Raw genomic sequence first — 115,343 nt, 5'->3', positions numbered from 1 at the left:
AACGAAGGAGCAGATCCAAACGGACCTGACTGGACGTATGAATTGTTAAAAATCAGAAGCCGTGTTGAAAAAGAAACTCAACTCGATTTTAACAGTCTTCTGTTAAATTTATACCGAAACGGAAAAGACGGCGTAGGCTGGCATAGCGACCGAGAAGACAAATCTGGCAAAGATCCAATTATAGCATCTGTCACTTTTGGAGAAACCAGAATGTTTAAACTTCGCCATAAATTCAGAAAGGATATTCCATTGGTTGAAATTCCGCTTCATCATGGATCTTTCCTACTAATGGCGGGGACTACCAATAGTTTTTGGCAACATCATGTACCCAAAACAGCACGCAAAGTTTTGCCCAGAATAAATTTAACTTTTAGGCAAACGCAACGTAATGCGTAATGCATTCAGAACTAAAAACTAGCTGATTTATTAGCTCAATTTCAACGAGGAAAATTCTGTCGAAAAAAGTTAAAATACTGATTGTATGAACGTTTTATTAGGCTGAACCTTCCTTTTTTACTATTTTTGCAACCTTTTAAAAAAATATAATACCGCAATGGCTTATTCAAACAACGATTTAGCGCGCTTCCTAGATGCACAAAACAAACTTTATCTTACTGCTCTTTCCGAAATAGGAAAAGGAAAAAAAGAGACGCATTGGATGTGGTTTATTTTTCCTCAAATTAAAGGATTGGGCAAAAGCGATACTGCAAATCTTTATGCCATTAATGATTTAAAAGAAGCTTCAGATTATTTGGAGCATCCGATTTTAGGAAAACATTTAATTGAAATTTCAGAATTGCTATTGACCTTTAAAATGAAATCGGCTGATGGAATTTTTGGAGACTTAGATGCACGAAAATTACGTTCTTGCATGACTTTATTTTCTTTGGTAGAAAATGCAAATCCGATATTTCAGGAAATTCTGGAAGCTTTCTTCTCTGGAGAAAACGATCCGCTTACTTTGTCTATTATTAATTCAACTATAAAATCTGTTGATGAACCGGTTGAAATATAACCCGAGTTTACAGCGATTATTTACATTTAAAAGACACTAATTCTAGTGTCTTTTTTTTGTTTACAACTATATCAATTGCTAAAATCAAGATCTTAATTTGTTTATTTAAAAATAATTAGCATTAACTTGCATAATCAACCTCAAATCTAAACCAAATTATGACAGAAAAAATCAAAACTTTACAAATCATCCATCTTGGCATTTGCGCTGGGACAATTATCGCGTATTTCATTGTAGGAGATATTTCGTTAGAAACACTAAGCGTTCCAGCTATTGATTCTAATTCAATACTATACCTTATTATTCCTGTTCTTGCCTTTGTTTTAAGCAGTATATTATTTAAAGCACAATTAAAACAGATTGATCCGAAATTAAAACTCGAAGACAAACTTCCTGTTTATCAAACTGCTTCGATTATGCGATGGGCAGTTCTTGAAGGTGCCGCTTTTTTGATATTATTCATTAAACCCGAATTTATCTTGTTCGGAATACTTCTGATTGTTTATCTTCTTTATTTAAGACCTACCGAAGAAAGAATTACGAATGATTTATCTAATTCTTAAAACCTATAAAGCATAAAAAAAGCATCTTGAAAGACCAAGATGCTTTTTTTATTAAATTTCAATTGAAGCTAAAATATTATTCACTTGGTTTTGTTAAATAATACACTGGAATTCCGGTTAACATAATTAATACTCCCCAACCGCAAGTTGAAAATTTTGTAATCAATAATGAAATACAAATTGCTGACGCTACGACTATATATAACATTGGTAAAAATGGATATCCAAATGCTTTATAAGGTCTTTCTGCATCAGGCATTTTTTTTCTTAGAATAAAAATTCCGTAGATCGTAAGTATGTAAAAAATCAATACAATGATAATTACAAAATCAAGCAAATCGCCATATTTACCAGTAAGGCACAAAGCTGAAGCCCAAATACACTGTGCCCAAAGTGCCCAAGCAGGAACACTCGAACTGTTTAAAACGGCTGCTTTTTTGAAAAACAAACCGTCTTTTGCCATCGTATAATATACTCTCGCACCCGCCATAATTAATCCGTTGTTGCAGGCAAAAGTCGAAATCATAATCATAATGGCAATAATAAGCGCTCCAATATTTCCGAAAATATAATCTGAGGCCACAACTGCAACACGATCAAATTTTGCTGTAGCAATTTCGTCAAACGGCACTACAGCCAAATACATAAGATTTGTCACAACATAAAGAGAAGTTACAATAAAAGTTCCTAGAAACAGACTAAGTCCCACGTTTCGTTTCGGATTTTTAATTTCACCCGCAATAAAAGTCACGCCGTTCCAAGCATCGCTAGAGAATAATGATCCTACCATTGCCGCCGAAATTCCAGAAATCAAAGCAGTTCCACTAATTGGCAACCATGATCCGCTTTCTTTATTAAATGTTTTTGTGCTCCATCCGTCTGCCCAGTTTGCATCCCAAACAGAAGCTTTCGCAGCAAGCGTCAATCCAAAAACAACTAAGCCTAGTAACGATAAAATTTTAATTATAGTTAAAACGGTTTGCAGAATTTTTCCATTTTTTACACCTCGGCTATTAATGAAAGTCAGGATAATAATAGTTAAAATTGAAACGAGCTGAGCAGCATTGAGTTTAAAAGCTCCCAGTTCGTAAAGAATATTCTCATCACTCAATGGTTCATACAAATAAGCAGCAAATTTAGAAAAAGCCACTCCTACAGCCGCAATAGTTCCAGTCTGAATAACTGCAAAAAAGCTCCATCCGTATAGAAAAGCAATTAGCTTATTATAAGCTTCTTTTAGGTAAACATATTGTCCTCCAGCTTTCGGAAACATGGCACTCAACTCGCCGTAACTAACTGCTGCGACAACGGTAATAAATCCAGACAAAAGCCAGATTAAAGTAAGCCATCCTGCCGAACCTACTTGTCTAGCGATATCGGCGCTTACAATAAATATCCCGGATCCGATCATAGAGCCAACCACAAGCATGGTTCCGTCTAAAAGTCCGAGTTCTCTTTTAAAATGTTCTTGGTCGTTTTCTTGCATTTTTATTGGTTTAGGTTGGCTAAAGATATACTTTTTTCTGAAATCTTAATCTTTAAATTATAAATTCTATATATTCTTAAAAAAGATCATATTTATCAAGATTTAACCCAAATCTTTATTAAAATCTTTTGGGCATATCCCTCTGGACAGCCTTTCCACTCTATCTTTCTATCCTTTACGCAAAGGATTAAAAAAAATTTTCCTTATTTTTAAGGATAAAAAATTATCATGACTTGGGATCCGAAAAAATACAATGAGTTTAAAGAAGAACGTTCTAAACCGTTTGATGATCTAACAAGTCATATTGTTGATAAACCCAATCTGAAAGTTATTGACCTCGGATGCGGAACGGGTGAACTTACTCAAAAATTGCATCAAAAACTAACCAATCCATTTGTTCTTGGCATTGACAATTCTGCCGAAATGCTGGCAAAAACACCAGTACAAGAAAATCTTGAATTTAAAGAAAAGGCTATTTTAGAACAGATTAATGAAGAGACCAAATGGGATTTAATCTTCTCCAACGCCGCATTGCAATGGATTGATAACCATAACGAACTTTTTCCGAAAATTATCTCCCGAATAAATCCGGGCGGACAACTGGCAGTTCAGATGCCACAGCAAAATGAAAACATCCTTAATAAAATACTTTTACAGCTTGTTCAAGAAGAACCTTTTGCCATGCATCTCAAACATTGGACACGTCCTTCTCCAGTATTGACCTTAGATGAATACGCAAAAATCCTGTTCGAAAATGGCGGTAACAATTTGGTTCTGTATGAGAAAGTTTACCCTATAGTTTCTAATAAAAAAGATGATTTTTTTGACTTCATTTCAGGCTCTGCATTAACTGTATATCAAGAAAGATTGGGAGAAAAGGAATTTGCAGCATTATCAGCTGAATTCAAGAAAAGAATAGATGCTTATTTCCCCATAGTTCCATCTATTTACGCCTTTAGAAGATTGATTATTTATGCTAATTTTTAATCATCTCAACCATCAATCAACACTTAAACAAAAACACTAGAAACAAAAATATTTTCACTTTCAAAACATCTTTTTTTACAAAAATCATAAGATAAATTTTATTATATTTGAGATGATCATTTTATAAGCATTTATAAATAGCAAAACATCTTAACAAGTGTTTAACAAAACGTGAATTAAATTATCCCCCCGTAATTATTTATTCATATTTGCAGAACACGCAAAAGGCACGTTTTATTAACCTACTAATTTTAAGATTATGTCTAAATTGCAAGCTTTAAAAAATTTTCGCTTCCCAAATGTTTTCATTCTTATTTTAATAGTCTTCATTTCGTGCGCATTATTAATCTGCATCAATTTTTTTACTATTAAAATCTTATCAGCAAATAGAGCTTATGTAAATGGGGAATCGCATTATTCTAAAGGACAAAAAGATGCATCTAGACATTTAATTACTTATTTATTTACCAAAAATCGCGCACAATGGAAATTATATCTCGAAGAATTAAAAGTGCCACAAGGAGATGGAATTGCGAGAGTTACACTCCTAAAAGCTGGAGACAATAAAATTGCCCGAAAGGGATTTTTAATTGGTAGAAATCACGAAGATGATTTAGACGATATTATCTGGCTGTTTGACAATTTTAAACATGTAAGCTTTTTATCTAAAGCTATAGATGAATGGGGACAAGGAGATAAACTAATTTTCGATTTATTTGTTATTGGCCAGCAGATTAACGCCAAAATTGAGCATAATATTCTGACTGCTGAAGATCAAAAGAAATATTTAAAACAAATAAGCTCAATAAGTGACCGCTTAACAGTTAATGAACGTAATTTTTCAAACACATTGGGAGAAGGGACTCGAAAAATAAAGGATCTATTGATTATCACAAATATCTTTTTCATTCTGGTTATAGTCTGCAGCGTTTGTCTTTATTATTCGATAATGGTAAAAAGGCTATTAGTTTCGAAAAAAGAAATAGAGGTGAAAAATGAGAACCTAGTTACCGTAAATCGTGATTTGGACCGATTTGTTTACAGCGCATCACACGACTTGAGATCTCCTATCACTTCATTAAAAGGTCTTATCGAAATAACAGCATTAGAAGATGATGTGGAGCAGGTTAGAAATTATTTGCAAATGATGCATCAGAGCCTCGCCAGACAAGATCAATTTATTAGCGATATTATTGATTACTCCAAAAACAAAAGAAAACAAGTAATAATAGAGCCTGTGAGTTTAAAAGAGTTGTGCAATGAAGCTATCCAACAGTTAATGCATATTGAAAATGCAAACAAAATTAAATTCACACAAGAGCTTTTAGTGGATCATATTGAAAGCGATGGACTTCGCTTAAAAATTATCATTAACAATCTGCTTTCTAATGCTATTAAGTATGCAGATTGTGATAAGCCCGAAATGTTTATTACGATAAAAACTTATTTTAGTGACGGTTTAAATAAACTTGAAGTGACAGATAATGGAATCGGAATTCATGACGATTACAAAGCGAATATTTTTGATATGTATTTCGGAACAAATAAAAACAAAGGCTCTGGCCTAGGTTTATATATCGTAAAAGAAGCAGTTGAAAATATCAGAGGTGATATTTCTGTTTTTTCCGAAAGCAATGTGGGAAGTAAATTTATAGTAACAATACCAAATTCTTATGCCGTATAGATCTCAATTTATAATTATAGAAGACAACTTGATCGATCAATTTGTCATTAAAAAGCTGCTGAAAAAAGGGCTTGATATTAATCCTGTTTATATTGCAAACAACGGGAAAGAAGGCATGAACTGGATTCTAAAAAATCAAAATCAAAATCCATTGATTATTCTTTTAGACATCCAAATGCCTGTTATGGATGGATTTGAATTTTTGAAAGAATTTGACAAGCTCCCAGAAGATGTAAAAGAAAAGATCGAAATTTTTGTACTTTCTTCTACTCTAGATAGTGACGAAATCAAAAAAATTAAAGAAAATAAGTATGTATCTGATTTCTGGAATAAACCTTTTAGATTAGAAACATTAAAAAGTGTTTTTCTGCAAGCCTAATTCAAAACACGATTTACTTGAGAAAAAGCTCTTGTATAATATGGCTCTTTTGTTGAGGAAATCATCACACCTCCATGCGTAGATGAATGTACGAATTTAATCTCACCATCAACATTTTCGACAACCATACCCACGTGATTTATATGACGTCTACCATTGGTTCTAAAGAAAATTAAATCCCCTTTTTGCGCTTCGTCTGAAGCTACTTTTGTTCCTATCCGAGATTGCTCTATTGAACTTCTAGGCAATTTAATATCAAAATTTCCAAAAGTGCAAAACATTAATCCTGAACAGTCAAAACCTGCTTTTGTCGTTCCGCCAGATCTATATCTAATACCTATATTCTCAGTTGCACTTGCTATAAGCTGATCAATTAATCCAGAATAATCTCCCGTCCTCACAACAGTTGAATCTCCTTTTATTTCTGGCGCAGTTTCCGCTATCTGACCAGAAGAAGCATCACCTTGTACATTAGCTTCTTGCAAAGTTTTTGCTGCTTGAATAGCATCTGCTTTTTCTTTTGGAACACGGATTTTCAATAAATATCCAACTGGCACTTTTCCTTTAATTGATGGATTCTGGCGCTCTAGCTCTGCAACTGTAATACCATATTCTTTAGAAATGCCATATTTTGTTTCTTTCGGCTTAACTTCTCTATAAAGCTCCACATCTGTTGAAACCACTTCAGAAATAACTGGTGTTTCACTTGGAGAACTACTATTTGAAGCTACGTTATTTGAAGGAATATTTATTTGCTGTCCTATTTTTAAACCTTCGCTTTCCAAAGAGGGATTTGCTTTCTTTAAATCATCAACAGAAACATTATATTTTTTAGAAATCCCCCAAAGCGTTTCTTTGGAAGCTACTTCATGAGTACCAGAAGCAGTTATAGACGAAGTATTATTATCTGCAACTTCAACATTTTTACTTTTTGTCTTTGAAGTAGTTTTATTTTTATTCGGAATTAAAAGAGTGGAATTTAGTTTTAATATTTTAGGAGCATTCGGATTTGCATCTGCAATGTCTTTTACTTTTACTCCATATTTTTTAGCAATAACAGAAAGGTTATCTCCTTGTGAAATTTTGTGCTTAATAAAATTATCTTGCGCAAAGGCTCCAACACTGAAAAAAAACAATACTATTATTAACCTGTAAACCATACTCTCTTTCTTAAAGTTTTTACAACTTTTTCTATATTATACATTAATACCAACTCAAAAAAGACAAATATATTGCCTTAAAAGCGAATTTAACTTTTTAAAGTAAAAAAACCTGTGTTTTTAACAATTATTTTACCTCGAATTAACAGTCTCGGCTTAGAAATTAATTCAACTTTTTGAAAGGCAGATTTTTACAAAAACATATTTTTTTTATTAAATTTAACCTAATAAAAAACCTAGATATTTTGAAAAAACTATTCTATCTCATCATTTTCTTTCCTTTTATTACAAATGCGCAAATTATAAAGGGAATGGTTATTTCTAAAAAAAACAAAACTGCTTTAGAAGACACTAACATTACCAGCATATCAGGAAGTTTTGGAACTTTAACAAATAGCAATGGTGAATTTACTTTAAAACTCCCTTCTACTTTCAAAGATCAAGATAGTTTACAATTTTCGCATATTGGATTTATTACCACAAAAATTACCTTAAGTGATTTAAAAAAAATAGGCTTCAAAATTTTTCTTCAAGAAAACATAGAAAATTTAGAAGGCTTAGTTATTCTTAAAAACCACAAATTAAGATTAAAATCTAAATTGAACACTACCAAATTAGCTCCTTTACAATATAGAATTACCTCTTTTGGGTCAATTTTACAAGACAACAAAATCTATATTGTGGGCGGAGATGCAAGCTATAAAACAGATCCTTGGGAAAAAGTCAAACGAGAACGACCAGATTTTACTTTGAAAGATTACCTCCGCGAAATTCGCACTAATCCAAATTACTTCTCTTATAAAGGAAAATTACTGGTATATGACATACCAAATAATTCTTGGGAAGAATCAAATCTAAAATTCAATAAAAGAGCTTATCATAACCTCAATTATTACGAAGGAAAACTCTATGTTTTAGGAGGGAAAAAAATTTCTGATAATGGAATTTTTGAATACCTACAAAATGAGATTGAGGTATTTGACACTAAAAAACAAAGTATTACAATTGATAAAACAAATCCGCATCAAGCATCTAATGCTGCTTCATTTACTTACAATGATAATATAATTGTAATTGGAGGTTCAATAAAAATGAACGACAAAGACAAAAAAACATTTACAAATAAAGCACATCAATACAACATCACTTCTGGGTATTGGTATGAGCTTCCAAGTATGCCAGTAGCCAAAGAAACTTCAGGTGTTCTAATAGATGATAAAATTTATTTAATTGGTGGAAACAATGAAAATCCTTTATCTCAAATTGAAACTTTTGATCTCAAAACTGAAAAATGGCAGACTGAAGGAGAATTATTCACAGGATTAGAAAGACCAGCCGTAACCTTTCATGAAAATATAATTTATTTCTTTGAAAACAATCAGATCTATCTTTATGACATTAAAACAAAACAATTAAAAGAGTATCTGGTAGACATTCAACTAAAAGGATCCAGTATGCATTATTACAACAACAAATTATACATACTTGGCGGAACTCTTCAAAATGACTTCTCAAACACTCCTTCTCAAAACATTTATAGCATTGACATGGAAGAATTTGACAACACACAACTCAATCACATCAAAGTTTTGTCATCCGGCTTAAATTTTTCTACCGCAAATTAGCAAACTAAAATTTAATCATAATAAAAAATGCCCTGTAAAAACAGGGCGTTTTGCAATATAATAAGTGTAACCATTAAGCTTTTCCAGCTGCAATTAAGTTTAATGCAGAACCTGCAACAAACCAACCAATCTGTCCTTCATTATACGTATGGTTGGCCAAGATAATATCTTTTGTACCATCTGCATGAACAAATTCTAATGTTAGAGGTTTGCCTGGAGCGAATTCTGTTAAATCTAAGAAGTTTATTGTATCATCTTCTTGAATTTTATCGTAATCTGCTTCATTTGCAAATGTCAACCCTAAAAGACCTTGTTTTTTAAGATTCGTTTCATGGATACGAGCGAAAGATTTTACTAATACCGCCTTCACACCTAAGAAACGAGGTTCCATAGCCGCATGTTCACGAGAAGAACCTTCTCCATAGTTATGATCTCCAACTACAATTGACGGAACTCCAGCCGCTTTGTATGCACGTGCAACCGCAGGAACAGCATCATATTGACCAGTCAATTGGTTCTTAACAGAGTTTGTTTTTTGGTTGTAAGCATTTACAGCTCCAATCAACATATTGTTTGAAATATTATCTAAGTGCCCACGGAAACGCAACCATGGACCAGCCATAGAAATGTGGTCTGTAGTACATTTTCCAAATGCTTTGATTAACAATTTAGCACCTGCAATATTTTTTCCATCCCAAGGATCAAATGGAGCCAATAACTGCAAACGCTCTGAAGTTGGATTAACTACTACTTGAACATTTGATCCGTCTTCAGCCGGAGCTTGGAATCCTGGATCTTCAGCGTAGAAACCTTTAGCAGGAAGTTCATCTCCTGTTGGCTCTTCAAGCATTACTTCTTCGCCATCTTCGTTGATTAATTTATCCGTTAATGGATTAAATCCTAAATCTCCTGCAATAGCTAAAGCAGTTACCAATTCAGGAGAACCTACGAAAGCTAAAGTATTCGGGTTACCATCGGCACGTTTGGAGAAGTTACGGTTGAAAGAATGCACAATAGTATTTCTTTCTTCTTTCTCTGCCCCTTCTCTATCCCACATACCAATACATGGTCCGCAGGCATTTGCAAATACAGTCGCGTTGATTTTATTAAAAGTATCAATAAATCCGTCTCTTTCTATTGTAGAGCGCACTACTTCAGAACCTGGCGTAATTGTAAATTTCGCTTTCGTTTTTAAGTTTTTAGCGGCTACTTGTTTTGCCAAAGAAGCCGCACGAGAAATATCTTCGTAAGATGAGTTTGTACAAGAACCGATCAAACCATACTGAACTTGTAAAGGCCAGTTATTTTTGATTGCCTCTTCTTTCATTTTAGAAATTGGAGTAGCCAAATCTGGCGTAAAAGGACCATTTAAATGTGGTTCTAAAGTAGATAAGTTGATTTCAATTACTTGATCAAAATATTTTTCAGGATTAGCATATACTTCTGGGTCTCCTGTTAAATAAGAAGCGATTTTATCTGCTGCATCTGCAACATCTGCTCTATTTGTAGAACGAAGGTAGCGTCCCATTGAATCATCGTAACCAAAAGTAGAAGTTGTAGCTCCAATTTCAGCTCCCATATTACAAATAGTTCCTTTACCTGTACAAGACATTGCAGTTGCACCTTCACCAAAATATTCTACAATTGCTCCTGTACCACCTTTTACAGTAAGAATACCTGCAACTTTAAGAATAACATCTTTTGGAGCTGTCCATCCTGATAATTTACCAGTTAATTTAACTCCGATCAACTTAGGAAATTTAAGCTCCCAAGCCATTCCAGACATCACATCTACAGCATCTGCTCCACCTACACCAATAGCTACCATTCCTAAACCACCTGCATTTACAGTGTGAGAATCGGTACCAATCATCATTCCTCCTGGGAAAGCATAATTTTCAAGTACTACTTGGTGAATAATTCCCGCTCCTGGCTTCCAGAAACCGATTCCGTATTTATTAGAAACTGACGACAAGAAATCAAAAACCTCATTACTTTGAGTTTTAGCTCTAGCCAAATCTGTTGCAGCATCTACTTTTGCCTGAATCAAGTGATCACAGTGAACCGTTGTAGGCACTGCCACTTTAGATTTACCTGCATGCATAAACTGCAATAAGGCCATTTGTGCTGTCGCATCTTGACAAGCAACGCGGTCTGGTGCAAAGTCAACATAATCAATTCCTCTTCCAAACGCCTTAGTAGGATTTCCATCCCAAAGGTGATTGTATAAAATTTTCTCTGTTAAAGTAAGCGGACGTCCAACAATTTCACGCGCTTTATCAACTCGCGCTGGCATGTTTTCGTACACTTTTTTAATCATTTCGATATCAAAAGCCATAGATTTTTTGTTTTTTATTATTCTTTTTTGAACATGACAAGTTACAAAAAATAGAACAATTATTACTAAAAAAGCCCGAGTTTTACGACTCGGGCTTTTAAAATATTATTAAATAATCTTTTGATTACATAACTAATTGTTTGTTAGAAGGAGCAAACTTAGTTAAGTTAATTCCGTCTACCGCTGCAGTATATTCTTCCATAGTTGGAGTTCTACCTAAAATTGTAGAAAGAACCACAACTGGAGTAGAAGAAAGCAATGATTCTCCTTTTTTACCTTCAGCATCTTCTACAACTCTACCTTGGAAAAGACGAGTAGATGTTGCCATCACCGTATCTCCTTTAGCAGCTTTTTCTTGGTTACCCATACAAAGGTTACATCCAGGACGCTCTAAATACAACATGTTTTCGTATTCTGTACGAGCTGCACCTTTAGGAGCGTTATCGTCAAATTCGAAACCTGAGTATTTTTGTAAAACTTCCCAATCACCTTCTGCTTTCAATTCATCAACAATGTTGTAAGTTGGAGGAGCAACTACAAGTGGAGCGTTAAATTCAACTTTACCTGTTTGTGCTTCAACGTTTTTCAACATTTGAGCAAGGATTTTCATATCTCCTTTGTGAACCATACAAGAACCAATAAATCCAAGATCTACTTTTTTCTCTCCACCATAGAAAGACAATGGTCTGATAGTATCGTGAGTATAACGCTTAGAAACGTCTTTATTATTAACATCTGGGTCAGCGATCATTGGTTCAGCAATTTGATCCAAATCAACTACAACTTCAGCATAGTATTTAGCATTTGCATCTGGAGTTAAAGCTGGTTTTTCACCAGATTTAATTTCTGCAATTCTCTTATCTGCTTTATTGATTAAACCTTGAAGAACTTGTCTGTCGTTATCCATTCCTTTGTCGATCATGATTTGGATTCTGCCTTTAGCAATTTCCAACGATTCGATCAAAGTATCGTCTTCTGAAATACAGATAGAAGCTTTTGCTTTCATCTCTGCAGTCCAGTCTGTAAATGTAAACGCTTGGTCAGCAGTAAGAGTTCCGATGTGAACCTCAATGATTCTTCCTTGGAATACGTTCTCACCGTTGAATTGCTTAAGCATTTGCGCTTGTGTAGCGTGAACCACATCACGGAAATCCATATAACCTTTCATATCTCCTTTGAAAGTCACTTTTACAGATTCAGGAATTGGCATAGAAGCCTCTCCAGTAGCCAATGCAAGAGCAACAGTTCCTGAGTCAGCACCAAAAGCAACACCTTTAGACATTCTAGTGTGAGAGTCACCACCAATAATGATTGCCCATTCGTCGATAGTAATATCGTTAAGTACTTTGTGGATAACGTCAGTCATTGAATGATAAACTCCTTTCGGGTCACGAGCTGTGATCAAACCGAAGTTGTTCATAAATTTCATCAATTTAGGAATGTTAGCCTGAGCTTTTTTGTCCCAAACAGAAGCAGTGTGACAACCAGATTGGTAAGCACCATCAACAATTGGAGAAATAACTGTAGCAGCCATAGACTCTAATTCCTGAGCCGTCATAAGACCTGTAGTATCTTGAGAACCTACAATGTTTACTTCTACACGAACGTCAGAACCAGCGTGTAACACTTTTCCTGGAGCAATTCCTACAGCATTTTTATTGAAGATTTTTTCAACAGCAGTTAAACCTTGCCCTTCGTTAGAAATTTCTTTAGATGGAGCAAATACAGCAGGAGCTTCGATATCTAAAACTTTAGCCGCGAAAGTTTGAAGTTTTTTACCGAATACAATCGCATAAGATCCTCCAGCTCTAATGAACTCTTTTTTCTGAGGAGTAAATGATCTAGAAATATCAATTAATTCCTGATCACCGTTGTATAACTTTTTAGTTTGAGTATTGATTGTCAAAACAGTTCCTGTAGCAACAGAATAAGCTTGCTCAAGAATTGGCTCGTTGTTTTCGTTCAATACTGGTTTTCCATCAGCATCTAATTTTTTAACCCAGTTTTTAAGGTCAATTCCGATACCTCCAGTTACGTCAACTGTAGTAAGGAAAATTGGAGAAATACCATTTGTACCTCCAACAATTGGAGCAATATTTACGAATGGAACATACTCACTTGCTTGTTTTCCTGTCCAAAGCGCCACGTTGTTTACACCTGACATTCTAGAAGAACCAACACCCATTGTTCCTTTTTCAGCGATTAACATTACGCTTGCATCTGGGTGCTTTGCTTGTAACGCTTGAATTTCCTCTTGTGCTTGAGGAGTAATCATACACTTACCGTGAAGTTCACGATCTGAACGAGAGTGAGCTTGGTTTCCTGGAGAAAGCAAATCTGTAGAGATATCTCCTTCACCAGCGATATAAGTAACAACTTTAATTTCTTCTGCTATTTCTGGAAGTTTAGTGAAGAATTCAGCTTTTGCATAACTCTCGATAATTTCTTTAGCGAATGAGTTACCAGCTTTGAAAGCTTCTTTCAAACGGTCAGTATCTGCATCGTAAAGAAAAACTTGTGTTTTAAGAACGTCTGCAGCTTGTTGAGCAATTGCAGCATCGTTTCCTAAAGCTAAATCTAACAACACTTCAATAGAAGGTCCACCCTTCATGTGCGATAATAATTCAAAAGCAAAAGCTGGAGTGATTTCTTTTACTACTGATTGACCTAAAATAATTTCTTTTAAGAACTTAGCTTTTTCACCTGCGGCACTTGTTGTACCTGGTAAAGTATTGTAAATAAAAAACTTAAGAGAGTCTTCGCGATTTGCGTTATCAACATCTTTAATTTGAGCAATGATTTCGCTTAATAATTCAGCTCCATCAATTGGTTTAGGGTGTAACCCTTGATTTTTTCTTTCTTCAATTTCTTGAAGGTAATCCTGATAAATATTCATAATAAAAGCGGATTTATTTTTTTGAGGCAAATTTAAGCATTAAACCCGATAATTAAAAAAAATATAATAGAACAAGCCTTTTCAAAAATTATTATTGCTAAAAAACGATTTTCACTGCTTGTTTTTGCTAAAAAATCAATTTTGAATTAAAATAATGAATTATTAACATTTAAAGATCTTTTCTTTAACAAAGTCGAAATTTGATGTTATAAAGCAAGTAAGTTTTTACCTCTATTTTCGCAAAGAATCTTTCTAAATAAGCAATTATAACGTTATAGTTGATCTATTTGACGTCGTTTGAGCGTCGTCGATCGAATTTAAAATCCTAGAATAAAACAAAAAATCCTGATATTGAATTATCAGGATTTTTATATCTATTTAAAAAAAAATCACATCAGCTTTTTAATAATAACTTCTTCAGTTATTCCTTCCGCATCTGCTTTGTAATTTTTAATAATTCTATGGCGAAGAATTCCTGTTGCCACTGCCTGAACATCTTCAATATCTGGAGAAAATTTTCCATTGAAAGCAGCGTGCGCTTTTGCTGCCAAAATTAAATTCTGAGAAGCTCTTGGCCCTGCTCCCCAATCCAAATAATTTTTCACAAAATCGTTTGTCAAACTATTATCTGGACGTGTTTTGCTTACTAGCGTTACGGCATATTCAATAACATTATCTGCAACTGGAATTCTACGGATTAGGTGTTGAAAATCTATGATTTCTTGTGCAGTAAACAACGGATTAATTTCTGTTTTAACATCAGATGTTGTTCTTTTTACTACCTGAACTTCTTCTTCAAAAGTTGGATATTCCAATTTAATAGCAAACATAAAACGGTCTAACTGCGCTTCAGGCAAAGGATAAGTTCCCTCCTGCTCAATTGGGTTTTGAGTTGCCAAAACAAAATATGGCAAATCTAATTTATGATGCTGGCCAGCAATAGTAACTGATCTCTCCTGCATTGCTTCTAACAAGGCCGCCTGTGTTTTTGGAGGTGTTCTGTTGATCTCGTCAGCTAGAATGATGTTAGAGAAAATTGGCCCTTTAATGAATTTAAAGCTTCTATTTTCATCCAAAATTTCACTTCCTAAAATATCAGAAGGCATCAAATCTGGCGTAAACTGAATTCTTTTAAAATCTAAGCCTAAAGCCTGAGACAAAGTATTTATCATTAAGGTTTTTGCCAAACCAGGAACTCCAATTAAAAGTGCATGTCCTCCAGAAAATATACAAAGTAAAATTTGATCTACAACGGCGTCCTGCCCTACAATGATTTTCGCTATTTCTTTTTTTAATTCGTTTCTTTTTTGAACTAAATTGTGAATTGCTGTTACGTCAGACATTTATGAATGTATTTAAAATTAAAAAGAGTTAATTCTATGAAATCATAAAACTAACTCTTTTTATTTATTTATTAAAACTTATTTTTTCAACCAATTGTTCGCAAAAGTACAATCTTTATACTCTCCAATGATTTTGATGTAAGTATCTTTAATTTTAGTATCAAACCATTTTGCAATTGCATTAATCTGCTTTTCTTTTAATGCTAATTCTTTAATTTTAGTATAATCTTTAGCGTAATCAGCAGTGTGCTCGTCAATTCTGTTTGTAACCGTAATTAACTTATATGTTTTCTTACCTTTTTCATCTGTATTTAAAAGTGGTTGAGAAACTTCATCACCTTTTAAATTTGAAACTTGGCTATACAAAGTCGGATCCATTTTAGTCAATTCAAAACGAGTGTCTTGTGTTGTTGGATTCACCAATGTTCCCCCATTTGTTCTAGTTTCCTTTTCGTCAGATTCTGTTCTTGCTGCTTCAGCAAAAGTCAATTCTTTATTAACAATCTTATTTCTAATATTAGTAATTCTTTCTTTTGCTTCTTTTAAAGCCGCTTCAGAAACAGTTGGCGCTATCAGTATATGGCGAAGCTCAACTTCCTGTCCTTTAATTTTTTCTACCATTATAATATGATATCCATAAATTGTTTCAAAAGGCTCTGAAATTTCTCCCGCCTGCAAACTAAAAGCCACATCTTTAAATTCTTTAACAAAAGCAGTTTTTCTTGTCATTTTGTAATACCCTCCATTTGGTGATGATCCTGGATCTTGAGAGTATAAAACGGCTTTTGTAGCAAAACTAGAACCTTCTAGAACATCTTTTCTAATAGCATTTAGTCTGTCAATTACTTTTTGCTTGTCTTCTTTAGAAATTTTAGGTTCTACAACAATTTGCGCCACTTCCATTTCAGCTCCAAAAGTTGGCAATTCATCTTTTGGGATTTTCTTAAAGAAATTACGAACTTCTTCTGGAGTAATCTCAACATCTTTAACGATCTTATCTCTCATCTCCGAAGCCAATTTTTGCTCCTTTAAGATATCTGCAAAATAAGTTTTAAATTCTTCTACAGAACTCTTTTTATAATACTCAACTACTTTATTGATATCACCTACCTGCTGCGTCATATAATTAAGACGGTCTTCCATCATACCTCTAACCTCGGCATCACTTACAATAATACTATCCTGAATAGCTTGGTGTGCGTATAATTTGTCTTCCAAAAGTTTACCAAGCATCTGGCATCTTGTAATATCTTTTACAGATCCGCCTTGCGCAGTGATTTCCAAAAATCCTTTATCGATATCAGAATCTAAAACAATATAATCTCCTACTGTAGCAATAATTCCATCGATCTTCAATTTCCCACCAGAAGGAGTTTCAACTGGCTTTTGAGCAACAACATCAGGAATAATTTCTTGCGCTGTGATTATTGGAGTTAAAAAAAGAAAAAAACAAATTGTTAGTGCAAACTTGAAATCAATTGTTTTTAGCTGTAATTTTTTTAATAACATTATTTTAATTTTTATTTGAATGTAAAGCCTTTTTTAGATAATCCCTCTAAAATTACATATGTCCGACATAAACATAAATAATTAAAGTATAATTCTTTCGTAACTTATAACGAACAAAAATAACAATTCAATTACATAATCCAACTATCCGATATACTATTAACAAAAAATTATAGGATAGTTCTATAACAGCATACCAAATCGGTTATTTCAATTTTCATAATACAACGAAAGGCATCTTTATAAATCCTTCTAAAATTTGGATTTTAAAAGTAAACAAACTCCTAATTATAAGCGCTCTAAAAAAAAGTTCTTAACACTACAACGTTTTCGTGAAGTCTTGTTTTCTTGCAAATTAAAATTAAATCAAAAAAAAATTACTTTAGATGCGTAATTATCATTTTACAGTATTAAAAAATAACAATATCTGCTTTTTTAAAGTCTGAATTTGACAATTACAAAACTTACTATTTAACTTAACCACATCTATTATGAAAAAACCTATTTTAAAATTATGCCTTATTACGGCGTTTACTGGACTGTTGTATTCGTGTTCTCAGAACGAAATGAGCGAATCCGATTCAAAAGCTGAAAGCCAAAATTTCAAAGTCATTGATGTTACGCATCATGACGGAAAACCGTTTAGCATAGGAACTTCCAATTCTTCTTCAACAGGAAAATATGTTGATAATCCAGGTGGAGGTGTCATGATGCAAGCTTTCTACTGGGATGTCCCTTCTGGAGGAACTTGGTGGAACACTGTAAGCAGTAAAGTTACAGCTTGGGGCAACGCCGGAATTGGCTCTATATGGCTTCCGCCTGCTTCAAAAGCACAAAACGGAGCATTTTCTATGGGATACGATCCAACAGATTACTTTGATTTTGGAGATTACAATCAGAACGGAAGTGTCGAAACCAGATTTGGATCAAAAACTGAATTGGTAAATCTAATTACAGCTGCTCACAACGAGAACATTAAAGTTTATGCAGATATCGTAATCAACCATAATAGTGGCGGACAATCTGAAGCAAATCCGTTTACAGGAACAAATACGTGGACTAATTTTACAGGAGTTGCTTCGGGTAAATTTCCTCGCAATTATAATGATTTTTATAAAAATAGCTACGGAAATAATGACGAAGGATCTTTTGGAGGTTTCCCTGACTTATGTCACGCCGCGCCGAATGTACAAAATTGGCTGTGGTTGCGTACTGACGGAGTTGGTAAATACTATAAAAACACGATGAAATTTGATGGTTGGAGATTCGACTATGTAAAAGGTTTTGGTGCTTGGGTTGTAAATTCATGGAATGCCAATGTTGGCGGATTTTCTGTTGGAGAATTATGGGATTCAAATGTAAACGTCTTGAATGATTGGGCAAATGCTGCCAATAGTTCTGTATTTGATTTTGCTTGTTACTACAAAATGAATGATGCTTTTGATGGAAACAATCTTGCTCTTTTGAATGATGATATGATGTGGAAACGTAATCCATACAAAGCAGTAACTTTTGTAACCAATCATGATACAGATGAAATTTGGAGCAAAATGCTTGCTTATTCATACATATTAACTCACGAAGGTTATCCAACAATCTTTTACAGAGATTATGAAGAATGGTTGGATAAAAACAAATTGAATAATCTGATTTGGATTCACAATAATAAAGCAACCGGAACAACTTCTATTTTGTATTCTGATAATGATGAATATGTTGCAAGAAGAAATGGTTACAACGGAAATCCTGGATTGGTAGTTTACATTAACAATTCAGATGTTTGGCAAGAAAGATGGATTCAGACCAATTGGGCTAATACTCAAATTAAAGATTTTACAGGAAACTCATCTTGGTATCCAACAACTCAAGCAGACAAATGGGTAAAAATACAATGTCCTCCAAAAGGATATTCAATTTGGTCAATTAATCAGTAATTTTAAAAATGACTATTTAAGGCTGTTGCAAAAACAGCCTTATTTTTTACTCTAAAAAACCGCTTAAGACAAAAGACTTCCAAATTTAGGAAGTGAATATTTTTATAAAGCCGTATTTAATAGTACTTTTGCAACCTATTTATACGAAATATGAGCTTTTTAAAAGAAATACAACGCAGAAGAACATTTGGAATTATCTCGCACCCCGATGCCGGTAAAACAACTTTAACTGAAAAATTACTGTTGTTTGGAGGTGCTATTCAGGAAGCTGGAGCGGTAAAAAGTAATAAGATTAAAAAAGGAGCAACGAGTGACTTTATGGAAATCGAACGCCAAAGAGGTATCTCGGTTTCGACTTCTGTGCTTGCTTTTAATTATAAAGATAAAAAAATCAATATCCTTGATACTCCTGGACACAAGGATTTTGCCGAAGATACTTTTAGAACTTTAACTGCTGTTGACAGTGTAATTGTTGTAATTGACGTTGCAAAAGGGGTTGAGGAGCAAACTGAAAAATTGGTTGCAGTTTGTAGAATGCGTAATATTCCAATGATTGTTTTCATCAATAAATTAGATCGTGAAGGTAAAGATGCTTTTGATTTAATGGATGAAGTGGAGCAAAAATTAGGTTTAAAAGTAACTCCATTAAGTTTCCCAATCGGAATGGGTTATGATTTCCAAGGAATTTACAACTTATGGGAAGAAAACATTAATCTTTTCAGCGGAGACAGCCGTAAAAACATAGAGGAAACGATTGCTTTTTCTGATGTCCAAAATAATCCTGAACTAGATAAAATTGTTGGTGAAAAAGCAGCAACAAAACTTCGTGAAGAATTAGAATTAATCGATGAGGTCTATCCAAAATTTGAACGTCAAGATTATTTAGACGGAAAAATTCAACCTGTATTCTTTGGTTCTGCATTGAATAATTTTGGGGTTCGTGAATTGTTAGATTGTTTCGTTACAATTGCTCCATCTCCAAGACCAAAAGATTCTGAAACTCGTTTGGTTGATCCAACAGAAGAAAAAATGAGTGGTTTTGTGTTTAAAATTCACGCCAATATGGATCCTAAGCATAGAGATCGTTTGGCTTTCATTAAAATTGTTTCTGGAACTTTCGAACGAAATAAACCTTATTATCACGTTCGTCAAAAGAAAAATTTAAAATTCTCTAGTCCAAATGCATTCTTCGCCGAGAAAAAAGAGATAGTCGATGTTTCTTATCCAGGTGATATTGTAGGTTTGCATGATACAGGAAACTTTAAAATTGGTGATACTTTGACAGAAGGCGAAATCATGAGTTTTAAAGGAATTCCGAGCTTCTCTCCAGAACACTTTAGATATATCAATAATGCTGACCCGCTGAAAGCAAAACAACTAGATAAAGGAGTAGATCAGTTAATGGATGAAGGTGTTGCTCAGTTATTTACTTTAGAAATGAACAACCGTAAAGTTATCGGAACTGTTGGAGCACTTCAGTATGAAGTAATTCAATATCGTTTAGAGCACGAATACGGAGCAAAATGCACTTACGAAAACTTCCCTGTACACAAAGCTTGTTGGGTAAAACCTGACGATGCTAAAAACGAAGAATTCAAAGAATTTAAACGTATTAAACAAAAATTCTTGGCTCATGATAAATACGGCCAATTGGTATTCTTAGCTGATTCTGATTTCACAATTCAAATGACACAAAGTAAATACCCAACCGTTAAACTTTACTTTACATCTGAGTTCGATTAATTCGCTTTAGATTAAAAATAAAAAAAGGCTGTCAATTTATTTAGACAGCCTTTTCTATTTACATTCCCCAATATGTAAATTTAATATTAACGGGTATAATTAATTCCTAATCCACCCGCGATATAGATTCTGATAAGCTCACCTGAATCAACAATTATATTTTTTATCAAAACATTATTTTTAGCAGATTTTATATCAAAAGCTATTTCCTTTGATAAATAATAATCATTTGCTGTAATTGTGACCATTAGCGCTTTACTATCCTTTAAAACTTTGGTTTCTATAGCGAACTCCCCTGTTTTAGGATTTACTTTTACAGGATTCTGTGCCCCTTCAACAGCAAGCATTAAGTTTGAATATACTTCTTTGTCAAAAGGTTTATTAGTTTTAGCCTCTAATAACTTTCCTTTTATTGTTATCGAAACCTCTTCATTTCGAGTTTGATTATAAGCCACTTTCCCCACTTTATAAGTATTGGGTTGTGGACGGCTTATTTCGGTTTGAATAGGCTCTTTTTCTTGTGCTGAAAGATTTGATGCAAGTAACACAGAAGCCGCGACTGCAGCATATTTTAACGTATTAATTTTAGAATTTTCGCTATATTCAAATTGCTCTTCTAACTGCGTAGTTTTTAGTCTTGCACAAACCGATTTATCTTTGTTCTCTGCAATGAACCTAGCAACTTCCGAATTGGTTTTCTTACTTAAATCAATTACATTTTTCATGCAGGAATTACAAAACGAACCGTTTGCATTCGGAATCATTTTATCAAAGTTTTCAGAACATGGACTTGCTATTTCTAAGGTGAATTTCTTTTTCATACTGTAATCATTTAAGTTAATACCTCAAAGAGATCATTATACTTATATAGAGTATGTTTTTGAACAAAAGGTTGGAAAAGAAATAAAAAAAGCATAAAAAAAAGTGCTAATACAATTAGCACTTTTAATAATTTGAATTAAATCAACCTTACTAAGTCATTAATATTTCAAAATTCAATCTTTTTTAGGCTATACCAAGTTAAAACAATACTTATCCGAAAAGAAAATTACTCGACCAAAGTAAATTAAATCCGACAAACTACATCCCTTGTCTTTTCTCCATAAAAAAAGCCCCTTAAAAAAGGGGCTTTAAAGTTTATGCTTGTCCTGTCGGACCAAAATTAAGCGGAATTGGCGCTTGTTCCGTTTCTTTGATTTCGCCATGAGCTGCCTCAAATCTATGGATATTTTCACCTATTGCTTTTAATAATCTTTTAGCATGTTGTGGTGTCAAGACAATTCTTGATTTTACCTTGGCTTTAGGAATACCTGGCATAATGCTCACAAAATCTAAAACAAACTCCGATGATGAGTGATTGATAATCGCAAGATTAGAATAAATTCCTTCTGCAATCGTTTCGTCTAACTCAATGTTAATTTGCTCTTGTTGTTGTTTCGGATTACTCATAGTTTCCCTAATTAATAAATGTATTCTTCTTTATTAGCCATCATTTCGTTGTAATCATCTTTAGATCCTACAATAGTGTTATCGTATTCTCTCATACCAGTTCCTGCAGGAATTCTGTGTCCAACGATTACGTTTTCTTTTAATCCTTCTAGATCATCTACTTTACCAGCTACTGCAGCTTCGTTAAGTACTTTCGTTGTCTCCTGGAATGAAGCCGCAGAAATGAATGATTTAGTTTGTAACGAAGCTCTTGTAATACCTTGTAGAACTGGCGTTGCAGTTGCAGTGATTACGTCTCTTGCTACAACAAGATTTTTATCTGTACGTTTCAATAATGAATTTTCATCACGCAATTCACGAGGTGTAATGATCTGACCTGGTTTCAATACTGAAGAATCTCCAGCATCTTCAACCACTTTCATACCATATAATTTATCGTTTTGAACAATAAAATCTTTAGTATGAATTAATTGATCTTCTAAGAATAAAGTATCTCCCGGATCTTCAACTCTTACTTTACGCATCATTTGACGAATTACAACCTCAAAGTGCTTATCATTAATTTTTACCCCTTGTAAACGGTAAACCTCTTGAATTTCATTTACCAAGTACTGTTGTACAGCAGCTGGACCTTGAATTCTTAAGATATCATCTGGTGTAATTGCACCGTCAGACAATGGAACTCCCGCTCTTACGAAGTCATTTTCTTGTACTAAGATTTGGCTAGAAAGTTTAACTAAATACTTTTTAATCTCACCAAATTTAGACTCGATAACAATCTCACGGTTACCTCTCTTAATTTTTCCGAATGATACAACACCGTCAATTTCAGATACAACTGCTGGGTTTGAAGGGTTACGAGCCTCAAGCAACTCAGTAATTCTTGGAAGACCTCCCGTGATATCGCCCGCTTTAGAAGAACGACGTGGGATTTTCACTAATACTTTACCTGCTTTAATTTTCTCACCATTCTCAACCATTAAGTGTGCACCTACTGGTAAGTTGTATGAACGAATCAATTCACCTTCTTTACCATAAACTAATAAAGTTGGGATTAATTTTTTGTTTCTAGCCTCAGAAATTACTTTTTCTTGGAAACCAGTCTGCTCATCAATTTCAACCATGTATGATTGTCCTTGCTCTAAATCTTCGTAAGCAATCTTACCAGTAAATTCAGAAACAATTACACCATTATATGGATCCCATTTACAGATTACAGTTCCTTTAGTAACTACATCTCCGTCATTTACAAAAATACTAGATCCGTAAGGAATGTTATGCGTATTTAAAACAATTCCGGTTCCTTCGTCAATTAATTTCAACTCCGTAGAACGTGATACAACGATATCAACTTCGTTACCTTCACTATCTTCACCTTTAACTGTTTTTAAATCTTCGATTTCAAGTCTACCGTTGAATCTTGTAACAATACTAGACTCTTCAGAGATACCTCCAGCAACCCCTCCAACGTGGAACGTACGAAGTGTCAACTGTGTACCTGGCTCTCCAATAGACTGAGCTGCAATAACTCCGACAGCTTCACCTCTTTGTGTCATCTTACCAGTAGCTAAGTTTCTACCGTAACATTTAGCACAAATACCTTTTAAAGCTTCACAAGTTAACGGAGATCTAACTTCTACTTTCTCAATTGGAGAAGCTTCAATAGTTCTCATAATTGATTCTGTAATTTGCTCTCCAGATTTAACCATTACTTCGTTAGTAAGAGGATTAATAACGTCTTGTAATGCAACACGTCCTAAAATTCTCTCTCCTAAAGATTCAACGATTTCCTCATTTTTCTTCAACGCTGCAACTTCAACACCTCTTAAAGTTCCACAATCTTCGATGTTAACAATAACATCTTGAGAAACGTCATGAAGCCTTCTTGTCAAGTAACCAGCATCGGCCGTTTTAAGAGCCGTATCCGCAAGACCTTTACGAGCACCGTGAGTAGAAATGAAGTACTCAAGGATCGAAAGACCTTCCTTAAAGTTAGAAAGAATCGGGTTTTCAATAATCTCACCACCGCCAGCAGTAGATTTTTTAGGCTTAGCCATCAAACCACGCATACCAGTTAACTGACGAATCTGCTCCTTAGAACCCCTCGCCCCAGAGTCAAGCATCATATATACAGAGTTGAAACCTTGTTGGTCTTCTCTAATATTTTTCATTGCTAACTCTGTTAACTGAGCATTTGCTGAAGTCCATACGTCAATAACTTGGTTGTAACGCTCGTTATTTGTGATAAGACCCATGTTATAGTTAGTTGAGATACCTTCAACTTGCTCTCTAGCATCTGCAATTAACTTAGTTTTTTGCTCTGGGATTCTAATATCACCTAAAGAGAATGATAAACCTCCTCTAAATGCGAATTTATACCCCATATCTTTCATATTATCCAAGAAAGCTGCCGTTGTAGGTACATCAGTCACACTTAAAATGTGCCCGATAATATCTCTAAGGTTTTTCTTAGTCAATACGTCATTGATATATCCAGCTGCTTCAGGTACTACTTCGTTAAATAATACACGTCCAGCAGTTGTCTGGATGATTTTGTACACTAATTCTCCAGCGTCATTAAAATCTTTTGCTCTAATTTTCACACGAGCATTCAATTCTAATCTTCCTTCGTTTAATGCAATATTTACTTCTTCAGCAGAATAGAAAGTTAAATCCTGACCAATAATTTTGTGATCTTCTGTAGAAATACGCTCTTTGGTCATATAGTATAGACCCAAGACCATGTCCTGAGAAGGTACAGTAATTGGAGCACCATTTGCAGGGTTCAAGATATTGTGAGAAGCCAACATTAATAATTGAGCCTCTAAAATAGCTTCTGGTCCTAATGGTAAGTGAACCGCCATCTGGTCACCATCGAAATCGGCGTTGAAAGCCGTACATACTAATGGGTGTAACTGGATTGCTTTTCCTTCAATTAATTTTGGTTGGAAAGCCTGAATACCAAGTCTGTGCAAAGTAGGAGCACGGTTCAGTAATACTGGGTGTCCTTTAATTACGTTTTCAAGGATATCCCAAACTACTGGCTCTTTCTTATCAATGATTTTCTTAGCAGATTTTACTGTTTTTACAATACCTCTTTCAATCAATTTACGGATAACGAAAGGTTTGTATAATTCAGAAGCCATATCTTTTGGCAATCCGCACTCATATAATTTTAACTCTGGACCAACAACAATTACCGAACGAGCAGAATAATCCACACGTTTTCCTAAAAGGTTTTGACGGAAACGTCCTTGTTTACCTTTTAATGAGTCAGATAATGATTTTAATGGTCTGTTTGATTCTGTTTTAACAGCAGAAGCTTTACGAGTGTTATCAAATAATGAATCTACAGATTCTTGTAACATACGTTTCTCGTTTCTTAAGATAACTTCTGGAGCTTTAATCTCCATTAATCTTTTTAAACGGTTGTTACGGATGATTACACGACGATATAAATCGTTCAAATCTGAAGTTGCAAAACGACCTCCATCAAGTGGCACAAGCGGACGTAATTCTGGCGGGATAACTGGAACCACTTTCATAATCATCCATTCTGGACGGTTTTCGCGGTTTTCGTTAGACTCACGGAAAGATTCAACAACTTGTAATCTTTTTAAAGCCTCAGTTTTTCTTTGTTTAGAAGTCTCATTGTTAGCGCTGTGTCTTAATTCATAAGATAAAGCATCTAGATCAATACGAGCTAATAAATCCATAATACACTCTGCTCCCATTTTGGCAACAAATTTATTAGGATCTAAATCATCTAAATATTGGTTTTCTTGCGGAAGAGTATCTAAAATATTTAAATATTCCTCTTCAGTTAAGAAATCTAATCTTTGTAGTGATTCTCCATCTGCATTTTTAGCGATACCTGGCTGAATTACTACGTATCTTTCGTAGTAAATGATCATATCTAATTTCTTAGATGGAAGACCAAGGATATAACCAATTTTGTTTGGAAGAGAACGGAAGTACCAGATATGAGCAATTGGCACAACAAGGTTGATGTGTCCTACTCTATCACGACGTACTTTTTTCTCAGTAACTTCAACACCACAACGGTCACAGATGATACCTTTGTAACGAATTCTTTTATACTTACCACAAGCACATTCGAAATCTTTTACTGGTCCGAAGATTCTTTCGCAGAAAAGTCCGTCACGCTCTGGTTTGTGAGTTCTATAGTTAATAGTTTCTGGCTTTAAAACCTCTCCTCTTGATTCTTTCAAGATAGATTCTGGTGAAGCCAATCCAATAGAGATTTTGTTAAATCTTTTTACTGGATTTTTATCTTTATTGTTTCTGTTATTCATCATAGTTTTTACTATTGATTTATTTGCAATTAAAAAATTGATTTTAGATTTATAATCTACTCTTAGGAAAACTAAGAGTTAATCATTCAGCTACTACCTCGGGTTACTTCTCTAAACCTCAAAATCTTATTTGAAGTGCTAGTTATAAAATGCCTCGCATTGTTATAAAAAATCGGAACGGGTTACGGGTATAAATCTTTAAAAACTTGTTATAAATACGAATATAGGGACGCGATTAATCACGTCTCTATATTTTTTTATTATTATTCTTCCAAACGAAGATCTAAACCTAGACCTTTCAATTCGTGCATTAATACATTGAATGATTCTGGTAAACCTGGTTCTGGCATAGTTTCACCCTTAACGATAGCCTCGTAAGTTTTAGCTCTACCAATAACGTCATCAGACTTAACTGTTAAGATTTCACGTAGTGTACTAGAAGCTCCATAAGCCTCAAGTGCCCAAACCTCCATCTCTCCGAAACGCTGACCTCCAAATTGAGCCTTACCTCCAAGTGGTTGTTGCGTAATCAATGAGTATGGTCCGATAGAACGTGCGTGCATCTTATCATCAACCATGTGTCCTAATTTAAGCATGTAAATTACACCCACAGTCGCTTTTTGTGCAAAACGCTCTCCAGTTCCACCATCAAATAGGTAAGTATGTCCGAAACGTGGTACTCCAGCTTCATCAGTCAAAGCATTGATTTCGTCAAGAGAAGCTCCGTCGAAGATTGGAGTAGCAAATTTTCTACCCAAGTTCATACCAGCCCATCCTAATACAGTCTCATAAATCTGACCAATGTTCATACGTGAAGGTACCCCAAGTGGATTCAATACGATATCTACTGGTGTTCCATCTTCTAAGAATGGCATATCTTCGTGACGAACGATTCTAGCAACAATACCTTTGTTACCGTGACGACCTGCCATTTTATCACCTACTTTTAACTTACGTTTTTTAGCGATATAGATTTTAGCCAATTTCAAGATTCCAGATGGTAATTCATCTCCAACTGTAATAGTGAATTTCTCTCTTCTTAAAGCTCCTTGTAAGTCGTTTAGCTTAATTTTATAGTTATGAATTAAATCATTAACCATTTTATTAGTAGCGTCATCAGCAACCCACTGACCTTTGCTTAAGTGAGCAAAATCCTCTACTGCGTAAAGCATTTTTTGAGTATATTTTTTACCTTTTGGTAAAACTTCTTCACCCAAATCATTCATTACACCTTGAGATGTTTTTCCGTTAACGATCAAGAATAATTTCTCAACCAATCTGTCTTTTAATTCAACAAATTTAGTTTCGAATTCCATTTCTAAAGCACCTAAAGCATCTTTATCCTGAGTACGTTTACGTTTATCTTTTACGGCTCTTGCAAATAATTTTTTGTCAAGAACTACACCATGTAAAGATGGAGAAGCTTTTAATGAAGCATCTTTTACATCACCAGCTTTATCTCCAAAGATTGCACGAAGCAATTTCTCCTCTGGAGTAGGATCTGATTCTCCTTTTGGTGTAATTTTTCCGATTAGAATGTCGCCAGGTTTAACCTCTGCTCCAATTCTGATCATACCGTTTTCATCTAAATCTTTAGTAGCTTCTTCAGAAACGTTAGGAATATCATTTGTTAACTCTTCGTTTCCTAACTTAGTATCTCTAACCTCTAATGAATAATCATCAACGTGGATAGATGTAAAAATATCATCACGAACTACTTTTTCAGAAATTACAATCGCATCCTCGAAGTTGTACCCTTTCCATGGCATGAACGCAACTTTTAAGTTTCTACCTAAAGCTAATTCTCCATTTTGAGTAGCGTATCCTTCAGACAATACTTGACCAGGAACAACTCTGTCACCTCTTCTTACGATTGGTTTCAAGTTGATACTTGTACCTTGGTTGGTTTTTCTAAATTTAATTAAGTTGTACGTTTTCTCATCAGCATCAAAACTAACCATTCTCTCGTCTTCTGTACGATCGTATTTAATAGTAATGATGTTAGCATCTACGTATTCAACAGTACCATGCCCTTCAGCATTGATCAATACTCTTGAATCTGAAGCTACTTGACGCTCTAAACCTGTACCAACAATCGGAGCTTCAGGACGGATCAAAGGAACTGCCTGACGCATCATGTTTGATCCCATCAACGCACGGTTCGCATCATCATGCTCCAAGAAAGGAATCAATGACGCAGAAATCGAAGCGATCTGGTTAGGAGCAACGTCTGTATAATGAACTACTGATGGCTCAACAACTGGGAAGTCACCTTCCTCACGAGCAATAACATTGCTAGCTGTAATTTTACCAGAAGCGTCCATTTCAATGTTTGCCTGAGCAATCATTTTACCTTCTTCTTCTTCAGCACTTAAGTAAACTGGAGTACTTTCTAAATCAACTACACCATTAGTTACTTTACGGTATGGAGTTTCAATGAATCCCATTCCGTTTACTTTTGCATAAACACCAAGAGATGAAATCAAACCAATGTTTGGTCCCTCAGGAGTTTCAATCGGACATAAACGACCATAGTGAGTATAGTGAACGTCACGAACCTCGAAACCAGCTCTCTCTCTCGAAAGTCCACCTGGTCCAAGTGCAGAAAGTCTTCTTTTGTGTGTAATCTCAGCTAATGGATTCGTTTGATCCATAAATTGAGATAACTGGTTAGTACCAAAGAAAGAGTTGATAACTGATGACAATGTTTTAGCATTGATCAAATCAATTGGTGTAAATACCTCGTTATCTCTAACGTTCATTCTCTCACGAATAGTTCTAGCCATACGTGCTAAACCAACACCGAATTGTTGAGACAATTGTTCACCAACTGTTCTAACACGACGGTTTGATAAGTGATCGATATCATCAATCTCTGCTTTAGAGTTGATCAATTCGATCAAATATTTTACGATTGTAATAATATCCTCTTTAGTAAGCACTTGCTTATCCATAGGGATATCTAAATCTAATTTTTTGTTCATTCTGTAACGACCAACCTCACCTAAGTTATAACGTTGATCAGAGAAGAACAATTTATCTATAATACCACGAGCAGTTTCCTCATCAGGCGGTTCAGCGTTACGCAACTGACGGTAAATGTGCTCTACAGCTTCTTTTTCAGAGTTTGTTGGATCTTTTTGTAACGTGTTGTGGATAATAGCATAATCTGCTTGGTTATTATCCTCTTTGTGTAACAAAATAGATTTTACGTTAGAATCAATGATCTCTTCAACATTATCTTTGTCGATAATAGTATCACGATCAAGGATGATTTCGTTACGTTCGATAGAAACTACCTCTCCAGTATCCTCATCTACGAAATCCTCGTGCCATGTGTTCAATACACGGGCAGCAAGTCTTCTTCCAATATATTTCTTAATACCTGTTTTAGAAACTTTAATCTCTTCAGCTAAGTCGAAAATTTCAAGGATATCCTTATCTCTTTCGAAACCGATAGCACGGAATAAAGTTGTTACAGGTAATTTTTTCTTTCTATCGATATACGCGTACATTACGCTGTTAATATCTGTAGAGAATTCTATCCAAGAACCTTTAAAAGGAATTACTCTGGCAGAATAAAGTTTAGTTCCATTTGCGTGGAATGACTGTCCAAAGAAAACCCCTGGAGAACGGTGTAATTGAGATACTACAACACGCTCGGCACCATTAATAACAAAAGTACCACTAGGAGTCATGTAAGGAATTGTTCCAAGATAAACATCTTGTACAATAGTTTCAAAATCTTCGTGTTCTGGATCTGTACAGTATAGTTTTAATCTAGCTTTTAAAGGCACACTATATGTAAGACCTCTCTCTATACATTCTTGAATTGTATAACGTGGTGGATCAACAAAATAATCTAGGAATTCCAATACAAAGTTATTTCTTGTATCTGTAATTGGGAAGTTTTCCATGAAGGTATTGTATAACCCTTCGTTGCCTCTTTCGTCAGATTTCGTTTCTAATTGAAAGAAATCTTTAAAAGATTTAACCTGAACATCCAAAAAGTCTGGATAGTCAGGGATATTTTTTGTAGAGGCAAAATTCAATCTTTCAGTCTGATTTGTTATCATCAATGGACAAAATTTTGATTAAAAAAAAGTAATTTATTTTTGTGTAAATACACATTGTTTAATCTATACTTTCTTATTATAATCAATACATCTTTAAAAATTAGTTCTATAAATTAAGTCTAATTTTCTTTCTTCGTATTGATCAAAAACTTTTTCGTATTTTAAACTATGGGATAATAAAATTGATATATTTTATTATACGAAAAATGGTTTAGGCCTTTGAGTGTTAACTCAAGACCTAAACCTAGTTCTTAAACTGAGTTTAATTATTTAAGCTCAACAGTAGCTCCAGCCTCTTCTAAAGATTTTTTAAGACCTTCAGCCTCTTCTTTAGAAACACCTTCTTTAACGTTGCTTGGTGCACCGTCAACTACATCTTTAGCTTCTTTAAGACCTAAACCAGTTAATTCTTTAACTAATTTTACAACAGCTAATTTAGAAGCTCCTGCATCTTTCAATACAACTGTAAATTCAGTTTGTGCTTCTTCAGCAGCACCGTCTCCTCCACCAGCAGCAACTACTACAGCAGCAGCAGCAGGCTCGATTCCGTACTCATCTTTTAATATTGTTGCTAATTCGTTAACTTCTTTAACTGTTAAGTTAACTAATTGTTCTGCGAATTGTTTCAAATCTGCCATTTTTTCTATCGTTTAAAATGATTTGTGTAAAAAATATAATTTAATTATTGTGCGCTAATTAAGCAGTAAGGAAGCAAACTCCCTTACGATAATTACTCTGCTCCTTCTTCTTCGCTTCCAGCGAATTTGTTTTGTAAAGCAGAAATAATTCTTTGAGCTGGAGATTGTAATAATCCAATGATTTCTCCAATAAGCTCTTCTTTAGATTTAATAGTAGCTAATGCATCTAATTGGTTGTCCCCAATATATACTTCAGAGTTGATGTAAGCTCCTTTTAAAACTGGTTTATCAGATTTCTTACGGAAATCTTTGATAATTTTTCCAGGTGCGTTAGCAACATCAGAAATAAAGATAGCACTGTTACCACTTAAAACTGTAGGTAAATCACCATAATCATTAGAAGAAGCTTCCATTGCTTTTGCAAGCAAAGTGTTCTTTACAACCTCTAATTTGATACCTGCTTTAAAACAAGCTCTACGTAAGTTTGAAGTTGTCTCTGCGTTTAAACCAGAAATATCAGATACATAAATGATATTTGTACCAGCTAACTGCGCAGTTAAATTTTCAATCGCGATTGATTTTTCTTCTCTAGTCATACTAAAAATTTTTAACTACCAATTATACTGCTTTTGGGTCTAATGCGATAGCAGGACTCATTGTGCTTGTAAGGTGAATACCTTTGATGTATGTACCTTTAGCAGCAGTTGGTTTAAGTTTTATTAATGTTTGAATAATTTCGTGTGCGTTGTCAACAATCTGCTCAGCTCCAAAAGAAACTTTACCGATTCCTGCGTGTACGATACCAGTTTTATCAACTTTAAAGTCAATTTTACCAGCTTTAACCTCTTGAACAGCTTTTGCAACATCCATAGTTACAGTACCTGTTTTAGGGTTTGGCATTAAACCTCTAGGTCCTAAAATACGACCTAATGGACCTAATTTACCCATTACAGCAGGCATAGTGATGATAACATCAACATCTGTCCAACCGTCTTTAATTTTTTGTAAGTAATCATCAAGACCAACGTGATCTGCTCCAGCCTCTCTTGCTTCAGCCTCTTTATCTGGAGTAACCAACGCTAATACTTTAACGTCTTTTCCTGTTCCGTGAGGTAAAGTTACCACACCTCTTACCATTTGATTCGCTTTTCTTGGATCAACACCCAAACGAACTACGATATCAACAGACTCATCAAATTTTGCAGAAGCAACAACTTTAATTAATGCAGCAGCATCTTTTAAAGAGTATAATTTGTTCTTTTCAATTTTTGAAGCAGCCTCTTTTTGCTTTTTTGTTAATTTTGCCATTTCTTTTTCTTAATTAAAAAGGAGCATCTCCTGATACAGTTATACCCATAGATCTAGCTGTTCCAGCAACCATACTCATAGCTTTCTCAATTGTGAAAGCGTTTAAGTCTGGCATTTTGTCTTCAGCAATAGTTCTAATTTGTTCCCAAGTAACGCTAGCTACTTTTTTACGATTAGGCTCACCAGAACCAGATTTTAGCTTTGCAGCTTCCATTAACTGAACTGCTGCTGGAGGAGTCTTAACAACAAAATCAAATGATTTGTCTTTGTACACAGTGATTTGCACTGGACAAATTTTGCCAGGTTTATCTTGAGTTCTAGCATTAAATTGCTTACAAAACTCCATGATGTTAACCCCAGCAGCTCCTAAAGCAGGTCCAACCGGTGGCGACGGGTTCGCAGCACCTCCCTTAACTTGTAGTTTAACTACCTTACTAATTTCTTTAGCCATTTTTAAAAAATTTAACACTGTAATCAATGGAAGCGATTACAATGGTTTATTATAGTGTAACAAAAAATTATACTTTTTCTACTTGCATAAAACTTAATTCCAATGGAGTTTTTCTTCCGAAAATCTTAACCATTACCTCAAGCTTACGCTTTTCTTCATTGATTTTCTCAACAGATCCATTAAATCCATTGAAAGGTCCATCAATAACCTTAACCGTTTCTCCAACACTAAATGGAATAGAACGAGTGTCTGTATTTACAGCCAACTCATCTACTTTACCTAACATACGGTTTACTTCAGAAAGTCTTAAAGGAACAGGTTCTCCACCTTTAGTTTCTCCCAAAAATCCAATAACACTAGTAATTGACTTAATAATATGAGGGATTTCACCAACTAAGTTAGCTTCAATCATAACATATCCAGGAAAGTAAACTTTATCCTTAGATGATTTTTTCCCATCTTTTACAGTAACTACTTTTTCAGTAGGAACCAAAACCTGAGAAACATAATCCTCCATACCTAATCTCGCAATCTCAGTCTCGATATAAGCTTTCACTTTATTCTCTTGACCACTAACCGCTCTAACTACGTACCATTTTTTCACATTATTATCTGCCATCACAAAAAAATTATCCTTTTAACCAGTTAAAAAATCCAGCCAAAGCTTTTGCAAAAAATTCGTCTACTCCCCATGTTGCCAAAGCGAATAAAATCGAAAATACAGCCACAACAATTGTCAATTTTTGAACTTCAGCCCAAGCTGGCCAAGTAACATTTGACTTTAACTCTTCGAAAGCCTCTGATAAATAATTAGTAACTTTTGTCATTTGATATATTTTTTATTGCACGGGCGGAGGGATTCGAACCCCCATCAACGGTTTTGGAGACCGCTATTCTACCCTTGAACTACGCCCGTAATTAAAGCCAGTGATTTCAAATAAGAAATCACTGGCTTTTATTTATTTATAGAATTACTCTACGATTTCAGTAACCTGACCAGCACCAACTGTTCTACCACCTTCACGGATAGCGAAACGTAAACCTACGTTCATAGCGATTGGGCTTAATAAAGCAACCTCAATAGTTAAGTTATCACCTGGCATTACCATCTCTACACCTGCTGGTAAAGTAATAACTCCTGTTACGTCAGTTGTACGTACGTAGAACTGTGGACGGTAGTTATTGTGGAATGGAGTGTGACGTCCACCTTCTTCTTTTTTCAAGATATAAACCTCAGCTTTGAATTTAGCGTGTGGTTTTACTGAACCTGGCTTAATAATAACCATACCTCTTTTGATATCAGCTTTATCAATACCTCTTAACAATAAACCTACGTTATCTCCAGCTTCACCTCTATCAAGGATTTTACGGAACATCTCAACTCCTGTAATAGTAGAAGTTAATTTCTCAGCTCCCATACCAATGATTTCAACAGGATCTCCAGTGTTAGCAACTCCAGTTTCGATACGACCTGTAGCAACAGTTCCACGACCTGTAATTGTAAATACGTCCTCAACTGGCATCAAGAATGGTTTAGCAACGTCACGCACTGGCTCTTCGATCCAGTTGTCAACAGCTTCCATTAATTCGATAATTTTAGGTACCCAGTTTGGATCATTGTTTAATCCTCCTAAAGCAGAACCTTGAACTACAGGACCATTATCTCCATCATATTCGTAGAAAGATAATAAATCTCTAATTTCCATTTCAACAAGCTCTAACAACTCAGCATCATCAACCATATCCACTTTGTTCATGAAAACAACGATTCTTGGAATACCAACCTGACGACCTAAAAGGATGTGCTCACGAGTTTGTGGCATTGGACCATCTGTAGCAGCAACTACTAAGATAGCTCCGTCCATTTGAGCAGCTCCAGTAACCATGTTCTTTACGTAATCCGCGTGACCTGGACAGTCAACGTGAGCGTAGTGACGGTTAGCTGTTTCGTACTCTACGTGAGACGTATTGATAGTAATACCTCTTTCTTTCTCCTCTGGAGCGTTATCGATTTGATCAAACGATTTTGCTTGACAGTAACCAGCATCTGACAATACTTTTGTAATTGCAGCAGTTAATGTAGTTTTTCCGTGATCTACGTGTCCAATTGTACCTATGTTTAAGTGCGGTTTGGAACGATTAAAATTCTCCTTTGCCATTTTACTTAATTTTTAATCTTAGTTATATATTAATTTTCAATTTCCTACTTACTTGAGCCAATGTCGGGATTTGAACCCGAGACCTCTTCCTTACCAAGGAAGCACTCTACCCCTGAGCTACACCGGCAGAGAGTTCTGATTTGAGATTTTCGAATCCAAATCTCAGATTTTCAACAATCTAAAATCTAAGACTCAAAATCTTAACCTCTTTTTTTTGTGGGGAGAGCAGGATTCGAACCTGCGAAGTTCACACAGCAGATTTACAGTCTGCCCTCGTTGGCCGCTTGAGTATCTCCCCTTAATTTTAAAGAACTTATTTCAAATCGCATTTGAAATTTCCTGAGCCGATAGAGGGACTCGAACCCACGACCTGCTGATTACAAATCAGCTGCTCTAGCCAGCTGAGCTACATCGGCGAATACATTAAAAAAGTCCGCTATTTCTAACGGACTGCAAATGTAGCTATTTTATCTTTTAATCAAAACATTTTTTGAAAAAAATTTCAATTAAATGTGCGCTCTAATTTTTTCCTTCCTTTTTACAAGCAAACGTTCTAACGACTCTGCAGAAAGCTCAACCGCTTCTTCAAATGTTTTACATTGTTTTTTTACCAAAAAATCATCACCAGGAACATTAATCTTTATCTCCACCACCTTATTTTCTTTATCACTTGTTCTTTCCACTTTTAAAAAAACATCTGATGAAACCACACGATCGTAGTATTTCTCTAGCTTACCCATTCTTTCTTGGATAAAATCGACCAATTTTCTGTCGACAGTAAAATTAACTGCATGAACATCTACCTTCATAATAAAAATTTTAGGATTAACATTTAGAACCGCTATTTATTTCTCGGATGCGCACCCTTATATACTTTTTTAAGCTCCGCAAGACTATTATGAGTATAAACTTGTGTAGATGCCAAACTAGAATGCCCTAGCAATTCTTTAACTGAATTCAAATCTGCCCCATTATTTAAAAGATGTGTTGCAAAAGTATGGCGAAGCACATGCGGACTTTTTTTCACCTTTTCTGAGACCCTACTAAAGTATGAATTTATTAAACGATAAACAAAAGATTCGCTCAATTTTAACCCTTTTTTCGAAACAAAAAAATAGTCCGAATCAACCAAACTTTCCAAAGCCCCCCTTTCCTTTATATACAAATCAATTTGATCCGCAATAATTAGCAAAATCGGAATAATACGCTCCTTGTTTCTTTTTCCCAAAACTTTAATCATATTACCTGAACGATCAACATTTCTAATCATTAAATGGATCAATTCAGCACGACGCATTCCTGTAACATAAAACATCTCCACAATAAGCTTGTCCCGGATTTCCTCAAAACCAACAGGAGCCTCCATCACATCCAACAAATCTTTTAATTCTTTTTCCGAAAAAGGAACCTGAACCACTTTCGGAGTTTTCAAAGACTTATGCTTCAACATCGGATTAAGTTCAATCTGCTTTGACTTTAAAAGAAACCTATAAAAAGCTTTCAAAGAAGCCATCTTTCTATTAATCGAAACATTTGAAATATCCTGATCCACCAAAAAAACAATCCAACTTCTTACTTGACTATAATTCACCAAATCAATACTTTCTTGATCAAAAGACTCCTTCACAAAAGACTCAAAAGCCGTTATATCATTCAAGTAAGCACCAACAGTATGCGAAGAGTATTTTTTTTCCAACAAAAGATAATCCGAAAAAGCTTCTTTATTCGTTTTCATAAAATCTAAAAATTAGGCATAAAAAAACCGTTAGCATCAAAATTAAAACATTTTGACCACTAACGGTAATTATTTTCTAAAAGCTGATATTAACTTTCTAAACTATCTTTCAAGCCTTGAATGTAAGCCGCTTTTTGGATCTGAGCTCTTTTGATAACAGAAGGCTTAATAAAAGCAGTACGTGCTCTTAATTGACGAACAGTTCCTGTTTTATCAAATTTTCTTTTATAGCGCTTTAATGCTCTATCGATATTTTCTCCGTCTTTAATTGGTATAATTAACATAATATAGACACCTCCTCTCGTTAAGGCTGCAAATGTATATATTAATTATGAATTATGAGTTATAAATTATGAATTATTTTTTCAAAAAGAGAAAAGAGCATAGAACATAGAGAATAGACCCTATATTCTTTATTCTTTATTCTTTATTCTTTATTCTTTATTCTTTATTCTTTATTCTTTATTCTTTATTCTTTATTCTTTATTCTTTATTCTTTATTCTTTATTCTTTAAGCAAATTTCTAGAAATAACAAGTTTTTGAATTTCGGTTGTTCCTTCTCCTATAGTACACAATTTAGAATCTCTATAGAATTTTTCTACCGGAAAGTCTTTGGTATAACCATAACCACCGTGAATTTGAACCGCATCATTTGCAATTTTCACGCATGCCTCAGAGGCATACATTTTTGCCATTGCGCCTGATGTTGTTACAGGCTTATGCTGTTGTTTTAAGAATGCAGCTTTATGAAGTAACAATTCTGAAGCTTCGATTTCTGTTGCCATATCAGCCAACTTAAAAGAGATGCCTTGGAAATTACTAATAGGCTGACCAAACTGATGTCTTTCTTTTGAATACTTCAATGCCGCTTCATAAGCTCCTTTTGCAATTCCTAAAGATAGAGCTCCGATAGAGATTCTTCCTCCGTCAAGAATTTTCATAGCCTGAACAAAACCTTCACCAACTTCTCCTAATCTATTTGCATCAGGAACACGACAGCCATCAAAAACCAATTCGGCTGTTTCGCTTGCCCTCATTCCTAATTTATTTTCTTTTTTACCAGATGAAAAACCTTTCATGCCTTTTTCAAACACAAAAGCCGTCATTCCTTTAGAATCGCCTTTTTCTCCTGTACGAACAATCACAACGGCAACATCTCCAGATATACCGTGCGTAATAAAGTTTTTCGCGCCATTTACAATCCAATGGTCACCATCCTTTACTGCAGTTGTATTCATTCCGCCAGCATCAGAACCTGTATTATGCTCTGTTAATCCCCATGCACCTATATATTCTGCTGTAGCTAATTTTGGCAGCCATTTTTTCTTTTGCTCTTCATTTCCAAAAGTCAAGATATGATTTGTACATAAAGAATTGTGTGCTGCGACTGACAATCCAATTGAAGGATCTACTTTTGAGATTTCCTCAATTACCGTAATATACTCATGATAACCTAAACCTGACCCTCCGTATTCTTCTGGAACCAAAACTCCCATGAAGCCCATTTCGCCAAGTTGCTTAAATAATTGTATTGGGAAAATTTGAGCCTCATCCCACTCCATTATATAAGGTCTAATATTTTTTTCTGCAAAGTCTTTTATAGACTGCGCAATCATTAATTGTGTTTCGTTGTAATCAAAGTTCATGAGTTAGTTTCTTTTAGAACTCCAAATATAAACTAATTATTTTTGCTTTTTCAACAGGAAAATCTTTAATTTTTGCTAAATCCTCAATATTATTAAAATTTCCGTTCATACTTCTGTACGTTACAATTTGTTTTGCGAGTCCATACTTAAAGTACGGAAATTGAGATAATTCTTTTAATGACGCCTCGTTTACATTTATTTTCTTCAATGTTGAAGGAATCACAACCTTAAAATGGCTATTCAATTCATTTATAACTTCTGGAGAAAGCCCCCAAATATCTTTCATTTGCTCCATTGACACAAAAGAGCCTAAGATTTCTTTCTGGTTTAATATTCTAGCTGAAAGTCCTTCTCCTATTCCGTAGATTTTCATTAAATCTTCTTTAGTAGCTTGATTGATATCTAATATTTCAATCCTTTCTTTTTTTGGAAAACTTTTTATACTAAAATCTTTTTTCTCAATGCTATAATTATTTTTATTCTGTTTCCAATCTGGAAATTTAAATAAAGGAGAAATTACATTTAATAGAGAATCTGAAACTCCCGTAACTTTTTGAAATTCCTCTGCTGAGTTCACATATTTATTCTCTTTTCTAAATGCCACTAAACGATCAATTTCTTCAACCGACATTCCTAATTTATATCCTTTATAATCAGAAATAAAATTAGGATTGAAAGGATAATTAATTGGCTTTGCGTTTTTATTGGCCAATTTCTCTTGATCAATTTCTGACTGAAGCGCAAGCCACTCTTCTTTTTCAGAGCTTTTAGCTTCTGAAATATTAAAATCAGATAAAAAATAAAACAACTGTAACCCTATCATTATGATGAAAAGCATAAAAATGCCTATTCGCTGCTGTTTTGTAAAATAGAAATACTTATTAAAAGACTTAAAATTCATGATTAAAATTACTTCTGAAAAACAAATTAAGAAAAATCTTTCAAATTTATTAAGAAAATTAGTAAGAAAAGTAACTTTTAAAAAATTATCGAATCTCTTATAAAATGCCAATTAATTTAATGAATGTCAATACTTAGAGAATCTTTCTTACGAGTACTGTAAAAAAATCAAAGATTTTATAACTTAAAACATGATAATTGTTTTTATTTTTTACAAAAAACAATACATTTGGCACTTAATAACAAATAAACCAATAAAATTATATGTCAATTTGGAGAGTTAAACCTATATCAGCCTTTGAGGCCGATATGAAAAAGAGTGATTTAAAGAGAGTCCTAGGTAAATGGAGTCTTACTGCGATTGGTGTTGGTGCCATTATCGGCGGTGGAATTTTTGTACTTACAGGTACTGGGGCTTATTATCATGCAGGTCCAGCATTAGCAATTTCGTTTATCATCGCAGGTATTGCTTGTGTTTTTGCGGCTCTTTGCTATTCTGAATTTGCTTCTATTTTACCTGTTGAAGGGTCTGCTTATGCATACGCTTACGGTACAATTGGAGAAGTTTTTGCCTGGATTATTGGATGGGGATTAATTCTCGAATATGCAATGGGATCTATGACTGTAGCAGTTTCGTGGTCCGGTTACTTCAACAAACTATTGAAATTATTTCATATAAAACTTCCTGATTGGCTTACAACAGATCCTGCAAGTTATACTGGAGAAGGTTTCTCTATGAATCTTCCTGCTTTCTTGATCGTTCTTTTAGTTATTTCATTGCTTATCAAAGGAACAAAAAGCGCTGCTAAAGCAAATAACGCAATTGTTATTCTTAAAGTATCTGCTGTAATCTTTGTAATTATTGCTGGTCTTTTCTTTATTAATACAGCAAACTGGAGTCCGTTTATTCCTGAAGCAACTCAGATTATTGAGAAAGAAACTACTCACAATGCTTACGGAATTGGAGGTATTATCTCTGGAGCCGCAGCTATTTTCTTTGCTTATGTTGGTTTTGATGCCGTTTCTACACAAGCTGGAGAAGCTATTAATCCTAAAAAAGACGTTCCGTTTGCAATTATCGCTTCTTTATTAATTTGTACTACTCTATATATTCTTGTTTCTTTAGTATTAACAGGAATGATGAACTACCAAGATTTTAACCCACTAGGAAAATACCCTGAAGCTATTAAAGCTCCTGTTGCTTATGCATTTGATATTGCTGGACAAGGATGGGCTGGTTTCATTATTACAGTTGCTGCTACAATTGGTCTAGTTTCTGTATTAATGGTAATGATTATGGGACAATCTCGAATTTTCCTTGGAATGTCTAAAGATGGTTTAATTCCTTCTGTTTTCTCTAAAGTAAACCCAATTTCTGGAACTCCAAAAACAAACTTAATGATTCTTGGAATTATTATCGCAACTGTTGCTGCTTTTACACCAATCAACAAATTGGCTGACATGACAAGTTTCGGTACTTTGTTTGCCTTTACAATGGTTTGTATCGCTGTTTGGATTTTAAGAGTAAAACAACCAGGATTAACCAGAACATTTAAAGTTCCTGCTTTACCAGTTATAGCGGTATTAGGAATTGCAATCAATTCTTATTTAATTTTTAATTTAAGTAAAGATGCACAGTTATTATCTTTCGGATGGCTTATTCTTGGTATCATTGTATACTTTGGATATAGCAAGAAAAGATCTAGACTTAATAATACAGATGCGGATGTTGAATAATTTTCAATTCTAGTCATAAAAAAAGCTCCAAATTAAAATTTGGAGCTTTTTTTATAAATCAAATACTGATGTTCTTTTTGAACGAATCAGATCTTTCAATCTAATCCAGAAAGCAAGGGTTAAATACATCCCAAATCCTAGACCTGCTGTAACAAAAGAAATATAGATAAAAAACAATCGAACGCTTGTTACGCGCATTCCGAGTTTATCTGCTAGTCTTGAAGAAACATGGAAACCATATTTTTCAAAAAAGAACTTAAGTTTTAAAATTGCTGACATCCCTATATTTTAGATTTAAGACTTGAGAGTTTTTAGATTCCTGACTGCTCAGGATTACAAAAGTACAAATTATCTAATTATTTTTAAGCAATTCCAAACCAAGAGCACATTGTAAACATGCTTTACGTTCGCAATATTCATTTTTGAGCTCTAGCAATGACTGACTTTCAAATGCGGATTGAGACTTTATTCCGAATGAATTAAACTTATCAATGATGGTATTTTTCTCAGAAGCAACTTCATTTATAAAATCAATTAAATCTTCAGCTATTGATTCACCTCTAATATTAGAATAAGCAAATTGAAGCGGAATTATAGTATTGATAATCACTAAATCTATGAATGATTTAGAAAGTATTTTAGATTTCTTCGGACTTTCTTTGTCAAATTGATAGTGATTTTGCCAATACAAACTTGCTGAAATATCCAGCAAACGGTATACTTCGTTAACAGATTTTAAATCAATTATTTTTGAAAATAGGTTTTGATGTTTATGATATAAAGATGCTAATTGAGAAAGTCTGATTGTAGGGAAATTATCTGGACGAAGTTTAAAAAATTGAAGAGGATCTACATAAGTTTTTTCTATTTGATATTTATGCAATAAATAGAAGTAGCGAAACTTCAAATCTTTATAATAAACATCCTCTTTCTCTGTTTCTAACAAACCTGAAGTTCCAAAAAGTAATGCCTCTAAATTTTCGACTTCAAAACTTTCTTTTCTAATCACTGAAAATGGAATTGCCTTCGATATCTGCAAAAAGGAATTTCCATTGGTATTTAAGCCAAAATTCTTCGCTAGAAGGCAAAATAAGACCGCTTCCCAGTCTTGATTGGTTTCTTCCAATAATTGATAAATAAACTTGGATTTTCGCTCTAAACGCTCAAAAAACAGTCTTTCTTGCCAGTTCTTAAATATAAACTTGTCAATTTCCTTTAATTGTCTTTCGCAAGAAATCCATGTTTTTGGAGAAACTAATGCATTATAATTGTCAATAGTTTCTTTAGAGACATAATCTTTAAGCACCAGAACAGATATTTCTGTATTGTTTTCTCTAAAAATGGCCGTATCATTTTCCCAAACGACGTGAAGAATCACATTTTTATAAGCAGCATCCTTTTCATGATTGTGCAAATACCAGTCTGAGGATTTTAAATGAATCTCTACATTACCAGCCCATTTTTGGTTTCCAATTTCAATATGGGCGTTAAAAAAATCAGGACCAGCAAGTTCTAAATAATCGCCAGTTTTGATAATGGTAATTGGTTCGTTTTGAACAGATTTTAAATTCAAGCTATCAAACTTCTTGAATTTCCAGAGATAATGAAGGAAGTCTTCTTTCATTTTAGATTTTAATAGTATAATTACAAAATCTAAAAGTAAATAAATTTAATATTATTCTTACAAATTATTAAAATTATTTTAGCGAAGCATATATAATTTAGCGCAAGCTCTTGCATCTGACAATGCTTCATGGTGATTGAGCTGAATATCCATTTCGCGACAGCAATCACTTAATTTAGTTGGTTTTATACCTTTTGCTTTATAAATCTTTACTGTACATTCCCATTTTGTGGCGATATTCAAATCATCATAATTTAAGCCATGAAACAACATACTTTTCATTAAAACATTACGGTCAAAGCTTTCATTGTGCGCTACAACAACTCTATTTTTTAGCCTCTTTTCAATCTCAGGATATATCTGAAAGAACGATTTTGCATTGACAGTATCTCTTGGATAAATTCCGTGAACACGAATCGTAAACGGATTGTACTCATTATTTGGTGGCTTAATTAAAGAAACATATTCGTCTACGATAATTCCGTTTTCGACAGTAACAATTCCCACCGAACATGGATGATACCCTGTCGCAGTTTCAAAATCAATGGCTGTAAAATTCATTTTATAATTTTAAAAGACAAATCCATAAACCTTATCGTAAAACAATTAGGCTTATGGATTATTATTATTTGTAAAGGTTTATTTTATTGAACCGATAATATCATATTTAGTAATAATGTGATGGTGTCCGTTTCCTAAATCAACCAAAACAGCATCGTTTTCTTTGCTGAAAAGTTTTGAAACTTCTTCAATTGGTGTTCCTAATTTTACAATCGGGAAAGGTTTCCCCATCACCTCTTTAATCGGTTTTTCGGCAACATTTTTATCAGCAACATAACTTCTAAATAAATCTGTTTCGTCTACAGAACCCACAAAACCATTGATATCCACAACCGGAATCTGCGAAATTTTGTATTTACGCATACGCTCAATTGCGTGCGAAACCAATTCTTCTGTGCGCACCACAATTAGTTCTTTATCGATATGATCTTTTATAACGTCTTCTGCTTTTGTTACGTTTTCTTCTAGGAATCCGCGTTCGCGCATCCAATCATCATTGAACATTTTACCTACATAACGACTTCCAGAATCGTGAAATAATACCACAACAACATCATCTGGCTTAAAATGCTCTTTTAGCTGTAACAAACCTTTTATACAAGCTCCTGCAGAGTTTCCAACAAAAATACCTTCTTCAAGAGCAATCTTTCTAGTATAAACTGCAGCATCTTTGTCAGTTACTTTTGTAAAACCATCAATTAAAGAAAAATCCACATTCTTAGGCAAGATATCTTCTCCGATACCTTCTGTTATGTACGAGTAGATTTCATTTTCGTCAAAGATTCCTGTTTCATGGTATTTTTTAAAAACTGAACCATAAGTATCAATTCCCCAAATTTTGATATTTGGGTTTTGTTCTTTCAAGTATTTTCCAACTCCAGAAATAGTTCCTCCTGTTCCTACTCCTACAACAAAATGCGTAATTTTTCCCTCAGTCTGTTTCCAGATTTCTGGTCCAGTTTGCTCATAATGTGCCAAAGAATTTGACATGTTATCATACTGATTTACATACCAAGAATTTGGTGTTTCTTCTGCCAGACGTTTTGAAACTGAATAATAAGAACGTGGATCTGTAGGTTCAACATCTGTAGGACAAACAACAACTTTTGCTCCAACAGCACGAAGAATATCCATTTTTTCTTTAGACTGTTTGTCTGAGATCACACAAATCAATTTGTATCCTTTTACGATTGCCACAAGTGCGAGTCCCATTCCTGTGTTTCCAGAAGTTCCTTCAATAATAGTTCCCCCAGGTTTTAGTCGGCCATCTGCCTCTGCATCTTCAATCATTTTTACAGCCATTCTATCTTTTACAGAATTACCAGGATTAAAGGTTTCGACTTTTGCCAATACTAACGCATCAATTTCAGCAACAATTTTGTTGAGTTTTACCAATGGTGTATTACCAATTGTTTCTAAAATGTTATTTGAAAAGTCCATTTTTCTTTAAGTTTATTAAGTGGTTCTAAATAAAAAACAAGCCAGTTTTATTTGAAGAAATTCCAAACCAGACCAAAGCGTAACACAAAATCACGATACGGATTATGAGGCGCTGCATAATAGTTGCTTTGTGAAAATAAAGCATTAAAATGTTCCGCTTTTAAATAAAAACGAGTCTGGCGTATTCTGGCATTTACAAAGAAATCGAATGTTGCAAAACCACCGATTTTTTTATCCTGCTGCACAAAAAATTCTGCAATAACAGGGTTATAATCATCTCCATAATATTTCGTCATATAATTAAACACAAGCCCTGTCTGCATAAACAATGCTTTTTTGAAGAAATGATTTGAATAATAAAATGTATTTCTAGTTACAAAATCAGGTACATTTAAAATTAAATCTGACTGATCTACTTTCTGATATAAAAGTGTATTATCTAGAGCAAAAGGCCCAAATTTAAACTCTCGGCTTGCTTTTATTTCTAAATAATTAATTGCATTTCCGTACTGCATTGGCTTAACAATCTGCTCGCTTGCAGCTTTTTCTGCATCTGTTGCCATATCCGTAAAATACAAATGATCTTTTAGCACTGTATATTGAACTTGTCCTGTCAACCAAGGAGTTGTAATCTCTGCACTTAACGAATTAATTTTTTCGTTTTTAAAATCATTTGACCAATTGTATGAAATCCAACTACTTTGGTACAAATTATAATTATTGTTTGGCAATTTATTGATGTTGCGATATCTGAAATCAAATTTGATTTTTTCGTTCATATCGTATCGCAGCTTAGCATCTAAGTCTGAAAGCGATTCGTTGGTAATTGATCTTGAATATAAAAATCGACCATTCCACTTATTTTTCTGATATTCATACTGAGCTCCGAAATTATTAAACTGCAAAAACAAATTGTCAGGAACTGCATTTCCAGCGGCATCTATAATAACTCTGTTATACTTATAATTGGATCTGTAATCATCTACAAAAAATATAAATTTACCTAAAAGCGAATTTTCATAAGCTGCTCCAACTTTATTATAAAGCCTTTCATATTTTGTCTGATCATTAATAGTATTTGCTACATACGACTCTCCAAATCGCAGTATGCGTGTGGTCGATCCGTCGTTTGCTGTTATCGTAGAGATTACTGTTGGCTGTTTATATTCATAATCTTTATATTCATAGTTAAACTGATGTGTTATATACAAATTGTTGCTTCCATCAGTTGGGTTAACTCTAAAAGCATGATCAAAAAATAACCTTCTTCCTTTTAAGAAGGATTCTGCATCAGTCAAATAGACCTGCAATCTTTGTCTGTTTTTATAATCTTTATTATCACTTTCAAAATCAGCATCATTTGTAATACCGCCATTTTCCTCATTCATTATATCCTGATTCGTAAAATGTGCATTTATTGCATATCTTTTGTCAGTTGTAGCATAGCTGGTAGTAATTCTTAAATTTCCAGCACTAACCAATTGATTATTATAATCTCCCTCAGATCTCAAACCTTTATAGGCAATAGAGAAATTTAGATTTTTGGAAACGTTTAATGTTATAAAAGAATCTACATTCTGTCCTTTTTTTATAGTTGTATTAAAAAACAACTCTGTAAAAGGTGTTGCAACAGAATAATATCTAATCTGATCTGCCTGCATATAAAGTGAATGTTTTCCGTTAAAACCAATTTCAGGATAAGGAGAAAAACTAGTCAAACTATATTGCAATGTATTTAATGGTTGACCAATATTTGACAACTCCTGAAGTCCGAAAAGATCTTTTCTAAGATGATTCTGTCTGTAAGCGCTTTTAATAGTTAGCGAAGTATCTGCATAAATAGTATCGTGTTCTAAAGTCACAATTTTATACTGATCTATCGTCGCTATTTTTTCTTTTTTCTTTTTTACGGTATCCGTTATGCTTGAATATTCCGTATTCATACCTAAATTATTTTTAGAAGCGGTTTTCTTTTCTTGCGAAAACAATAATGTTGGAACAACTAATAGATATAGAAAAATGAATATTCTCATTTGATGGCTTTGTATAATATTATTTCGAAAAAATTTAGTGAAGCAAAGGTAAAAGATAAAAACATATAAATAAAAAAACATATATATAATATGACACTAGAATCGCTTGGGTCTTTTGGAAACGAAAACCCCGTATACAAAAGTATACGGGGCTCTCAAAAAAAATCAAAATATTTATTTTTCTTATTCCCAAATTGGGTATAATTTACTTTGAATCATCAACTTAATTGATGTAGATTATACTCTAAAGATTAGAATTTATCCCAGAATAATTTAGTGTTTAATAAATCTCCACCAATATCAGCAGAAGCTTTAGTGTAATTTGCTTTATTAATACTTGCTTCTACACCTGGATAAGTATATCTAACAGGTACAGTAAAAATAAGCTTGTTTATAGCAGCTTGAGGCGCTTTTAACACTGGGAAATCCAATCTTCTGTAAGATGTCCATGCTTCGTATCCTCTGTTATAAAGAGCAAACCATGCTTGATTACCAATTTTCTCTTTATATGTTGCTCCACTTAACGGATTGTTATAATCCACTTTTGGGCTCGCAATATAAGCATCAATAGCAGCAGTATTAGTTACTCCCCAGTCTGCCATAGAAGCTCTAATACCTGCTTCGTAGTATACTTTTGCTTGAGCAGAACCACCTGGAATTAAGCTTTTCTCAGCAGCTTCTGCTAATAAGAAATTCAACTCAGCGAAATCAAAGATAGTTCCAGGGAAAGCTGGATTATTTAATGTAGATGATATTTGTGAATAAGATGTATAAACATTTCCTGCACCATAAGTTCCTCCTACAAATGTTCTTCCTGCAGGAATAACTGGAGCTGGAGAAGTTAGGTTAGTAAAATATTTAGGCATCCTTGGGTCACCACCAGGAACAATAGCGTCCATAGCAGAAACAAAAGGCTCAGCAGGAATAAAATCAAATCTCTGACTTGTTACTAAATCAGCATACAATGGGTTTTGATTTCCTGATGTAGTCAAATAAGTCAATTTTGTATTATCATTGTTATTAGCCAAAGCACCAGAAGCAAGAGCTGCCTGAACTTGAGTAGTTGCATACGCTGGATCAATATCAGACATATTAACTGCCATTCTAATTATTAATGAGTTAGCAAATTTTGCCCATTTTGCATTACTTGCAGCATTACCTGAATAGATAATATCTGCAGCACCGAAGTTAGCTACTGTACTATTCGCTTTCAAAACAGCAACATCTGCAGTTAATCTTTTAATAAGATCCTGATAGATAGTTTTTGCATCATCATAAGCTGGCAAAGGATATTTCTGAATATCAATTGCTTGTGTATAAGGAACGTTTCCAAAAGTATCTACCAATACACTATAAGCATAAGCTTCTAAAACATCTATAAGCGCTAGTTTATTTTGTTTAATTGCTTCGTCTGCTGGAGTTGCTGGAGTTGTTGCAGCAATCATAACTCTTGAATCATGAAAATCAGCTAGAACGTCTCTGTACAAAACCAAAAAGTGTGTATCAGGAATTTTTCTGTTTGTAATGTTATACTGGCTTTCATCAGGATAAGTTGTCTCCGTCCATTGTTGTGCAAATAATCTAAAAACGTTATTATTCACACTAGTACTAACCATTTGATCGACTAATTTTTTCTCTGCATTTGTAAACAAATATTCCGCTTTGGTGGTTGTTGGTCTTTTCGGATCAACATTCATATCTGTAATGTCCTGGCTGCACGAAACCATCATACCAACCACAGACATTAATAAAAGTACTTTTTTCATGATTTAAAATTTTAATGTTAGGTTACAACCAATGTTTCTTGTTGTCGGAAGTGAACCTCCTGAATAACCTGATGATAAGTTACCTGAACTTAGACCACTTTCTGGATCTGCATCTGGAAGATTTTTGCTGATGATCCATAAGTTAGAACCTACTAAAGAAAGACGTAAATCATTCAAACCTGCTTTAGCAATAAATTGTTTAGGGAAACTATAAGTGATATTTACCTCTCTTAATTTCACATAACTTGCATCGTAAACAAATGCTTTTTGTGGATTATTATTGTAACCATAGATACTTCCTGCTACTTCAGGACTTGGTGTTCTTGTAGTATTAGGAGTACCATCTTCATTAACTCCTGGTAAAATAACACCTCCACCATTAGCCAATGTATTTCTTACAGGGTTTCCAAGCTCGTTGTTTCCTGCTGTAGAAGTGTACAAACCAGAACTTTGTCCATAATATTGATCAAGAGAGAAAATATCTCCTCCTTTTTGAACATCAATTAAGAAACCTAGAGAAACTTGTTTATAAGTAAATTTGTTACGGAAGCCACCAATCCAATCTGGAGTAATATTACCAATTACATTATTAGTAGTGGCAGTTTGCAAATACACTCCATTTTTAGTTACTCTTTGCCCATCTGCACTGTAGATATAATCTTTTCCAAGAATATCTCCATAAGCATGTCCTTTTGTACCAACGATACTAACACCTCCTTGGAATGTACCAACTGTTAAAACATCTACACCTGGAGCTAAAGCTACGACCGTATTCTCATTTTTAGACCAGTTTACACCTAAATCCCACTGAAAATCTTTTGTTTTAACAGGAACCGCATTGAATATCAACTCAATACCTTTATTCTCTACTGACCCCGCGTTTATATATCTTGCAGAGTTACCAGTTGCAGTAGAATAATCTACTGGGAAAATTTGGTCTTCACTTAAACTTTTATAAACACTTACTTCAAAACCTACTCTTCTATCAAGGAATTGCATCTCTAAACCAAGTTCTTTAGATGTAGTTTTTACAGGGTGCAAATCTGGGTTATTAGCCGTGTTTGGTCTTGAATAAAGTTGGTTTGAACCAAATGGATTAAACTTAGTAAATACATCTTGCAATGCATAAAGATCAATACTTCCTTGTGGATTCTCAGCATAACTCGCTCTTAATTTACCAAAAGTTAACCATGGGGCATTAATATGTTTTGTAAAAACATAACTTGCAGAAGCAGAGTATGTATTAACATCATTGTCATCAAATGGCAACATCGAGAATGCATCATTACGTACAGTTCCTTCTACATAAAGGAAATCTCTAAATCCTACAGAAGCAGATGCATAAATACTGTTTACTGCTGAATTATCTTCAACCTCAACCGGGAATGGAGAAGGATTTACTGAATTTGATAAAGCATAGATTCCTGGAATAATTAATCCTCCATCTGTAGAAGCTAATGTAGATGTACGTCTAGTTCTTAAAGCATTGTATCCAACTAAACCTGTCAATGAAAAATCTTCAGTAAGTTTTTTATTGAAGTTTAATGTAAACTGGTAGTTTTGCTCAGAAAACATACCTGTATATTTTTGGTATCCTGAACCAACAGCTAAACGATTAATTCCAAATGTTCCAGCCAAAGATCCTACTGCTTTTCTCTCCTCACGTAACTCTGAATAAGAATCTGTACTTACTTTTCCTGTAGCGTTTAACCAATCTGTAATTTTATAATCTAACTGACCGTAACCGATAAAACGATTTCTTTCGTCTGTTTGGTAGTTTTTATATCTTGTAAAATATGGGTTATCCCAATATTTAGGATTTGTATTTCCATTAGCAGGATCTGCCATGTTCCATGAGATATTCTGTCCTCCTGAATTATTAAAAGCTTCTTTCTGAGATTGAATATCTACGTTAGTTCCCCACCATTGACGGAATAAACCTGCAACGTTATCACCACCGTAACCAGTAGTATTTCTACCCATTGTAGTTTGTGCTAAATAATTTGCAAAAACACTTACAGATAATTTATCAGTTAATTTGTGGTTGAATTTAATACTTGCATTATTTTTCTTCAATTCACTATTTGGCAAAATACCAGTCTCTTTATAATTGTTGTAATTGATAACAAAATTGTTTTTGTCTGTACCACCTTCAAAAGAGATTGAGTTATTGAATGTTTGAGCTGTTTGAAAAAACGTAATTGGACCGTTTTTAGCCGCTACCCATGGAGATTTTTGTCCAAATTTTGAAGAATATGGAGAATAAGACTCCCATGTATAAACAGAAAGATTTGGATCAAACGCAACACCGTAAGAAGCATCATCTGTAGTACTTACCACTTGGTTACCATTTTTATCTATAACAAAAAATGCACCTGTTGGCCCAACTGGAGTCCCTTTTGGATTACCATTGGCATCATAAGTTGGTCCATAACCTTGTCCGTATTTGTTTTGGTAAACAGGGAAAGTTTTTTTATCAACAGAACCAACACCAAACTCACTCGATATAGTAACTCCCATACCTTTTTGAGCTTTTCCTTTTTTTGTAGTAATCATAATTACACCATTACCAGCTTGAAACCCGTATAAAGCAGATGCCGCAGCTCCTTTCAATATATTTAATGATTCAATATCATCAGAATTAATATCCATACCAGCATTACCATAATCGTAAGTATTACGAGCTCCAGTTGTTTGTGAACCCTGGCTCGAGTTTACGTTGCTATTATTAATAGGCATACCATCAATAACAATAAGCATTTGGTTATTTCCAGTAAGGTTTTTAACACCTCTTGAAACTACGTTTGTAGATCCTCCAAAGTTTGTATTTTTTCTAATATATACCCCAGCAGATTTCCCAGAAAGATCGTTAAGGAAGTTTGCACTTGCAGTCCCTCCTGCTAAATCTTCTCCTTTTATTTCCTGAGTAGCATATCCAAGTGCTTTTTTCTCTCTCTTAATACCTAGAGCAGTAACAACAACACTTTCTAATTCTGTAGTATTACTAGTTAATTTTACATTTAATACTGTAGAACTAGCTGCAACCTCTTGCGTTTTCATTCCAATATAAGTAAATATCAAGACTTCGCTTGACGATGCTTTGATAGAAAATTTTCCATCAAAATCTGTTTGCGTTCCGCTTTTAGTTCCTTTAACTAATACACTCACACCTGGAAGAGGCATTCCTGCATTATCGGAAACTATACCCGAAACAGTTCTTTCTTGCGCAAAGGTTAGTTGCGTAATCAGCGCCACCAGAAGCACTAAGAATCCATTTAACTTTAGTTTCATTTTTAAAAATTTTGAATTAGTATCCGACAAACATCATAATATTTTCTTAAAACAACAATGCAGTAAACTGATACTATATAACTTTTTTTTAATATTATTTTAACACATGTTTATTTTGAAATATTTAATTAACGCAAAACTAACACTATACATAATTTTATACATAAAATACTGTAATTTTGTTAATCGATATATTAACATTTATTTAACATTTAAAGCAAGAATTACCTCAAAAAAAAGAGAAAAAAAAGCAAAACGTGCCTAGGCATTATCTTACATATTAACCAAATAAATAAAACATTCTGCATTGAAAATGTTTCATTTGACAAATTTTCTATTCAAATTTCATTATCAAATTGTAACAAATTGTAAATCAAGTCTTATAAAACTGAATTTTCGCCTTTTTAAATCAATTTTACAAAATCAACAATTAAACATTTTGCAAAAAAAATCATAAAATTCAATAGTTTCCGCCTTATTTTACTGAAGATCGCAGACTTTTACTCAATCCGAAAAATCATGAAATTTGCGTCAATTTTGGCTGCGATATATCCATTTCAAAAAATGCAAATATCCCCAGTGTTCCGATTTGAATCTATTAATGATTTTCAGAAAAAAAGCACCATATTTGCTTTTTTAAAAACTAAAAAAATGCTCGAAAAAAATTTCTCAGGATTTATTTTAGAAACTGGAACAGACGAAGCCGGAAGAGGATGTCTAGCTGGCCCAGTTACCGCCGCAGCTATAATTTTACCTGAACATTTTGAGAATAAAATCCTAAATGACAGTAAACAATTATCAGAAAAAACAAGAGCACTTTTAAGGCCTATTCTTGAAAAAGAAGCTGTATGTTTTGCTGTTACACATTTATTCCCAGATGAAATTGATGAAATAAACATTCTAAATGCTTCAATGAAAGGAATGCAGGAATGTATTTTAAAATTGAAACATGTTCCTGAATATATTATTGTTGACGGAAACCGTTCCTTAAATGCCAAACTCGGACTTAAAAACACTTTCGGAAAACAGTTTTCTCAAGATGAAATTGCGCTTTTAAAATCGATTCCGAACCAAAGTATTATAAAAGGTGATGGAAAATATTTAAGTATTGCTGCTGCATCCGTTTTAGCAAAAACGTATCGTGATGAATACATGGACAAAATTCACGAAGAATTCCCAATGTATAACTGGAAACAAAACAAAGGATATCCAACAAAAGAGCATCGTGAAGCCATTAAAGAATTTGGAACTACAAAATATCACAGAATGAGTTTTAGGCTCTTGCCTGAGCAATTAGAACTCGATTTGTTTTAAAAAAAAACGACCTATTTCTAGGTCGTTTTTTTTACTTTTTGCTTTTTAAAAACTCAGCAAATGTTTTTGTGTCATAATAGAAAGGCCTAACAGAAATAATTTTTCCATCTTTCAAATCAAAATGTTCTGAAATTGGAACTGACATTGTTTTACCTGATTTTTTAGATTTACAGTTTATTGTAAAATAAATGATTACTTCATTTCTAGAAGCATCGCTAAAATAAGTTGGTTCTTTTTCTATCTGCAAATCAAAAAACTCAGTTGATTTCGTAAACATTTTTGTCCATTCGCTAACACCAATATAAGTTCCGCCGTAAGGCAAACCAACAGCCTGATTGTAAATTGCACCATCTGCTACTACAGTAGCCAAAGCATCAAAATCTTTTGTTTTAAAAAGACTTTCGTAATATTTTGCAACTACTTTCAAATTATCAGCTTCTAGATTCTTCAAAATATCAGCTTCAGACAAGGTCGCTCCTTTATCCCAAAAACCAATAATTTTACTAACCTGACCTTTACCATTTAAACGTGCAAAATCACGTCCAGCCATTACAAGGTTATTTTTAGAATCAAGAACTTTCCATTCCCAGGTTACGTAATTGTCTTTTACAATTTTAGGCCCTGAAGTCAATACTGCATCTGGGTTTTTCTTGTAAAATTCGTTGATTACATTATTAAAGGCCACAATTCCTTTTATTGAAGCCGAGGGATCTTCAAAAGTACTATCTTCTAACCAAATTGATTTAATCATCTTTAATCTGGCATCACTATTTTTTTCCTGCCACACTTTTTCATAAACTGCAACTGGATATAATTTATCTTTCTTTTGTGCAAAAAGACCATTAAGCGCAAAAAGGAAACAGAATAAGTAGATTTTTCTCATAAGCAATCGGTAATAAAATGAAATTTAAATTTAATAGTACAAAACCAAATTTAGCATAAATAGCTAAGAGAATTACAAGAAGTCTAGAATTTGCCATCCCATCAAAATCTTAACTTTTACGGAATGGTTTTTCAATTTTTTGAATATAAATTTAAGAAAAAAACGGTTTGTATTTAAAAAACAAGCCTTGTTTCCTTGCTCAAGAGCTAAATAATTATTTTAGAAAAACACATTTATCACCCAAAATACAAAACCCGTTTCAAATAGATACTTGAAACGGGTTAATTTTTATTAGCAATTGTTTTTAAACAAATTCAGCTTCGAATAGTTCGGTTAAATGTTTTATAATTTTAGATTTCACTTCTTCTTCATCTACTTTTTCTACGCCAAGTTCTACGTTTAAAGAAGTAACACCTTTTCCGCGAATGCCACACGGAATAATATTATCGAAATAGCCTAAATCAACATTTGCGTTTAGGGCAAATCCGTGCATGGTAACCCAACGTGAGGCGCGAACGCCCATTGCACAAATCTTACGAGCAAACGGAGTTCCTGCACCAAGCCAAACTCCCGTTTCACCTTCGCTTCTTCCCGACTCCAAACCATATTCTGCCAAAGTCAAAATAATAGATTCTTCCAGCAAACGAAGGTATTTATGAATATCTGTAAAGAAATTTTCTAAATCTAAAATCGGATAACCTACAATCTGTCCAGGTCCATGATACGTAATATCACCTCCGCGATTAATTTTATAAAAAGTCGCCCCTTTGGCTTCTAGCTGTTTTTCGTTTAATAATAAGTTTTCTAGATCGCCACTTTTTCCTAAAGTATAAACATGCGGATGCTCCACAAACAATAAATAATTTGGCGTTGGCAGATCAAGTTCTTCTCTTCTGTTTTTGATTTTTAAATCGACTATATCTTTAAAAATTTCTTCTTGATATTCCCAAGTCGATTTATAGTCTCTTTTGCCCAGATCCTGAAGTTGGATTTTTTTATTCATTTTAATTATTTTTCAAACTCAACATCAAAGTTCAGTTTGTCAGGATTCTCCATATAATCCGTAAAAGAGTATTGAATTGTAATTGATTTTCTATCGTCGCTAAATAAAGCACTTGGATTAGATACTGTTTTAATCTTTTTCGGGAAATGATATTTTACAATATAACTAGACGAAGCAAACATCATTTTAGTCATATCTGCAGCTGTATCTTTTGCTTTTGCTGCTTGCAGTTTTTGCTGATCTATTACTGCTTTTCTTGTAAATTTCTTTCCATCATAAGTATAGTTTAATTTACTGCTGTTGTCCCCAAAACCATTTCCAAGTGGACTTGCATTTGCCCCTCCTTCTAATTTTTGAAATGTGCTTAAAGTCTGTAAAACATCCTGAAGTTCATTAACATTTTTAAAATCAGTTCCCAAAGTCATTAGAAACTTTTTTTTCTCTGAACTCATTTTGGTTGACACAACGAAATTTTCTAGTTTTTTAAGCTCTTTCTGAGTCTCAGGTGACAGCTTCGCAATACTGTCTTTTTTTTCTTCAAACAGCTGCTTGAAAGTAAAAGTAGTATCGATATCTTTTTTAGCGTCGCCCATTTGACCTGCAATTTGATCGCCAGCCATTTCCATTAAAGCAGAACCATCCATGTCAACAGAAAATTTTCCGGTTCCGTTATCATTGATGTAAATGTTTTCAGTAAAAGTACAGCTGGTTAATGTCGCTATTAAAAAAGAAAAACTCAGTAATTTATATAATTTCATCGCAGTATATTTTTATCAAAGATACAAAGACTATTTTTAAAAATGCATTTTATTGAAAACCTCCAATTATTGCTCAAATTCAACTTTGAAACCAAAATCGACACTGCTTTCCTGCATATTGCCTAATGGAATTTCGGCAGTAAAGCTTTTTCTATCTTCTGCTACTACGGCATTTTTAACTGACACGGTTTTAATCTTTTTAGGAAAATGATATTCTGCTATATATTTACATTCCTTCATCATTTCTTCTATTTTCTTTGAAAATGGATCATCGCCCTTTTCTTTCTTAGCTTCTTTTTTCTTTTTAGCTTTTTTATCATCTTTAGAAGGTGTTACCGACTTAATAAAAACTTTGCCATCATAAAAAATAGTGGCCGTTGATTTTTCTTCTGGCTTTGGAGCAGCGCTTAGAGCTCCTAATCTTTTTTTATCAGTGGCAGCCAGCGCTTCTAAACTTTCAGCTGGTGTTGCAATAGTTTTAAAATCTGTTCCACTAGGAAAATCAATTGCCATACTATATTCAAATTGCTTTTTTTCGTCGTTTACCTTTATGCTTACTTTAAAATTCTCCAGAAGTTCAAGTTTCTCTTTTTCTTTCTCCAGCTGCGCAAGTTTTTCTTTATCTCCATTTGGCAGTTTAGAAATACTGTCTTTTATTTTAGCAAGAACATCTTTGAAAGTAAAAGTAGTGTCTAAGACTTTATTGACTTTAGCAGAATCTGCTTTTTTCATTCCTAACTTATACATCGGTGACATATCAAAACCATAAGACAAAGTTCCAGATCCATCTTCATTCAAGATCATTTTTTCCTTAAGCGTACAGCTTGTAATACAAAATACAATAAAAAAGCAAAGTAGAATTCTTTTCATAATTTAGGTTTAAGTTATTCAAGCGAAGATACTTTCTTTTAAGAATTATTTGAGGTTTTTATTCTAAAACTACTTCCAGATTTGTCTCTTCAGGATCTCTTAAAAAATCTGAAATCAGAAACTCTAAGGTTAAAGATTTTCCATCTGAGCCAATAGTCGCTTTTGAGTTGGAAACAGATCTTATCTTCATCGGGAAATGATACTTTAAAGTATAATTTTGAACCAAATTTGAAGCGCCATATTTAGCAACAAATTGTTCTGATTCTCTTTTTGCTTTCTCAAATTCAGCAACATTTATAATGGAAACTAAACGTTTAAAAGTTCTCCCATCAAAATCATACGTGATTCTATAATAATGATTTTCTGCAGATAAAGCATAATTATGATGAATGTCTGATGCATAATTTTCGGTCTTGTATAAATCGGGAATTTCTGAAACTGTATTAAAATGAAGCGAAAGTTCGTTTTTATATTCTTTTTCAAAAGAGCTTCTTTTTAAATGCACTTTTACTTTAGCATATTTTTGAAATAACTGCTGCTCTTCTGCTTTATACTTTACGAAGTTCTCGTTGTATTTATTGATATAATCTTGAAAGATATAGGTTGTATCCTGAAAAACATTTTCTTTAGAATATTCTTCTCCTGCTATTTGCATATAACTGTTTTCTTCTCGAATCTGTTCTATTTCTACAGTACCACTTCCGTCTGATTTTATGGTAATTGTTTCTGTAATTTGACAGCTTGCAAAAGAAATTAGCACAAGAAAAACAGATAAATATTTCATTTTTTTTTTAAGAAGATAAGGTTTTAAGTGGCCAAGATACAAAGTTTTTTCTAGTCGATTTCTTACAGAAATATTTTTCGTTTTTTAACCTTATGAAAAACAAAAACTTCTAATCTAGCCCCGATAGAAATGGAAATCCTTTTGTGCCGGGGTTCGGCACGAAAGATTGAAATGTATAGCGGGACTAAAGTTGATTGAAACCCAATAAATTGCTGCTTCAAAAAATCTAAAAACTGCATTAAAAAATCTACATTCTTTTCTTTATCTTTGCACACTTAAAAAACAGAGCACAAAATGGCATTATCAGAACAAGAAATCATCAGAAGAGAAAAACTTCAAAACTTACGCAATCTGGGAATCAATCCTTATCCAGCTAATCTTTTTCCTGTAAATCATACTTCGAAGCAGATAAAGGAAACTTTTGAGGAAGGTAAGAAGGTTATCGTTGCAGGACGTTTGATGAGTGTTCGTGATCAAGGTAAAGCTTGTTTTGCTGAATTACAAGACAGTGAAGGACGTATTCAATTGTATGTGAATCGTGATGTTTTGTGCGAAGGTGACGATAAAACTTTATACAACCAAGTATTCAAAAAATTAACCGATTTAGGAGATTTTATTGGTATAGAAGGTGAATTGTTTACTACGCAAGTGGGTGCGAAATGTATTCGTGTTACTGGTTTTACTTTCTTGAGTAAAACATTGCGTCCGTTGCCATTGCCAAAAGTTGACGAAGACGGAAAAGTACACGATGCTTTCAATGACGCTGAATTACGTTATAGAATGCGTTATGTAGATTTAACTGTAAATCCGCAAGTAAAAGAAACTTTCCTTAAGAGAACTAAATTGTTCACTGCAATGAGAGAGTATTTTAATACTGCAGGATACCTAGAAGTTGATACCCCAGTTTTACAGTCAATTCCTGGTGGAGCTTCTGCAAGACCATTTATTACGCACCACAACTCGCTTGATATTCCGCTTTACATGCGTATTGCAAATGAGTTATACTTAAAAAGATTAATTGTTGGTGGATTTGAAGGTGTTTATGAGTTTTCTAGAAACTTCCGTAATGAAGGAATGGACAGAACACATAATCCTGAATTTACTGCAATGGAAATATATGTAGCCTACAAAGACTACAACTGGATGATGGACTTTGCTGAAGGTTTATTGGAGCATTGTGCAATTGCCGTTAACGGAACTAGTGAAGTTACTTTTGGCGAGCACAAAATCAATTTTAAAGCGCCTTACGCTCGTGTTACCATGACAGATTCTATCAAACATTTTACAGGTTTTGATATTTCTGGAAAAACAGAACAAGAATTGTTTGAAGCTGCTAGAGGAATGGGAATCGAGGTTGACGAAACAATGGGTAAAGGAAAATTGATTGATGAAATTTTTGGAGCAAAATGCGAAGGAAATTATATTCAGCCAACTTTCATTACAGATTATCCAAAAGAAATGTCTCCGCTTTGTAAAGAGCACCGTGATAATCCAGATTTGACGGAACGATTTGAATTAATGGTTTGCGGTAAAGAAATCGCAAATGCTTATTCTGAATTAAATGATCCAATTGATCAAAGAGAGCGTTTTGAAGATCAAATGCGTTTGGCAGCAAAAGGTGATGATGAAGCAAACGGAATTATCGACGAAGATTTCTTAAGAGCTCTTGAATACGGTATGCCTCCTACTTCTGGAATGGGAATTGGAATGGATCGTTTGATTATGTATTTGACGAATAATGCTTCTATCCAAGAAGTTTTATTATTCCCACAAATGCGTCCTGAGAAAAAACAAGCTCAAATCGAACTTTCTGATGAAGAAAAATTCATCATTGACTTGCTTACCAAAAATGAAAATAGAATGGATTTAACGCAGCTAAAAATCACAGCTAACTTAAGCGGTAAAAAATGGGACGCGTCTATGAAAAACTTATCTAAACACGGTTTAACTAAAGTCGTTGTTGACGGAGAGTTTAAATTTGTAGAATTGGTGGGATAATTTGTGTCTTATTTTATTATAAATACAGCCCGATAGGTTTATAACTTATCGGGTTTTTCGTTTTATTTACATAACTTTGATTAATTAAAATGCATTATTATGAGCACTTTAGAAATAAAACTAGAAATTTTTGATAAACTAAAAAATGTTGAAGATGTTAGTCTATTAGAAAAAATCAGAAATCTTTTAAAAAATGCAGATCCTTCAGATGTTTATCAATTTGAACAATATGAATTGGATATGCTAAGAGAAAGTGAAGAAGATATAAAATATGGACGGGTTATTTCTCAAGAAGATTTAGATAAAGAAGATCTAGAATGGCTGTCAGAATAATTTGGACTAATACTGCAGTTAATCAAAGAAGAAAAATATTGAATTATTGGAACAAAAGAAACAAGTCAAAAACGTATTCAAGAAAATTAGTTTTAGAAATAACACAAAGAACTAAATTCTTAGTTGAAAATCCTGAGATTTATGTTAAAACCAGCTTTCCAGATATCAGAACCTCAACGTTAGGACATTATAATATCTTTTATAAAGTAACGCCAAAAGAATTAATTGTTATAGCATTTTGGGACAACAGAAGAAACCCTAAAATCCTTTCTAAAATTCTAAAAAAATAAAAAATAAACCCGACAGATTTTTTTAATCTGTCGGGTTTATTTTTTAAAAAGAATACTTCTCCAATTTCTCCCCTTGAATATCCAAAACCATTGTGCTTTCTTTTGGGACATCGCCTTTTATAATTTGCTGAACAGAAGGATTGGATGGATATTTTCCGCCTTTCATTTTTAGAAGATGAAATTTTCCTCCGCTTTCAAATATAAGATCATAAAATTTTTCTGTTGATGAAGTGGTTACATAAATAGGAAAATCGGTTACAGTGAAACGATTGATTACGCTTCCATCATTTTTTAAAATATAACCCGAACAGCCTCCGCTTCCGCAGAAATATGGATTTGAGAAACCTACAAAATATTCGTTTTTCTGATCGTTATTTAAATCAAAAGCATCATAATAAAAATAACGATCTTCTTTTGTCAATGCAGGAATATCATTCTTTAATAAAACCAATAACTGTTTACGGATTAACTCTACTGCTTTATCTTTTTTTGAAGTAACTTCACTCAAATCTGCAGTTCCTCCAAGTGTTTTAGACAATGTATCCTGAACAATTGTTTTTACAATATTTTTCGAATTGTCTTTATTCTGACAAGAACTCAATGCCAGAAGTACGATTAGAATTAAAATCTTATTTTTCATAATCCTATATTTTAAATTCGTTATAATTTACACCAGCAATGCCGCTTTATTTTCAATATCATTTTGAGTCAGCAATGATTTTATATTATTGAATGTCACCAAAGCAATCTGCGTTAAAGCCTCATTGGTAAAAAACGCCTGATGTGCCGTTACCAAAACATTTGGAAAACTCATCAAACGCTGAATTGCATCATCTTGAATAATGTCTGCAGAAAGATCTCTAAAAAACAGTTTTTCTTCCTGTTCATAAACATCAATTCCTAAATAACCAATTTTCCCTTCTTTTAAACCTTCAATAACCGATGAAGTCTCAATTAATCCACCACGGCTTGTATTGATAATCATAACACTGTCTTTCATAAAAGAAATAGAAGTCGTATTGATAACATGCTTCGTCTGCTCATTTAGCGGACAGTGAAGCGAAATAATATCACTTGATTTAAAAATCTCTTCTAAACCTACAAAAGAAACACCGTCCTTTTTCATTTCTTCACTTTCCACAATATCATAAGCCAAAACTTTACAGCCAAAACCTAATGCAATTTTAGAAAATGCTTTTCCTATATTTCCAGTTCCTATAATTCCAATTGTTTTCCCGAATAAATCAAAACCCAATAATCCGTTTAAAGAAAAATTTTGTTCACGAACTCTGTTGTAGGCTTTATGCGTTTTTCTGTTTAAAGTCAAAATCATTGCCATGGCGTGTTCGGCAACTGCCTGAGGCGAATATGCGGGAACACGGCAAACTTTTATTCCATGTTTTTTAGCCACTTCCAAATCGACATTATTAAATCCAGCACAACGTAAAGCAATTATTTTTACCTTTTTTTCTGCTAATTGATTAATAACCGTTTCATTTACAATGTCATTTACAAAAACACAAACAATCTCGCACTCTTCAATTAAAGCTACTGTCTGAGGATTTAACTGTGTTTCGAAAAAGTTCAACTGAAAACCAAAGCCTTCGTTGTATTTATTAAAAAACGTTTTATCGTAAGGCTGAGTAGAGAAAAAGGCGATTTTGCTATTACTTGGTTCCATAAATTTGATTTTGAATAGTTCCTTAAAATTACGGATTTTATTTTAAAGTAATTTAAGACATAAAAAAAGAGCTTATTAAGCTCCTTAATTATCTTATGTCTCTGCTATTCCACCAACTGCTACTATTTTATTATCTTTTAATTTAATTTCAATACCATGTTCTGTATCTAAATCATAACGAATTGGCATTTTAATCTCATTTCCTTTTAAAATCCTTACGTATAGTAATTCTTTAATGTATTCAAAATGTTTTTCTTTGGTATCAATATTTAAAGGCTCCTCTCCCGACTGTTTTGAATCCTCATAATATTTTGCATAAATCTTTTTATAGCGAAGAAAAGCTTCTTCTTTTATTTGAAGAATAATATCATCAATATTTTCTAAAAAACTGCTATACGTTTTCTCAAAACCATCTAATTCTTCATTTGTTGGAAGCTCTTCAATTTCTTCTCCATCTTCATCAAATTCTTCTCCTAAAAAAACTTGAATTTCATCATCTTTAAAATAAGAAATTTTAAAAAGCTTATTGCCTGAAATTCCTGCCCAGTCTTCTTGAATTTCTCCCCAAAATTTATGATTCATAATTTATACTTTTTTTACAAACTTAAGCTTAATCTATTATTCTCAAAATTCCAATTTAAATTCATTCTTCAAAAAAAAAACTAAAAATCAATCTGTTAAATAAAACATAATTTTAAATATAAGATTAAACCTAAAGATTTTAATAAAGTCTAATCTGAAAACAATTAAAAAACTTGAATATGAAAAAATTATTTATCGCAGCTATGCTATTTGTTGGAATAGCGAGTTTTGCACAAGACATGGATCAAAAACCAGCGCGTGAGCAAAGAGAAAGAATGACGCCTGAACAGCGTAATGAGAAACAGCTTCAAAAACTGACGACAGAATTAAATTTAGATGCTAGTCAGCAGGCGCAGGTAAAACAGCTTTTAGCAGATCGAAGTGCAAAAGCCGAAAAATTTAGAGAAGCTAGAAAAGAAAAAAAAGACAGTAACACAAAACCAACTGCTGAAGAAAAAGCAGCTTTCAAAAAACAAATGGAAGACGAAGTCGCAGCAAATGATGCTAAAATGAAATCTATCTTAAAAGCTGATCAATACACAAAATGGAAAGCGCTGCAAGAAGAGAAAAAAGACAAAATGAGAGATAAAATGAAAGAGCGTCAAAAAGATAAAATCTAATTTGATGCATAAAAAAAAGAGGCTTTTGAAGCCTCTTTTTTGTTATTTAAAATGTTTTCGAAACTTTATCGATCGCATTAATTGTAAAATCTAAATCTTCGTAAGTCAACGCATCTGTAATAAACCACGTTTCGTATGCAGATGGTGCAATGTAAACACCTTCTTGCAATAATCCGTGGAAGAATTTCTTAAACGTTTCGTTATCCCCTTTTGCAGCAGTTTGAAAATCGGTTACCGGATTTGCATCAAAGTGAACCGAAATCATAGAACCTACTCTATTGATTGTAAATACAACGTTATTTTCTTTTAAAACTCTATCGATTCCGGCTTCTAAATACGCTGTTTTTTCTTCTAAACGAGTAAAAATTTCTCTATCGCTATCTAAAGCTTTTAACATTGCATATCCCGCAGCCATCGCCAAAGGATTTCCAGACAATGTTCCTGCCTGATAAACTGGTCCAAGAGGTGCTAAATAATTCATGATTTCTTCGCGTGCAGCAAAAGCTCCAACAGGAAGTCCTCCACCAATTACTTTTCCGAAAGTGACAATATCAGCATCAATTCCGTATAATTCCTGAACTCCTCCACGTGCTAAACGGAAACCTGTCATTACTTCATCAAAAATCAATAAGATTCCGTTTGCAGTACATAAGTCTCTTAAACCTTGCAAGAAACCTTCTTTAGGCACAATACATCCCATATTTCCTGCAACTGCTTCGATAATAATCGCCGCAATTTCTCCTTTATTAGCTTCAATTAAAGTTTTTACATTCTCTAAATCATTGTATTTTGCTAATAAAGTATCTTTTGCAGTTCCTTCTGTAACTCCAGGGCTGTTTGGAGATCCGAAAGTTACAGCGCCGCTTCCTGCCTGAATCAAAAATGAATCTGAATGTCCGTGGTAACAACCAGCAAATTTGATGATTTTATCTCTTTTTGTAAATCCGCGAGCTAGACGAATTGCACTCATACAAGCTTCTGTACCTGAATTTACAAAACGTATTTTGTCAATATTCGGCACCATAGAAACGGCTAGAGCTGCAATTTCTGTTTCCAATTCTGTCGGCATTCCAAATGAAGTTCCCAGTTTTGCTTTTTCGATTACAGCATCAACAACTGGCTGATAAGCGTGGCCTAAAACCATTGGTCCCCAAGAGTTGATATAATCTATTAATTTGTTTCCGTCTTCATCATATAAATATGCACCTTTAGCACTTTTTACAAAAATCGGAGTTCCGCCAACCGCTTTAAACGCTCTTACTGGTGAATTTACTCCTCCTGGAATTACTTTTTCTGCTTCAGCAAAAAGCTGACTACTTCTTTTGTATAACATTTTTTATTTTAGATTTTAGAGTTCAGATTTTAGACTATAACCTGAAAACTTATTTTTGGATTTTTTTTTAGATTGTTTGAAAACTTAGACTGAACACTAAAAACTGAACACTGCCCACTTAATTACTTAACCTTAAGTCTCTGCCCGATCGAAATCGCATTATCGGTTAGATTATTCTTCTTTTTTAAATCTTCAACTAATAAATTAAATTTCTTTGAAATTGAATATAGCGTATCTCCTTTTTGAACCTCATACAAATTCGGATCGTATTGATTCATATTGATCTTTGGATCAGAAGCAACATCATAAGATGATTTTTTTGGCGGAGCCGAAGTATTTATTGGCACATAATTTCTTCCTGTAACCTGACAATCGTATTGATGCAGATTATATCTTTCAATATAACTAATTAATTTATCTGGATATTTAGGATCTGTTGCATAACCGCAAGCTCTCAGTCCTTTTGCCCAAGCTTTGTAATCGTCTTTTTCGTAAGTGAATAAGCTAGCATATCGTTTTTTTCCAACCAAGAATAAAGCGTGATCTCTATACGATTCTGATGCCTGCGGATATTTTCTAAAACATTCCTGAGCCGAGTCATCGTCATGGCGAACACTTTCTCCTAGCCAATCATTATGACATTTTATTCCAAAATGATTATTAGCATCTACAGCCAAATCTCCTCTTCCTGCACCAGATTCTAAAATTCCCTGCGCCAGAATAATACTCGCAGGAATTCCGTAAGTCTTCATGTTTCCCATTGCAATTTCTTTGTATTGCAACACATAATTATTAATCAAATCACTGGTAACAACTGTTTTAGATGTAGATTGAATAACCTCAGTTGTATTATTTGTAGAAGGGTAATTTTTACCGATTGGTTTAGTAGGAGTACTTCTTTTTGTTGCTGCCGTTCGAGTTTGAACTGCTGCCGCTTTTTTAGTCGTCGCGATGGCAGGCTTACTAGAAGAGCAGCTTGCTAAAGCTAATATTACGAGAAGTAATACAATTTTTTTAATCATTGGTTTTGAGTATTGGTAATTTCTTCTGCTTCAGCTTTATATTCATTCCATCAATTCCCTGCAATCCGCCTGTGTGAATGAGTAAAATTTTTGAATGTGCAGGAAAATAATTTTTGTTTATTAAATCTATAACGCCAAAAACCATCTTTCCTGTATAAATTGGATCTAAGGGCACTTTTGTTTCTTCAAAAAAAGCATTAATAAATTCAATTAATTCTAAATTTATCTTGCCATATCCTCCAAAATGATAGTCAGAAATTAAATTCCAGTTATCCTTTTTTGCAAAAATACGAATTTCATCGGTTAAAAAATCACCTTTTAACGCTGGAAAGCCCAAAATTTTCTGATTTTGCAGCGAACTATTAATTAATCCCGAAATCGTGCCGCCTGTTCCAACAGCACAGCAAACGTAATTAAAAACCGAATCTTCATCTGTCAAAATCTCTTCACAGCCTTTTACAGCAAGTTCATTTGTGCCTCCTTCGGGAACGAGATAAAAATCGCCAAATTTATCTTGCAACTTTTCTATAAAAGATTCTTCACTTTTTAAACGATACTCTTCTCTCGAAACAAACTCAAACTGCATTCCGTTTTCTTGAGCAAATTTTAAAGTTGGATTTTCTTGTATTTTATCTAAAAGTTCGTCTCCGCGAATGATGCCGATAGTTTTAAAACCTTGTTCTTTTCCTGCATAAGCTACTGCAGCAATATGATTGGAAAAAGCTCCGCCAAAAGTCAATAAAGTGTCTTTGTTTTCGGCTTTAGCCTGAAGTAAATTGTATTTCAACTTTCTAAATTTATTTCCTGATACAAAAGGATGAATTAGATCTTCGCGCTTTATTGTCAAAGAAATATGATTCGGAAAATTGATATTTATATGTTGATTGAAAACTGGGTTCATTTTTTAAAGTTGAAAGTCAAAAGTCGAAAGTCAAAAGTGACAATTTATATCTTTTTTTTTATGCTTAAAGCTTATTGTTTTTCATGTAATTCCGAAACTGAAAAAATGATCTTTTTTTGAGATAACTCAAATCAGTTTCGTTTGTATAGGCTTCTCTTTCAAAACTGATATTTCGGTACGCTAAATCTTTGTTTTTGTATTGGATGAAACGAATTAAAAACTCAAAAACATACCAAATAAAGAATGGAAGAATTAACATTTCTAATTGCTGACGTAAATGTATCTTTTCATGATTGACAAAAACTCCATTTGCTTTATCAAAATCATATTTAACCAAAACAAACGGAAATACAGCCATTCCTCGATAACCTTTCGGAATTAAATATTTGGCAACAATCAGAAACATTGGCTGTAAAATTTATAAATTTGTAGCTATAAAATTGTTCGATTTCAATAAAATCATAATCAAATATTTTTATTTTTGATTTTTAATTATTCGAAAAAGAACGCGAAGCAGATTTATGAAAGAGCAAAGTAATGAAAATAAATTAATCGAAGGCGAAGATTTTTACTATACGCCTGAAGGTTACAAATGCTTTACTGAAAAACATCATTTAAAACGTGGTTACTGCTGTAAAAGTGGCTGCCGCCATTGTCCGTATGGATTTGACAAACGAACAGGAGAAATAAGAAGAAAAACGAATTAGATAATTTAAATAAATTCCAATTTTTAAATTCCAAATTCCAATCTAAAATTTAAAATCAACAATCTAAAATATTAATATGGATATCCATTCACGAAAATTCAGGATTAAAATCCACAAGTCCTATCATAGGTCGGATATCCGTTATCCTTAGTTTTTTTTTAATTAGAAAATGTGACAATTTATCAATGAGTCACTTTGAAAATGGGATAATTAAAATAAATTCCAATTTCCTCGGCTGATATTTCGCTCCGCTGGAGCTTTTATATTGGAGTTACTGTTTTTTATAAATATTTCGCCTTTCCAAGGCTTTATTTTATCAGCTCCAGAGGAGCTAAATATTTATAGAACCAATTAACCGTCAGTCACATTTAAGCCCCAGCGGGGCGACATAATTTTATAAAAAACCAAAAATTAATCTGCTGTTAATCTAACTGCAATATCTTAGCATCTTAGATCCTCAGCACCTTAGAATCTTAAAAAAAAATGACTTTCAAAGAACAAATACAACAAGGAATACCTTCTATATTACCTCCAAAACAGGCATACGATCCAGCAATTAATCATGCTCCGAAACGAAAAGAAATTCTTTCGGCAGAAGAAAAAAAGCTGGCTCTAAAAAATGCTTTGCGTTATTTTGATCCAAAACACCACGCCGAATTACTTCCTGAATTTTCAGAAGAATTAGAAACATACGGCCGTATTTATATGTACCGTCTTCGTCCAGATTACAGAATGTACGCAAGACCGATTGACGAATATCCAGGGAAATCATTGCAGGCAAAAGCGATTATGCACATGATTCAGAACAATCTGGATTATGCTGTAGCGCAGCATCCGCACGAATTGATTACGTATGGCGGAAACGGTGCTGTTTTTCAGAACTGGGCTCAATATTTATTGACGATGCAATATTTGTCTGAAATGACAGATGAGCAGACTTTGACAATGTATTCAGGTCACCCAATGGGATTGTTTCCTTCTCATAAAGAAGCACCAAGAGTTGTAGTAACAAACGGAATGGTAATCCCTAATTATTCTAAACCAGACGATTGGGAAAAAATGAACGCTTTAGGAGTTTCACAATACGGACAAATGACAGCGGGAAGTTATATGTACATTGGCCCACAGGGAATTGTACACGGAACAACTATTACGGTTTTAAACGGTTTTAGAAAAATAAAACAAAATCCAGAAGGAAGTTTATTTGTAACTTCTGGGCTTGGCGGAATGTCAGGAGCACAACCAAAAGCAGGAAATATTGCTGGTTGTATTACTGTTTGTGCCGAGGTAAATCCGAAAATCACCAAAATTCGTCACGAGCAAGGTTGGATTAATGAAGTGGTAACTTCTACAGACGAATTGGTTGACAGAGTAGCTTTGGCGAAAGCCAATAAAGAAACCGTTTCCATTGCTTATTTAGGAAATGTGGTGGATGTTTGGGAACGTTTCGATCAGGAAAACATCAAAATTGATTTAGGTTCAGATCAGACTTCGCTTCATAATCCTTGGGCTGGAGGTTATTATCCGGTTGGAATTTCATTTGAAGAAGCAAATGATTTGATGGCAAATAATCCAGAATTATTCAAAGAAAAAGTTCAGGAAACTTTACGCCGTCACGCAGATGCTATTAACAAACACACTGCAAAAGGAACTTACTTTTTTGATTACGGAAATGCCTTTTTACTAGAAGCTTCTCGCGCTGGTGCTGATGTAATGGCAGCAAATAATATTGATTTTAAATATCCAAGTTATGTTCAGGATATTATGGGACCAATGTGTTTTGATTACGGATTTGGTCCTTTCCGTTGGGTTTGTACTTCTGGAAAACCTGAAGACTTATTAAAAACTGATGCCATTGCTTGTGAAGTTTTAGAGAAAATGGCAGAAACTGCTCCAAATGAAATTCAGCAGCAAATGCAGGATAATATCAAATGGATAAAAGGTGCGCAAGAAAATAAACTGGTTGTAGGTTCTCAAGCTCGAATTCTTTATGCAGATGCTGAAGGACGAATTAAAATCGCTGAAGCTTTTAATCAAGCAATCGCAAAAGGCGAAATTGGCGCAGTTGTTTTAGGACGCGATCACCACGACGTTTCTGGGACTGATTCTCCTTACAGAGAAACTTCAAATATTTATGACGGTTCTCGTTTTACTGCCGATATGGCGATTCATAATGTAATTGGAGATAGCTTCAGAGGAGCAACTTGGGTTTCTATTCACAATGGCGGCGGAGTTGGCTGGGGAGAAGTTATAAATGGTGGATTTGGTATGGTTCTTGATGGCTCTACTGAGGCTTCAAAGCGTTTAGCTTCAATGCTTTTCTGGGATGTTAACAACGGAATTTCCAGAAGAAGCTGGGCTAGAAATGAAGGTGCTGTTTTTGCGATAAAACGTGCCATGGAAGTTGAGCCATTATTAAAAGTAACTTTACCTAATCTAGTCGATGAAAGTTTGCTTTAAAATAACGTAATGTCATCCTGAGCGAAGTCGAAGGCTTATAGAGACGAAAGGGCTTTGACTACGCTCATCCTGGCAGATTTAAAAAAGAACATTAATTCTTAGAAATATGAAAACACTTAAGTTAATTCCGTTTTTGCTACTGCTGATACTTACTTCTTGCAGTACTGTGACCGTTTATTCTGATTATGACAAAACTGTCGATTTTACGCCTTATAAAACGTATGCCTATTTTAAGCCCGGAATTGACAAGGTTGAAATATCAGATTTAGACAAAAGAAGAATTCTACGTGCAATTGATGATCAGATGCAGGCTAAAGGTTTTACCAAAAGTGAAAATCCTGACTTGCTGGTAAACATTTTTACAAAATCAAGAGAGCAAGTAGATGTAAACCAATTTACTGCTGGCTGGGGTTATGGCTGGGGCTGGGGTTGGAATCCTTACATGATGTACGGAGGACAAACTACAGTTTCTACTTCTACGGAAGGCACTTTGTATATTGATTTAATCGATGCTAAAAAGAAAGAAATGATCTGGCAAGGTGAAGGAGTTGGAACTTTGACAAGAAACATCGATAAAAAAGATGAAAAGATTGCTGAATTCGTTGCTAAAATTTTAGCTCAATATCCGCCAGTTAAAAAATAGTTTTCAGTCGCAGTTGACAGTTTTCAGTTTTTGTAAAACTTTAAATAGTTGCGAACTTTTCAGAAATAATTAATACATTTGCGCTTCAATCAGTAAAGAAAATGACAAACTTTAACAACATTATTATCGCTATTATTAGCATTATTGCAATTCAGCAGTAATGGCGAGGTGTTATATAAGTTTGTAAAATATAATTTATAGAAACCTCCCAATTGGGAGGTTTTTTATTTTAAAAATAATTTTAAATAGCCACGAATTACACAAATTAGCACGAATTATTTTTTTTTCTAAAAATAATAAAATTAGTGTCAATTCGCGTAATTCGTGGCAAAACGAAAAACATCATGAGTTTATTTGACGAAGTACTTAATGCCCAAAAGCATCTTGAGAATGTAGTTGCTGCAACGCCTTTAACGCAAAATTTAAATCTTTCAGACGAATTTGAATCGACTATTTTATTAAAAAGAGAAGATTTACAAATTGTGCGTTCGTATAAAATTCGGGGTGCTTACAATAAGATTTCTTCGTTAAGCGAAAAAGAAAAAGCAAACGGAACTGTATGCGCCAGTGCAGGAAATCATGCTCAAGGAGTCGCTTATTCTTGCAATCTTTTAAAGATTCATGGTAAAATTTACATGCCAAAAACTACTCCAAAACAAAAAGTAAAACAAGTTCAATTATTTGGAAAATCGTTTGTTGAAATTGTTTTAACGGGAGATACTTTTGATGATGCTTATGCTTCTGCAACGGCTGATGCTATCAAAAATCACAAAACATTTATTCATCCTTTTGATGATGAAAAAGTAATCGCTGGTCAAGGAACTGTAGGATTGGAAATCTTAGAAAGTTTTAAAGAACCAATAGATTATGTTTTTGTTCCTATTGGCGGCGGCGGACTAGCTTCAGGATTGTCTGAAGTTTTCAAACATTTAAGTCCGCATACAAAAATCATTGGCGTTGAACCAAAAGGTGCTCCTTCGATGAAAACATCAATTGAAGAAAATAAAAATACACCTCTAAAATCAATCGATAAATTTGTAGACGGTGCAGCAGTAAAACAAGTTGGCGACAAAACTTTTGAAATCTGCCGATATAATTTAGAAGATATTATTCTGGTTCCAGAAGGAAAAGTCTGCACTACAATTTTGAGATTATACAACGAAGAAGCAATGGTTGTAGAACCAGCGGGAGCACTAACAATTGCTGCTTTGGATTTTTATAAAGATAAAATAAAAGGCAAAAATGTGGTCTGCATTGTAAGCGGAAGCAATAATGACATTGAAAGAACAGCCGAAATAAAAGAACGTTCCTTGCTTTACGAAGGTTTAATGCATTATTTTATGATTCAGTTTCCACAGCGACCAGGAGCTTTAAAAGAATTTGTCAATAATATTTTAGGCCCAGACGATGATATTACATATTTTCAGTTTGCGAAGAAAAATAGTCGTGAAGTAGGTTCTGTTGTGGTTGGTTTAGAATTGAAAAACAAAAATGATATTATGCCAATTAAATTGAAAATGACCGAAAATGGTTTTGAGTTTCAATATCTGAATGACAATCAGGATTTGTTTACACAATTGATCGGATAAAATAAAAAACAAAGGCTGTCAGATGGGATGACAGCCTTTTCACATTCAATACAAATTACTAATTGAATTGTGTGGATTGTAATTATTGCTTCAAGATTTTTTTCGAATAAGAACCTTTACTATCGTTAACTTTTACAATGTAAACGCCTTTTGGCAATCGAGAAATTTCTACTTCAGCTTGATTTCCTTTTACAAATTTTACGTTTTTCTTTAAAACTGGCTGTCCAGTAATATTGAAAACCTGTACTTCTGCATCTCCTTCATGATTAGTATCAATTTTTAAAGAATCATCTGCTTCATTTACAAAAATGGTCATGTCATTTGAACTTGTATTTTCAACTGCAGTTGTTTGCGCGGCTAAAGCACTTTTTGCTGCAGAAGATTCAACCTGCACCAACTGCCACTGCTGATTTAGACCTCCTGTGTAAGCCCAAACCTGAATATTGGCACCGTTTGCTGTAGAAACATTTTCAACGTCAAGCGATTTGCCACTGTTTACATTTATAATTTTGTAATATCCTGTACCAAGACTTGTTACTGTCCATTTAAATTCATTTGAAGATGAGAACGTTTTTTGCTGTACTTTTAACCCATCAGCTGTTCCGTTGTTTTCAACAGCCAAATACATTCCTGTCGATTTTACGATAATATAATAATTCCCGCTTCCGTCAGAAACAAACTTCCATCTTTGGTTGCTTCCTCCTCCATTTGTAATATCATACTGCTGAATTCTGCTTCCGCTTGTAGTTGCATTATCAGCCACATCTAAACCTTTATTACTGTTTCTTGAAATAATGTTATAATAGCCTGGAAAGCCTGTTGAACCTGCCGTTACAGTAATGGCACTCGTTGCAGTTTTTGCTCCATCAACAGTAGTAGCAGTAATTGTAGCATTTCCTGCCGCAATTGCAGAAACCAATCCGTTTGAGTTTACTGTAGCCACAGAAGTATTGCTTGAACTCCAATTTACTGCAGTATTTGTAGCATTACTAGGAGAAACTGTTGCTGTCAATTGCTGTGACTGACCTGTCGTAAGCGTTGCAGAAGTTGGGCTTACGCTAACTCCCGTAACCGCAACTGGGTTTGATGCTCCCCAAGTAAAAGTAACCGCAGAAGACGCTGGAACTGCATAATTAAATGCTGATGATCCCGAAACTACTTTTATAGTATTTGATGATCCGCCTGAATTATAAATTACAAGTGCAGTTGAACCATCAGGGTTTTTAAATGCAACCGCAGCAATACTACCGCTTGTACTTGAAGAATTAATTCTTACTGCACCCGGTTTCACGTATTTAGAAATCTGACCAATAATATAATATGCTACATTTTTAGTATAACTAGTACTATTATTAACCGTGATAGCGCCTAAACAAGTACTGCATCCTCCAGGAGTGCGAGGGCCTAAACTTGAATTGTTTGCCGCATTCCATTCTAAAACTGTTTTAGACCAGTTATTTGTACTTCCAATAACAACGTTTTGCATGTGCCAGCCAAAATCTCCACTAAAGCTTCCGCCTGAACCCGTATATTGTTCTGTAAAATAAACGTTTTTATTGGTTTGAGTTTTTACCGTTGACATTGCTGAAATATTTCCTAAATACAAGTGAAATGCCGCTCCATCAACATAAGAGCTATTATTTAAAACATCAATCGGATAAGCTGTATTATCGCAATTGTGGTCAAAAGCAATAATTTTAATATTCCCATAACCCGCGGCAGCCATCTGAGGCCCAAGCTGTTGATTGATGAAATTCTTTTGTTCTGTAGAATTCATCAGCATACTTGGTTCATTGTTTGGATTTTCTGGTTCGTTTTGCGGTGTAATTGCCCAAATATTAATACCTTGTGCTTTCATAGCATCAAAATATTTTACGAAGTATTTTGCATACGCTGCATAATATTGCGTTTGCAGAGAGCCTCCAACCCAAGATCCGTTGGTTTTCATCCATCTTGGTGCAGACCAAGGCGTTGCCAAGATTTTGATGTTAGGATTAATGAGTAAGATTTTTTTAAGGATTGGAACCAAATAAGTTAAATCAGGTCCGTTTAAGCTGAAATTGTTCATGTTGGTGTCGCCCGAAGTTTCATTATAACTGTAAGACGAGCTGCTTAAATCTGAAGCTGCAATACTAATACGAACTACGCTTGCATTTAATCCCGTTGTCGGATTGTATAAATCATTCAACAGTTGGTTTTGCTGTGTCGCTGCCATTCCAGAAATGACTTCACAGCTTCCTTCGGTAAGTGTGTAACCGAATCCGTCCATGGTTTGATAGGTCGTTCCTGCATTTACTGTTACAGTTGAAGGATTGGTTCCCGAATTGGTTCCGAAACTTACAGTTGCCTGTTGTTGCAATAATTTTGTTTGATCTCCTGTAGTCATAAAAGGAGTTACCGTCTGAGCATTTAAGCTGTTCATGAATAAAAGCGTACCGCAACATAGTAGTTTCAACGCTTTACTTACCCGAATTGTAGGTGTTTGAGTAGTTTTGTGCATTCTTTTGTGGTTTTGGTTTGATAATTAGTTTTTTCTTATTTATTCAGTTTTATTTTACTAAAACAGCACAATATTATGAGTATTTTTATAACATTCTCAATTTTTTAACTTTACAAATACACATCAAATTAAAAAAACTGATATAACAAAAACTCATCTTACTGTTTTTCAAAACACTGAACAACAATATTTTAAAAAATTAAAAATCATAAAAAACTTACCCGTTAAAATCAAAATAACTCATCATAAAATAAAAAATCTATACAATTCCTTACAAAACGCGATTTTACCTAGCAAATAAAGGGCATATGACATTTATCAGGGAAGTAAAAGAAAGATATATTGTATTTTTGCAGCTTACTTAAAATACAATAAAATGACAGCTTTAAAAGATATTTCGACAATAGAAGACATTCAGCAAATGGTTAACAGCTTTTATGCAAATGTTAGAAAGGACGATTTAATCGGGCCGATATTTAATGATAAATTGCAAGATCGCTGGGAACCGCATCTTCAAAAAATGTACAATTTCTGGCAAACCATTTTATTTGATGTTCGCGCTTATTCTGGAACACCTTTTCCTCCGCACAAACAATTACCGGTAGACAAAACACACTTTGACCGTTGGATTGCTATTTTTAATTCTACAATAGATTCGCAATTTGCTGGGCCAATAACAGAAGAAGCCAAAATGCGAGCTACCAATATGGCTTTTATGTTTAGCCACAAAATTGAATATTTTAGAAATGCAGAAAATGAAATGAGAAATACCGTCAAAAAATCTTAAAAAATTTCTTTCAATTAAAAAGTAGAACTTTATATTTGATAAAATGAATTAACCCCAAATCTATATTCTTTTATTTATGAAAAAAGTAATTTTCTTTGTTACAATCTGTTTCTCATTTTTAAATCAATTATCAGCACAATCACAGACTTCAGCTTCAAATTTATATAAAGGAACCGTTGACGGAAAAACGCCGATAACGGTTTATATTAAAATAGAAGAAAACCCTTGCACAGCCGATTTAATGTATACTTCGATGTATCGTCAGAATAAATCGAAAAATTGGATTCAGCTTAATGTTACTCAAAACAGAAAAAAAGAAAATGAATTTGTGTTAGTTGAGCAAGGATTTAGTGGTGTTTTGATTTTACAAAAATTAGGAGATTCTTTCACTGGTCTATGGATTAGTCCTGATGCTAAAAAACAATTAAAAGTGGATCTGAAAGAAGCTTCGATGACTAAAAAAGAACTTGAAAACTTCGAAAAAACAATGGAGAAAGTGAATTATGAAAATAATGACTGCTAAAATTCCATTTATTTCAGCTTTGTAAAAATCTACAAAAATGCAATAAAAGTCAATTTCGAATAAAAATTTTGTGATGGATGATAAAAAATCGAGCTATAAATTCGTAATTTTACATTTTAATCTACAACGTTTTCGAAATGAATCCAAACATTGAAACCAATCCGTTATTAGAGCGATTGCCTAAACATTTACAGCAATTCATTAAACCTCAAGATTATAGCGATTACACTCCTATCAATCAGGCGGTTTGGCGATATGTTATGCGTAAAAATGTAGATTATCTTTCTAAAGTAGCACACGATTCTTATCTAGAAGGTTTACGTAAAACTGGCATCGAAATCGATTCGATTCCAAGCATGTATGGCATGAACCGTATTCTTAGCGAAATTGGCTGGGCAGCGGTTGCCGTTGACGGATTTATTCCGCCAAATGCTTTTATGGAGTTTCAAGCTTATAATGTTTTGGTTATTGCATCAGATATTAGACAATTAGAACATATTGAATATACTCCTGCTCCAGATATTATTCACGAAGGTGCCGGCCACGCTCCTATTATTGCAAATCCTGAATATGCTGAATATTTGAGACGTTTTGGTGAAATTGGCTGTAAAGCGATTTCTTCTCATAAAGATTATCAGATGTATGAAGCGATTCGCTTGCTTTCTATTTTAAAAGAAGCAGAAGATACTCCGCAAGAAAAAATCGATGAAGCTGAAAAAGCGGTTGCCGATTTGCAGAATGATATGGGAGAATTGTCTGAAATGGCTCAAATTAGAAATCTACATTGGTGGACTGTTGAATATGGCTTGATCGGAACAGTTGAAAATCCAAAAATATATGGTGCTGGATTACTTTCTTCAATTGGCGAAAGTGCCCACTGTATGACCGATAATGTAAAGAAAATCCCTTATGATATTTCGGCAGCAAATCAGAATTTTGATATTACACAGTTGCAGCCACAATTATATGTAACTCCAAATTTTTCTTATTTAAGTTTAGTTCTAGAAGAATTTGCTCATAAAATGGCACTTCGTACAGGAGGTCTTTCTGGAATTAAAAAACTGATTCAATCAAATGCTTTAGGAACTATTGAATTGAGCACAGGTTTGCAGATTTCTGGAATTTTCACGAATGTCATTGAAGAAGAAGGAAAACCTGTCTACATTCAGACTACAGGAAAAACGGCTTTGGCTTACCGCGAAAAAGAATTAGTAGGACACGGAACTTTAACGCATCCGCACGGATTTGGAAGTCCGATTGGAAAATTGAAAGGTTTTAATCTCGCCATTGAAGATATGAGTCCGAAGGATTTACAGGCTTATAATATCATTGAAGGAGAAAAAATAAAACTAGAATTCGAAGGAAATATTATTGTTGAAGGAGAAATTATTACGGGTTCTAGAAATCTTCACGGAGAAATTATTTTAATCAGTTTTCGAAATTGCACCGTAACTCATGGAGAAACTATTTTGTTTCAGCCAGAATGGGGCAATTACGATATGGCAATTGGCAAAAAAGTGATTTCTGCTTTCTCTGGCCCAGCCGATGTAAATAGTTTTGACTTGATCAATATTGTTCCTTCAACAAAAACAATCAAAGCAAAACATACGGAAAAGCGTGATGAATTAGAACATTTATACGCAACCGTTAGAGATATTAGAATAAATAAAAACGCTAAAACAGAACTAAAATCTGTTTTTGAAAAGCTAAAAAATAACCATTCAAACGACTGGTTATTGGCTGTTGAAATTGCAGAACTTTTGAAAGATTCTGATGAAAAACAGCTTTTACAGGAAGTTTTGGTTTATCTAGATCAACTGAAAGTGAAACGCCCTGAAGTAGCACATTTAATTTCTGGCGGATTGGATTTGATTTTTGATAAAGAAACAGTTTAATTTTTAAGGCTCAAAGGCACATAGTTGCAAAGGTTCAAAGTTCCTTTGCCTTTTGCATTTTTTAATCTCGCAAAGACGCAGAGTCGCGAAGTTTCCTTTCAATTGCCTCCTGCTTTAGCTGGAGGTATTTATAATATAAGCAAAAAGGGCTTTAGCCAAAATATGAGATTTGGCTAAAGCCTTTTGATTTAGGCTTTATTTTCCCTCCAACTAAAGCAGGAGGCAATTCAAAAAATCATTTTAATCCTTTAATCTATGGCAAAAACCTCTGAAACTTTGTCGCTCCAAACCTTTGAACCTACAATTTCAAATCCTGAGTTAACTCTGTTTCAGATTCAATAGTTTTTCCGTTATACTGCAGTTTCCATCCCATCGAATTGGTCATGATTAAAATCTTAGACAATTCACTTATCAATCTATTTTGGGCATTGGTTTTAAGGGTAGAATTTTCGATTTTCTTAGCTAAGTTAGCCTTTACCGATTTATTGATTTTATTGTAATCATCTCCCGTAAACGGATTCAGTTTGCTTTGTTCTACATCATAAAACTGAATATCTGGATTTATGGTAATTTCTTCTTTTGGAATATTTAAAATTGTAATGGTCTTGTTTTTTTCATCAATATCATATTTCATTTGATGCAGATCATAAGCAACCGTTACATTAGCATTGACCACAATGAGTGCTTTTTTCTCAAAAGAAATCATGTCCATTAAATACTTTTGCTGATTTTTATAGGTGATGACTTCTGAGAAATGCCCTTCGGTAACAACCAATTTCCCAACGTTAAGAATCTGCTGCTGAATTAAATTGGTATTATACTGAATATCAGAATCGTCTTCTTTTTTGAACTGGCAATATTTAAACCCCAGAACAATTATTAAAACAACAACTCCAATACCTATAATTCTTTTGATCAAGTTTTGCATTCCTCTAAAATATTTTAGACCAATTTACTCCTTTTTTTAGTTTTTTTGCCACGAAATTATTTCTTTTTCTGCCACGAATTCACGAATTTCCGCTAATCTCTTTGCCTATTAATTTTTCAATTTCACTAATTTTAATTTGTGAAATTCAACTATAAGTATCCGAATAGATTAGCGAAAATTCGTGAATTGCTTCGCCTGTTCGCTATCGCTCGAGTCGTGGCTAATCGACCCTGGCAAAAAACTTTAGAATGGATATCCAATAGCGATATTCAAAATCAGGTTATCTTTTCTCCATGAACTGCTTCCGAAATTAATATCGTCAATTACCCATCTTTGTCCGTCTGGCAAAGCAGGATTTCGAAGCGGAATGGCTAAATCGGTTCTTAAAATCAAAAACGATAAATCAAAACGTAAACCTGCACCTGCTCCAACGGCAATCTCTTTCATAAAATCTTTTGAAATCTCAGCACCAGGTTTGTTCGGATCGGCATGTAAAAGCCAAATATTACCAGCGTCTAGGAACACAGCCCCTCTTACAATACTAAAAAGTTTTGCTCGGTATTCGGTATTGAATTCCAGTTTTAAATCGGCTGATTGATCGGGTGTATAATTATCACTTGTATTTTGCGGAATAACATAACTTCCTGGCCCTAAAGTTCGTGCTCTAAAAGCTCGAATACTATTGGTTCCTCCTACAACAAACTGCTTAGATGCTGGAAGTGTTCTCGAATTTCCGTAGGCAAATCCAGCGCCTACAATCAATCTGCTGGCTAACTCACTTTCTTTTCCCAATTTTAAATAATGCCTGAAATCTGATCTGATTTTCACATATTGGCTAAACGGAACATCAAAGATTTTTATCGTATCGTTTTTCTTAATATTGGCTCCAGTAATCGCCCCTGTTAGATTTCCAGCCAAATCCAATTCACCATTAAAATAGATTGTATTCTTTTTACGTTTCTGCATGGTATTGGTATAGGTGTAATTGTAGGTAGGTCCAAAAACCAACTGTTTTTCAATTACTTTTCCCAATGCTGGATCTTCATCAATATCTGCCATATATTCTGGTGTTACATGGTTTGGGCTCACATAAGTCACGTCAATAACATTCAATTGATGTTCTTTACGAATGTTTTCTTTCCACATATAACCAAAAGAAGTATTAAAAGAATTCAAAGCATACAATTGCGTTCTTTTTTGATACTCGTAACGTAAGGTCGCTTTGGTTCTTGGCACATATTCGCTGTTCCCTTCAATATGAAAAGGCGTTATAAATCTTGGCCAAGTTAAACTAACTTCACCTCCAAGTTTATAAATATTTTTCCCTCTGTTTACGCCACCCAACTGAAAATCGGCTCCTCCGAAAACAGAAGCCGTAAACAATTCAGCTCCTTTAAGAAAGTTTCGGTTATTCCAGTTTAGATTTAATTCTGTACCTGTATAACTTGCAGAATTGGTTTTTCCAATCACTTCTACACGAATAAACTTCTTAGGTAAAAGAGTCAAATAGTAATAAGAATCTAAAGTATTCGGAATGGAATCTGACGGTTTAAATTCATTCTTTACAAAACTGAAAGTTCCCAGATTTACAAATCGGTTTAAAGTTAAGTTATGATCTTTTCGATTATACACATCCCCTTTCTTAAAATAAATTGTTCGATCGTAAATTCTTGGTTTAAAAGTTTCTGTCGTGTCAATTATAGTGAGATCTTTATATTGCGTGATATTTTTTTTTCTGTAAACCGCACTATCATTCGTTAGAGAATAATTAGGATACACAAAGATTTTATCAATTTTATAAGAAGTCAAGGCTTTTACAGGCGTATCATCTTTTATAACCAATCTGATTCGCACTTCATGATCGCCTTTACTACTATCAACTTGAGCCAAAATATAATCTGGATTAAAATAGAAATAGCCTTTTTCTTTTAATCGCGCATCGATTCTTTCTCTTTCTGCTTTTATGACATCCAAATCATATGGTTTTCCCACTTTAAGCAGACTCCTTTTATGACTTCTAGCAATAATTTTTGACATTTTTAAAGAGTCGTCAGGAAATGTAACGCTTTTTATAATGTACTGTTTTCTTGGCGTCACAATATATTCTGCAGTTACCCTTTTATTTCGAACAGTTGAATCGGCACTTACGCGGGTTTTAAAATATCCTCTATTTTCTGTAAAATTTCGCAAAACTGAAGCATTATAATCCAAATCAACTTTACTGAAAAGTACTGGCGGTTCTCCAACTTTATTACGGAGCCAATATCTTGTTCCTTTATCTTTTTTGGGTTGGCCTGCAAGATTATATATCAATAATTTAGGACGAAGTCCGAAGATTTGTTTGTTTGGTTTTGGACGCAATAAACCTTCTAATTCTGTTTCCAAAGCTTTTCGATCTTTCTTTTTCATAATCGAATCTTTGATGGTAACAGAACCGCCAGTATAAAGCAACTCTCCATCGGGAAGGTATTTTGTATTACTGCATCCTAAAACAAAAAACAAGGAAAGCAGCGCGATATACTTTAAATATATATTTCTATGATTAAGTCTTTTGCTCATTTCCTTCAATTGTTTTTTCGTCTTCGTTCTCTTGCAGTTTTCCTTTTTCTTTATCTTCTTTCTTTTTTTGTTTTTCTTTTTCCTTGCGAATTTTTTCTTCTTTTATTAATTCTTTTTCTGCTTCCGTACGATGAAAAAGTTCTCTGAATTTGTTATAGCTCATCGTAATCACAAAAGCAACTCCTGTCTCGATTACCTGACCTTCTACCGCAACCTGATATTGGTTCTTACGATAGGCACGAACCATATAACGACCGTCTTTTGTTAATTGATAATCTAACGCAACGTCTCCAGCAATATTGGTGCTTTCTTCATTGGCACGTTCTTGTCCTTCAACACCAAAACTGCTTCCAACGGTAATTTTCAATCGATCATCAAGCAGTTTTTTAGAAACTTCAACATTAAGATCTGTTCTGTTCTGCATCGTTCCTGTTGTATAATCTTCTGTCGATTCTAAATCGAAATTAACTTCAAATCCTTCAATAAGATCTCCCGCCAGATTATTTAATTGTTGCGAAAGTATTTTACTCACACTTTGTCTCGCAAAAGATTCTGCATTTATACCGCCACTTTCACTCGCAAACGGATTTTCGCCCACAAATCGGTTCAATAATAAAAGGGCAAAAACTTGTTTGTTTAATTCTGCTGGATCTTGCTCTAATTGTTTCAGTTTTGCCCGTGTCATATCTACCACATCTGAAGCAACATTATAATTTCCTTCAGGAAGTACAATTCCAAATGAAATTTCTGGTTTCATCAGCTCTCCATTCATTTTCAGTAAAGTCTGAAACGGAAGTTTTTGTTTGTAGGTATTCTGTTCTGCCGGTGTTTTATTCTGTAACTGACTTCCTAACAAATCAATTGGAGCAGTATTTACTTTGTAAATAGCTGTAATATTTAAAGTTGCCATTGTTGGTTCGCCGTTCCAAGTGATGAAACTTCCTTTCTGAATATCAAATTTTCTTTTGATTCCGTTAAAGTTCATTTCATAAGCGCCATCCGAAAACTCATATTTCCCCGTCAAAGTTGTTTTTCCCGATTGATCGATTCCGCCGACCAATTCTGCTTCTCCCTTCAAATTCAAATAATCGCCATTAGATTTGTCAATCAGCAAAGTCAATTCTGCTTCTTTATTGATCGAAATGGCCACATTAACATCCATTCCTTTCAATTCTGATTGATTCAGTTTGTTCTGCATATCAACCGTTTGCTTCAAGTACAGATTATCTTCGTCAACAAATTCTACAATTCCTTCGCGATCTGCAATTGAAGGATCTGACTGTGGCATTACAACAGTAAAATCGGTTTCTTTATTAATTTTAATAGTTCCATCAACAACTGGACTATCCAAATTTCCTTTTATATTGAGTTTTGTATCTAAGAATAAATCCCCGTAGAATAAATCGTTGTCTTTGGCTTTTGAATGAATAGCTCTAAAATCATCAGCTTCAACCAACAAATTGAAATTATATTTTACAAAATCTGGAGATTGAATGGTTCCATTTACAAACAGTTCGTTGTCATTTTCGTCAAAAAGAGAAAATTTATCAAACGAAATGGTTCCATCATTAAAAGTGATTTTTTCGTTTTTCGTTTTAAAATACGAATTCAATTGTGTCACTCTAAAACCAGCATCATTAAAAATCAATTCTCCATTAACTTTTGGAGCCGAAGCATTTCCTGTCAGCTTAAAATTTCCTGAAAGAAAGCCTTGTCCTTCACTAATATTTCCCATACTGAAACCTTGAATGCTTTTGATATAAAGTTTATTAATCACCACATCAAAATCAAAGTTTCCAGTATCCATCAAATAATCTCCTGTTAACTTTAAGTCATTTCCTTCATCGCTCAAGGCAACATTTGCAGCAAGCGTATTGGCTGTTTTGTTATCTACTTTTATTTCTAAATCGCCAACTTTTGAGCCTTTAAAAGTAAAATCATCAATTTTTAAGTCGGATGTAAAAGTCGGATTTGTCATCACGTTTTCAACCAACGCATTTCCGTTTATCAAACCTTGCATCAATAATTCGTCTTTTTTAACCATGTTCATAATGGTTTCGATTTTGAAGTTGACAAAATCTACTTGCAAAGGCGCATTATCTTGCGTTCCTTGTGACTGAATTTTTAATTCGTTTCCGTTATTACTTAAATTGAATTTATTAACGTAAAGTCGTTTTTCTCCAAGCTCAATTGCATTTTCAGGATCGACATTCCATTGATCATAATTTAAAATAAAGCTATCTGGATTCAGTTTTAAAACATTCTTAGAATCTTCAGCTTTAAATTCGCCTGCAATAAAATATTGCTGTTTCTGTTTTGCATCTTGAACTTCAAGCGCATAAGTCAGAATATTGTTCTGCACATTGCCAGATAAACTTGTAAACGGAATTTTTAAAGAACCGCTTTCAATTGTTGCCACAGAAACCAAATATTCCAGCGCATTTTCTTTGGCTTCAATATTGATTTTTCCGTCAGAAATGGTATTTCCACCATAAACAATTCTCGGAATCGTTCCTTTTACCGTCAAGGAATCAGTCTGATTATTATAATTCCCTTTTATGGTAAAAGGTTCTAATCCAGTTAATTTTGGCAGCAATTTAAAAAGCACAGGATCATTATCGACTTTCAGCATAAAAGCCAATCTTTGCTCGTCTGATTCTGCATTGACTTTTGGATTTTTAAGATCAATATATTTGGATAATGATTTTTGAAGTGAGTTTTCCAAGGTCGTCAATTTGTATTTTCCGGTCACTTCGGCTTTTAAAAACTGAGACGAAATTTTAATCGAATTACTGTCTTTATCGGCAAAAGCCAAAACATGAATTGAATCTAAAACAATCGGTTCTGCATCTTGCAAAATTTGAATGTTCGAAAGAAAGACTTTTCCATTTAAAAAATCAGGATTACTGTTTGTGATATCCGCATCGACATTTCCGCGAAGTTTCATTGGGCCAGCATGAAGATTTAGTTTTTCTAAATCGGCAATATCCAGATTCAACTTTAGTTTTACGGTCGGATATTTATCTTTTGCATCTCCAGAAGCTATTAAATCGAAATTTAAATTTGGATCCTGCATTCCAGATTTCACGGCAAAAGAACCATTTTCGATATTTCCTTTTAAAGCCAAATCTTTATACGTATATCGATTAAAAACCGCTTTCTGTACCAAACCATCAATCGCTGCATTTGCGGTTTTTGGATCTAAACCAGTTCCTTTAACTTTCGCTTTAAGCGTAATTTTTCCGATGGAATCGTTTTTAATTAAACGTCCCAAATCAAAATCCAACAGATAAACCTGCGCATCGTATTTTTCTCTTTTTTTAATGCGCTGATCAAATAAGGCATCAACTTTTGCATTTCCAAAACTGCTGGCTAAAGTCATATTGGTTTTAAAATTCTGAGCAGAGCCTTTAAATTTTCCTTGCAAACTTAACTGAGATGGCAGCTGAATATTCTTCGGAATTGTTCCTGCTGGCACAAACATGTTGATGTCTTTTGAAGTCGTGGAAGCTTTTTTAATATCTAGATCATAATAGGCTTTTTGCGCATCTGGCAATCCGGCAATTTTCCCCGAAAGAGAAACTTTTGTAGAACCAATTCCACTCATTTCAAACTTCGAAATATTCAAATCTTTGACTTTTCCGCTTACACGGCTGTCTACATACAAAATGGCATTCGGATTACTTTTAAACGGATTTGTATTCTGTAGATCTGGAACAAACAATAAAATATCTTTGAAACCAATTTTAGATTGTTTTAAATTGGCATCAAGTGCAAGATTTCCCAAATCTTTCTGAAGTGATTCAAGCGATTTATATTGTGCTTTAATTTTATCCTGAACAAGAGTCTGCGGTGTTTTTAGATATAAATTTTCCAGCGAAGCATTTTTAGGTCCATAAAAGAAATCAGTTTTGAAAGACTGAATCTCTAAGCCGCTTTTTTCGTTTACGGTAAGTGTTTTTATTTTTCCTGAAATCGTATCATTTCCATAATATAATTTCTCGGCTTCAAAATTGAATTTATTCAGATCCAAATGCACATAATCAATTCCTTTTGTTTTAGGTTTAGACTGCATATCATCAAATTTGAAAGCAATATTTTCCAAATTGGTCTTATTGAGCTTTACTTTCCAACCTGTTTGTTTTATGGCTGTTGTATCTAAATTGGGAGTTTCAATTTGTTTGTCTTTTGCTCCTAATCGTAGATTCCCGCTAAGATTTTTTACTTCGAAAGTATTAAAATCTAAAAGCTGTTTATTCAAGTCGATTTCATTTACCGCCAAATTTAAATTCCCTAAACGAATGCCTGAATTGAGTTTTGAATCTTTGTTATCGTATAGAATATCAATTTTAGACAAGCTTATTTTTTCTAAAGCCAATTTAAAATCTGGTCGTTTCGAAACTGTATCAACCGTTTTAACTGAAACTTCAGCAATTTTCTCGACAACATCTTGATCTAAAACTACTTTTAAACCATTTAGATTGATGGTTGGAATATTAAAATCCATTTTATCGAGATCGAACTTTTTGAATTTGGTGTCAAAATGTGTTAGGTTTACTTTGATATCATTCTTCGAAAAATCATCTTTAAAATTAAATTTAACCTGATCGAGATTTACTTTTACAACAGATATTTTAAACGGTTTTGCATCAGGATCTTCTACTTTTGGTTCTTTTGATTCGAATGCCTTAATAATGTAATCAAAATTGAAAACACCTTCTTTGTTTCTGGAAATATTGGCTTTTACATTTTCTAATGAAATAGAATTAATTTCGAGTTCGCTGCTTACCAATTTAAAAAGATCAACATCAACCTCTAATCGTTTACCAGCCAGTAAAGTATCTTTTTTTTGATCTTCAAAATAGAAACCTTCCAGAACTACATCTTTGGGAAATTTGATCGAAATATAATCTAAGGAAACTTTGGTTTTGATCTTACCTTCAAGATAAGTAATCGCTTTGTCTTTAACGAAATTTTGAACCGACGGAACCTGAATTAAGATTATTAGAAGTAATAAAAGTGCAACTATAGAAACCACGCACCACATTAGGATGCGAAGTGTTTTTTTAAGAAAATAAACAGGTTTCTTATTCATACGTCAATAAAATCGGATTAGATTAAAATTGCTTCTGAAAAAAGCAGGGTTGCACATCTTACAAAAATGTAAAATTTAAACCTTAACAATTTACATAATTATGAGGAATTATTCTAAAATTTTATTGCTAAATGATTTGTGAAGGCCAATAAAAAAGCCAAACAATAAAATTATTTGGCTTTAAGATTTTCCCTAAAGATTAGATTTATTTCTAATAAGAATATGTACATATAGAGGATAATGCTTTGTAATTAATTACGGTAGGAAAATTATCTCCGTCATAAGAATATGTTATCTCATTGGTATAACTAGAATTGTCTGCTAAAGTCACAGTATAACTTGTTACATTATTAACCGATGAACTAACTTGCGGTTGCTCCTCAAAGATTTTATTAAACCCTAAAACATTTCTCATTGGACTATTTTTATTATCATACTTATATGTTGTTACAGATGATTTAGTCTCATATTTTATGATATTTCCGTCCTTTAACGTATAGATATTCTTTGCAGAAATAACTTCTTCTGCTCCAGTTGAAATAGTGATTCTAGTCACAACAAATGAAACGACATCATTAGATTCATACGTATAAGAATACTTATCATAATAGTCCCGTCCTGGAAGTTTTCGCAAATAAGTTGCCAGTTTTCCATTAGTATAAATATATTCCTTTATCAAATCTGAACTCTCCGTCTTTGTAATTAAATCTCCTGTATAAGTATATTTTACAACATAATTACCAGAATGAGTACTACTGACAATTTTATTTCCATCAAAAACGAAATCAATAGTCACAGGGTTATCAAGGCTAGAAATAATTTGTTGTTTTGGCACTCTACTTGTCTCAGCATTCTGAGAACTGTTGTCTTCGCTTGAACAAGATGTAAAAATCAATAGCGAAATGCAAAATAAGGCAGTAATTTTTCTCATCATATTTAAAGATATTTATTACAAATAAACATAATTTTATGATCAAAACATAATAATTTGCTTAATTTTTGTTTTGATTATTTTTCAAATAAAACTCAGAAAAAACATTATTTCACGCACTAAAACACAATATGAGGCCATTTTTTCTCAACGTTTTTCATTTTCATTTGAAGATTAGCCAAGAATTTTTGATGTTGTTCTGATTCTGGATTGAAACTTCTATGACGCAGACTTTTTTGTATTTCATCTACTTCTTTCATCACGGAAGCGCTTTCTTCCGAAACATAATTTTCACTGAAAAGCTTCCAGATATAATCTATCGCAATCTGATTCGGATGCAACATGTCTTCATTATAAAAACGATAATCGCGAAGTTCGTCCATCATGATTTCGTAAGAAGGAAAATAGTTATGAGTTATGAGTTTTGAATTATGAATTTTTAAAACTTGATGCAATGCTGTAAACAAATGTGATTTGCTTAATTGATTTTCTACAAAACCGTCTTTGATGTGACGAACTGGGGAAATAGTGAAAATGAAATTTATATTAGGATTCAAAGCTTGAATAGCTTCAATTGTGTTTTTAATGCTTTTTTGAATTATTTCGACCGATAATAATTCTTTTAAAAATTGTTTTTGAGGCACCTTATGGCAATTGGCTACAATTTCGTCTTTTTCAAGGTTTCTATAAATCCATGAAGTTCCTAAAGTGATGATAATATGAGTGGCTTCTTTTAGCTGTTTGTGTGTTTCTGTTACGGCTTTATTGAGAGTTTCTAATAATTCCTGACGATCTGAATTGCTTAAATCTGAATGCACTTCAAAACTATGCCAGCACTCATTATGAAAGAAAACGTCTTTTTCTTCAAACAATTCTTGCTTTGAAATTCTGCTAAATAATTTCTCAATTGAAACTGGATTAAAAATGATCCCAAACGGATTGGTTTCGTTCTGAAATTTAAAATAATCAAACTTCTCCGCCATATTTTCTGCAAAACAAGAACCTATAGAAAGTATTTTCGAATCGTAATTGATTGGATTATTACTTTTTGAAATGGGTATTTGGGTTCTGAATTGCATGGCTTTTTTATTCAAAAATACAGTTAAATCCTTATTTATGCTCAAAAAAAATCCCCAATTAACTCATTTGCTAATTGGGGGATTTTTTTATTTAAAAACTAAATTAGTATGCAATTTCTAATTTATATGAATTTTTAGCATCGCCATCAAATGCTTCAGTAACGTAATTGCTTGAATTGTATTTATTAGTAGTTTCTACAGTTGCTGTTTTAGTAACTGCACCTTTAGAATCATAAGTTACTGTAACATTTTTTACTGTATTATTCGCTGAATAAAAGTCAAAATAACGATCTAAATCTAATAAAAGCTTAGCTCCTGTAATATTAACATAAGGACTTTTTTTATCGTCAAAAGTACTTGTTATTTTTTCTTTTGCTCCATCAATAAATTCTGAAGAAATTATATTTCCGTTTGCAAAAGTATAAAGTGTAGTAGTGTCATACTTAATTTCTTGTTTATTGATGATTTCAGATTCGTTAACGTTAACTGTTCCGTTTGCATTATAAACAAGAGTCCATTTGCTTTGAACACTTTTATTAGATTCGTCAGTAGTAATTTTAGAAACTAATTTCCCACCCTCATAAGTATAAACATCTGTAGACTGTAAAATACCTGAATAGTATAATTCAACTTTAGTGATAAGATCTCCCGTGTAAGTGTACACAGATCTAGAAGCGTCTGAAAGAGAAATTTCTTTTAATTTGTTTCCATCATACGAAAAAGTATAAGTAATACTTCCTGATTTTCCTTCAATCACTTCTGTTTCAGTAATTTTTTTTGGTAATAATACAGCGTCTGCAGATTCTGATGAATCATCACTTGAACAAGACGTTAAAACTAGTGCTAAAGCACCAAAAAGGCATAATAATTTTTTCATTTTCATTCGGTTAAATTTGTTATTGGTGCAAACGTAGTATAACCCAAAAGCAAAACCTTACGTGATTCCACATCTAAGCATATTTTCCAATTAAGACAATTCTTAAAACACTAACAACAAACAACATAAAAATTAAACTTAATAATGAAATTTTTTAAGAAACATAGATTTTAGAAAACAATCCCCCTTTTATAAGTTGTTTTACTTTTCAATTAAAAAATAGAAAAACGTAAAATTTTAAAAACTCCATCGGCGATTTCATCTGTAAAAAATTTACATTTTTAATAACAAAAATGAACTTCACAAACTAAAACAATTCCTTACTTTTGCTTCTTCCATTTTTTTAAATCACTTATGAAATTATTATATACTTACATTATCAGACACAAAATGCTCTTATTTTTTGCTTTGATAATGGCTACGATCAACATTTGTTTCAGTTTGTCAGACTCTGTAATTACAGGAAAACTTATGCAGGATTGCGGAGTTGGTCTGGCAAAATATAAAGGAAACGAAATCGGATTTATTAAATCATTGTCTTTCTGGCTTGGGCTTTCGCTTGGTGCAGCGATGATTTCTAGAATTACCAAAAACTTCCAAGATTATTTTACCAATGTTGTCATTCAGAGAACGGGCGCTCAAATGTATACTGACGGAATCAAAAAGTCTCTTGATCTTCCTTATGCCGAATTTGAAGACCAGCGAAGCGGTGAAACTTTAAGCAAATTGACTAAAGTTAGAATCGACTCAGAAAAATTGATTACGCTTTCTATTTCGTTAATCTTTCAAACTATTATCGGTTTTATATTCGTAATTGTTTATGTGGCCAGAATCGATTTTAGAATTTCGATTATATTCTTAATTACGGCACCAATTATTGCTTTGGTGAGTTTGTATTTAGGAAAAAAGATCAAAATTGTTTCTCGAAAAATCGTGAATCAAACCAATGCATTGGCAGGATCTACAACTGAAAGTTTACGAAATATAGAATTGGTAAAAAGTCTCGGTTTGACTTATCAGGAAGAAAAACGTTTAAATTTAAATACGTTTAAGATTCTACAATTAGAATTACAGAAAATCAGATTCATTAGAAGTTTGAGTTTTATTCAAGGAACAACCGTTCATTTCTTAAGAACCTGCGTTGTTTTTGCTTTGTATTACTTCTTATTTGGCGGAAAAATTATCGTTGGAGATTTATTGACAATGGTATTCTTTACGTTCTTTATTTTTGGTCCTTTACAGGAGTTAGGAAACTTTATTATTGCTCTGAATGAGACGAAAGTTTCTATGGAGAATTTCAAACATTTGTTGAATGCTCCAAAAGAATTCCGCCCGAAAACGCCAAAACATATTGGTGCCATTCAGAAATTGCTTTTCGAAAATGTTAGCTTCCAACATAAAACTGCCAAGTTTAAAGCGGTTGAAAATATCAATTTCGAAATCAAACAAGGTCAGACTGTTGCTTTTGTCGGTCCTTCTGGGTCTGGAAAAACGACTTTAGTAAAATTATTAGTCGGTTTGTATACGCCAGAAGAAGGACAAGTTTTGTATAATGACATTGATTCAACCGAAATTGATTTATTAGATCTAAGAAAACAGCTCGGTTTTGTAACACAAGATGCGCAATTATTCTCTGGAACAATTCGAGAGAACTTATTATTCGTTAAACCCAATGCAACAGACGAAGAACTTTATGACGCTTTAAAACGAGCAAGCTGTGACAAACTTCTTAAACGCGCAGAAGATGGTTTAAACACCACAATCGGCGAAGGTGGAATCAAAGTTTCAGGTGGCGAAAAACAACGTCTATCTATTGCAAGAGCTATTCTTAGAAATCCGAATTTATTGATTTTTGATGAAGCAACTTCTGCTTTAGACTCGATTACCGAAGAAGAAATTAATGCAACTATTAGAAATATATCAGACAAAAACAGAATTACAGTTTTAATTGCGCATCGTTTATCAACTGTTATGCATGCTGATAGAATTTTTGTTTTGGAACAAGGTAAAATCATTGAGCAAGGCAAACATGATGATTTAATTGTGGAAAAAGGTCTTTATTACGCTATGTGGCGCCAGCAAATTGGTGAGCGTAAGTAGGAGCGGGTAAAGAATCTCGCAAAGACGCAGAGTCGCAAAGTTTTTTTTAAGCTTTGCGACTTTGCTTTTTTTTAGTTTTTAAGTGTTTCATTAAAGATTTGAAACAACTCTTTTTATCCCAAATTTGATAATTGGAACGTTAAAGTTAATTAGTAAACCTAACTTCATTTTTGTGATTTTTAGATATGTGAGAACCTGTTTTGCGTGTACATCAGTTAATTGTTCGATAGATTTAATCTCTAGAATTACTTTATTTTCAACAATTAAATCTGCTCTAAATCCAATATCCAGATTTATTTGATCCCATATAACAGGCAACGTTTTTTGTCTTTCAACACTTAATCCTCTTTTAATTAATTCATGATATAAAATTGCTTCATAAACTGATTCCAATAATCCTGGTCCTAATTTGACATGTATTTTATAACAAACATCAACCACAACAGCTGAAATTTCATTCTCATTCATTCTTACAAAATTAAAGTATAAACCTACAAAAATAAAATTTAAAAACTTTGCGTCTCTGCGACTTTGCGAGATTAAAACACCATCAACTTAACAAAAAAATCTTAACTGATTAAATTGACTTAAAAAAAAGTCGCAAAGCTTAAAAAAATAAACTTTGCAACTCTGCGTCTTTGCGAGATTAAAAACACCTTCAACTTAAAAAAAAATCTTAAAGATTAAATTAACTTAAAAAAAAATCGCAAAGCTTAAAAAATAAACTTTGCGACTCTGCGTCTTTGCGAGATTAAAAAAAATTACTTTAAGAAATCTCCAGCTTTTGAAAGTGCCTCCGCAATTCCGTCAACATTTTTACCTCCTGCAGTTGCGAAGAAAGGCTGTCCTCCACCACCACCTTGGATGTATTTCCCTAATTCGCGAACAACTTGTCCTGCGTTTAGGTTTTTCTCTGCTACAATTTCTTTAGAAATATAGCAAGTCAACATTGGTTTTCCTTCGTGAGCTGTAGCGAAAACTACAAATAAGTTGTTATAAGAACCACCCAATTCGTAAGCCAAGTCTTTAGCTCCTTCTGGATTTAAGTCTACTTGTTTTGCTAAAAACTGAACGCCATTGATTTCTTGCAATTCTTTAGCTAAATCAGCTTTCATATTTTTAGCCTTATCTTTTAATAAAGCTTCCAATTGTTTTTTCAACTGAGCATTTTCATCTTGTAATGCTAAGATTGACTTCACAGGATCTTGAGCGTTTTTAAGCGCCTCTTTAATTTCAGCTAAAGAAACAGCTTGAGATTCAAAATATTCTTTTGCTGCTTCACTTGTAATTGCTTCAATCCTTCTGATTCCAGCTGCAACAGCTCCTTCTGAAACAATTTTAAAATGCCAGATATCAGATGTATTTGCAACGTGCGTTCCTCCACATAATTCAACAGAATCTCCAAATTTAATAGTACGAACCAAGTCTCCGTATTTCTCTCCAAATAGTGCAATTGCTCCATCTTCAAGAGCCTGCTCTTTCGGAATTGCTCTTTTTTCAACTAAAGGCAAACTCTCACGAATCCTTGCATTTACGAAGTTTTCTACTTCTACCAATTCTTCATCAGAAACTTTAGAGAAATGAGAAAAGTCAAAACGCAATGAAGCATTTCTTACCATCGAACCTTTTTGCTCAATGTGAGTTCCTAAAATCTTACGTAAAGCTTGGTGCAACAAGTGCGTAGCCGAGTGGTTAGACGAAGTTTTAGCTCTTTGGTTTGCATCAACAACCGCGTTAAAAGTTCCCGTAAGGTTTTCTGGTAACGATTTTGCTAAATGAATCGTTTGATTATTCTCTTTTTTAGTGTCAATAATATAAACGATATCTCCGTTTTGAGCTTCTAAATATCCTTTATCTCCCGTTTGTCCTCCGCTTTCTCCATAAAATGGCGTTGCATTGAAAACCAATTGGAAAATTTCTCCATCTTTCGCGCTTTCAACTCTACGATATTTAGTAATTTTTACTTGTTGTGATAATCTGTCATATCCAACAAATTCCTGAATATCATCTTCTACAAGCACATTCCAGTCACCAGCAGTTACTTTAGACGCTGCACGAGATCTTTCTTTTTGTAATTGTAATTGTTCTTGGAATCCTTCTTCGTCTAATTTCAATCCTCTTTCAGAAAGAATCAAAGCTGTTAAATCAATCGGGAATCCGTAAGTATCATACAATTCAAATGCTTTTTTACCATCAACAGTATCTGTATTGTTATTTGAAATTACAGCATCTAAAAGAACTAATCCTTGATCTAAAGTTTTTAAGAATGAATTTTCTTCCTCGCGAATTACATTCGAACAAAGTGCTTTCTGCGTTCTGATTTCTGGGAAAGAATCTCCCATTTGCTCGCTTAAAGTCTCAACCAATTTGAAAATAAACGGCTCTTTTGTTCCTAAGAAAGTAAATCCGTATCGAATTGCACGACGTAAAATTCTACGAATTACATATCCTGCACCCGTATTAGATGGCAACTGACCGTCAGCAATAGCAAAAGCTACCGCACGAACGTGATCTGCCACTACACGAATAGCAATATTCATTTTATTTTGTTCTTCACTAATGCCTGTTACATCATTAGTTGTATATTTTGCTCCAGTAATGGTTTCTATTTCTCTAATTAAAGGCATGAAAACATCAGTATCATAGTTTGATGTTTTTCCTTGTAAAGCCATACACAAACGCTCAAATCCCATTCCAGTATCTACGTGTTGTGCTGGAAGTTTTTCAAGAGAACCATCAGCTTTACGGTTGAATTCCATGAATACATTATTCCAGATTTCAACAACTTGCGGGTGATCATTATTTACTTCTTCTTTACCTGGTTTTAAAGCTTTTTCTTCTTCAGAACGCAAATCAACGTGAATTTCAGAACAAGGTCCGCATGGTCCTTGATCTCCCATTTCCCAGAAATTATCTTTTTTATTTCCAAGAATAATTCTGTCCTCGTCGATTAATGTTTTCCAGATATCCCAAGCTTCTTGGTCAAAAGGAACGTTATCTTCTTTACTTCCTTCAAAAACAGAAACATAAAGATTCTCTTTTGGAATTTTGTACACTTCTGTCAATAGTTCCCAAGCCCAGTTGATCGCTTCTTTTTTAAAGTAATCACCAAAAGACCAGTTTCCTAACATTTCAAACATAGTGTGGTGGTACGTGTCAATACCTACTTCTTCAAGATCATTATGCTTTCCTGAAACACGAAGACATTTTTGCGTATCGGCTATTCTTGGACTTTTTGGAGTTCCGTTTCCTAAGAAAAATTCTTTAAACTGGGCCATCCCCGAGTTATTGAACATTAGGGTTGGGTCGTCTTTAAGAACAATAGGAGCTGAAGGAACAATAGTATGCCCTTTACTCTCAAAAAAATCTAAAAATTGTTTACGTACGTCTTGTGATTTCATATTTAAATTAGAAAAATGTGTCAATTTAATGTGTCAATTTGATAACTAGATGATTAGCTAATTTATTCATTTGATGATACGTTAAGTTTTTTATAATGAAATTAAAAAACTTATATTTTAAACAATAAATTGCCTATTTTGCGCATTATCTAATGATAAAATAGCCCCAATATCTAATCATTAATCCTCGTAAAAAAGTGTCGGATAACTGCAACAATTAGCAGTTTTATTCGACTAACTCATTTTACAAGGTGCAAAAATAGCGTATTTTAAAATATGGCGAAAGTAAAATATTATTACGACCCAGAAAATCTGGCTTATACAAAAATAAAAACCAGAAAAAGAATAAAAATAGGTTACGCACTACTGTTTTTACTGGCATCGGCACTGTTTGGTTTTTTAGTTTTTGTTCTTTTAATTAACACCCCTTATTTCGAAACTCCAAAAGATCGTTTACAGGCACGTGAAATTGAAAATTTAAAACTCCAGTATTCTATTTTAAATAAAAAACTGGATGAAATTGATGAAGCTGCAGATGCATTAGAAGAACGTGACAATAATATTTATCGCGTATATTTCAATAAAGCTGAAATTCCAGATTCGATTCGAAAAGCTGGTTTTAGAAGTTCTGACAAATACAAAGCGCTAGAAGGATACAACAATTCTCAATTGGTTTTGAATGCAACAAAAAGAGTTGACAAATTATCGAAGCAGTTGGCCATTCAGTCTAAATCTTTAGATGATATTTTAAAATTAGCTGGAGCTAAAGAAAATTTATTATTAGCAATTCCTGCCATTCAGCCAGTTCGAAATGAAAATTTAAAACGTGTCGCGTCAGGTTTCGGATATCGCATTGACCCTTTCACGAAAGTGAGAAAAATGCATAACGGAATGGATTTCACCGCTAATACAGGCGCTCCAATATATGCAACAGGAGATGGAGTCGTCGACAGAGCTGACAACACTGCCTCTGGATACGGAAACCACATAGTGATCAGGCATGGTTTTGGATATGAGAGTTTATATGCGCATTTGAGCAAATACAACTGCCGTCCTGGACAACGAGTAAAACGCGGTGATGTGATTGGATATGTTGGAAGCACAGGAAGATCTGAAGGTCCGCATTGTCATTACGAAGTGCATAAAGACGGTAAAGTAGTCAATCCGCTAAATTTCTATTACGGAAATATTTCGGCTGTAGAATATGTGGCGATTTCGCAAATGGCAAACCAAGAAAATCAATCATTAGATTAATAGTACAAAAAATACTATTTTTGAAGTAAAATAGAAAAAAACGAACCATGCATATTGAACTTTCTAAAGACAAGAGATATTACAGTATTGGCGAAGTTGCCAAAGCTTTTAATGTCAATGCTTCTTTGATACGATTTTGGGACAGCGAATTTGACATTCTAAAACCTAAAAAAAATGCAAAGGGAAATAGAATGTTCACTCCAGACGACATTACCAATCTTCAATTGATTTATCACTTGGTAAAAGAAAGAGGATTTACGCTTGAAGGCGCCAAAACGCACTTAAAAGAGGGACAGAAGAAAACGTTAGATAAATTCGAAATAATACGTAAATTAGAGTCGATAAAAACGCAACTGAACGACATAAAAAACGAATTGTAATTAAAAATAGAAATAAACTTAAATCAAAACAAACATGAAGAAAGGATTAATAATTCTAGGAGTTGTAGTAGTAATCGTCATTGGATTATACAGCTGGGCAACTGGCATTTATAATACTGCAGTAACGCTTGACCAAAACGTGAAAGAAAGTTGGGGAAATGTTAATACTGCGTATCAGAGAAGAAACGATCTAATTCCTAATTTAGTTAATACCGTGAAGGGATATGCTAAACATGAACAAACTACGCTGACAGCAGTAATCGAAGCTCGTGCTAAAGCGACAGGAATTACTATTGATCCATCAAATGTTACACCAGAACAATTAGCAGCATTCAACTCTGCACAATCAGGAGTTTCATCTTCTTTATCAAAATTATTGGTAAGTGTTGAACAATATCCAAATCTTAAAGCTGATGCAAGCTTTATGAAACTACAAGATGAATTGACTAGCACAGAAAACCAAATCTTAACAGCCAGAACTCGTTTTAACGAAGCGGTTAAGCCTTATAACAATAATATTAATACTTTTCCAAGAAATATTTTAGCTGGAATGTACGGTCTTAAAGAAAAACCATACTTTGAAGCTTCTACTGGAGCAGATAAACCTGTTGAAGTAAAATTCTAAAGATTTAATATTTTTGATTAACGATTTCAGATTTAATCTGCAATCTAAAATCTACAATCTAAACTCTAAAATAATTTCCATGTCAAAAGTAGAAGATTTTTTAACCAAAGAAGAAGAGCGTGAAATTGTTGAAGCAATTCGCATGGCCGAAAACAATACTTCTGGCGAAATTAGAGTACATATAGAAAAAACAACTTCTAAAGTCCATTTTGATAGGGCTTTAGAAGTTTTTCGTGAATTGCGCATGGATGAAACTAAATTGAAAAATGGCGTATTACTCTATTTTGCAGTTGAAGACAAAAACTTTGTGATTTGTGGAGACAAAGGAATTAATGATGTAGTAGCCAACGACTTTTGGGATTGCACCAAAGACATTATGGTGAATCATTTTAAAGCAGGCAATTTTAAACAAGGAATTGTTGACGGCATCTTAAATGCTGGCGAACAACTCAAAAAATATTTTCCTTCTCAGGAAGATGATGTAAACGAACTATCTAACGAAATCTCAAAAGGATAAATAATGAAAAATTCCCAAATTAAAATCCCAAATTCCAATAGAATTTTTCAGATTACTCTTTTGTTTATCACGTTTTTTATCAGCAATACTATTTTTGCTCAGTTTACAATTCCTGAAATTCCAAGCAAGCAAACTTCAGTTTACGATTATGCGAATGTTTTAAGTCCTTCTGAAAAAACTCAATTGGAGGAAAAGTTAATTCGTTATTCTGATTCCACTACCACTCAAATTGTTGTTATTACGATAGAAAGCCTTCAAAACGAAAACATTAATATTCTTGCTACAAATTGGGGACAAAAATGGGGAATTGGAGGAACTAAAGAAGATGATAATGGTGTAATTATTCTACTTGCCAAAAATGAAAGAAAAATTGCTATTAATCCTGGTTACGGATTAGAAGACCGTTTAACGGCTGGAATTGGAGGAGAAATTATTAGGAATGTTATTATTCCAGAATTTAAAGCAGGAAGTTATTATAATGGCCTCGATAAAGGAACAGATGCTCTTTTTGATGTTTTTAAAGGAAAATATAAGGGCGAACGCAAACAAACAAAAAAAGGACAAGATTTCCCTATTCTGCCTTTTATAGTAATTGTTGTAATTGTTTTGATCTTACTTTCTCGAAATAAAAGAGGAGGAGGAGGAAATTCTGGCAACAATGGCGGTGGTGGCCCTAGCCTACTCGATGTTATTATTCTAAGTAATCTTGGAAGAAGTGGTAGCGGTGGCGGATTTGGAGGTTTCGGCGGAGGATCATCTGGCGGTGGTTTCGGCGGAGGCGGTGGCTTCGGTGGCGGATTTGGCGGTGGCGGTTTCTCTGGTGGCGGATCTAGCGGAGGCTGGTAATTTATTCTGGTTCTAATTTTCTTTGTTTGAGGTTTCAAGTTTAGGTTTCAATCTTAAAATATCATACATTTACATTTTACAATTTATTAATAGATGTTATCACATAAAGCAAAATACGCCCTTAAGGCCTTACTTTATTTAGCAGAACAAGACGAAAATCACATTTCCAGAACTGTGGAAATTGCTGATGGCGCTAACATTCCTAAAAAGTTTTTAGAGCAGATTTTATTAGATCTAAAACGCGGTCGTTTTGTGAGCAGTAAGCAGGGAAAATTTGGCGGATATTATCTAATTAAATCCAAAAATGACATCACTTTGGCAGAAATTCACCGATTATTTGACGGTGCAATTGCACTTTTGCCATGCGCTTCTTTAAATTTTTATGAGCCTTGCTCTGATTGTAAAACCGAGTCTGAATGCAGTCTACGTCACGGTTTGATGCTAATTAGAGACAAAACTTTGAAGGCTATGGAAGGCATCACAATCGCTTCATTGGTAAAAAAATAAAAAAATATTTTCTAAAGTCTAGTAAATCGATAGAATTAATTATATATATTTGCCAAAAATAATTAACTAATCATTTACAAAATTTTAACTCATGAAAGTACATTCTAGTAAATCAGGTGGACAAAATCTTTTGCAAAAAAAACATAATTATAATTTCACAACTGTGAATACTGTTTCATCTATGATGTGTATGTGTTGGTAAAAAAAATTTAATTTTAAATTCTACTAATCACATATACTTAATATAAAAATGAAAACATCTATAAAAAATATACTTACAATACTTGCAGTTTTAACGTTCTCAATCTCATTCGCACAAAAAATTGAAGGGGTTGTAACTACAGATCAAAATATTCCTTTAGAAGCAGCCAATGTGGTAATTAAAGGAACAACTTTTAGCACTATTACAGATTCTGAAGGACGCTTTTCGATAGAATCACAAGGAAAACTACCTGTTACTCTTTTGGTTCAATATATTGGCTACAATACTGCTGAACTTGAAATTACAGCTATACCCGCTTCTCCATTATTAATCACTTTACGTGAAGAAAATAAACTTGTTGAGGTTGTAGTTTCTTCACGAAGAAGAATAGAAAAAGTACAAGATGTGCCAATTGCCGTTTCTGTTGTTACAGGAAAACAAGCTGAAGCAGCAGGGGCGTTTAACGTAAACCGTATTAAAGAATTGGTTCCTTCTGTGCAATTGTATTCTTCTAACCCAAGAAATACTGGAATCAACATTAGAAGTTTAGGTTCGCCATTCGGACTTACCAATGATGGTATCGATCCTGGAGTTGGTTTCTATGTAGACGGTGTTTACTATGCTCGTCCAGCAGCGACTACTTTAGATTTTATCGATGTAGAACAAATCGAGGTATTACGTGGTCCACAAGGTTCTTTATTTGGAAAAAACACAACTTCTGGAGCTTTCAACATTACATCTCGCAAGCCAAGTTTTACAACTGGTGCCGATTTTGAATTGAGTTATGGTAATTATGCTTTTTTACAAGCTAAAGCTTCTATCACAGGAGCCTTAGGAAAAAAAGTTGCGGGTCGTTTATCTTTTTCAGGAACACAACGTGATGGTTTAATTGATAACATTGTAACAGGAAGACCAACAAACACTTTGAACAATCAAGGTTTTAGAGGACAATTATTGTGGACTCCTACAGAAAATACAAACGTTACTTTTGCAGGAGATCTTACAACACAGCGTCCTGACGGATATGCACAGGTTGTTGCTGGTGTTGCTCCTACTCAGAGAGCTGCATACCGTCAGTTTGATGCTATTATTAAAGATTTAAATTATCAATTGCCAAGTTTAAATGCTTTTGACCGTAAGATCGATCACGATACTCCTTGGCGTTCTGGACAAGATTTAGGAGGTGTTTCGTTAAACATTGACACTAAAATTGGAGGTGGGACACTTACCTCTACAACGGCTTGGCGTTTTTGGAATTGGGATCCGTCAAACGATAGAGATTTTACAGGATTACAAGTTTTAGCTAAATCTCAAAACCCAACAAGACAAACTCAGATTACACAAGAGGTTCGTTATGCTGGACAATTAACATCAAAAATTAGCGGTGTCGGTGGAGTATTTTTTATCGATCAAACATCGCAGACAGATGGTACAGAAGAATCAGGAAATGCACAATGGAGATTTTCTCAAAGCACTACAAGTCCATTATGGAAAACTCCAGGTCTTTTTGAAGGTTACGGAATCCATACTGATGCAAGAATTAGAGCTTCTAGTGCTGCTGTGTTTGGTCAAATTGACTGGGCTGTTACAGAACGTTTCCATATTTTACCAGGTTTAAGATATAACTTTGATAAAAAAGACGCTCATTATTCTCGTAAAACTTATGGAGGTCTTCAAACTACAGACCCAGCCTTATTGGCTTTGAAAAAATCAGTATACTCAGATCAGGCATTTGACTCAAATACAGATAACACAGACTTTTCTGGAAACATAACGCTTACTTATAAAGCGTCTGATAAAATTAATGTTTATGGTACCTTTGCTAAAAGCTACAAACCTGTTGGAGTTAACGTAGCTGGACTTCCAACAAATTCAGCAGGCCAGCCGATGACCGAACTTGCAGTGGTAAAACCTGAGAAAGTATACCACTATGAAGTTGGCGTGAAAACATCTCCATTTAAAAATTCAATCTTCAACTTAACGTTCTTTAATACTGACATCAAAGATTTCCAAACTAACGTTCAGGCTGCTGAATTGGGTGTAAACCGTGGCTATCTTGCTAATGCAGATAAAGTACGCGTAAGAGGTGCCGAATTGGATGCAAGTTTTGTAATCAACTCACACTTAACAATCAATGGTGCTGCAACTTATACAGATGGTAAATATGTAAAGTTTACAAATGCACCACTTCCGTTGGAAGAAACTGGAGCACCAGTTGCCTTCAAAGATGTTTCTGGAACTGAATTGCCAGGAGCTTCGAGATGGGCTGGTTCTCTTGGAGGTGAGCTTTCTGACAAAGCCAGATTCTTTGGCAATGCTGGAAAAATCTTCTTTGCTGCTGATGGATACGCTCGTTCTGAATTTTCTTCAAGCCCTTCGGCTTCAAAATATTTAGTAGTACAAGGTTATGCCATCTTTAATGCTCGTTTAGGTTTCCGTGCTTCGCAAGGCTTATCTATCCAGATTTGGGGCAGAAACCTTCTAAACAAAGATTACTACGAACAATTATTGCCTGCAGGTGGTAACTCAGGTCAATATGCTGGAGTTCTTGGTGATCAAAGAACTTACGGAGTTACATTTAAGTATTCACTGTAAGCGGTTAGGTTAGTTAGTTTTAGTATTAAAAAGAGATACATTTCAAAATGTGTCTCTTTTTTTTATTTCACAAAAAAACTGTCGAAACAAATTTTAAAATAAAAATAAATAAGATCATTTGTATAAATTCGCAACTTGAATTTATAGTTTTTGAACAGATCTTTTAAATTACTTTTCATCATTTTCTTTGTTTCCCAATTTATTACAGGGCAAAATCAAAGAAATATCGACCATCAGACCTTGACATGGATTCGATACTATAATATTTTTCCCTTATCCGAAAAGTGGGCGCTACATTCTGAATTTGATAATCGAAGCTTTGTAAACCCTATTCATGAGAATCTTTTTGTTATACGATCTCAAGCTAGATATAGAGCAAATAAAATGACAGAATTAGGTGCAGGATTTGCTTTTTTTAATGTAAATACTCAAAATCCGTATGTTGATCCTGATTATTCTGTGCCAGAATATCGAGGTCAACAAGATGTAACATTGATCAATGATATTGCAAAAATCACTTTTCATAACCGTTTTCAGCTGGAAGAACGATTCATACAAAAAGCAGATAAAAGCGGACTTCTGGATGAATTCTCATATGCTTTCCGATTTAGATATCGTTTACAATCCATGTTTACCCTTTGGGAAAAAGAAGGAAGAAGCATAAAAGGCACTATTTCAGATGAAGTTTTATTCAATTTCGGAAAAGACAATCACAGAAATACATTTGATCAAAACCGTTTCTACGTTGCTTTACGTTATCATTTCAATCCAAACCTTGGTTTAGAGTTGGGTTATTTAAAAAACTTTCAAAGGCGCGCCAGCGGTGTAGATTTCTACGATCGTGATATTATAAGGTTTACGGTTTATCATAGAATTAATCGGAAAAAGTTATGAGTTATGAGTTATGAGTTATGAGTTATGAGTTATGAGTTATGAGTTATGAGTTATACAAAAAATGCCTATCAAATTAATTTGATAGGCATTTTTTGCAACCTTTGAGCCTTTGTTACTCTGAACCTTTGCACCTTAAAAACTAAGATCCCCTCTGTCTCCTTCCTCCTTTTTTACTTTCGGCAAAGTTTCCGATTTTATAAGCTAAAGAAAACATTACATATCGTTTTAAAACCGTATTTTCTTCATCTCTGATGGAAGTTGGTGAAATGGTTCTTGTTGCACTCTGATTCTGGTTTAAAACATCATACACTTTTACTTTAGCATATAATTTTTTATCTAAAAATCCATATGACAAACTCGTATTCCAAAGGAAGAAATCCTTTTTAAAATCATCTGAAATGTTCGAATTATAAGTATATCCAAAGTCATTTCCGAAAATTAAATTAGCTGGCCAATATGATGTCGTCTGCATATTAATTCTGTGAATTACGTTTGAAGTCGCGTCTCTTGAATAGTTTTCATATCGTGTTTCGTTGTACGATAAACTATAAGATGGCGCAATCGAAAGCACTTCTCCATAATCATAAGAAGCATAAACACTTGGCGTAACAACAACCGATTTGGCATAATACATAACCGCATTTGTAAACCCTTTATCAAAATTATAATTACCACTTAAACGCAAACCATATCTTAAAGTATGAGCGTCTTTTTTAACCTGCTGATTCCAGTTCCCTCCAATCGAAGCCGAATATGTTCCTGAAATATTTACATAAGTCGTATTTCTTTTTCCACTATCATCATAAATCGAAGTAGAAACAACATCATTATTATAATAATCTCCTTTAAGAAATAAACTGTAACCCGAACGCGTTCTAAAATCAAAATTCTTAAAATCGATACCAGCTGTGCTTTTTTCAATCGGGTTTAGATTTGGATTTCCGATTACACTGTTCAGTGGATTATTCAAATCTGCAACTGGCATTAATTGTGTTGCCGATGGAAGCGCGTTAGAATAATCGTATTTAAAAGTTAAGTTTTTAGAACGGTTGAACTTGTATCGAAGTTGCGCCGTACCGTAAGGCAACATGTATCTTTTATTCAGATCTGTCGTTTGATTTAAATAAAAAGAATGATTGTCAAACTCTACAATTGATGTTCTCGAATTTACATTCAGCGTAAATTTACTTTTCTGCCAAGTAATACCCACTTTTGGCGTAATCGAATTTTGTTTTGATGTGGTATAATTGGTCAACGATAAATTTAAATCTGAATATTCTTGTGATGCATCATCAAAATTAAATGTCTTTTGATCGTTCATAGAACTCTGCCAATCAAAATCAGTTCCAAAACGCAATCTCAGCGAATCCGTTACAGGCTCTGTATATTCTAAGTCAAGTGAATAAGCATCACTTTTAGAGGTGTTTTTTGCATTCTGATTTCTTTCGTCATTTGGCTTATTATCCTGATAGAAAATAGTCTCAGAAATGTTGATTCCGTTCGAGTCACTCTTAGTGTTATTGTTATTAAAAGCCACACTTAAATTTCGCGATTGCTTTTTAAAAGTTTTGTTGAAATTAATACTGTTGGCAAAATTCGTATTAGAACTTTCCGTATGTGATGTAGCTGTACTTTCATTCAATGCATCGCCATTTTCGTTTTCAGAAGAAGTCGAAGAAGAAGAGTTGCTATTTGATTCAGACAAATTCAATTTAGGAGCAAAAACAATCTGCATTGTAGGATTGATTTTGTATTCTAATTCAAAATTGACTTTGTTCCCTGTGTTTTCATTTCTGGTTTTAGAATCTGCCTCCGTTAAAATATTTCCTGTTGGTAAGAAACTAAGCTGATTCGATTTGCTTTCGTTTTTAGTCACAGCATTTGTAAAGTTGTAACTGCTCATAAACTCCAAATCCTTTGTCCAATCATCAGAATAATTGATTCCGGCAAGAGTAGACTGTGTAATTCCTTTTCCACCACTGCTAGCACCTTGACTGCCACCTTTGGCATTTCGTCCGCCTCCCATATTATCAAAAACCTCATCCATAGCAAATCCTGTTGAGTTGATATTGTTGGCTGAAGCTAGTACACTTATTTTTTGTTTGTTCTTGAAAAAGTTCATCATCAAACTGCTCTCGTAGCGTTCATCTGAACCATATCCGCCAAGAACTTTTCCGAAATAGCCTTTATTTTTTTTCTCGTCAATTGTGATGTTTATACTCGAATAATCTGAAGTCGATTCTTGTTTAGCCAATTCTTCTTTCTTGGTTTTAAAATCAGAAACCTGAACTTTTTTGATGATATCAGCTGGAAGGTTTTTAATGGCAATAGCTCCATCTTTATCAAAAAATGCTTTTCCGTTGACTAAAACCTGATTGACTTCTCGCCCATTTACCGTAATTTTTCCTGTATTATCGACATCAAAACCAGGCAATTGTTTCAGTAAAGTTTCCACATTTGCATCTGGACGCACTTTATACGAACCTGCATTAAATTCTAGAGTGTCTTTTTTAATGGTAATTGGTGGAGCTTCGCTTTTAATTACCACCTCATTTAAAACATTGGCATTTTCAAGCAGGTACAATTTACCAAAGTCTTTACTTTCTGTAAGCGCCTTTTGCTCTTCAAAATAAGCTTGGTATCCTGTATAATTTACTTTTAAGAAAACTGGCTTATCATACTTTTTAGTATTAATGATAAAATTTCCGTTTTTATCGGTTGTCGCATATTCAATAATTGTTGAATCTTTTACGGCTGTAAAATAAACGGTCGCGAGTTCAAGCGGAAGCTGCGAGTTGATATCAACTACAGTTCCTTTAATAACGATATTGTTTTGGGCATTTGCCGAATAAACAAAAGCCAAAAACAATAAAAGTGAATAAATTCTGGTCATAAAATTAGGTTAGTTAGATCAGTAAGACTTAAAAAAACGCAAAAGGTTTAATTGTATTTTTTACATTTATTCAAATATGATGCCAATAAAAAATTAATACTATAATAAAGATAGACACCAAACATAAAAAAATCCCCTATTCAAGGGGATTCTTTTTTTATTTTTCTCTTATATAAATATCGATCGGAACTCCTGCAAAATCCCATTTCTCACGAATTTTATTTTCCAAGTATCGCTTATAAGGTTCTTTAACGTATTGTGGCAAATTAGCAAAAAACACAAATTGCGGTGTTTGAGTTGGCAATTGCATGCAATATTTAATTTTTACATACTTTCCTTTCATTGCTGGCGGTGGATAAGATTCAATCACCTTCAACATGTATTCGTTGAATTTTGAAGTCGGAATTCTCTGTTTTCTATTTTCGTAAACCTGAACTGTTGCTTCAAGCGCTTTCAATAAACGCTGTTTTGTTAGAGCAGAAACGAATAAAATTGGCACATCTGTAAAAGGCATCAATTCTTTTTTGATTTTCTCTTCGTAATCACGTGTAGACATGGTGTCTTTTTCTACTAAATCCCATTTGTTTACCAAGATTACCACACCTTTACGGTTTTTCTCTGCCAACCAGAAAATACTTTGGTCTTGACCTTCAAATCCGCGTGTTGCATCGATAACCAAAATACAAATATCAGCATGTTCGATAGCACGTACAGAACGCATTACAGAATAAAACTCTAAATCTTCTTTTACTTTTGCTTTACGGCGAATACCAGCAGTATCAACCAAATTAAATTCGAAACCAAAACGGTCAAATTTTGTATCAATGGCGTCACGAGTTGTTCCTGCAATATCAGTAACAATATAACGATCTTTACCAATCAAAGCATTGATAAAACTAGATTTTCCAGCATTCGGACGTCCTACAACTGCAAAACGTGGTAAATCTTCTTTAACCTCAACTTCTGGTTTTTCTGGGAAAGCTTCGATTAACGCATCTAATAAATCTCCTGTTCCGCTTCCTGAAATACTTGCAAATGTGAAATAATCTCCTAAACCAAGATTATAAAACTCAATTGCATCTTTCTCACGCATTGCGTTATCTACTTTATTTACAGCCAATAAAACTGGTTTTGTTACTTTACGAAGTAATTTTGCAACAGTTTCATCCATTGGCGTGATTCCTTCTTCAACATCAACCACAAAAATAATAACATCGGCTTCGTCGATAGCAAGTTCTACCTGTTTACGGATTTCACCTTCAAATACGTCATCGCTTCCACGCACATATCCACCTGTATCAATGACAGAAAACTCTTTTCCGTTCCACTCGCTTTTACCATAGTTTCTATCACGGGTAACCCCAGATACTGAATCTACAATAGCTTCTCTTCTTTGTATCAGCCTATTAAAAAGGGTCGATTTCCCCACATTAGGTCTTCCTACTATCGCAACAATGTTATTACTCATTTTATTGAATTTTAGATTTTAGACTTTAGATTTCAGATTCTTAGCTTCCTAAAAACCTAATCACTTATAATCCAAAATGCCTTATTTAAATTTTTTGCAAAGGTAGTTAAAAAAAGTTGCTGAGACGCTAAGTTTCTTAGTACCTAAGTTTTTATTGTTTTTTGTATAATTTTCAGGAGCTAATCCAGCTATCCGCTATATCTTTTCCTGGCTAAAGAAGCCAGAAAAAGGATACCGCTCCTATCTGGGCTAGGGCACCTATTTTCAAAAGAACTTTCGTTTAACGATTAAACAAATCAACGATTAACCGATTAAACAAAAAACTACTGATTGTAACCAAATCGTTTCAGCATATTAGCGTTGCTTCTCCAGTTTTTGTTCACTTTTACATATAGTTCAATGTGAATTTGTTTTCCGAAGAATTTCTCTAAATCAGCTCTTGCATCGGTTCCAACTTTTTTCAAAGCTGCACCTTTATGTCCAATAATGATTCCTTTTTGCGTATCGCGCTCCACCATAATTACCGAACGGATTCTGATAATATTGTCGGTTTCATGAAATTCTTCTGTAACGATTTCTACTGCGTATGGAATTTCTTTAGCGTAATTCAATAAGATTTTCTCACGGATAGTTTCGTTAACAAAGAAACGCTCTGGTTTGTCTGTTAATTGGTCTTTTGGATAATAAGGTGGTGATTCTGGAAGTAATTCGATAATTCTTCCGAAAACTTCTGGAACGTTGAAATTCTGCAAAGCCGAAATCGGGAAAATTTCCGCATTTGGCACTTTTTCTTTCCAGAAAGAAACTTGCTGTTCTAATTGTTCTTGGTTTGAATTATCAATTTTATTTAAAAGCAATAGAACCGGAATCTTAGCATGAATGATTTTCTTGAAGAAGTCTTCGTCTTTCAAGTCCTGCTCGCCTATTTCGACCATGTAGATTAAAATGTCAGCATCTTCAAAAGCCGATTTTACAAAGTTCATCATCGATTCCTGCATTTCGTACGCGGGCTTAATGATTCCTGGAGTATCAGATAAGACTAACTGAAAGTCCTCTCCGTTTACGATTCCTAGAATTCTATGACGTGTAGTTTGTGCTTTTGATGTAATGATTGACAATCGTTCTCCAACGAAAGCGTTCATCAATGTTGATTTTCCAACATTTGGATTTCCGATAATATTTACGAAACCTGCTTTATGTGACATTTTTTGCTTTATTTATTTTGCAAAGGTAGTCATATCAACTCAATACAGAAAATAAAACATTTTTTAAAGTTTTCGTTGGATTTCTAAAAAATCGGCGTATCTTTGCACCCGAAACATCGCGGGATAGAGCAGTAGGCAGCTCGTCGGGCTCATAACCCGAAGGTCACAGGTTCGAGTCCTGTTCCCGCTACTAGAGAAAAACACCACTTACTACAAGTGGTGTTTTTTGTTTATAGCATTATTTATCTTTTTATATTTGATAAAAATCAATTTTACTGCAATGAGAAAAACATCATTAATAATTCTCTTATTTGTCTTAGCAATTTCATGTAATTGTTTTTCGCAATCTTTAGTTTTTGAAAAAATTGTTCAAGTCGACTCTACGAAATCAAAAGACATTCTTTTCGAGAGACTTAATAGTAAATTGATTGAATATTATGGAGGACAAAATAATTTTAATAAAAACATTATTCAATCTGATAAAGAAAATGGAATTATTAAAATTAAGCAAGAGATACGCTATAGTAAAAATGAATTTATGAATAGCGCCAACGGTGTGATTGATTTTAATATAAATGTATTTTTTAAAAAAGGACGATGTAAGGTATTAATCGATAATATTACACATACTGGTATGGGTATATCTATGGGAGCTATTACTGAAGACAAAGAATATCCTCATACTGACAAAGATTATTTAAAATTTCGGAAAAGAAAATGGATCGAAATTAAAGACTTTATTCATTCTGAAATGCCAAAGAAGATTTTGATGATTGAGAAAATCCTTAATACACCTTTAGAGCAAGAAAATGAATGGTAAATCATTAAGACTTTATAAGTTTCAAAAAAATCTGGAGCTTTTGTTATTTTTAAATATTTACAGTTCGTCGAGCAACTAAAGAAAAACACCACTCATTACAAGTGGTGTTTTTTGTCTATATCAATTTACTTTATATTTAGCATCAATTCCTTTTTTCGTTTATGTCCATCATAAACACAGGCTAAAATAACGAAAAACACGCTGCATAAGGAAGATAGCGATCTTATGTTATTCCAAAAGTTCCAACGGTCTTCGAATATATTTCTCATTTGTCTTGCACTTGCGTTTGAGGAACTTGCAAGATCTAACAAATCCAGCTTATTATTCAGAGGAACGTTTACAAATACGGTTACAGCAAATACACCAAGTGAATAAAATACAGTAGCTATAATGAGCAACAGAAACGATTGCTTTTTATAGTGCAGAAAACTGGTAATTGGGATCATAATCAACGTTCCGAAAAAACAAATGAAAAATGGTATATTCTGAATCTCTCGATTGATGTTCTGCATGGCATTTAGAAATTCCTTATCGTTTAGTTTTCCCAATCCCAAACTTACAGAAATCGAGTATGAAAAGAAAAGCCCAGCCATTAATGCTGTTGTCGTTGCCGTAATAATTAGTAAAATGTTTGATGCTTTCATATTAATTGGAAATACTAACTGTTCTTTTTAAATATTCATTGGTATCCAGCTGACGAATCATAAAATCTGCAACTTCCTTACGAGCAATTTTTAGATTGAGTTTTTTATAACTTCCATCAAAACCAATGCGATACGTATTGGTAATTTGGTCATCTGTAAAAGCACTAGGCCTAACAATTGTATAATCCAAATTACTGTCCAAAATATATTTTTCTTGCAATTTATGGTCTTGAAATGCTTTTTTTAGCAACATTCCAAACATAACATGTTTCCAAATAAAATTAAGATTACCATAGCTTTCGCCCAAGCCAAGCGTCGTTTGGCAAATCAGCCTATTTAATCCTTTTTTTCTCATCGCCTCAATAATTTTTTTCGTTCCTTCTGCACGTATTTTGCCTTTTCTACCATCACCTAAAGCACAAAAAACTGCTTCTTGACCATGCAACGCGTTTTCAACATCATTCAAACTCAAAACATCGCCTACATGAATATGAAGGTTAGGATGAGAAATGTTTTGCAGTTTTTGGGGATCACGAACAAAAGCTGTTACGTCATCACCATTTTTTAATGCTTGTTTTACGATTTCAATGCCAACTGTACCTGTGGCTCCAAAGATTATTACTTTCATTTTGTATCAATTTTTAAGATTAGTGATACAAAATTGCAATAGATAAATGTTCTAAAATAGAATAAAAGCGACAGTGGTAATTATTTCTCAAATGATTTTGGAGTTTTGCCGGTAAAAGCCTTAAAAACTTTTATAAAATGAGATTGATCTGAAAACCCATTTTCATATACAATGTCGGTATGTTTTTCATAATCTTTAACGGTCAATTGATCTAATGAAGCTTGAAATTGGATAATCTTAGCAAATTGCTTAGGAGTAAGACCTGTTTCAGCTAGAAATCTTCGCTCAAAAGTGCGAATATTGAACTTTAGCTTACTGGCAATCGAACGTATACTTTCCTGACCTTTTGTTTGAAAGATATATTCTATGCCTTGTCGTATTTCAAAATCAAGGTTTTCCTTTTTCTTTTCAAAATACCGTAAAAGCAATTTTGATATAATGTCAATTTTATCTTTTACGCTTTCACTCAATTCCAATTGTTTTTTGAGCCATCTTATATCTTCTTCAGTATCATCAAAGTAATAACAATTATCATTTATGCTCTGGGGTTGTATATCGAAAAATGTCTTCAAGACAAAGGGATACAACTGAAAAACGATAATAAGAAATGCACCCGAAATCTCAAGTTCAATTGGCAGAATTGTTTGTCCGTAGAGAAAAACTTCTGGCATCTTTTTATCGTGAGGCTTTACAATCAATCCGTGATCGGTTTGCTGAAACATCAAACCTGGACAGCCGTCTGCAAAAAAAGGCAATGTTGTATCTGTATTTTTATCTTCATTTTCAAACACCCATATGTTTTTCACAAAAAGCGAAATCGAGTCTTCGGGAACAATATTTTCATAGTTCATATTATTGTGATTACCGATTTTATATATCAAATATCTGAAAATTTTTCAAAAAGCAAATTTCGAGACATTTACGAAACTTTTCAATTGTAAACAGAAGTAACACCAATAGCAAACTGTATCTATTATTCAGAACTAGCTATTTTGCAATAGCCTAAAAAACACACTCGACAGAATTATTTTTTTTCTATCTTCCCAAAATAAAATTCCCCAAAATGAGCCACTTGTTTTCGATAAAAAAATCATTTTTATTCAGCTTCATTGTACTAACCAGCTATTTCTTGGTTTCTTTCCATATAAAAAATACAGAACAGGCCGCTTCTTATAAAACTAAAAAAGTACTGATTTTCTCTAAAACTAATGGCTTCAGACACGAAAGTATTCCTGCCGGAATTGCAGCAATAAAAAAACTGGGACAGGAAAATCATTTTATTGTAGATACTACTGAAGATTCTCTGGCAATTAATTCAAAAAACTTAAAGCAATATCGAGCTGTTATATTTTTAAGCGCCTCTGGCCATGTTTTAGGCGAAAATCAAAAATTGGCTTTACAAAAATTTATACAAAACGGAAATGGTTTTGTCGGCATTCATTCGGCCACAAACTGCGAACCAGATTGGTCTTGGTACACCCAAATGATCGGCGGAATTTTTGAAGGACATCCTGAACCGCAGAATGCTAAACTTATAATTGTAAATCATGAACATCCATCTACAAAACATCTTCCTGCAATCTGGGAACGAAAAGACGAATGGTACAATTTTAAATATTTAAACCCAAACGTAAATGTGCTTATAAAGATTGACGAATCTTCGTATAAAGGAGGTAAACATGGCGATAATCATCCTCTGGCATGGTATCACGAGTATGATGGCGGCAGAGCATTTTACACTGCTTTAGGACATAGCCCTGAAAGTTACAATGATCCTCTTTTTGTACAGCATTTACTTGGAGGAATCACTTATGCTATTGGCAGATAAAAAGATAGCATAAATATCAAGACTTATAAACTTGCCATTTTTAATTTCATAGTCTTTCATAGTTCCTTCGTACTGAAAGTCAAGTTTAGCCATTACGCTTTTACAATTCTTATTTTCCGACTCCACAAATGCTTCAATTCTGTTAAGTTCTAAATTATCAAATCCATAATTACAAATTAATGGTATTGCTTCTTTGATAATCCCTTGTCCCCAAAAATCTGGAATTAACCAAAAACCAATTTCTGCTTTTTTATGTTCTTTACTTAAATTATTTAATCCCGCCGCTCCATAGAATGTTTTATTGTCAGCAGAGCAAATAGCAAACCAAATTCCTGTATCGTTTTTTTCAAGGTCAGCAAAGAAAACCATTTGTTCTTTTGTTGCTTCCAATGTTTGAAAACTCACTCCATAATATTTAATAACTTCTGGATGCGAAAGCCCTTTGAAAACATTTTCAAGATCATTATCCGCAAATTGTCGCAGCAAAAGCCTTTCGGTTTTTATGGTTGGAAATTCTTTTTTCATGATTTTTTTATCTGTTTCTCATTATCAGTTTTCGTGGTCAAGATTAAAAATAACTCATTTATTTTCAAACACATAACTAAATCCGAACTTATTTATTGGTATTCCGAAAACTGTTTGGTGTCATACCTGTCGATTTTTTGAAGGCGTTGTGAAATGTTGTCTTCGAAGTGAATCCAGATTCTAATCCTATTGCCAGCAAACTATAGTTTTCGTAGTCTGAATCGAGAATCATTTCTTTCACAGCTTCGACCCGATAGTTATTTATGTAATTGGCAAAATTATCTCCCGTAATCACATTGACAAGTTGTGAAACATATCCCGCACTTATTCCCAGCTCTTCTGCTACTTTTTCTCGGTTTAAATTGCTGTCTTTATAAATTTGATGCTCTTCGCAAAGTATTTCCAATCTCTTAAAATAAGGGTTTTCTTTTGTAAAGATTTCTAAGCCATTTGCGTCATTTCCTCTTTTAATAGGTACTTCTTCAACAAATATTTCATCGTTTAACAAAGTCTTATTATTTAGCAATTCTTCGGTTTCAGTTTTATTGTCAGCCAACCTGTATCTGAACACACCATAATATGCCGTGCAATGAATTAAAAATGTAGCAAACAACGCCAAAATCTGCATAACATATGAGAGATCATATTCAAAAAGCAGCCCTGTCAAAATAGCCACCATCCAGGAAAGCATTAATGCATAAACCAAAAACCATAAAAAAGTGATCCATTTCTTTTCCTGCTTATCTTTTGAATATTTAATAAAACCGAAAGTATAAACAGCCATAAAAGGCATAAATAACAGAACAAGATAAAAATCAAAACTTCCTAAAGTTTCTAGAATACTTTTAAGAAAGTGCGGGATTGTAAAAATATGTGCGACAGCATCACAGTCATAAAAAACATTTGTAATGGCTGAATATACAAACGGAGCATACAGCCATCGAATCTTTTTCGAATTTCTAATTGGATGGTTTACCTGATGTATAACAAACATAAAAATGAGAACCGGAAAAAGAAATGCCCATTCTACATTATCCAGAAAACGCAGGAAAGGCATACTGCTGTAAAGATCAATTATTTCGAAAACGAGATTGGCAATAAGCACCGAAAGCGCAAATATTGCATAAGCCAGATATCTATTGGCATTACTCTTAAATAGTGGTGATTTTAGAATAATTGCTCCAAGAACTATTCCTTGAAAAATTGCCGTGTTAAAAAAAATAGTAAAGATCAATCTATATAGTGGTTATTTAGTTAGGATGCTGTTTCTGTTTTTTTTTAGGTAATTACCTATAATTTTCCATCACGAAACTATACTTAATTGATTTTATTTACTGTTAAAGGAATTACAATTAAAACTAAACAAAATGACAATTAATAAGATCTGAATTACAAATTATCATTCGATTATTCTGTAAAATCTTTAATAGAATTGGCTTATTTCAACGTTTCATGTTCCTAAGAAAAAGTTAAGAAACAGCTGGAAATAAGTACCAATTTATCCACTTTTAAGCTTTTGAAACCTCTGCTAATTTTGCTTTTTTGAATTTTGGCATCAAATAATTCAAAACACTATTTTATGAGAAAAATTTTATTGTTAGCTGTTTTTACAGTTTTAGGATTTGTGAATGTAAATGCCCAAGAAATTAAATTTGGAGCTAAAGCGGGTTTAAACTTTGCAACTATCAGTGAAGATAATACCGAAAATGCTGATTTTGTAACATCGTATAACATTGGTGTTATGTCAGAAATTCCATTGTCTGAAAAGTTCTCTTTTCAACCCGAAATAATGTATTCTCGTCAGGGATATAGTTTCAATAATGATGTAATTGCTATGAATTATTTGAACATTCCCTTAATGGGAAAATACTATGTAACAAAAGGATTGAGTCTTGAAGCCGGACCGCAGATAGGTTTTTTACTTTCTGCTAAAAATGAAAAAACAGATGTAAAAGATTCGTTTAATACTTTTGATTTTGGTGTTAATTTTGGCTTAGGATACAAACTTGAAAACGGGCTTAATTTTGGGGTAAGATATAATCTGGGATTAACTGACATTAATAATGTAGATAATTCTTCAATTAAAAATAAAAACGGAGTATTTCAGGTATCTGTTGGTTACTTCTTTTTCTAAACCAATAATAATTTAAAAAAAACACCACTCTAAAATAAGTGGTGTTTTTTTGTTTCTTATATCCAAAAGAGCTACGCAAATAAGTACCGATTTATGCAGTTTTAAGCTTTTGAAACCTTTTCTAATTTTTCTTATATGATTTTTGGATTGAAATAATTCAAATCAATTTTTATGAAAAAAAACTATTTAGTACTTATCCTTCTTTTTGTCTTTTTCTCTGCTAATGCTCAAAACGAAATTGAATCAAATCCTTTTGAGAAAAAAAATGACATTACCATAAATGCAATTGCCGCTTTAAACAAAACTCTAAACATAAGCTATGAAAGACATTTCAACAATAAATCCTCTTTAGGTGTTTATTATTTTCATGTACTAGCAAATGACACAAGCAATGATATGAATTATTCTATCTCTCCCTATTACAGAAGATATTTTGGTAAAAAATATGCATCTGGTTTTTTTGCTGAAGGATTTGGAATGCTCACTTCTATTGATGGCAAAAAAGTGTATACATCTGAAGATCATTCAACTTACACCAAAAATCCAGATGTTATTGATTTTGCTCTTGGAGCAGGTGGAGGATGGAAATGGGCCAGTAAAAGCGGATTTATTTTTGAAGCAAATGTTGGCTACGGATTTTTACTGTTTAATGCGAATAAAACAGATCATAATATTGTAGCAAAATTTGGATTGAGTGCTGGATATAGGTTTTAGAATTAATGTTTGAATACTTCCAGTTAGTGAAAAAAGCTTCAGAGAAATCTGAAGCTTTTTTGCTTGAATAAATTCAATCGTACTACATGGAATAGATTTTACTAGAAAATTCCCGAAATATATTATTCTACATGCATTTAATCGTACCGCCGTCTACTCTAATAGTAGCTCCACTAATGTAATTAGCATAAGCACTGCAGAGATATGCGACTGTTCCAGCGATTTCCTCAGGTTCTCCAAAACGTCCCGTATCATTTGGAATTAGCTGCTGAACAGCCTTAGATTTTATTTCTTCTAAATCTGTTCCCCAGTTAAACTTAGGCGCAGCATTTACAAGCCAATCTTCGACCATCGGGTTTATAATTGCTCCAGGAGATACAACATTTGAAGTTATTCCGGTTTCTTTCAATGATCTCGCAAGTGAG

At 33.7% G+C, this 115,343-nt stretch carries 94 protein-coding genes and 5 tRNA genes (2 of these 99 cut by a window edge); 36 read left to right on the top strand and 63 right to left on the bottom strand.

What is annotated here, in order from left to right; genetic code table 11:
* The 3 genes from PQ463_RS22915 to PQ463_RS22905 form a co-directional block, all read left to right on the top strand.
* On the top strand, positions 1-396 hold the 3' portion of the coding sequence (locus tag PQ463_RS22915) for an alpha-ketoglutarate-dependent dioxygenase AlkB family protein (RefSeq protein WP_274255643.1). It extends 231 nt beyond the left edge of the window; only the last 396 of its 627 coding nucleotides appear in the window; the start codon falls outside the window, past its left edge; it ends in the stop codon at positions 394-396.
* 157 nt (positions 397-553) lie between these two features.
* Positions 554-1,015 carry a DUF1810 domain-containing protein gene (locus PQ463_RS22910; protein WP_111376104.1) on the top strand — a complete coding sequence of 154 codons (462 nt, stop codon included), beginning with the start codon at positions 554-556 and terminating at the stop codon, positions 1,013-1,015.
* Between the two features lie 158 nt (positions 1,016-1,173).
* Positions 1,174-1,578 (top strand): MFS transporter, encoded by a 405-nt coding sequence (locus PQ463_RS22905; protein ID WP_274255642.1) that lies wholly within the window; start codon positions 1,174-1,176, stop codon positions 1,576-1,578.
* 76 nt (positions 1,579-1,654) lie between these two features.
* On the opposite strand, the gene PQ463_RS22900 is transcribed toward PQ463_RS22905, so the two are convergent.
* Positions 1,655-3,064: an APC family permease gene (locus PQ463_RS22900; RefSeq protein ID WP_274255641.1), complete on the bottom strand. Its 1,410-nt coding sequence runs from the start codon at positions 3,062-3,064 to the stop codon at positions 1,655-1,657.
* A gap of 228 nt (positions 3,065-3,292) precedes the next feature.
* On the opposite strand from PQ463_RS22900, the gene PQ463_RS22895 reads away from it, so the two are divergent.
* The 3 genes from PQ463_RS22895 to PQ463_RS22885 all read left to right on the top strand — a co-directional run bounded on the left by PQ463_RS22895 (position 3,293) and on the right by PQ463_RS22885 (position 6,114).
* Positions 3,293-4,051 carry a methyltransferase domain-containing protein gene (locus PQ463_RS22895; protein WP_274255640.1) on the top strand — a complete coding sequence of 253 codons (759 nt, stop codon included), beginning with the start codon at positions 3,293-3,295 and terminating at the stop codon, positions 4,049-4,051.
* Between the two features lie 259 nt (positions 4,052-4,310).
* The gene (locus PQ463_RS22890) at positions 4,311-5,735 is read left to right on the top strand and encodes a sensor histidine kinase (RefSeq protein WP_274255639.1); all 1,425 of its coding nucleotides are present in this window, start codon (positions 4,311-4,313) and stop codon (positions 5,733-5,735) included.
* Positions 5,725-6,114, top strand: coding sequence for a response regulator (locus PQ463_RS22885; RefSeq protein ID WP_274255638.1), 390 nt, complete (start codon positions 5,725-5,727; stop codon positions 6,112-6,114). Before PQ463_RS22890 ends, PQ463_RS22885 begins: the two co-directional genes overlap by 11 nt.
* Here PQ463_RS22885 and PQ463_RS22880 read toward each other — a convergent pair.
* A complete protein-coding gene (locus PQ463_RS22880) occupies positions 6,111-7,274 on the bottom strand; it encodes a C40 family peptidase (RefSeq protein WP_274255637.1) in 1,164 nt (387 codons plus the stop codon). The genes PQ463_RS22885 and PQ463_RS22880 overlap by 4 nt on opposite strands.
* Before the next feature lie 245 nt (positions 7,275-7,519).
* Between PQ463_RS22880 and PQ463_RS22875 the strand changes: the two genes are divergently transcribed.
* A complete protein-coding gene (locus PQ463_RS22875) occupies positions 7,520-8,899 on the top strand; it encodes a Kelch repeat-containing protein (protein WP_274255636.1) in 1,380 nt (459 codons plus the stop codon).
* Between the two features lie 73 nt (positions 8,900-8,972).
* On the opposite strand, the gene PQ463_RS22870 is transcribed toward PQ463_RS22875, so the two are convergent.
* The 4 genes from PQ463_RS22870 to PQ463_RS22855 form a co-directional block, all read right to left on the bottom strand.
* The gene (locus tag PQ463_RS22870) at positions 8,973-11,237 is read right to left on the bottom strand and encodes an aconitate hydratase (protein WP_274255635.1); all 2,265 of its coding nucleotides are present in this window, start codon (positions 11,235-11,237) and stop codon (positions 8,973-8,975) included.
* A gap of 124 nt (positions 11,238-11,361) precedes the next feature.
* Positions 11,362-14,133, bottom strand: coding sequence for a bifunctional aconitate hydratase 2/2-methylisocitrate dehydratase (locus PQ463_RS22865; RefSeq protein ID WP_274255634.1), 2,772 nt, complete (start codon positions 14,131-14,133; stop codon positions 11,362-11,364).
* A 389-nt stretch (positions 14,134-14,522) separates the two neighbouring features.
* A complete protein-coding gene (locus PQ463_RS22860) occupies positions 14,523-15,476 on the bottom strand; it encodes an AAA family ATPase (RefSeq protein ID WP_274255633.1) in 954 nt (317 codons plus the stop codon).
* A gap of 78 nt (positions 15,477-15,554) precedes the next feature.
* On the bottom strand, positions 15,555-16,985 hold the full coding sequence (locus PQ463_RS22855) for a peptidylprolyl isomerase (RefSeq protein ID WP_274255632.1): 1,431 nt from the start codon (positions 16,983-16,985) through the stop codon (positions 15,555-15,557).
* Positions 16,986-17,476: 491 nt separating this feature from the next.
* On the opposite strand from PQ463_RS22855, the gene PQ463_RS22850 reads away from it, so the two are divergent.
* Positions 17,477-18,919: an alpha-amylase gene (locus PQ463_RS22850; protein WP_274255631.1), complete on the top strand. Its 1,443-nt coding sequence runs from the start codon at positions 17,477-17,479 to the stop codon at positions 18,917-18,919.
* Between the two features lie 150 nt (positions 18,920-19,069).
* A complete protein-coding gene (locus PQ463_RS22845; protein ID WP_274255630.1) occupies positions 19,070-20,662 on the top strand; it encodes a peptide chain release factor 3 in 1,593 nt (530 codons plus the stop codon).
* A gap of 86 nt (positions 20,663-20,748) precedes the next feature.
* On the opposite strand, the gene PQ463_RS22840 is transcribed toward PQ463_RS22845, so the two are convergent.
* The 20 genes from PQ463_RS22840 to PQ463_RS22745 all read right to left on the bottom strand — a co-directional run bounded on the left by PQ463_RS22840 (position 20,749) and on the right by PQ463_RS22745 (position 39,342).
* Positions 20,749-21,483, bottom strand: a complete 735-nt coding sequence (locus PQ463_RS22840; protein WP_274255629.1) for a hypothetical protein — start codon at positions 21,481-21,483, stop codon at positions 20,749-20,751.
* A gap of 316 nt (positions 21,484-21,799) precedes the next feature.
* Entirely contained in the window at positions 21,800-22,111 is a 312-nt protein-coding gene (locus PQ463_RS22835) for a DUF3467 domain-containing protein (protein ID WP_055094614.1), read from the bottom strand.
* Between the two features lie 11 nt (positions 22,112-22,122).
* Positions 22,123-26,430 carry a DNA-directed RNA polymerase subunit beta' gene (gene rpoC / locus PQ463_RS22830; RefSeq protein ID WP_111422300.1) on the bottom strand — a complete coding sequence of 1,436 codons (4,308 nt, stop codon included), beginning with the start codon at positions 26,428-26,430 and terminating at the stop codon, positions 22,123-22,125.
* Between the two features lie 260 nt (positions 26,431-26,690).
* Positions 26,691-30,503, bottom strand: coding sequence for a DNA-directed RNA polymerase subunit beta (rpoB, locus tag PQ463_RS22825; protein ID WP_111422298.1), 3,813 nt, complete (start codon positions 30,501-30,503; stop codon positions 26,691-26,693).
* 266 nt (positions 30,504-30,769) lie between these two features.
* On the bottom strand, positions 30,770-31,141 hold the full coding sequence (gene rplL, locus PQ463_RS22820) for a 50S ribosomal protein L7/L12 (RefSeq protein ID WP_008466917.1): 372 nt from the start codon (positions 31,139-31,141) through the stop codon (positions 30,770-30,772).
* 92 nt (positions 31,142-31,233) lie between these two features.
* Positions 31,234-31,737 carry a 50S ribosomal protein L10 gene (rplJ, locus tag PQ463_RS22815; RefSeq protein ID WP_111422296.1) on the bottom strand — a complete coding sequence of 168 codons (504 nt, stop codon included), beginning with the start codon at positions 31,735-31,737 and terminating at the stop codon, positions 31,234-31,236.
* A 22-nt stretch (positions 31,738-31,759) separates the two neighbouring features.
* On the bottom strand, positions 31,760-32,449 hold the full coding sequence (gene rplA, locus PQ463_RS22810) for a 50S ribosomal protein L1 (RefSeq protein WP_274255627.1): 690 nt from the start codon (positions 32,447-32,449) through the stop codon (positions 31,760-31,762).
* A gap of 13 nt (positions 32,450-32,462) precedes the next feature.
* Complete coding sequence (gene rplK, locus PQ463_RS22805) at positions 32,463-32,900, bottom strand: 50S ribosomal protein L11 (RefSeq protein WP_008466923.1); 438 nt, start codon at positions 32,898-32,900, stop codon at positions 32,463-32,465.
* A gap of 67 nt (positions 32,901-32,967) precedes the next feature.
* Positions 32,968-33,519 (bottom strand): transcription termination/antitermination protein NusG, encoded by a 552-nt coding sequence (gene nusG / locus PQ463_RS22800; protein WP_008466925.1) that lies wholly within the window; start codon positions 33,517-33,519, stop codon positions 32,968-32,970.
* 10 nt (positions 33,520-33,529) lie between these two features.
* The gene (secE, locus tag PQ463_RS22795) at positions 33,530-33,727 is read right to left on the bottom strand and encodes a preprotein translocase subunit SecE (protein WP_008466927.1); all 198 of its coding nucleotides are present in this window, start codon (positions 33,725-33,727) and stop codon (positions 33,530-33,532) included.
* Between the two features lie 18 nt (positions 33,728-33,745).
* Positions 33,746-33,816 (bottom strand) — tRNA-Trp (locus PQ463_RS22790).
* Between the two features lie 55 nt (positions 33,817-33,871).
* Entirely contained in the window at positions 33,872-35,059 is a 1,188-nt protein-coding gene (tuf, locus tag PQ463_RS22785; protein WP_109192121.1) for an elongation factor Tu, read from the bottom strand.
* A 55-nt stretch (positions 35,060-35,114) separates the two neighbouring features.
* Positions 35,115-35,186, bottom strand: a tRNA-Thr gene (locus PQ463_RS22780).
* A 90-nt stretch (positions 35,187-35,276) separates the two neighbouring features.
* A tRNA-Tyr gene (locus PQ463_RS22775) sits at positions 35,277-35,357 on the bottom strand.
* A gap of 44 nt (positions 35,358-35,401) precedes the next feature.
* Positions 35,402-35,475 (bottom strand) — tRNA-Thr (locus PQ463_RS22770).
* 90 nt (positions 35,476-35,565) lie between these two features.
* On the bottom strand, positions 35,566-35,868 hold the full coding sequence (gene hpf, locus PQ463_RS22765) for a ribosome hibernation-promoting factor, HPF/YfiA family (protein WP_008466930.1): 303 nt from the start codon (positions 35,866-35,868) through the stop codon (positions 35,566-35,568).
* Between the two features lie 32 nt (positions 35,869-35,900).
* Positions 35,901-36,794, bottom strand: coding sequence for a tyrosine-type recombinase/integrase (locus PQ463_RS22760; protein WP_274255626.1), 894 nt, complete (start codon positions 36,792-36,794; stop codon positions 35,901-35,903).
* Positions 36,795-36,883: 89 nt separating this feature from the next.
* Positions 36,884-37,078 carry a 30S ribosomal protein S21 gene (gene rpsU / locus PQ463_RS22755; protein ID WP_026730435.1) on the bottom strand — a complete coding sequence of 65 codons (195 nt, stop codon included), beginning with the start codon at positions 37,076-37,078 and terminating at the stop codon, positions 36,884-36,886.
* A 220-nt stretch (positions 37,079-37,298) separates the two neighbouring features.
* The gene (locus tag PQ463_RS22750; RefSeq protein WP_274255625.1) at positions 37,299-38,441 is read right to left on the bottom strand and encodes an acyl-CoA dehydrogenase family protein; all 1,143 of its coding nucleotides are present in this window, start codon (positions 38,439-38,441) and stop codon (positions 37,299-37,301) included.
* A gap of 13 nt (positions 38,442-38,454) precedes the next feature.
* Complete coding sequence (locus PQ463_RS22745; protein WP_274255624.1) at positions 38,455-39,342, bottom strand: ComEA family DNA-binding protein; 888 nt, start codon at positions 39,340-39,342, stop codon at positions 38,455-38,457.
* A gap of 263 nt (positions 39,343-39,605) precedes the next feature.
* On the opposite strand from PQ463_RS22745, the gene PQ463_RS22740 reads away from it, so the two are divergent.
* On the top strand, positions 39,606-41,078 hold the full coding sequence (locus PQ463_RS22740) for an APC family permease (RefSeq protein ID WP_274255623.1): 1,473 nt from the start codon (positions 39,606-39,608) through the stop codon (positions 41,076-41,078).
* A 51-nt stretch (positions 41,079-41,129) separates the two neighbouring features.
* Here PQ463_RS22740 and PQ463_RS22735 read toward each other — a convergent pair whose 3' ends face one another.
* From PQ463_RS22735 to PQ463_RS22705, 7 genes are all read right to left on the bottom strand, one after another.
* Positions 41,130-41,357: a PspC domain-containing protein gene (locus tag PQ463_RS22735; RefSeq protein ID WP_111422650.1), complete on the bottom strand. Its 228-nt coding sequence runs from the start codon at positions 41,355-41,357 to the stop codon at positions 41,130-41,132.
* Positions 41,358-41,430: 73 nt separating this feature from the next.
* On the bottom strand, positions 41,431-42,702 hold the full coding sequence (locus tag PQ463_RS22730) for a DUF2851 family protein (RefSeq protein ID WP_274255622.1): 1,272 nt from the start codon (positions 42,700-42,702) through the stop codon (positions 41,431-41,433).
* A 78-nt stretch (positions 42,703-42,780) separates the two neighbouring features.
* The gene (locus PQ463_RS22725; RefSeq protein WP_274255621.1) at positions 42,781-43,263 is read right to left on the bottom strand and encodes a 3'-5' exonuclease; all 483 of its coding nucleotides are present in this window, start codon (positions 43,261-43,263) and stop codon (positions 42,781-42,783) included.
* A gap of 78 nt (positions 43,264-43,341) precedes the next feature.
* The gene (locus PQ463_RS22720; RefSeq protein ID WP_274255619.1) at positions 43,342-44,703 is read right to left on the bottom strand and encodes a pyridoxal-phosphate dependent enzyme; all 1,362 of its coding nucleotides are present in this window, start codon (positions 44,701-44,703) and stop codon (positions 43,342-43,344) included.
* A 47-nt stretch (positions 44,704-44,750) separates the two neighbouring features.
* Positions 44,751-46,736 carry a putative porin gene (locus PQ463_RS22715; protein WP_274255618.1) on the bottom strand — a complete coding sequence of 662 codons (1,986 nt, stop codon included), beginning with the start codon at positions 46,734-46,736 and terminating at the stop codon, positions 44,751-44,753.
* A gap of 251 nt (positions 46,737-46,987) precedes the next feature.
* Positions 46,988-48,502 (bottom strand): SusD/RagB family nutrient-binding outer membrane lipoprotein, encoded by a 1,515-nt coding sequence (locus PQ463_RS22710; protein WP_274255617.1) that lies wholly within the window; start codon positions 48,500-48,502, stop codon positions 46,988-46,990.
* Positions 48,503-48,505: 3 nt separating this feature from the next.
* Positions 48,506-51,793, bottom strand: coding sequence for a SusC/RagA family TonB-linked outer membrane protein (locus tag PQ463_RS22705; RefSeq protein ID WP_274255616.1), 3,288 nt, complete (start codon positions 51,791-51,793; stop codon positions 48,506-48,508).
* 651 nt (positions 51,794-52,444) lie between these two features.
* Here PQ463_RS22705 and rnhB point away from each other — a divergent pair.
* Entirely contained in the window at positions 52,445-53,107 is a 663-nt protein-coding gene (gene rnhB / locus PQ463_RS22700) for a ribonuclease HII (protein ID WP_274255614.1), read from the top strand.
* Between the two features lie 31 nt (positions 53,108-53,138).
* Here the strand turns inward: rnhB and PQ463_RS22695 are convergent, their stop codons facing one another.
* From PQ463_RS22695 to PQ463_RS22675, 5 genes are all read right to left on the bottom strand, one after another.
* The gene (locus PQ463_RS22695; RefSeq protein ID WP_274255613.1) at positions 53,139-53,990 is read right to left on the bottom strand and encodes a nuclear transport factor 2 family protein; all 852 of its coding nucleotides are present in this window, start codon (positions 53,988-53,990) and stop codon (positions 53,139-53,141) included.
* Between the two features lie 304 nt (positions 53,991-54,294).
* Entirely contained in the window at positions 54,295-54,993 is a 699-nt protein-coding gene (gene lipB / locus PQ463_RS22690; protein ID WP_111377400.1) for a lipoyl(octanoyl) transferase LipB, read from the bottom strand.
* Between the two features lie 5 nt (positions 54,994-54,998).
* Positions 54,999-55,751: a hypothetical protein gene (locus PQ463_RS22685; protein ID WP_274255612.1), complete on the bottom strand. Its 753-nt coding sequence runs from the start codon at positions 55,749-55,751 to the stop codon at positions 54,999-55,001.
* Positions 55,752-55,817: 66 nt separating this feature from the next.
* Positions 55,818-56,621, bottom strand: coding sequence for a hypothetical protein (locus PQ463_RS22680; protein ID WP_274255611.1), 804 nt, complete (start codon positions 56,619-56,621; stop codon positions 55,818-55,820).
* Positions 56,622-56,679: 58 nt separating this feature from the next.
* The gene (locus PQ463_RS22675; RefSeq protein ID WP_274255610.1) at positions 56,680-57,405 is read right to left on the bottom strand and encodes a hypothetical protein; all 726 of its coding nucleotides are present in this window, start codon (positions 57,403-57,405) and stop codon (positions 56,680-56,682) included.
* Between the two features lie 294 nt (positions 57,406-57,699).
* On the opposite strand from PQ463_RS22675, the gene lysS reads away from it, so the two are divergent.
* From lysS to PQ463_RS22660, 3 genes are all read left to right on the top strand, one after another.
* Positions 57,700-59,403 (top strand): lysine--tRNA ligase, encoded by a 1,704-nt coding sequence (gene lysS, locus PQ463_RS22670; RefSeq protein ID WP_111377396.1) that lies wholly within the window; start codon positions 57,700-57,702, stop codon positions 59,401-59,403.
* Positions 59,404-59,502: 99 nt separating this feature from the next.
* A complete protein-coding gene (locus PQ463_RS22665; protein ID WP_274255609.1) occupies positions 59,503-59,736 on the top strand; it encodes a hypothetical protein in 234 nt (77 codons plus the stop codon).
* Positions 59,721-60,026, top strand: coding sequence for a type II toxin-antitoxin system RelE/ParE family toxin (locus PQ463_RS22660; RefSeq protein ID WP_274255607.1), 306 nt, complete (start codon positions 59,721-59,723; stop codon positions 60,024-60,026). Before PQ463_RS22665 ends, PQ463_RS22660 begins: the two co-directional genes overlap by 16 nt.
* Positions 60,027-60,069: 43 nt before the next feature.
* Here the strand turns inward: PQ463_RS22660 and PQ463_RS22655 are convergent, their stop codons facing one another.
* From PQ463_RS22655 to PQ463_RS22645, 3 genes are all read right to left on the bottom strand, one after another.
* Positions 60,070-60,666 carry a hypothetical protein gene (locus tag PQ463_RS22655; RefSeq protein WP_274255606.1) on the bottom strand — a complete coding sequence of 199 codons (597 nt, stop codon included), beginning with the start codon at positions 60,664-60,666 and terminating at the stop codon, positions 60,070-60,072.
* 27 nt (positions 60,667-60,693) lie between these two features.
* Positions 60,694-61,707 carry a 2-hydroxyacid dehydrogenase gene (locus PQ463_RS22650; RefSeq protein WP_274255605.1) on the bottom strand — a complete coding sequence of 338 codons (1,014 nt, stop codon included), beginning with the start codon at positions 61,705-61,707 and terminating at the stop codon, positions 60,694-60,696.
* Between the two features lie 93 nt (positions 61,708-61,800).
* On the bottom strand, positions 61,801-62,289 hold the full coding sequence (locus tag PQ463_RS22645) for a DUF6985 domain-containing protein (RefSeq protein ID WP_274255604.1): 489 nt from the start codon (positions 62,287-62,289) through the stop codon (positions 61,801-61,803).
* Positions 62,290-62,468: 179 nt separating this feature from the next.
* Here PQ463_RS22645 and PQ463_RS22640 point away from each other — a divergent pair, with 179 nt between their 5' ends.
* Positions 62,469-62,909, top strand: a complete 441-nt coding sequence (locus PQ463_RS22640) for a DUF4890 domain-containing protein (RefSeq protein WP_274255602.1) — start codon at positions 62,469-62,471, stop codon at positions 62,907-62,909.
* A 46-nt stretch (positions 62,910-62,955) separates the two neighbouring features.
* Here the strand turns inward: PQ463_RS22640 and hemL are convergent, their stop codons facing one another.
* The 4 genes from hemL to PQ463_RS22620 form a co-directional block, all read right to left on the bottom strand.
* On the bottom strand, positions 62,956-64,242 hold the full coding sequence (gene hemL / locus PQ463_RS22635) for a glutamate-1-semialdehyde 2,1-aminomutase (protein WP_274255601.1): 1,287 nt from the start codon (positions 64,240-64,242) through the stop codon (positions 62,956-62,958).
* Between the two features lie 122 nt (positions 64,243-64,364).
* Positions 64,365-65,264, bottom strand: a complete 900-nt coding sequence (locus PQ463_RS22630) for a glucosaminidase domain-containing protein (protein ID WP_177210668.1) — start codon at positions 65,262-65,264, stop codon at positions 64,365-64,367.
* On the bottom strand, positions 65,257-66,165 hold the full coding sequence (locus tag PQ463_RS22625) for a 1-aminocyclopropane-1-carboxylate deaminase/D-cysteine desulfhydrase (RefSeq protein ID WP_274255599.1): 909 nt from the start codon (positions 66,163-66,165) through the stop codon (positions 65,257-65,259). The genes PQ463_RS22630 and PQ463_RS22625 overlap by 8 nt, the downstream gene beginning before the upstream one ends.
* A gap of 64 nt (positions 66,166-66,229) precedes the next feature.
* Positions 66,230-66,571, bottom strand: a complete 342-nt coding sequence (locus tag PQ463_RS22620) for a hypothetical protein (protein WP_274255598.1) — start codon at positions 66,569-66,571, stop codon at positions 66,230-66,232.
* 115 nt (positions 66,572-66,686) lie between these two features.
* Between PQ463_RS22620 and PQ463_RS22615 the strand changes: the two genes are divergently transcribed.
* The 4 genes from PQ463_RS22615 (at position 66,687) to ilvA (ending at position 71,564) form a co-directional block, all read left to right on the top strand.
* Positions 66,687-66,872, top strand: coding sequence for a C1orf53 family protein (locus tag PQ463_RS22615; RefSeq protein ID WP_111377387.1), 186 nt, complete (start codon positions 66,687-66,689; stop codon positions 66,870-66,872).
* A 483-nt stretch (positions 66,873-67,355) separates the two neighbouring features.
* Positions 67,356-69,332 (top strand): urocanate hydratase, encoded by a 1,977-nt coding sequence (gene hutU, locus PQ463_RS22610; RefSeq protein WP_274255597.1) that lies wholly within the window; start codon positions 67,356-67,358, stop codon positions 69,330-69,332.
* A 106-nt stretch (positions 69,333-69,438) separates the two neighbouring features.
* On the top strand, positions 69,439-69,975 hold the full coding sequence (locus PQ463_RS22605; protein WP_201998209.1) for a DUF4136 domain-containing protein: 537 nt from the start codon (positions 69,439-69,441) through the stop codon (positions 69,973-69,975).
* A gap of 344 nt (positions 69,976-70,319) precedes the next feature.
* Positions 70,320-71,564, top strand: coding sequence for a threonine ammonia-lyase IlvA (ilvA, locus tag PQ463_RS22600; RefSeq protein ID WP_274255596.1), 1,245 nt, complete (start codon positions 70,320-70,322; stop codon positions 71,562-71,564).
* Between the two features lie 82 nt (positions 71,565-71,646).
* On the opposite strand, the gene PQ463_RS22595 is transcribed toward ilvA, so the two are convergent.
* The gene (locus PQ463_RS22595; RefSeq protein WP_274255595.1) at positions 71,647-74,064 is read right to left on the bottom strand and encodes an RICIN domain-containing protein; all 2,418 of its coding nucleotides are present in this window, start codon (positions 74,062-74,064) and stop codon (positions 71,647-71,649) included.
* 376 nt (positions 74,065-74,440) lie between these two features.
* Between PQ463_RS22595 and PQ463_RS22590 the strand changes: the two genes are divergently transcribed.
* The 3 genes from PQ463_RS22590 to PQ463_RS22580 all read left to right on the top strand — a co-directional run bounded on the left by PQ463_RS22590 (position 74,441) and on the right by PQ463_RS22580 (position 77,269).
* Positions 74,441-74,851 carry a group III truncated hemoglobin gene (locus tag PQ463_RS22590; protein WP_008466991.1) on the top strand — a complete coding sequence of 137 codons (411 nt, stop codon included), beginning with the start codon at positions 74,441-74,443 and terminating at the stop codon, positions 74,849-74,851.
* Positions 74,852-74,927: 76 nt separating this feature from the next.
* Complete coding sequence (locus PQ463_RS22585) at positions 74,928-75,374, top strand: hypothetical protein (protein WP_274255594.1); 447 nt, start codon at positions 74,928-74,930, stop codon at positions 75,372-75,374.
* A gap of 137 nt (positions 75,375-75,511) precedes the next feature.
* Positions 75,512-77,269 carry an aromatic amino acid hydroxylase gene (locus PQ463_RS22580; protein ID WP_274255593.1) on the top strand — a complete coding sequence of 586 codons (1,758 nt, stop codon included), beginning with the start codon at positions 75,512-75,514 and terminating at the stop codon, positions 77,267-77,269.
* Between the two features lie 298 nt (positions 77,270-77,567).
* Here PQ463_RS22580 and PQ463_RS22575 read toward each other — a convergent pair whose 3' ends face one another.
* The 6 genes from PQ463_RS22575 to PQ463_RS22550 form a co-directional block, all read right to left on the bottom strand.
* Positions 77,568-78,197 (bottom strand): DUF4230 domain-containing protein, encoded by a 630-nt coding sequence (locus PQ463_RS22575; RefSeq protein ID WP_274255591.1) that lies wholly within the window; start codon positions 78,195-78,197, stop codon positions 77,568-77,570.
* A gap of 243 nt (positions 78,198-78,440) precedes the next feature.
* On the bottom strand, positions 78,441-80,756 hold the full coding sequence (gene tamL, locus PQ463_RS22570) for a translocation and assembly module lipoprotein TamL (RefSeq protein ID WP_274255590.1): 2,316 nt from the start codon (positions 80,754-80,756) through the stop codon (positions 78,441-78,443).
* On the bottom strand, positions 80,740-85,851 hold the full coding sequence (locus tag PQ463_RS22565; protein ID WP_274255589.1) for a translocation/assembly module TamB domain-containing protein: 5,112 nt from the start codon (positions 85,849-85,851) through the stop codon (positions 80,740-80,742). Before PQ463_RS22565 ends, tamL begins: the two co-directional genes overlap by 17 nt.
* 211 nt (positions 85,852-86,062) lie before the next feature.
* Positions 86,063-86,785 (bottom strand): hypothetical protein, encoded by a 723-nt coding sequence (locus PQ463_RS22560; RefSeq protein ID WP_274255588.1) that lies wholly within the window; start codon positions 86,783-86,785, stop codon positions 86,063-86,065.
* A gap of 116 nt (positions 86,786-86,901) precedes the next feature.
* Positions 86,902-87,861 (bottom strand): GSCFA domain-containing protein, encoded by a 960-nt coding sequence (locus PQ463_RS22555; protein ID WP_274255587.1) that lies wholly within the window; start codon positions 87,859-87,861, stop codon positions 86,902-86,904.
* A gap of 103 nt (positions 87,862-87,964) precedes the next feature.
* Complete coding sequence (locus tag PQ463_RS22550; RefSeq protein WP_274255586.1) at positions 87,965-88,738, bottom strand: hypothetical protein; 774 nt, start codon at positions 88,736-88,738, stop codon at positions 87,965-87,967.
* Between the two features lie 354 nt (positions 88,739-89,092).
* Between PQ463_RS22550 and PQ463_RS22545 the strand changes: the two genes are divergently transcribed.
* Positions 89,093-90,838 (top strand): ABC transporter ATP-binding protein, encoded by a 1,746-nt coding sequence (locus PQ463_RS22545; protein WP_274255585.1) that lies wholly within the window; start codon positions 89,093-89,095, stop codon positions 90,836-90,838.
* Positions 90,839-90,928: 90 nt separating this feature from the next.
* Here the strand turns inward: PQ463_RS22545 and PQ463_RS22540 are convergent, their stop codons facing one another.
* Together PQ463_RS22540 and alaS are read right to left on the bottom strand one after the other, a co-directional pair.
* The gene (locus tag PQ463_RS22540) at positions 90,929-91,306 is read right to left on the bottom strand and encodes a GxxExxY protein (protein ID WP_274255584.1); all 378 of its coding nucleotides are present in this window, start codon (positions 91,304-91,306) and stop codon (positions 90,929-90,931) included.
* A gap of 293 nt (positions 91,307-91,599) precedes the next feature.
* Positions 91,600-94,239, bottom strand: a complete 2,640-nt coding sequence (alaS, locus tag PQ463_RS22535) for an alanine--tRNA ligase (protein WP_274255583.1) — start codon at positions 94,237-94,239, stop codon at positions 91,600-91,602.
* Between the two features lie 276 nt (positions 94,240-94,515).
* On the opposite strand from alaS, the gene PQ463_RS22530 reads away from it, so the two are divergent.
* The 8 genes from PQ463_RS22530 to PQ463_RS22495 all read left to right on the top strand — a co-directional run bounded on the left by PQ463_RS22530 (position 94,516) and on the right by PQ463_RS22495 (position 102,059).
* Positions 94,516-95,493 carry a M23 family metallopeptidase gene (locus PQ463_RS22530; protein WP_274255582.1) on the top strand — a complete coding sequence of 326 codons (978 nt, stop codon included), beginning with the start codon at positions 94,516-94,518 and terminating at the stop codon, positions 95,491-95,493.
* A gap of 47 nt (positions 95,494-95,540) precedes the next feature.
* On the top strand, positions 95,541-95,873 hold the full coding sequence (locus tag PQ463_RS22525; RefSeq protein WP_111364203.1) for a MerR family transcriptional regulator: 333 nt from the start codon (positions 95,541-95,543) through the stop codon (positions 95,871-95,873).
* Positions 95,874-95,907: 34 nt separating this feature from the next.
* Positions 95,908-96,498: a LemA family protein gene (locus tag PQ463_RS22520; protein ID WP_274255581.1), complete on the top strand. Its 591-nt coding sequence runs from the start codon at positions 95,908-95,910 to the stop codon at positions 96,496-96,498.
* Between the two features lie 79 nt (positions 96,499-96,577).
* Positions 96,578-97,015: a TPM domain-containing protein gene (locus tag PQ463_RS22515; RefSeq protein WP_274255580.1), complete on the top strand. Its 438-nt coding sequence runs from the start codon at positions 96,578-96,580 to the stop codon at positions 97,013-97,015.
* A gap of 3 nt (positions 97,016-97,018) precedes the next feature.
* Positions 97,019-97,861, top strand: a complete 843-nt coding sequence (locus PQ463_RS22510) for a TPM domain-containing protein (protein WP_274255579.1) — start codon at positions 97,019-97,021, stop codon at positions 97,859-97,861.
* Positions 97,862-97,954: 93 nt separating this feature from the next.
* On the top strand, positions 97,955-98,368 hold the full coding sequence (locus tag PQ463_RS22505) for an RrF2 family transcriptional regulator (RefSeq protein WP_012023964.1): 414 nt from the start codon (positions 97,955-97,957) through the stop codon (positions 98,366-98,368).
* A gap of 250 nt (positions 98,369-98,618) precedes the next feature.
* On the top strand, positions 98,619-101,165 hold the full coding sequence (locus tag PQ463_RS22500; protein WP_274255578.1) for a TonB-dependent receptor: 2,547 nt from the start codon (positions 98,619-98,621) through the stop codon (positions 101,163-101,165).
* 150 nt (positions 101,166-101,315) lie between these two features.
* Positions 101,316-102,059 (top strand): DUF2490 domain-containing protein, encoded by a 744-nt coding sequence (locus PQ463_RS22495; RefSeq protein WP_337992874.1) that lies wholly within the window; start codon positions 101,316-101,318, stop codon positions 102,057-102,059.
* A 139-nt stretch (positions 102,060-102,198) separates the two neighbouring features.
* Here PQ463_RS22495 and PQ463_RS22490 read toward each other — a convergent pair whose 3' ends face one another.
* The 3 genes from PQ463_RS22490 to era all read right to left on the bottom strand — a co-directional run bounded on the left by PQ463_RS22490 (position 102,199) and on the right by era (position 107,625).
* Positions 102,199-104,952 carry an outer membrane beta-barrel protein gene (locus PQ463_RS22490; protein WP_274255577.1) on the bottom strand — a complete coding sequence of 918 codons (2,754 nt, stop codon included), beginning with the start codon at positions 104,950-104,952 and terminating at the stop codon, positions 102,199-102,201.
* Positions 104,953-105,109: 157 nt separating this feature from the next.
* Positions 105,110-106,420: a ribosome biogenesis GTPase Der gene (der, locus tag PQ463_RS22485; protein WP_111422571.1), complete on the bottom strand. Its 1,311-nt coding sequence runs from the start codon at positions 106,418-106,420 to the stop codon at positions 105,110-105,112.
* A gap of 323 nt (positions 106,421-106,743) precedes the next feature.
* Positions 106,744-107,625 carry a GTPase Era gene (era, locus tag PQ463_RS22480; RefSeq protein ID WP_111377359.1) on the bottom strand — a complete coding sequence of 294 codons (882 nt, stop codon included), beginning with the start codon at positions 107,623-107,625 and terminating at the stop codon, positions 106,744-106,746.
* A gap of 117 nt (positions 107,626-107,742) precedes the next feature.
* Between era and PQ463_RS22475 the strand changes: the two genes are divergently transcribed.
* Together PQ463_RS22475 and PQ463_RS22470 are read left to right on the top strand one after the other, a co-directional pair.
* Positions 107,743-107,815, top strand: a tRNA-Met gene (locus tag PQ463_RS22475).
* A 90-nt stretch (positions 107,816-107,905) separates the two neighbouring features.
* The gene (locus PQ463_RS22470; protein WP_274255576.1) at positions 107,906-108,445 is read left to right on the top strand and encodes a DUF4468 domain-containing protein; all 540 of its coding nucleotides are present in this window, start codon (positions 107,906-107,908) and stop codon (positions 108,443-108,445) included.
* A gap of 125 nt (positions 108,446-108,570) precedes the next feature.
* Here PQ463_RS22470 and PQ463_RS22465 read toward each other — a convergent pair whose 3' ends face one another.
* The 3 genes from PQ463_RS22465 to PQ463_RS22455 form a co-directional block, all read right to left on the bottom strand.
* Positions 108,571-109,089, bottom strand: a complete 519-nt coding sequence (locus PQ463_RS22465; RefSeq protein ID WP_274255575.1) for an anthrone oxygenase family protein — start codon at positions 109,087-109,089, stop codon at positions 108,571-108,573.
* 1 nt (position 109,090) lies between these two features.
* Entirely contained in the window at positions 109,091-109,717 is a 627-nt protein-coding gene (locus PQ463_RS22460; RefSeq protein ID WP_274255574.1) for an NAD(P)-dependent oxidoreductase, read from the bottom strand.
* Between the two features lie 80 nt (positions 109,718-109,797).
* On the bottom strand, positions 109,798-110,568 hold the full coding sequence (locus PQ463_RS22455) for a helix-turn-helix domain-containing protein (RefSeq protein ID WP_274255573.1): 771 nt from the start codon (positions 110,566-110,568) through the stop codon (positions 109,798-109,800).
* A 212-nt stretch (positions 110,569-110,780) separates the two neighbouring features.
* Between PQ463_RS22455 and PQ463_RS22450 the strand changes: the two genes are divergently transcribed.
* Positions 110,781-111,545 (top strand): ThuA domain-containing protein, encoded by a 765-nt coding sequence (locus PQ463_RS22450; protein WP_274255572.1) that lies wholly within the window; start codon positions 110,781-110,783, stop codon positions 111,543-111,545.
* On the opposite strand, the gene PQ463_RS22445 is transcribed toward PQ463_RS22450, so the two are convergent.
* Both PQ463_RS22445 and PQ463_RS22440 read right to left on the bottom strand, forming a co-directional pair.
* Positions 111,510-112,070, bottom strand: coding sequence for a GNAT family N-acetyltransferase (locus tag PQ463_RS22445; RefSeq protein WP_274255571.1), 561 nt, complete (start codon positions 112,068-112,070; stop codon positions 111,510-111,512). The genes PQ463_RS22450 and PQ463_RS22445 overlap by 36 nt on opposite strands.
* 88 nt (positions 112,071-112,158) lie before the next feature.
* Entirely contained in the window at positions 112,159-113,304 is a 1,146-nt protein-coding gene (locus PQ463_RS22440; protein WP_274255570.1) for a helix-turn-helix domain-containing protein, read from the bottom strand.
* 345 nt (positions 113,305-113,649) lie between these two features.
* Here PQ463_RS22440 and PQ463_RS22435 point away from each other — a divergent pair, with 345 nt between their 5' ends.
* Positions 113,650-114,204 (top strand): porin family protein, encoded by a 555-nt coding sequence (locus PQ463_RS22435; RefSeq protein WP_274255569.1) that lies wholly within the window; start codon positions 113,650-113,652, stop codon positions 114,202-114,204.
* A gap of 171 nt (positions 114,205-114,375) precedes the next feature.
* A complete protein-coding gene (locus PQ463_RS22430) occupies positions 114,376-114,918 on the top strand; it encodes a DUF3575 domain-containing protein (protein ID WP_274255568.1) in 543 nt (180 codons plus the stop codon).
* Between the two features lie 127 nt (positions 114,919-115,045).
* Here PQ463_RS22430 and PQ463_RS22425 read toward each other — a convergent pair whose 3' ends face one another.
* Positions 115,046-115,343, bottom strand: partial view of an SDR family NAD(P)-dependent oxidoreductase gene (locus PQ463_RS22425; protein ID WP_274255567.1) — the end only. The gene runs 500 nt beyond the window's last position; the window shows 298 of its 798 coding nt (coding positions 501-798); its start codon lies off the right edge, out of view — the gene reads right to left on this strand; its stop codon occupies positions 115,046-115,048.

The sequence above is a fragment of the Flavobacterium sp. KACC 22763 genome (assembly GCF_028736155.1).
Classification (GTDB): Bacteria; Bacteroidota; Bacteroidia; order Flavobacteriales; family Flavobacteriaceae; genus Flavobacterium.
Note: the sequence above shows the minus strand (reverse complement) of the source record. Positions and strands in the feature narration are given on the sequence as shown.

Excerpts from the sequence above, each read along its gene's own strand:
- lipB (WP_111377400.1), bottom strand. The coding sequence starts at position 54,993 with ATGAATAAAAAAATCCAACTTCAGGATCTGGGCAAAAGAGACTATAAA.
- PQ463_RS22505 (WP_012023964.1), top strand. The coding sequence starts at position 97,955 with ATGTTATCACATAAAGCAAAATACGCCCTTAAGGCCTTACTTTATTTA.
- nusG (WP_008466925.1), bottom strand. The coding sequence starts at position 33,519 with ATGGCAGATAATAATGTGAAAAAATGGTACGTAGTTAGAGCGGTTAGT.
- PQ463_RS22645 (WP_274255604.1), bottom strand. The coding sequence starts at position 62,289 with ATGAATCATAAATTTTGGGGAGAAATTCAAGAAGACTGGGCAGGAATT.
- PQ463_RS22565 (WP_274255589.1), bottom strand. The coding sequence starts at position 85,851 with ATGAATAAGAAACCTGTTTATTTTCTTAAAAAAACACTTCGCATCCTA.
- PQ463_RS22580 (WP_274255593.1), top strand. The coding sequence starts at position 75,512 with ATGAATCCAAACATTGAAACCAATCCGTTATTAGAGCGATTGCCTAAA.
- PQ463_RS22655 (WP_274255606.1), bottom strand. The coding sequence starts at position 60,666 with ATGAAAAATAAGATTTTAATTCTAATCGTACTTCTGGCATTGAGTTCT.
- PQ463_RS22870 (WP_274255635.1), bottom strand. The coding sequence starts at position 11,237 with ATGGCTTTTGATATCGAAATGATTAAAAAAGTGTACGAAAACATGCCA.
- era (WP_111377359.1), bottom strand. The coding sequence starts at position 107,625 with ATGTCACATAAAGCAGGTTTCGTAAATATTATCGGAAATCCAAATGTT.
- PQ463_RS22470 (WP_274255576.1), top strand. The coding sequence starts at position 107,906 with ATGAGAAAAACATCATTAATAATTCTCTTATTTGTCTTAGCAATTTCA.
- PQ463_RS22575 (WP_274255591.1), bottom strand. The coding sequence starts at position 78,197 with ATGCAAAACTTGATCAAAAGAATTATAGGTATTGGAGTTGTTGTTTTA.
- rplJ (WP_111422296.1), bottom strand. The coding sequence starts at position 31,737 with ATGACTAGAGAAGAAAAATCAATCGCGATTGAAAATTTAACTGCGCAG.
- PQ463_RS22585 (WP_274255594.1), top strand. The coding sequence starts at position 74,928 with ATGAAAAAAGTAATTTTCTTTGTTACAATCTGTTTCTCATTTTTAAAT.
- PQ463_RS22710 (WP_274255617.1), bottom strand. The coding sequence starts at position 48,502 with ATGAAAAAAGTACTTTTATTAATGTCTGTGGTTGGTATGATGGTTTCG.
- PQ463_RS22880 (WP_274255637.1), bottom strand. The coding sequence starts at position 7,274 with ATGGTTTACAGGTTAATAATAGTATTGTTTTTTTTCAGTGTTGGAGCC.
- rnhB (WP_274255614.1), top strand. The coding sequence starts at position 52,445 with ATGCTCGAAAAAAATTTCTCAGGATTTATTTTAGAAACTGGAACAGAC.
- PQ463_RS22435 (WP_274255569.1), top strand. The coding sequence starts at position 113,650 with ATGAGAAAAATTTTATTGTTAGCTGTTTTTACAGTTTTAGGATTTGTG.
- PQ463_RS22910 (WP_111376104.1), top strand. The coding sequence starts at position 554 with ATGGCTTATTCAAACAACGATTTAGCGCGCTTCCTAGATGCACAAAAC.
- PQ463_RS22555 (WP_274255587.1), bottom strand. The coding sequence starts at position 87,861 with ATGCAATTCAGAACCCAAATACCCATTTCAAAAAGTAATAATCCAATC.
- rplL (WP_008466917.1), bottom strand. The coding sequence starts at position 31,141 with ATGGCAGATTTGAAACAATTCGCAGAACAATTAGTTAACTTAACAGTT.
- PQ463_RS22725 (WP_274255621.1), bottom strand. The coding sequence starts at position 43,263 with ATGAATTTTACAGCCATTGATTTTGAAACTGCGACAGGGTATCATCCA.
- PQ463_RS22630 (WP_177210668.1), bottom strand. The coding sequence starts at position 65,264 with ATGATTAAAAAAATTGTATTACTTCTCGTAATATTAGCTTTAGCAAGC.
- PQ463_RS22490 (WP_274255577.1), bottom strand. The coding sequence starts at position 104,952 with ATGACCAGAATTTATTCACTTTTATTGTTTTTGGCTTTTGTTTATTCG.
- PQ463_RS22640 (WP_274255602.1), top strand. The coding sequence starts at position 62,469 with ATGAAAAAATTATTTATCGCAGCTATGCTATTTGTTGGAATAGCGAGT.
- PQ463_RS22595 (WP_274255595.1), bottom strand. The coding sequence starts at position 74,064 with ATGCACAAAACTACTCAAACACCTACAATTCGGGTAAGTAAAGCGTTG.
- der (WP_111422571.1), bottom strand. The coding sequence starts at position 106,420 with ATGAGTAATAACATTGTTGCGATAGTAGGAAGACCTAATGTGGGGAAA.
- PQ463_RS22835 (WP_055094614.1), bottom strand. The coding sequence starts at position 22,111 with ATGAGTAATCCGAAACAACAACAAGAGCAAATTAACATTGAGTTAGAC.
- lysS (WP_111377396.1), top strand. The coding sequence starts at position 57,700 with ATGGCATTATCAGAACAAGAAATCATCAGAAGAGAAAAACTTCAAAAC.
- rpoB (WP_111422298.1), bottom strand. The coding sequence starts at position 30,503 with ATGATAACAAATCAGACTGAAAGATTGAATTTTGCCTCTACAAAAAAT.
- hutU (WP_274255597.1), top strand. The coding sequence starts at position 67,356 with ATGACTTTCAAAGAACAAATACAACAAGGAATACCTTCTATATTACCT.
- PQ463_RS22550 (WP_274255586.1), bottom strand. The coding sequence starts at position 88,738 with ATGAAAAAATTATTATGCCTTTTTGGTGCTTTAGCACTAGTTTTAACG.
- PQ463_RS22730 (WP_274255622.1), bottom strand. The coding sequence starts at position 42,702 with ATGAAAGAAGACTTCCTTCATTATCTCTGGAAATTCAAGAAGTTTGAT.
- PQ463_RS22705 (WP_274255616.1), bottom strand. The coding sequence starts at position 51,793 with ATGAAACTAAAGTTAAATGGATTCTTAGTGCTTCTGGTGGCGCTGATT.
- PQ463_RS22620 (WP_274255598.1), bottom strand. The coding sequence starts at position 66,571 with ATGTTTCTGATTGTTGCCAAATATTTAATTCCGAAAGGTTATCGAGGA.
- PQ463_RS22660 (WP_274255607.1), top strand. The coding sequence starts at position 59,721 with ATGGCTGTCAGAATAATTTGGACTAATACTGCAGTTAATCAAAGAAGA.
- PQ463_RS22735 (WP_111422650.1), bottom strand. The coding sequence starts at position 41,357 with ATGTCAGCAATTTTAAAACTTAAGTTCTTTTTTGAAAAATATGGTTTC.
- PQ463_RS22525 (WP_111364203.1), top strand. The coding sequence starts at position 95,541 with ATGCATATTGAACTTTCTAAAGACAAGAGATATTACAGTATTGGCGAA.
- PQ463_RS22450 (WP_274255572.1), top strand. The coding sequence starts at position 110,781 with ATGAGCCACTTGTTTTCGATAAAAAAATCATTTTTATTCAGCTTCATT.
- ilvA (WP_274255596.1), top strand. The coding sequence starts at position 70,320 with ATGAGTTTATTTGACGAAGTACTTAATGCCCAAAAGCATCTTGAGAAT.
- PQ463_RS22885 (WP_274255638.1), top strand. The coding sequence starts at position 5,725 with ATGCCGTATAGATCTCAATTTATAATTATAGAAGACAACTTGATCGAT.
- PQ463_RS22845 (WP_274255630.1), top strand. The coding sequence starts at position 19,070 with ATGAGCTTTTTAAAAGAAATACAACGCAGAAGAACATTTGGAATTATC.
- PQ463_RS22895 (WP_274255640.1), top strand. The coding sequence starts at position 3,293 with ATGACTTGGGATCCGAAAAAATACAATGAGTTTAAAGAAGAACGTTCT.
- rpsU (WP_026730435.1), bottom strand. The coding sequence starts at position 37,078 with ATGTTAATTATACCAATTAAAGACGGAGAAAATATCGATAGAGCATTA.
- PQ463_RS22745 (WP_274255624.1), bottom strand. The coding sequence starts at position 39,342 with ATGAATTTTAAGTCTTTTAATAAGTATTTCTATTTTACAAAACAGCAG.
- PQ463_RS22760 (WP_274255626.1), bottom strand. The coding sequence starts at position 36,794 with ATGAAAACGAATAAAGAAGCTTTTTCGGATTATCTTTTGTTGGAAAAA.
- PQ463_RS22430 (WP_274255568.1), top strand. The coding sequence starts at position 114,376 with ATGAAAAAAAACTATTTAGTACTTATCCTTCTTTTTGTCTTTTTCTCT.
- PQ463_RS22740 (WP_274255623.1), top strand. The coding sequence starts at position 39,606 with ATGTCAATTTGGAGAGTTAAACCTATATCAGCCTTTGAGGCCGATATG.
- rplK (WP_008466923.1), bottom strand. The coding sequence starts at position 32,900 with ATGGCTAAAGAAATTAGTAAGGTAGTTAAACTACAAGTTAAGGGAGGT.
- PQ463_RS22615 (WP_111377387.1), top strand. The coding sequence starts at position 66,687 with ATGAAAGAGCAAAGTAATGAAAATAAATTAATCGAAGGCGAAGATTTT.
- PQ463_RS22515 (WP_274255580.1), top strand. The coding sequence starts at position 96,578 with ATGTCAAAAGTAGAAGATTTTTTAACCAAAGAAGAAGAGCGTGAAATT.
- PQ463_RS22680 (WP_274255611.1), bottom strand. The coding sequence starts at position 56,621 with ATGAAAAGAATTCTACTTTGCTTTTTTATTGTATTTTGTATTACAAGC.
- PQ463_RS22605 (WP_201998209.1), top strand. The coding sequence starts at position 69,439 with ATGAAAACACTTAAGTTAATTCCGTTTTTGCTACTGCTGATACTTACT.
- PQ463_RS22560 (WP_274255588.1), bottom strand. The coding sequence starts at position 86,785 with ATGATGAGAAAAATTACTGCCTTATTTTGCATTTCGCTATTGATTTTT.
- PQ463_RS22590 (WP_008466991.1), top strand. The coding sequence starts at position 74,441 with ATGACAGCTTTAAAAGATATTTCGACAATAGAAGACATTCAGCAAATG.
- hpf (WP_008466930.1), bottom strand. The coding sequence starts at position 35,868 with ATGAAGGTAGATGTTCATGCAGTTAATTTTACTGTCGACAGAAAATTG.
- PQ463_RS22445 (WP_274255571.1), bottom strand. The coding sequence starts at position 112,070 with ATGAAAAAAGAATTTCCAACCATAAAAACCGAAAGGCTTTTGCTGCGA.
- hemL (WP_274255601.1), bottom strand. The coding sequence starts at position 64,242 with ATGTTATACAAAAGAAGTAGTCAGCTTTTTGCTGAAGCAGAAAAAGTA.
- PQ463_RS22545 (WP_274255585.1), top strand. The coding sequence starts at position 89,093 with ATGAAATTATTATATACTTACATTATCAGACACAAAATGCTCTTATTT.
- rplA (WP_274255627.1), bottom strand. The coding sequence starts at position 32,449 with ATGGCAAAATTAACAAAAAAGCAAAAAGAGGCTGCTTCAAAAATTGAA.
- PQ463_RS22840 (WP_274255629.1), bottom strand. The coding sequence starts at position 21,483 with ATGAAAAAGAAATTCACCTTAGAAATAGCAAGTCCATGTTCTGAAAAC.
- PQ463_RS22850 (WP_274255631.1), top strand. The coding sequence starts at position 17,477 with ATGAAAAAACCTATTTTAAAATTATGCCTTATTACGGCGTTTACTGGA.
- PQ463_RS22860 (WP_274255633.1), bottom strand. The coding sequence starts at position 15,476 with ATGTCTGACGTAACAGCAATTCACAATTTAGTTCAAAAAAGAAACGAA.
- PQ463_RS22665 (WP_274255609.1), top strand. The coding sequence starts at position 59,503 with ATGAGCACTTTAGAAATAAAACTAGAAATTTTTGATAAACTAAAAAAT.
- PQ463_RS22715 (WP_274255618.1), bottom strand. The coding sequence starts at position 46,736 with ATGAGAATATTCATTTTTCTATATCTATTAGTTGTTCCAACATTATTG.
- PQ463_RS22465 (WP_274255575.1), bottom strand. The coding sequence starts at position 109,089 with ATGAAAGCATCAAACATTTTACTAATTATTACGGCAACGACAACAGCA.
- alaS (WP_274255583.1), bottom strand. The coding sequence starts at position 94,239 with ATGAAATCACAAGACGTACGTAAACAATTTTTAGATTTTTTTGAGAGT.
- PQ463_RS22625 (WP_274255599.1), bottom strand. The coding sequence starts at position 66,165 with ATGAACCCAGTTTTCAATCAACATATAAATATCAATTTTCCGAATCAT.
- PQ463_RS22650 (WP_274255605.1), bottom strand. The coding sequence starts at position 61,707 with ATGGAACCAAGTAATAGCAAAATCGCCTTTTTCTCTACTCAGCCTTAC.
- PQ463_RS22855 (WP_274255632.1), bottom strand. The coding sequence starts at position 16,985 with ATGTTATTAAAAAAATTACAGCTAAAAACAATTGATTTCAAGTTTGCA.
- PQ463_RS22460 (WP_274255574.1), bottom strand. The coding sequence starts at position 109,717 with ATGAAAGTAATAATCTTTGGAGCCACAGGTACAGTTGGCATTGAAATC.
- PQ463_RS22500 (WP_274255578.1), top strand. The coding sequence starts at position 98,619 with ATGAAAACATCTATAAAAAATATACTTACAATACTTGCAGTTTTAACG.
- tuf (WP_109192121.1), bottom strand. The coding sequence starts at position 35,059 with ATGGCAAAGGAGAATTTTAATCGTTCCAAACCGCACTTAAACATAGGT.
- PQ463_RS22685 (WP_274255612.1), bottom strand. The coding sequence starts at position 55,751 with ATGAAATTATATAAATTACTGAGTTTTTCTTTTTTAATAGCGACATTA.
- tamL (WP_274255590.1), bottom strand. The coding sequence starts at position 80,756 with ATGAGCAAAAGACTTAATCATAGAAATATATATTTAAAGTATATCGCG.
- PQ463_RS22750 (WP_274255625.1), bottom strand. The coding sequence starts at position 38,441 with ATGAACTTTGATTACAACGAAACACAATTAATGATTGCGCAGTCTATA.
- PQ463_RS22720 (WP_274255619.1), bottom strand. The coding sequence starts at position 44,703 with ATGGACTTTTCAAATAACATTTTAGAAACAATTGGTAATACACCATTG.
- PQ463_RS22510 (WP_274255579.1), top strand. The coding sequence starts at position 97,019 with ATGAAAAATTCCCAAATTAAAATCCCAAATTCCAATAGAATTTTTCAG.
- PQ463_RS22455 (WP_274255573.1), bottom strand. The coding sequence starts at position 110,568 with ATGAACTATGAAAATATTGTTCCCGAAGACTCGATTTCGCTTTTTGTG.
- PQ463_RS22890 (WP_274255639.1), top strand. The coding sequence starts at position 4,311 with ATGTCTAAATTGCAAGCTTTAAAAAATTTTCGCTTCCCAAATGTTTTC.
- PQ463_RS22540 (WP_274255584.1), bottom strand. The coding sequence starts at position 91,306 with ATGAATGAGAATGAAATTTCAGCTGTTGTGGTTGATGTTTGTTATAAA.
- PQ463_RS22865 (WP_274255634.1), bottom strand. The coding sequence starts at position 14,133 with ATGAATATTTATCAGGATTACCTTCAAGAAATTGAAGAAAGAAAAAAT.
- PQ463_RS22530 (WP_274255582.1), top strand. The coding sequence starts at position 94,516 with ATGGCGAAAGTAAAATATTATTACGACCCAGAAAATCTGGCTTATACA.
- PQ463_RS22905 (WP_274255642.1), top strand. The coding sequence starts at position 1,174 with ATGACAGAAAAAATCAAAACTTTACAAATCATCCATCTTGGCATTTGC.
- rpoC (WP_111422300.1), bottom strand. The coding sequence starts at position 26,430 with ATGATGAATAACAGAAACAATAAAGATAAAAATCCAGTAAAAAGATTT.
- PQ463_RS22520 (WP_274255581.1), top strand. The coding sequence starts at position 95,908 with ATGAAGAAAGGATTAATAATTCTAGGAGTTGTAGTAGTAATCGTCATT.
- secE (WP_008466927.1), bottom strand. The coding sequence starts at position 33,727 with ATGACAAAAGTTACTAATTATTTATCAGAGGCTTTCGAAGAGTTAAAG.
- PQ463_RS22695 (WP_274255613.1), bottom strand. The coding sequence starts at position 53,990 with ATGAGAAAAATCTACTTATTCTGTTTCCTTTTTGCGCTTAATGGTCTT.
- PQ463_RS22900 (WP_274255641.1), bottom strand. The coding sequence starts at position 3,064 with ATGCAAGAAAACGACCAAGAACATTTTAAAAGAGAACTCGGACTTTTA.
- PQ463_RS22675 (WP_274255610.1), bottom strand. The coding sequence starts at position 57,405 with ATGAAATATTTATCTGTTTTTCTTGTGCTAATTTCTTTTGCAAGCTGT.